The 115,343-nt window shown below is 41.6% G+C and carries 98 protein-coding genes, 6 tRNA genes and 3 rRNA genes (2 of these 107 only partly in view); 65 read left to right on the top strand and 42 right to left on the bottom strand.

All coding sequences use genetic code 11. The annotated features are described in order from the left end of the window. On the bottom strand, positions 1–496 hold the start of the coding sequence (locus tag F885_RS19380; RefSeq protein ID WP_005312288.1) for a hypothetical protein. It extends 674 nt beyond the left edge of the window; only the first 496 of its 1,170 coding nucleotides appear in the window; its start codon is at positions 494–496; its stop codon lies off the left edge, out of view. Between the two features lie 52 nt (positions 497–548). Between F885_RS19380 and F885_RS19375 the strand changes: the two genes are divergently transcribed. Together F885_RS19375 and F885_RS19370 are read left to right on the top strand one after the other, a co-directional pair. Beyond that, positions 549–926: a hypothetical protein gene (locus F885_RS19375; protein ID WP_005207082.1), complete on the top strand. Its 378-nt coding sequence runs from the start codon at positions 549–551 to the stop codon at positions 924–926. Between the two features lie 105 nt (positions 927–1,031). Continuing rightward, complete coding sequence (locus tag F885_RS19370) at positions 1,032–1,229, top strand: hypothetical protein (RefSeq protein WP_004655648.1); 198 nt, start codon at positions 1,032–1,034, stop codon at positions 1,227–1,229. Positions 1,230–1,285: 56 nt separating this feature from the next. On the opposite strand, the gene F885_RS19365 is transcribed toward F885_RS19370, so the two are convergent. Then, entirely contained in the window at positions 1,286–2,287 is a 1,002-nt protein-coding gene (locus F885_RS19365; protein ID WP_005312292.1) for a hypothetical protein, read from the bottom strand. 525 nt (positions 2,288–2,812) lie between these two features. Here F885_RS19365 and pheS point away from each other — a divergent pair. Genes pheS through F885_RS19350 form a run of 3 tightly spaced genes read left to right on the top strand, consistent with a single transcriptional unit; the run spans position 2,813 to position 6,501 of the window. After that, complete coding sequence (gene pheS / locus F885_RS19360; RefSeq protein WP_005312295.1) at positions 2,813–3,793, top strand: phenylalanine--tRNA ligase subunit alpha; 981 nt, start codon at positions 2,813–2,815, stop codon at positions 3,791–3,793. A gap of 33 nt (positions 3,794–3,826) precedes the next feature. Beyond that, complete coding sequence (pheT, locus tag F885_RS19355; protein WP_005312298.1) at positions 3,827–6,208, top strand: phenylalanine--tRNA ligase subunit beta; 2,382 nt, start codon at positions 3,827–3,829, stop codon at positions 6,206–6,208. Beyond that, positions 6,205–6,501, top strand: a complete 297-nt coding sequence (locus F885_RS19350; protein WP_000126166.1) for an integration host factor subunit alpha — start codon at positions 6,205–6,207, stop codon at positions 6,499–6,501. Before pheT ends, F885_RS19350 begins: the two co-directional genes overlap by 4 nt. A 97-nt stretch (positions 6,502–6,598) precedes the next feature. Here the strand turns inward: F885_RS19350 and F885_RS19345 are convergent, their stop codons facing one another. From F885_RS19345 to trxA, 3 genes are all read right to left on the bottom strand, one after another. Further along, positions 6,599–6,868 carry a hypothetical protein gene (locus F885_RS19345; RefSeq protein ID WP_005207085.1) on the bottom strand — a complete coding sequence of 90 codons (270 nt, stop codon included), beginning with the start codon at positions 6,866–6,868 and terminating at the stop codon, positions 6,599–6,601. A 387-nt stretch (positions 6,869–7,255) separates the two neighbouring features. Beyond that, positions 7,256–8,524, bottom strand: coding sequence for a transcription termination factor Rho (rho, locus tag F885_RS19340; RefSeq protein ID WP_004804496.1), 1,269 nt, complete (start codon positions 8,522–8,524; stop codon positions 7,256–7,258). Between the two features lie 327 nt (positions 8,525–8,851). Continuing rightward, on the bottom strand, positions 8,852–9,178 hold the full coding sequence (trxA, locus tag F885_RS19335; protein ID WP_004804498.1) for a thioredoxin: 327 nt from the start codon (positions 9,176–9,178) through the stop codon (positions 8,852–8,854). A gap of 273 nt (positions 9,179–9,451) precedes the next feature. On the opposite strand from trxA, the gene ppx reads away from it, so the two are divergent. Genes ppx through F885_RS19310 form a run of 5 tightly spaced genes read left to right on the top strand, consistent with a single transcriptional unit; the run spans position 9,452 to position 14,582 of the window. Beyond that, complete coding sequence (gene ppx / locus F885_RS19330) at positions 9,452–10,972, top strand: exopolyphosphatase (protein WP_005312302.1); 1,521 nt, start codon at positions 9,452–9,454, stop codon at positions 10,970–10,972. 28 nt (positions 10,973–11,000) lie between these two features. Beyond that, a complete protein-coding gene (locus F885_RS19325) occupies positions 11,001–11,825 on the top strand; it encodes an acetyl-CoA carboxylase carboxyltransferase subunit alpha (protein WP_005146510.1) in 825 nt (274 codons plus the stop codon). Continuing rightward, positions 11,762–13,153: a tRNA lysidine(34) synthetase TilS gene (gene tilS / locus F885_RS19320; protein WP_081401657.1), complete on the top strand. Its 1,392-nt coding sequence runs from the start codon at positions 11,762–11,764 to the stop codon at positions 13,151–13,153. The genes F885_RS19325 and tilS overlap by 64 nt, the downstream gene beginning before the upstream one ends. Before the next feature lie 3 nt (positions 13,154–13,156). Next, a complete protein-coding gene (proC, locus tag F885_RS19315; protein ID WP_004804503.1) occupies positions 13,157–13,996 on the top strand; it encodes a pyrroline-5-carboxylate reductase in 840 nt (279 codons plus the stop codon). Positions 13,997–14,012: 16 nt separating this feature from the next. Further along, complete coding sequence (locus F885_RS19310; protein ID WP_005184711.1) at positions 14,013–14,582, top strand: YggT family protein; 570 nt, start codon at positions 14,013–14,015, stop codon at positions 14,580–14,582. 41 nt (positions 14,583–14,623) lie between these two features. Here F885_RS19310 and F885_RS19305 read toward each other — a convergent pair whose 3' ends face one another. Beyond that, complete coding sequence (locus F885_RS19305; RefSeq protein ID WP_005312310.1) at positions 14,624–15,754, bottom strand: acyltransferase family protein; 1,131 nt, start codon at positions 15,752–15,754, stop codon at positions 14,624–14,626. A 128-nt stretch (positions 15,755–15,882) separates the two neighbouring features. Further along, the gene (polA, locus tag F885_RS19300; protein WP_005312311.1) at positions 15,883–18,648 is read right to left on the bottom strand and encodes a DNA polymerase I; all 2,766 of its coding nucleotides are present in this window, start codon (positions 18,646–18,648) and stop codon (positions 15,883–15,885) included. Positions 18,649–18,836: 188 nt separating this feature from the next. On the opposite strand from polA, the gene F885_RS19295 reads away from it, so the two are divergent. Further along, positions 18,837–21,692 (top strand): DUF2339 domain-containing protein, encoded by a 2,856-nt coding sequence (locus F885_RS19295; RefSeq protein WP_005312313.1) that lies wholly within the window; start codon positions 18,837–18,839, stop codon positions 21,690–21,692. Here the strand turns inward: F885_RS19295 and F885_RS19290 are convergent. Together F885_RS19290 and F885_RS19285 are read right to left on the bottom strand one after the other, a co-directional pair. Beyond that, positions 21,689–22,606: a mechanosensitive ion channel family protein gene (locus F885_RS19290; protein WP_004804508.1), complete on the bottom strand. Its 918-nt coding sequence runs from the start codon at positions 22,604–22,606 to the stop codon at positions 21,689–21,691. The genes F885_RS19295 and F885_RS19290 overlap by 4 nt on opposite strands. A gap of 9 nt (positions 22,607–22,615) precedes the next feature. Continuing rightward, positions 22,616–23,437: a hypothetical protein gene (locus F885_RS19285; protein WP_005207093.1), complete on the bottom strand. Its 822-nt coding sequence runs from the start codon at positions 23,435–23,437 to the stop codon at positions 22,616–22,618. Between the two features lie 93 nt (positions 23,438–23,530). Between F885_RS19285 and gspE the strand changes: the two genes are divergently transcribed. Then, complete coding sequence (gspE, locus tag F885_RS19280) at positions 23,531–25,021, top strand: type II secretion system ATPase GspE (RefSeq protein ID WP_005312315.1); 1,491 nt, start codon at positions 23,531–23,533, stop codon at positions 25,019–25,021. 61 nt (positions 25,022–25,082) lie between these two features. On the opposite strand, the gene F885_RS19275 is transcribed toward gspE, so the two are convergent. The 7 genes from F885_RS19275 to F885_RS19245 all read right to left on the bottom strand — a co-directional run bounded on the left by F885_RS19275 (position 25,083) and on the right by F885_RS19245 (position 30,218). Then, a complete protein-coding gene (locus F885_RS19275) occupies positions 25,083–25,517 on the bottom strand; it encodes an organic hydroperoxide resistance protein (protein ID WP_005312317.1) in 435 nt (144 codons plus the stop codon). An 87-nt stretch (positions 25,518–25,604) separates the two neighbouring features. Next, positions 25,605–26,042: a MarR family winged helix-turn-helix transcriptional regulator gene (locus tag F885_RS19270; RefSeq protein ID WP_005312319.1), complete on the bottom strand. Its 438-nt coding sequence runs from the start codon at positions 26,040–26,042 to the stop codon at positions 25,605–25,607. Between the two features lie 138 nt (positions 26,043–26,180). Beyond that, the gene (locus tag F885_RS19265) at positions 26,181–26,543 is read right to left on the bottom strand and encodes a DUF4951 domain-containing protein (protein WP_005207097.1); all 363 of its coding nucleotides are present in this window, start codon (positions 26,541–26,543) and stop codon (positions 26,181–26,183) included. Positions 26,544–26,754: 211 nt separating this feature from the next. Then, complete coding sequence (locus tag F885_RS19260; RefSeq protein ID WP_005312323.1) at positions 26,755–27,579, bottom strand: carbon-nitrogen hydrolase family protein; 825 nt, start codon at positions 27,577–27,579, stop codon at positions 26,755–26,757. 28 nt (positions 27,580–27,607) lie between these two features. Next, complete coding sequence (gigB, locus tag F885_RS19255) at positions 27,608–28,129, bottom strand: anti-anti-sigma factor GigB (protein ID WP_005207099.1); 522 nt, start codon at positions 28,127–28,129, stop codon at positions 27,608–27,610. Between the two features lie 102 nt (positions 28,130–28,231). Beyond that, positions 28,232–29,200, bottom strand: coding sequence for an RsbU family protein phosphatase GigA (gene gigA, locus F885_RS19250; RefSeq protein ID WP_005207100.1), 969 nt, complete (start codon positions 29,198–29,200; stop codon positions 28,232–28,234). Between the two features lie 130 nt (positions 29,201–29,330). Next, positions 29,331–30,218 (bottom strand): MlaA family lipoprotein, encoded by an 888-nt coding sequence (locus F885_RS19245; RefSeq protein WP_005312326.1) that lies wholly within the window; start codon positions 30,216–30,218, stop codon positions 29,331–29,333. 565 nt (positions 30,219–30,783) lie between these two features. Between F885_RS19245 and F885_RS19240 the strand changes: the two genes are divergently transcribed. From F885_RS19240 to hisG, 10 genes are all read left to right on the top strand, one after another. Further along, positions 30,784–32,321: ribosomal RNA gene (locus tag F885_RS19240) — 16S ribosomal RNA — on the top strand. A gap of 59 nt (positions 32,322–32,380) precedes the next feature. Next, a tRNA-Ile gene (locus tag F885_RS19235) sits at positions 32,381–32,457 on the top strand. Positions 32,458–32,512: 55 nt separating this feature from the next. After that, positions 32,513–32,588: transfer RNA gene (locus F885_RS19230), tRNA-Ala, on the top strand. Positions 32,589–32,916: 328 nt separating this feature from the next. Then, positions 32,917–35,808 (top strand): 23S ribosomal RNA (locus F885_RS19225). 174 nt (positions 35,809–35,982) lie between these two features. Continuing rightward, positions 35,983–36,097 (top strand): 5S ribosomal RNA (gene rrf / locus F885_RS19220). The 16S, 23S and 5S rRNA genes sit together here with 2 tRNA genes alongside, the layout of an rRNA operon. Positions 36,098–36,387: 290 nt before the next feature. Continuing rightward, positions 36,388–37,836, top strand: coding sequence for an RNA polymerase factor sigma-54 (locus F885_RS19215; RefSeq protein WP_005205749.1), 1,449 nt, complete (start codon positions 36,388–36,390; stop codon positions 37,834–37,836). A 172-nt stretch (positions 37,837–38,008) separates the two neighbouring features. After that, the gene (hpf, locus tag F885_RS19210) at positions 38,009–38,350 is read left to right on the top strand and encodes a ribosome hibernation-promoting factor, HPF/YfiA family (protein ID WP_004655596.1); all 342 of its coding nucleotides are present in this window, start codon (positions 38,009–38,011) and stop codon (positions 38,348–38,350) included. Between the two features lie 137 nt (positions 38,351–38,487). Then, complete coding sequence (gene ibaG, locus F885_RS19205; RefSeq protein WP_005151378.1) at positions 38,488–38,739, top strand: BolA family iron metabolism protein IbaG; 252 nt, start codon at positions 38,488–38,490, stop codon at positions 38,737–38,739. A 6-nt stretch (positions 38,740–38,745) separates the two neighbouring features. Continuing rightward, entirely contained in the window at positions 38,746–40,005 is a 1,260-nt protein-coding gene (gene murA / locus F885_RS19200; RefSeq protein ID WP_004804524.1) for a UDP-N-acetylglucosamine 1-carboxyvinyltransferase, read from the top strand. Continuing rightward, positions 40,002–40,691 carry an ATP phosphoribosyltransferase gene (gene hisG, locus F885_RS19195; RefSeq protein WP_005151374.1) on the top strand — a complete coding sequence of 230 codons (690 nt, stop codon included), beginning with the start codon at positions 40,002–40,004 and terminating at the stop codon, positions 40,689–40,691. The genes murA and hisG overlap by 4 nt, the downstream gene beginning before the upstream one ends. 46 nt (positions 40,692–40,737) lie before the next feature. On the opposite strand, the gene F885_RS19190 is transcribed toward hisG, so the two are convergent. Further along, positions 40,738–41,610: a sigma-70 family RNA polymerase sigma factor gene (locus F885_RS19190; RefSeq protein ID WP_005312330.1), complete on the bottom strand. Its 873-nt coding sequence runs from the start codon at positions 41,608–41,610 to the stop codon at positions 40,738–40,740. A gap of 5 nt (positions 41,611–41,615) precedes the next feature. Further along, positions 41,616–42,047 (bottom strand): carboxymuconolactone decarboxylase family protein, encoded by a 432-nt coding sequence (locus F885_RS19185; RefSeq protein ID WP_005205747.1) that lies wholly within the window; start codon positions 42,045–42,047, stop codon positions 41,616–41,618. Between the two features lie 256 nt (positions 42,048–42,303). Here F885_RS19185 and hisD point away from each other — a divergent pair, with 256 nt between their 5' ends. After that, entirely contained in the window at positions 42,304–43,593 is a 1,290-nt protein-coding gene (gene hisD, locus F885_RS19180; protein WP_005312333.1) for a histidinol dehydrogenase, read from the top strand. A gap of 61 nt (positions 43,594–43,654) precedes the next feature. Then, positions 43,655–44,740 (top strand): histidinol-phosphate transaminase, encoded by a 1,086-nt coding sequence (gene hisC, locus F885_RS19175; RefSeq protein WP_005312336.1) that lies wholly within the window; start codon positions 43,655–43,657, stop codon positions 44,738–44,740. 14 nt (positions 44,741–44,754) lie between these two features. Here hisC and F885_RS19170 read toward each other — a convergent pair whose 3' ends face one another. Beyond that, entirely contained in the window at positions 44,755–46,098 is a 1,344-nt protein-coding gene (locus F885_RS19170; RefSeq protein WP_032858972.1) for an anthranilate synthase component I family protein, read from the bottom strand. A 509-nt stretch (positions 46,099–46,607) separates the two neighbouring features. On the opposite strand from F885_RS19170, the gene filA reads away from it, so the two are divergent. The 6 genes from filA (at position 46,608) to filF (ending at position 54,973) form a co-directional block, all read left to right on the top strand. Further along, positions 46,608–47,657: a putative pilus system protein FilA gene (gene filA / locus F885_RS19165; protein WP_005205743.1), complete on the top strand. Its 1,050-nt coding sequence runs from the start codon at positions 46,608–46,610 to the stop codon at positions 47,655–47,657. A 363-nt stretch (positions 47,658–48,020) separates the two neighbouring features. Further along, a complete protein-coding gene (gene filB, locus F885_RS19160; RefSeq protein WP_005312342.1) occupies positions 48,021–48,854 on the top strand; it encodes a putative pilus system C39 family peptidase FilB in 834 nt (277 codons plus the stop codon). Between the two features lie 44 nt (positions 48,855–48,898). Then, the gene (gene filC / locus F885_RS19155; protein ID WP_005205739.1) at positions 48,899–50,047 is read left to right on the top strand and encodes a putative pilus system protein FilC; all 1,149 of its coding nucleotides are present in this window, start codon (positions 48,899–48,901) and stop codon (positions 50,045–50,047) included. A gap of 15 nt (positions 50,048–50,062) precedes the next feature. Next, the gene (filD, locus tag F885_RS19150) at positions 50,063–51,727 is read left to right on the top strand and encodes a putative pilus system OmpP1/FadL family transporter FilD (protein ID WP_171061074.1); all 1,665 of its coding nucleotides are present in this window, start codon (positions 50,063–50,065) and stop codon (positions 51,725–51,727) included. Between the two features lie 53 nt (positions 51,728–51,780). Further along, positions 51,781–52,962 carry a putative pilus assembly protein FilE gene (gene filE, locus F885_RS19145; protein ID WP_407636621.1) on the top strand — a complete coding sequence of 394 codons (1,182 nt, stop codon included), beginning with the start codon at positions 51,781–51,783 and terminating at the stop codon, positions 52,960–52,962. A 19-nt stretch (positions 52,963–52,981) separates the two neighbouring features. After that, on the top strand, positions 52,982–54,973 hold the full coding sequence (gene filF / locus F885_RS19140) for a putative pilus system protein FilF (protein WP_005312351.1): 1,992 nt from the start codon (positions 52,982–52,984) through the stop codon (positions 54,971–54,973). A 41-nt stretch (positions 54,974–55,014) separates the two neighbouring features. Here filF and F885_RS19135 read toward each other — a convergent pair whose 3' ends face one another. Beyond that, complete coding sequence (locus F885_RS19135; protein WP_005205731.1) at positions 55,015–55,563, bottom strand: NUDIX hydrolase; 549 nt, start codon at positions 55,561–55,563, stop codon at positions 55,015–55,017. A 121-nt stretch (positions 55,564–55,684) separates the two neighbouring features. Between F885_RS19135 and F885_RS19130 the strand changes: the two genes are divergently transcribed. From F885_RS19130 to fghA, 7 genes are all read left to right on the top strand, one after another. Further along, the gene (locus F885_RS19130; protein ID WP_171061072.1) at positions 55,685–56,299 is read left to right on the top strand and encodes a CoA pyrophosphatase; all 615 of its coding nucleotides are present in this window, start codon (positions 55,685–55,687) and stop codon (positions 56,297–56,299) included. 24 nt (positions 56,300–56,323) lie between these two features. Further along, on the top strand, positions 56,324–56,851 hold the full coding sequence (locus tag F885_RS19125) for a gamma carbonic anhydrase family protein (protein WP_171068186.1): 528 nt from the start codon (positions 56,324–56,326) through the stop codon (positions 56,849–56,851). Between the two features lie 131 nt (positions 56,852–56,982). After that, positions 56,983–57,681 carry a tRNA (adenosine(37)-N6)-threonylcarbamoyltransferase complex dimerization subunit type 1 TsaB gene (gene tsaB, locus F885_RS19120; RefSeq protein ID WP_005312356.1) on the top strand — a complete coding sequence of 233 codons (699 nt, stop codon included), beginning with the start codon at positions 56,983–56,985 and terminating at the stop codon, positions 57,679–57,681. A gap of 8 nt (positions 57,682–57,689) precedes the next feature. After that, positions 57,690–58,511 carry an undecaprenyl-diphosphate phosphatase gene (locus tag F885_RS19115; protein WP_005312359.1) on the top strand — a complete coding sequence of 274 codons (822 nt, stop codon included), beginning with the start codon at positions 57,690–57,692 and terminating at the stop codon, positions 58,509–58,511. After that, positions 58,511–59,320 (top strand): class I SAM-dependent methyltransferase, encoded by an 810-nt coding sequence (locus tag F885_RS19110; RefSeq protein WP_005312362.1) that lies wholly within the window; start codon positions 58,511–58,513, stop codon positions 59,318–59,320. The genes F885_RS19115 and F885_RS19110 overlap by 1 nt, the downstream gene beginning before the upstream one ends. A 203-nt stretch (positions 59,321–59,523) precedes the next feature. Continuing rightward, a complete protein-coding gene (locus F885_RS19105; protein WP_005312364.1) occupies positions 59,524–60,969 on the top strand; it encodes a C13 family peptidase in 1,446 nt (481 codons plus the stop codon). Further along, positions 60,938–61,777 carry an S-formylglutathione hydrolase gene (fghA, locus tag F885_RS19100; protein WP_005312367.1) on the top strand — a complete coding sequence of 280 codons (840 nt, stop codon included), beginning with the start codon at positions 60,938–60,940 and terminating at the stop codon, positions 61,775–61,777. Before F885_RS19105 ends, fghA begins: the two co-directional genes overlap by 32 nt. A gap of 89 nt (positions 61,778–61,866) precedes the next feature. Here fghA and F885_RS19095 read toward each other — a convergent pair whose 3' ends face one another. Further along, positions 61,867–62,874: an OmpA family protein gene (locus F885_RS19095; RefSeq protein WP_005312369.1), complete on the bottom strand. Its 1,008-nt coding sequence runs from the start codon at positions 62,872–62,874 to the stop codon at positions 61,867–61,869. A 117-nt stretch (positions 62,875–62,991) separates the two neighbouring features. Then, on the bottom strand, positions 62,992–63,267 hold the full coding sequence (locus F885_RS19090; protein ID WP_004655547.1) for a DUF2218 domain-containing protein: 276 nt from the start codon (positions 63,265–63,267) through the stop codon (positions 62,992–62,994). Positions 63,268–63,448: 181 nt separating this feature from the next. Between F885_RS19090 and rpe the strand changes: the two genes are divergently transcribed. The 14 genes from rpe (at position 63,449) to F885_RS19025 (ending at position 73,361) form a co-directional block, all read left to right on the top strand. Continuing rightward, positions 63,449–64,135, top strand: coding sequence for a ribulose-phosphate 3-epimerase (rpe, locus tag F885_RS19085; RefSeq protein ID WP_004804570.1), 687 nt, complete (start codon positions 63,449–63,451; stop codon positions 64,133–64,135). Between the two features lie 369 nt (positions 64,136–64,504). Further along, complete coding sequence (locus F885_RS19080) at positions 64,505–64,930, top strand: hypothetical protein (protein WP_005312373.1); 426 nt, start codon at positions 64,505–64,507, stop codon at positions 64,928–64,930. A 70-nt stretch (positions 64,931–65,000) separates the two neighbouring features. Then, the gene (locus F885_RS19075; protein WP_005312376.1) at positions 65,001–67,025 is read left to right on the top strand and encodes a multicopper oxidase domain-containing protein; all 2,025 of its coding nucleotides are present in this window, start codon (positions 65,001–65,003) and stop codon (positions 67,023–67,025) included. After that, on the top strand, positions 67,012–67,914 hold the full coding sequence (locus F885_RS19070) for a copper resistance protein B (RefSeq protein ID WP_005312380.1): 903 nt from the start codon (positions 67,012–67,014) through the stop codon (positions 67,912–67,914). The genes F885_RS19075 and F885_RS19070 overlap by 14 nt, the downstream gene beginning before the upstream one ends. 82 nt (positions 67,915–67,996) lie before the next feature. Next, positions 67,997–68,488, top strand: a complete 492-nt coding sequence (locus tag F885_RS19065) for a hypothetical protein (protein ID WP_005312382.1) — start codon at positions 67,997–67,999, stop codon at positions 68,486–68,488. A gap of 10 nt (positions 68,489–68,498) precedes the next feature. Then, positions 68,499–69,044: a hypothetical protein gene (locus F885_RS19060; RefSeq protein WP_005312384.1), complete on the top strand. Its 546-nt coding sequence runs from the start codon at positions 68,499–68,501 to the stop codon at positions 69,042–69,044. Between the two features lie 157 nt (positions 69,045–69,201). Continuing rightward, entirely contained in the window at positions 69,202–69,519 is a 318-nt protein-coding gene (locus F885_RS0120000; RefSeq protein WP_004655532.1) for a DMT family transporter, read from the top strand. Positions 69,520–69,536: 17 nt separating this feature from the next. Beyond that, a complete protein-coding gene (locus F885_RS19055) occupies positions 69,537–70,025 on the top strand; it encodes a methylated-DNA--[protein]-cysteine S-methyltransferase (RefSeq protein ID WP_005312387.1) in 489 nt (162 codons plus the stop codon). Positions 70,026–70,374: 349 nt separating this feature from the next. Continuing rightward, positions 70,375–71,595, top strand: coding sequence for a bifunctional glutamate N-acetyltransferase/amino-acid acetyltransferase ArgJ (gene argJ, locus F885_RS19050; protein ID WP_005312390.1), 1,221 nt, complete (start codon positions 70,375–70,377; stop codon positions 71,593–71,595). Between the two features lie 143 nt (positions 71,596–71,738). Continuing rightward, on the top strand, positions 71,739–72,803 hold the full coding sequence (gene nadA, locus F885_RS19045; RefSeq protein WP_005312391.1) for a quinolinate synthase NadA: 1,065 nt from the start codon (positions 71,739–71,741) through the stop codon (positions 72,801–72,803). Positions 72,804–72,946: 143 nt separating this feature from the next. Continuing rightward, positions 72,947–73,023: transfer RNA gene (locus tag F885_RS19040), tRNA-Pro, on the top strand. A 68-nt stretch (positions 73,024–73,091) separates the two neighbouring features. After that, positions 73,092–73,168: transfer RNA gene (locus F885_RS19035), tRNA-Arg, on the top strand. 36 nt (positions 73,169–73,204) lie between these two features. After that, positions 73,205–73,280: transfer RNA gene (locus tag F885_RS19030), tRNA-His, on the top strand. A gap of 4 nt (positions 73,281–73,284) precedes the next feature. After that, positions 73,285–73,361 (top strand) — tRNA-Pro (locus F885_RS19025). Between the two features lie 66 nt (positions 73,362–73,427). Here F885_RS19025 and F885_RS20965 read toward each other — a convergent pair. The 3 genes from F885_RS20965 to F885_RS19015 all read right to left on the bottom strand — a co-directional run bounded on the left by F885_RS20965 (position 73,428) and on the right by F885_RS19015 (position 75,905). Next, on the bottom strand, positions 73,428–73,742 hold the full coding sequence (locus F885_RS20965) for a hypothetical protein (RefSeq protein ID WP_005312393.1): 315 nt from the start codon (positions 73,740–73,742) through the stop codon (positions 73,428–73,430). A gap of 1,016 nt (positions 73,743–74,758) precedes the next feature. After that, the gene (locus F885_RS19020) at positions 74,759–75,385 is read right to left on the bottom strand and encodes a type VI secretion system amidase effector protein Tae4 (protein WP_005312397.1); all 627 of its coding nucleotides are present in this window, start codon (positions 75,383–75,385) and stop codon (positions 74,759–74,761) included. Beyond that, positions 75,375–75,905, bottom strand: coding sequence for a PAAR domain-containing protein (locus F885_RS19015; RefSeq protein WP_005312399.1), 531 nt, complete (start codon positions 75,903–75,905; stop codon positions 75,375–75,377). The genes F885_RS19020 and F885_RS19015 overlap by 11 nt, the downstream gene beginning before the upstream one ends. Before the next feature lie 403 nt (positions 75,906–76,308). Between F885_RS19015 and F885_RS19010 the strand changes: the two genes are divergently transcribed. Continuing rightward, a complete protein-coding gene (locus F885_RS19010) occupies positions 76,309–77,913 on the top strand; it encodes a GMC family oxidoreductase (RefSeq protein WP_005312401.1) in 1,605 nt (534 codons plus the stop codon). 39 nt (positions 77,914–77,952) lie between these two features. Here F885_RS19010 and ntrR read toward each other — a convergent pair whose 3' ends face one another. The 3 genes from ntrR to F885_RS18995 form a co-directional block, all read right to left on the bottom strand. Next, positions 77,953–78,708: an ADPR responsive transcriptional repressor NtrR gene (gene ntrR / locus F885_RS19005; protein WP_005312404.1), complete on the bottom strand. Its 756-nt coding sequence runs from the start codon at positions 78,706–78,708 to the stop codon at positions 77,953–77,955. A gap of 329 nt (positions 78,709–79,037) precedes the next feature. Next, a complete protein-coding gene (locus tag F885_RS19000) occupies positions 79,038–80,525 on the bottom strand; it encodes a nicotinate phosphoribosyltransferase (RefSeq protein WP_005312405.1) in 1,488 nt (495 codons plus the stop codon). 18 nt (positions 80,526–80,543) lie between these two features. Then, positions 80,544–81,428, bottom strand: coding sequence for a phosphoribosyltransferase family protein (locus tag F885_RS18995; protein ID WP_005312408.1), 885 nt, complete (start codon positions 81,426–81,428; stop codon positions 80,544–80,546). A 355-nt stretch (positions 81,429–81,783) separates the two neighbouring features. Between F885_RS18995 and F885_RS18990 the strand changes: the two genes are divergently transcribed. Beyond that, positions 81,784–82,959, top strand: coding sequence for a zinc-binding dehydrogenase (locus F885_RS18990; RefSeq protein ID WP_005205683.1), 1,176 nt, complete (start codon positions 81,784–81,786; stop codon positions 82,957–82,959). 71 nt (positions 82,960–83,030) lie between these two features. On the opposite strand, the gene F885_RS18985 is transcribed toward F885_RS18990, so the two are convergent. From F885_RS18985 to betI, 4 genes are all read right to left on the bottom strand, one after another. Next, on the bottom strand, positions 83,031–83,813 hold the full coding sequence (locus F885_RS18985) for a TorF family putative porin (protein WP_005312411.1): 783 nt from the start codon (positions 83,811–83,813) through the stop codon (positions 83,031–83,033). A 66-nt stretch (positions 83,814–83,879) separates the two neighbouring features. After that, positions 83,880–85,574 (bottom strand): choline dehydrogenase, encoded by a 1,695-nt coding sequence (gene betA, locus F885_RS18980; protein WP_005312413.1) that lies wholly within the window; start codon positions 85,572–85,574, stop codon positions 83,880–83,882. 92 nt (positions 85,575–85,666) lie between these two features. Further along, a complete protein-coding gene (gene betB / locus F885_RS18975; protein ID WP_004804721.1) occupies positions 85,667–87,139 on the bottom strand; it encodes a betaine-aldehyde dehydrogenase in 1,473 nt (490 codons plus the stop codon). Further along, a complete protein-coding gene (betI, locus tag F885_RS18970) occupies positions 87,132–87,758 on the bottom strand; it encodes a transcriptional regulator BetI (protein ID WP_004804724.1) in 627 nt (208 codons plus the stop codon). Before betI ends, betB begins: the two co-directional genes overlap by 8 nt. 264 nt (positions 87,759–88,022) lie before the next feature. Between betI and F885_RS18965 the strand changes: the two genes are divergently transcribed. Beyond that, positions 88,023–89,633, top strand: coding sequence for a BCCT family transporter (locus tag F885_RS18965; RefSeq protein ID WP_005312417.1), 1,611 nt, complete (start codon positions 88,023–88,025; stop codon positions 89,631–89,633). Between the two features lie 117 nt (positions 89,634–89,750). Continuing rightward, positions 89,751–91,811, top strand: coding sequence for a choline transporter (locus F885_RS18960; protein WP_005312420.1), 2,061 nt, complete (start codon positions 89,751–89,753; stop codon positions 91,809–91,811). Between the two features lie 52 nt (positions 91,812–91,863). Here F885_RS18960 and F885_RS18955 read toward each other — a convergent pair whose 3' ends face one another. The 3 genes from F885_RS18955 to mqo all read right to left on the bottom strand — a co-directional run bounded on the left by F885_RS18955 (position 91,864) and on the right by mqo (position 95,323). Further along, positions 91,864–92,319, bottom strand: coding sequence for a hypothetical protein (locus tag F885_RS18955; protein ID WP_005312423.1), 456 nt, complete (start codon positions 92,317–92,319; stop codon positions 91,864–91,866). A gap of 42 nt (positions 92,320–92,361) precedes the next feature. Further along, positions 92,362–93,603: an MFS transporter gene (locus F885_RS18950; protein WP_005312428.1), complete on the bottom strand. Its 1,242-nt coding sequence runs from the start codon at positions 93,601–93,603 to the stop codon at positions 92,362–92,364. Positions 93,604–93,682: 79 nt separating this feature from the next. Further along, positions 93,683–95,323 (bottom strand): malate dehydrogenase (quinone), encoded by a 1,641-nt coding sequence (gene mqo, locus F885_RS18945; protein WP_004804731.1) that lies wholly within the window; start codon positions 95,321–95,323, stop codon positions 93,683–93,685. 619 nt (positions 95,324–95,942) lie between these two features. On the opposite strand from mqo, the gene F885_RS18940 reads away from it, so the two are divergent. The 4 genes from F885_RS18940 (at position 95,943) to F885_RS18925 (ending at position 99,762) form a co-directional block, all read left to right on the top strand. Next, positions 95,943–96,956: a DUF1852 domain-containing protein gene (locus F885_RS18940; protein ID WP_005312430.1), complete on the top strand. Its 1,014-nt coding sequence runs from the start codon at positions 95,943–95,945 to the stop codon at positions 96,954–96,956. Positions 96,957–96,983: 27 nt separating this feature from the next. Beyond that, a complete protein-coding gene (locus tag F885_RS18935; RefSeq protein WP_032858873.1) occupies positions 96,984–98,012 on the top strand; it encodes a methionine synthase in 1,029 nt (342 codons plus the stop codon). Positions 98,013–98,099: 87 nt separating this feature from the next. Further along, positions 98,100–98,591: a flavin reductase gene (locus tag F885_RS18930; RefSeq protein ID WP_005312434.1), complete on the top strand. Its 492-nt coding sequence runs from the start codon at positions 98,100–98,102 to the stop codon at positions 98,589–98,591. Between the two features lie 607 nt (positions 98,592–99,198). Continuing rightward, positions 99,199–99,762: a TetR/AcrR family transcriptional regulator gene (locus F885_RS18925; protein WP_032858976.1), complete on the top strand. Its 564-nt coding sequence runs from the start codon at positions 99,199–99,201 to the stop codon at positions 99,760–99,762. 66 nt (positions 99,763–99,828) lie between these two features. Here the strand turns inward: F885_RS18925 and F885_RS18920 are convergent, their stop codons facing one another. Beyond that, positions 99,829–100,374 carry a DUF4411 family protein gene (locus F885_RS18920; protein ID WP_005312438.1) on the bottom strand — a complete coding sequence of 182 codons (546 nt, stop codon included), beginning with the start codon at positions 100,372–100,374 and terminating at the stop codon, positions 99,829–99,831. After that, positions 100,375–101,520, bottom strand: a complete 1,146-nt coding sequence (locus F885_RS18915; protein WP_005312440.1) for an ImmA/IrrE family metallo-endopeptidase — start codon at positions 101,518–101,520, stop codon at positions 100,375–100,377. A 321-nt stretch (positions 101,521–101,841) separates the two neighbouring features. On the opposite strand from F885_RS18915, the gene F885_RS18910 reads away from it, so the two are divergent. Further along, positions 101,842–103,128, top strand: coding sequence for a hypothetical protein (locus F885_RS18910; RefSeq protein WP_005312442.1), 1,287 nt, complete (start codon positions 101,842–101,844; stop codon positions 103,126–103,128). 337 nt (positions 103,129–103,465) lie between these two features. Here F885_RS18910 and F885_RS18905 read toward each other — a convergent pair whose 3' ends face one another. The 3 genes from F885_RS18905 to F885_RS18900 form a co-directional block, all read right to left on the bottom strand. After that, a complete protein-coding gene (locus F885_RS18905; RefSeq protein WP_005205654.1) occupies positions 103,466–104,749 on the bottom strand; it encodes a ribonucleotide-diphosphate reductase subunit beta in 1,284 nt (427 codons plus the stop codon). A 143-nt stretch (positions 104,750–104,892) separates the two neighbouring features. Next, positions 104,893–105,024, bottom strand: a complete 132-nt coding sequence (locus F885_RS20430; protein WP_004804753.1) for a hypothetical protein — start codon at positions 105,022–105,024, stop codon at positions 104,893–104,895. Positions 105,025–105,099: 75 nt separating this feature from the next. Next, the gene (locus F885_RS18900; RefSeq protein ID WP_005312445.1) at positions 105,100–107,934 is read right to left on the bottom strand and encodes a ribonucleoside-diphosphate reductase subunit alpha; all 2,835 of its coding nucleotides are present in this window, start codon (positions 107,932–107,934) and stop codon (positions 105,100–105,102) included. A 544-nt stretch (positions 107,935–108,478) separates the two neighbouring features. On the opposite strand from F885_RS18900, the gene bfmR reads away from it, so the two are divergent. After that, positions 108,479–109,195 carry a response regulator transcription factor BfmR gene (gene bfmR / locus F885_RS18895; RefSeq protein ID WP_004655457.1) on the top strand — a complete coding sequence of 239 codons (717 nt, stop codon included), beginning with the start codon at positions 108,479–108,481 and terminating at the stop codon, positions 109,193–109,195. Between the two features lie 108 nt (positions 109,196–109,303). After that, positions 109,304–110,944 carry a sensor histidine kinase BfmS gene (gene bfmS, locus F885_RS18890; RefSeq protein WP_004804758.1) on the top strand — a complete coding sequence of 547 codons (1,641 nt, stop codon included), beginning with the start codon at positions 109,304–109,306 and terminating at the stop codon, positions 110,942–110,944. A gap of 113 nt (positions 110,945–111,057) precedes the next feature. On the opposite strand, the gene F885_RS18885 is transcribed toward bfmS, so the two are convergent. Together F885_RS18885 and F885_RS18880 are read right to left on the bottom strand one after the other, a co-directional pair. Then, positions 111,058–111,414 carry a hypothetical protein gene (locus tag F885_RS18885; RefSeq protein WP_004804760.1) on the bottom strand — a complete coding sequence of 119 codons (357 nt, stop codon included), beginning with the start codon at positions 111,412–111,414 and terminating at the stop codon, positions 111,058–111,060. A gap of 92 nt (positions 111,415–111,506) precedes the next feature. After that, entirely contained in the window at positions 111,507–112,925 is a 1,419-nt protein-coding gene (locus tag F885_RS18880) for a GGDEF domain-containing protein (RefSeq protein WP_005312448.1), read from the bottom strand. A 696-nt stretch (positions 112,926–113,621) separates the two neighbouring features. Here F885_RS18880 and ndhC point away from each other — a divergent pair. From ndhC to nuoC, 3 genes are all read left to right on the top strand, one after another. Continuing rightward, positions 113,622–114,173 (top strand): NADH-quinone oxidoreductase subunit A, encoded by a 552-nt coding sequence (gene ndhC / locus F885_RS18875; protein WP_004804766.1) that lies wholly within the window; start codon positions 113,622–113,624, stop codon positions 114,171–114,173. Between the two features lie 6 nt (positions 114,174–114,179). Then, positions 114,180–114,857 (top strand): NuoB/complex I 20 kDa subunit family protein, encoded by a 678-nt coding sequence (locus F885_RS18870; protein WP_004655450.1) that lies wholly within the window; start codon positions 114,180–114,182, stop codon positions 114,855–114,857. Between the two features lie 88 nt (positions 114,858–114,945). Further along, positions 114,946–115,343, top strand: the 5' portion of a protein-coding gene (nuoC, locus tag F885_RS18865; RefSeq protein ID WP_005312451.1) for an NADH-quinone oxidoreductase subunit C/D. 1,390 nt of this gene lie beyond the right edge of the window; the window shows 398 of its 1,788 coding nt (coding positions 1–398); its start codon is at positions 114,946–114,948; its stop codon lies off the right edge, out of view.

A 115,343-nucleotide genomic window follows, 5' to 3' on the forward strand; every position in this document is an offset into this window, starting at 1 on the left:
TAGGTTTTAAATCTTCAGCAATACTGGAAATAGCCACGACAGGAAGATCGATCAACACATAGTTTTCAACGCTGTCATGGTAATTGTTATAGTCTGAGTATAATGGGTATCCATCGTTATCATAGCTTTGCCAAAGTGATTTTTCTTCACAATGGATCAGTGCTTTTAACTGTTGTTGAGGAAAATGGCAGACAATACAAAAGTCACTATCACTTTGGGTGAAATTAAAAAGTTTCGATTCGTTCAAATAATTTGAGAGATTGGATGCCGAATGTAAACTGATTTTTTCTAGACCTTGTGATTTCAGAAAACTTAAAAAATGTGAAGCAGAGCCTGCCAGTAAATTACCTTGCTCAATATTTCGTAAAATAGGAAAGTGGGTGAAGAGTAAAGGGTGGCGGTCTAAAAGCTCGGAATCTACGCCGCCAGTTAAAAATTCATTTCCATAACTGACTAATGCGATTTGACGGTAAATTCTTGGTAAATGGAGATACACTCTTCTTCCTATTATAATCATTTTGAATTAGAGATAGAGTGATCAAAAAGTAATGAGAAAACAATACCATTTTCGCAATATTGGACAAGATCTCTATATCTGGGATGTTCATCATTTACTTGAGTTGACGAAAAACTTGATGCCTAAGAAAATTTTACTGGCTGATATTCAAGAGCTAAACGAAGCCTATTGGTTTCCAGATCAATATCCAACAACACAACAAATCATTGAGCACTTTCAACTGATTCAAGATGCTGATCTGAGTTATCCAATTATCTTATGTGCACAAGGGCGTGTGATGGATGGAATGCATCGCGTCGCTAAAGCCAGTTTACTTCAATACACAGATATTCTCGCCGTGCAATTTGAACAAACCCCTGAACCTGATTTCCTCAATATGGATGAAGATGATTTAGATTATGATGAGTAAGATAATCTATTGATTTATTTAATGATTACATAACCCAAACATGTTCGATTAGACTTTTACGCTGAAATCTTTTTACAGTAAAGAAAACAGCATCAGGATAAAAATATGTTAGTGAGTGTAGAAGGGTTACAGCAAGGTGCATTTGAAACAGAACTGAGTATTGTGCCTAGAAAGGGTGAAACCATCCGAATTTTTTATGGGCCAGATGCTGAAGTTGAAGGTGAAATTGAAAATGTGCATCACATTGTTAATCAGCATGATGGTGGGCATAAAGTGATTATCAGAATTCGCCCCACCTTCTAAAACGATAAAAGAAAAACCTAGATGGTGTGATCTAGGTTTTTTTATGCATGGTGTTGCTACAGACCAAAATAATAAGCAAGTAGACAGATAATTACAGTCAGGATAATCAGTTTAATTACACCTGATGTACCAACTTTATGATGTTGAGTTTTATCTAGTTGATGTGGGATTTCCATGGTTCGGTCAATGATTTCAGGTTCTTCTGCTGTCAGTTGGGCCGTTTGATAATGATTTGCTGTTTTCACAATTAATTTTGCAAATAAATCATCGGTCTTCTGGGCGAAATTACGCAAATTGATTTGTTCTTCAGGACTGATCAATTCACCTGTCGCATGATAAGGGTGTTTTCTTTGCTGCTCCAAATAATCAGCCAAAGCTTGAGTACGATGTAACAGGCGATGTGCACAATCAGCAGGATAATCGGTTGGAATCAATGCGAGTTGCTGGTTTGGTGTACTGATCGAATCAAATTCATAGCCATAGAAAGGGAGGTCCTGTTGTTCTGGCTCAGAAAAATGTTCTGCATATTTACTATCGAACAGTTCTTTCTCCAAGAAAATGGCCACCTGATTCCAATTCACCTTCTGTAAGTCAGCATCAATTTTTTTAGCGAATTTATCATTCAACTCATAACGCCAAAACACTTCTTGGCGGAGTGTTGTTTGTTGGGGTATCGGTATATCAAAGGCTTGATCACTGTTATCCCATTCAGCCAGTTCATGTCCACAAATCCATGCGGTTTTTTTATTGCCTTGGTGGCTCACAATAAAATGTGCGAAGGGAAGCAGCTCTACATTGGCATTTGGATTTTGCTCATCATTGAGTACGCTGGATAAATGTAGGCTGAGTTTTTTAACCCCTTGTTTTTTTAAGCCTTCAAGCCAAATCTGGAAATGTTGTGCCAACAGGTGCTGGGAGAGTAAATCCCTAAAGATCAGTCGATTTTGATTGAAAATCGGATGTTCAATCCAACGACTAAAATTGAGTTCACCTGCAAGAAACTCATTGCCATAAGTCACAAGTGTAAGCTGTTGTTTCCAGATTTGATCAAGCGCCATCGTTATTCTTTCTCATTGACGAATTAGGGTTTATTGATATTTCACCTTGCGAGCTAAAGCTCTCATTGCGACAGCGGACATTTTTTTGATGCTACAAGGCATGTCTTATGTAATTTAGCCATTCTAAATAAATAAGAGATAACGCATCTGTCCTTGCGCTGCGATCAAAGCAGTGCTTTGATCTTACTCAGGTTATGGCTAAAACCTCCCTAAACTGTGTTATGAAACTTGACAAGGGGTTTGCGATTGTCTGCGTTTCATGCCTTGTTTATGTCGTTTTAGCTGATAACGCAATGCATGGTTGAAATGTCAATAGACCCTAGTATCTTATACATTTTATTCAATTATTGATTAATTTTTACGAAAATTTAAGCCATCTGCTTCATATTCTTGTTGTTTTATCTTTAAATTAAAACTGAAAAAGTACTCTATTTAAACAGTCGTTTATCTTCATTAAATAGGTAAAAAGCTGATAAACTATAGCGTTTTATTATATTTCTATATTTTGTTGCTTTGAGAGTTACTATGTCACTGGAAGCCCTGACCACTGAAGCGCTTGCTGCCATTGCAGCGGCTCAAGACCTTGCTGCACTCGATCAAGCCCGTGTGCAATTTACAGGGAAAAAAAGCCAGCTTGCAGAGCAGTCGAAAGCACTTGGAAAAATGGATCCTGAAGAACGCAAAGTACAAGGTGCTGCGATTCATGCTGTTCGTGAAGCAATCAATACAGCTTTGACTGAGCGTCAACAAACATTACAACAAGCTGAGCTTGCAAAAAAATTGGCAAGTGAAACCATTGATATTACTTTACCTGGTCGCGGTCAGCGTATGGGAAGTATTCATCCTGTAACTCAGGTACAAGAGCGTATTTGCCAGTTCTTTACCAAAGCTGGTTTCCAAATTGCGTATGGTCCTGAAGTTGAAGATGATTATCATAACTTTGAAGCCTTAAACATTCCGGGTCATCATCCAGCTCGTGCTATGCATGACACCTTCTATTTTGATGCAACGCATTTGCTTCGTACCCATACCTCGGGTGTACAAATTCGTACCATGGAAACCAGTCAACCGCCAATTCGCATCGTGTGTCCAGGTCGTGTATATCGTTGTGACTCGGATCAAACGCATTCGCCAATGTTCCATCAGATCGAAGGCTTATACGTTGCAGAAAATACCAGCTTTGCTGAATTAAAAGGTTTATTGATTAACCTGTTAAATGAATTCTTTGAAAAAGATTTGAAAGTACGTTTCCGTCCATCTTATTTCCCATTTACTGAGCCAAGCGCTGAAGTAGATATTATGGATGAGCGTGGTCGTTGGTTAGAAGTTTTAGGTTGTGGCATGGTGCACCCAAATGTACTGCGTGCTGCAGGGATTGATCCTGATAAATACAAAGGCTTTGCTTTTGGTTTAGGGGTAGAGCGTTTTGCAATGTTGCGTTATGGCATCAATGATTTGCGTATGTTCTACCAAAATGATGTGCGTTTTTTACGCCAGTTTGCCTAAACATTTTTTCAGGATTAAATAAGGTTTATACAAATGAAAATTAGTGAAAATTGGTTACGCACGTGGGTGAACCCTGCAATTGATAGCGAAGCACTTTCTGATCAATTGACCATGTTGGGCTTGGAAGTTGATGAGTTAGCGCCTGTAGCAAAACCATTTACCGGTGTGGTTGTTGGTGAAGTCCTTACGGTTGAACAACATCCAGATGCAGATCGTTTACGTGTCACCACAATTAATATTGGTTCTGGTGAGCCATTACAAATTGTATGCGGCGCGCCAAATGTTCGTGTGGGTATGAAAGCACCTGTTGCAACGATCGGTGCCGTACTGCCAGGCGATTTCAAAATTAAAAAAGGCAAGCTGCGTGGTGTGGAATCACAAGGCATGCTGTGTGGTGCCTCTGAAATTGATTTAGAAGACAAAATTGATGGTTTGTTGGAATTACCGGCTGATGCACCAGTGGGTATGAATATTCGTGAATATTTAAAGCTTGATGACAATGTCATTGACATCAGTATCACACCCAACCGTGGTGACTGCTTTAGTATTCGTGGTATTGCCCGTGAAATCGCGGTGATTAACCAGCTTGAAGTAAATGAACCAAAGATTCAGGCTGTTCCTGCATCAATTACTGATGAGAAAGCAGTAACGATTAGCACTGAAGGTACACCACGTTATTTAGGGCGTATTATCAAAAATGTGAATGTCAAAGCGGCAACTCCTGAGTGGATGGAGCAAGCTCTTGCACGTTCAGGTATTCGTACGCATAGCATTTTGGTGGATATTACTAACTATGTGTTGCTTGAATTGGGCCAACCCATGCATGCATTTGACTTGGCAAAAATTGAAGGTTCGATTCAAGTCCGCCAAGCGCAGTCACAAGAAAAGTTGACGTTACTCAATGATCAAGAAGTTGAATTGCAAAATGACATGATGGTCATTGCAGATGATCAAAAAGTTTTAGCGATTGCGGGAATTATGGGGGGGCTAGATTCATCGGTAACTGATGATACCCAAGACATCTTCCTTGAAAGTGCATTCTTTGCACCTTTAGCGATTGCAGGTCGTGCACGTCGTTTTGGTTTACATACGGATTCATCACAACGTTATGAACGCGGTGTGGATTTTGAATTGCCAATGATTGCTATGCACCGTGCTTCTGAGCTTATTCAAGCCTTTGCTGGTGGTGAGTTTGGTCCAGTGACTGTTGCTGAACAGGCAGAACTGCTTCCAAAGCGCGAAGCAATTGTATTGAAGCAAGCACAAGTTGATCAATTACTCGGTTATGCTGTGGCTGGTGATTTTATTGCCGATGCTTTGACGCGTTTGGGCTGTGTGGTTGAAAGCAAAGCTGAAGGTGAGTGGCGTGTTGTTCCACCATCGCATCGTTATGACATGGCAATCTATCAAGATTTAATTGAAGAAGTTGCTCGTATTCACGGTTATGACAATATTCAAATCAGTTTGCCAAAAATTGATGTAAAACTGGAAAAGTACCAAGACCGTTTTGAAATTGCACAATTACGTCAAACTGCGGTGACATTAGGCTATCAAGAAGCAATTAGCTTTAGCTTTGCCGATGCAAAACTTGAGAAGCAATTAAATCCAGATGTACAGCCACTGATGCTTGCCAATCCTATTTCAAGTGATTTGGCTGCAATGCGTAGTACTTTGTTGTCTAGCTTAATTCCGTGTGTACAGTACAACTTAAACCGTCAACAGCAGCGTGTACGTTTCTTTGAGTTGGGCCTACGTTTTGATTATCAGGGTGCGCAAAATATTCATGATCTAAAACAGATCCCAACTTTAGCATTGATTGCGGTTGGTGCTCGTGTACCAGAATCGTGGCATGCAAAACCTCAATCAATGGATTTCTTTGATTTCAAAGGTGAGATTGAAGAGATTTTAGCCGCTGGTCGTATTGGTGCTGACTTTGTTCGTACAGAGCGTGCATGGTTGCATCCTGGCCAATCGGCAGAAATTTTGGTGGATGGACAATCGATTGGTTATTTAGGTCGTCTACATCCATCATTGGAAAATGAACTCGATTTGGGTATAACTTGGGTCGCAGAGCTGGATCAACAGGCAGTTTTGCAATCTTATGTATCTAATTTTACAGAATTATCACGTTTTCCATCGGTTAGACGTGATATTGCGCTTTTAATCTCTGATAATATTGAGGTAAGAGATATTCAGCGGTTAATTGAGCAGACTGGTGGTGAGTTACTCGACTCAGCATGGTTGTTCGATGTGTATACGGGCCAAGGGGTTGAACAAGGCAAGCGCTCTTTAGCTTTTGCAGTGTTATGGCAACATCCAACTCGTACGCTTGAAGATGCTGAAATTAAATCTGGTATGGATAACATTATTCAAGTGTTGGAAGACACTTACCAAGCGACATTGAGGGCCTCATGACAGCATTAACAAAAGCAGATATGGCGGACCATTTAAGTGAGCTTACTAGCTTAAATCGCCGCGAAGCAAAACAAATGGTCGAGTTATTTTTTGACGAAATTAGCCAAGCATTAATTGCTGGCGAACAAGTCAAACTTTCTGGCTTCGGTAATTTCGAGTTACGTGATAAGCGTGAACGTCCAGGACGTAATCCAAAGACAGGTGAGGAAATTCCAATTTCTGCACGTCGAGTGGTCACGTTCAGAGCGGGTCAGAAATTTAGACAGCGCGTTGGGAATGAGCAGATCGATTGATCTGCTTTTTTTATGCCAATCTTTTATTTATAGAAATGTTAGGCATAAAAAAAAGAGAACCGTAAGGTTCTCTTTTTTTCGATAATCTAAAACTAGATTATTGAGCAGCAGAAGCTTCAGCAGGAGCAGCTTCAGTAGCAGCAACGTCAGAAGCAGCAGCAGCAACGTCAGAAGCAGCAGCTTCAGTAGTAGCAACAGCTTCAGAAGCAGCAGCATCAACAGCTTCTACAGCTTCAGAAGCAGCTTCTACAGCTTCAGATGCAGCAGCAGTAGCGTCAGTAGCTGGCGCTTCTTCTTTCTTAGAGCAACCAACGAAAGCTAAAGTAGTAGCAATAGCAGCAACAACAGCGAATTTTTTGAATAACATGGCATCACTCTCATAAAATTGTGAGATTAAAAAAAACCTGAGCTAGTCTGTTTGTGCTTTTATTATTCCTAAACGCTTTAGGTAACAACGCAGGGAGCAGCCTAACTGGTCTGTAGCTATCCTATCAAAGCAATTCATGAATTACTACTGTTCTGTCCAACAAAACGACAAAAATGGGCAGAATTTGGCTATTTTTTGATAGAAAATAACTATGAGTTATATGATTTGAATCGGTAAATTGAAAAAAAATAATATCAATTTTTAAATATAAACTTATAAATCAATAGATTGGTTATTTTCATGATTTTTAGAAGAATGTGTAAATATTCTGTAAGCGTGTCAACCAAATAAAAAAAGCTACCATTAAGGTAGCTTTTTCTTTGGACTTTAAGTCGATGCCTTTCGTTTCATTTGATCGAAGAAGTCATCATTGGTTTTGGTTTCTTTCATACGATCTAATAAGAATTCCATCGCCGCAAGCTCATCCATCGGATGTAATAACTTGCGTAGAATCCAAACTTTACGAAGATTCTCTTCGCTCATGAGGCGTTCTTCACGACGAGTACCAGATTTCTTGATATTCATTGCAGGGAATACACGTTTCTCTGCAATACGACGATCAAGGGTAATCTCTTGGTTACCTGTACCTTTAAACTCTTCATAGATCACATCATCCATTTTACTGCCAGTTTCAATCAAAGCAGTAGAAATAATGGTGAGTGAACCACCTTCTTCAATATTACGTGCAGCACCGAAGAAACGTTTTGGACGTTCTAAAGCATGTGCGTCTACACCACCAGTTAATACCTTGCCTGATGAAGGCACTACAGTGTTGTAAGCACGTGCAAGACGGGTAATCGAGTCAAGGAGAATCACAACATCTTTTTTGTGTTCAACTAGACGTTTCGCTTTCTCGATCACCATTTCAGCAACTTGAACGTGACGGGCAGGTGCTTCATCAAATGTAGATGCAATCACTTCACCACGAACTGTGCGTTCCATTTCGGTGACTTCTTCAGGACGTTCGTCAATTAGAAGTACAATTAAGAAAACTTCTGGATTATTACGGACAATCGATTGCGCAATGGTTTGTAATAACATTGTTTTACCCGCTTTTGGCGGCGCAACAATAATAGAACGTTGACCTTTACCAATTGGTGCGACAAGATCGACAACACGAGAGGTCAAGTCTTCTGTTGTACCGTTACCCAATTCCATCACCAACTGTTCAGTTGGGAATAATGGGGTAAGGTTTTCAAATAGAATTTTATTACGTGAGTTTTCAGGCGTATCGTAGTTAATCTGGTTAACTTTTAATAGGGCAAAATAACGTTCACCTTCTTTCGGTGGACGAATTGTGCCAGTAATCGTATCACCGGTACGTAAATTAAAGCGGCGAATTTGTGATGGGCTGACATAAATGTCATCTGGTCCTGCTAGATATGAGCCAGCAGCAGAGCGTAAGAAGCCAAAACCATCAGAAAGAATTTCGAGAACACCATCACCAAAGATTTCTTCGCCGTTCATGGCGTGGCGTTTTAAAATGGCAAAAATAATATCTTGTTTACGGTTACGTGCCATGCCTTCAAGGCCCATAAACTCCGCAATTTTAATGAGTTCGCCAATGGGTTTTTTCTTGAGTTCAGTTAAGTTCATAAGTGGTCAGACAGAATGGAATAAGTGGAGGACTACGTTAGGGAAAGAATAAAAAATCGACCGCATACATACATGCTGAGGTAATTGTATTTACACAACCACGATTCAGTAGTCTGGTTCATTGTTTCAGAGAGAAATGTGAAAACAATTGTTATTGCCGAGCGGCGATCTTATGTTTTGTCTTGTAAGAAGCGCAATGAAGTAGATTCCATTCAAAGCTTCTTGATCCAGAAATATAGAGGAAATCAAGTAAATTGTCAATTTTTACTAAGAAATACGCGATTCAATGAATCGCGTATTTCTTGTATTGACCGTGTGACAATCGAATTAGATGTTTTGGTCAATGAATGCTGCAAGTTTTGAACGTGGCGCTGCGCCAACTTGTTGAGCAACAACTTCGCCATTTTTAAACATCAATAATGCTGGGATATTACGAATGTTATATTTTACAGCAGTATCTTCACATGCAGTCACGTCAACTTTAACGATTTTTACTTTTCCTGCATATTCAGTTGATAGATCTTCAAGAACAGGTGCAATTGCTTTACAAGGTGCACACCAGCCAGCCCAGAAATCAACAAGTACAGGAGTTTCAGCATCTAAAACATCTGCTTGGAAGTTTGCATCAGTTGTATTAACAATAGTCGCAGACATGAGGTTGCTCCAAATTTAAGAAATAAAGTGCGAATTTAATCATCATCACGATGAATATTACATTGCTACTTTACTCAATGTAAGGGTTTGTTCTGATTATTCAAGTTTGAAAACGAAAAGTCTAATGGATGCTCACGATGTTGATCATCGACTTCTACAATCATTTATTAAGTAAAAGCGCAAATACAGTACTTTTATTGCTTAAAATGACTTTAAAATTGTAAGCATGTGAATTACTCTAATGCGTGAATTGAGCATGGGTTTATATGAATAATGTCTGATTTTCTGATTGATGAAGAATTACTTGCTGCGATTGATATGGGATCGAATAGTTTCCATCTGGCAATCGCTCGTGTTGATCACGGTGAAGTTAAGAAAGTTGCTTCAATGTCAGAAAAAGTACAGTTAGCAGCTGGGCTTGATGAAAATAAGAATTTAACCGAAGCCGCGCAACAGCGTGGACTGGCATGTTTAGCCCGTTTTGTTGGGCGTTTGAGCTCAGTACAACCGAATCGTTTACGTATCGTGGCAACCAATGCGTTAAGACAAGCAAAAAATGGCCACGAATTTATCCAAAAAGCAGCCGAAATTTTACCGAAACCGATTGAAATTATTGCGGGTCGTGAAGAAGCGCGTCTGATTTATCTGGGCGTTTCACATACCATGGCCAATGGTGGTCGACGTTTAGTCGTGGATATTGGTGGAGGTTCAACCGAGTTTATCATCGGTGAGGAATTTGAACCGCTGCATACCGAATCCTTACAAATGGGCTGTGTGGCCTATAGTAAAACCTATTTCTCTGATGGTGAAATTACCAGCAAAGCATTTGATAAAGCCGTGGTTGCTGCACGCAAAGAAATGTCTGCTATTGCCAATACTTATAAATCTGTGGGGTGGGATACCGTCGTTGGATCAAGCGGAACCATTAAAGCCTGCCGTCAGATTGCGGTTAATCTCGGTTTAAGTGATGAGCAAGAAAACCTGACCCGTGATGGTTTATATAAATTAAAAGATCGTTTGCTCAAATTTAAACATATTTCTGAAATTGATTTTGAAGGTCTACGTGAAGACCGTCGAGCAGTTTTGCCAGCCGGCCTTGCGATTTTGTATGCCATTTTTGAAGTCTTAGATATCGACAAATTGGCATATTCTGACGGTGCATTACGTGAAGGCGTGATGTATGACTTGCTCGGTCGTTTTAAGCATGAAGATATTCGTGACCGCAGTGTGCAAGCACTTATGGGACGTTATAACGCAGATCCCAAACAAGCTGAACGGGTGGTCAATACGGCACAAGAGTTGTTTGATGGTGTTGCCGATGCGTTAAATTTAACGACTGAAGACAGTGACTTACTGCGTCGTGCAGCTTATCTGCATGAAATCGGTTTAGCGATTAGCCATGGTGGTTATCACCGTCATGGGGCATATTTATTGCAACACTCGGATATTCCGGGTTTCTCACAAATTGATCAAAATCATCTTTCACACTTGGTTTCACACCATCGTCGTAAGTTACGTGCAGATGCAAAAAATGACGTTTTAAAGGTCGGTGGTAGTCATTTAATCTACCTTTGCTTATTACTTCGTCTTGCAGTTTTGCTGAACCATAGTCGTAGTGATCAGATGCTTCCTGCCATTGAACTGAATGTTGTAAATGATCAACAATGGCAACTCAGCGTTTCTGGCGATGCTAAACAATGGCCTTTATTGGTTGCTGATCTGCATGATGAGCAGGTGCAATTTAAGCATTGGGACATTGAGTTAAATATTCAGTCAGACAAATTTGTTGATTAACCATATTATTATGGACCATTCTTGACTTATGAAAAATAAAGCGACTCAGTCCAAGGCTTGGGCTACGGTTCAAATTGCACGACACCCTGAGCGTCCGCAATTTCTAGATTATGTCAGTGAAATTTTTACTGAATTTGATGCACTTCACGGCGACCGTTTATTTGGTGATGATGGTGCCATGATCGGTGGTTTGGCACGTTTTGACGGACAACCTGTGATGGTGGTTGGTCAACATCGTGGTCGCAGCACACGTGAAAAACTACAGCATAACTTTGGGATGTGTAATCCAGAAGGATATCGTAAATCACAACGTTTACTTGATATGGCTGAGCGTTTTAATTTACCTGTATTTACTTTCGTCGATACCATGGGTGCATACCCTGGTGTAGGAGCTGAAGAACGTGGTCAAGCAGAAGCAATTGCAACCAGCTTGGCACAACTTTCAAGTTTAAAAGTGCCTGTGATTGCCACGATTCTTGGTGAAGGCGGTTCGGGTGGTGCACTTGGTATTGGTGTAGCCGATCGTGTGATTATGCTGTCACACAGTATTTATTCGGTGATTTCACCTGAAGGTTGTGCCTCTATTCTATGGAAAACCGCAGATAAAGCAGCACAAGCGAGTGAAGCACTTTCTCTAACTGCAGATAAACTTCAAGCTTTAGGCATTGTTGAATATGTTGTGGATGAAGGTGACGGTGCGCACTTACAGCCTGAAAAAGTCATGCATGATTTGAAAGATGTGTTAAAACAAGCTTTAGATGAATTGCAACCGATGGATGCACAAGAACGATGCGACGCACGTTATCAACGTTTAATGAAGTTTGGCAGCAGCAATTTAGGCATCGCGTCTTAGCACAAACTCAGCATTTTTCTGAACAAACTCAATTCTTGATTGGGTGTAGCGGCGGCATGGATTCCATGCTGTTGCTGTTTCTAATGTCTGAACTTTTTCCGACTCAAACCCGTGCGATTTATGTTGATCATCAACTTCAAACGGTGAGTGCCGAATGGGGCTGTGTTGTACAGCAGCAGTCAGACGCCTTAAATATCCCGTGTATTATCCAGCAAGTAGATGTTGCAACAGGAAATTTGGAACAGCAAGCGCGTCAAGTGCGTTATCAAGCGTATCAACAGCATTTACAATCCAATGAAATTTTAGTTTTGGCCCATCATCAGCAGGATCAGGCTGAGACGCTATTATTACGCTTGTTTTCTGGAGCAGGCGTGCATGGATTAGCTGCGATGCAGCAACTTGATATTCGTCAAGACATGACCATTTGGCGACCATTTTTAGATGTGAGTCGCGAGCAAATTGAACAATGGTCGCAGCAACTTGGTTTTGCCTATGTGACAGACCCAACTAATCATGATACGCACTACGATCGGGCGTGGTGTCGAGAAGAATTATGGGATGTCTTACAAAAACGCTTCCCCAAAATGCAGGCAGCTGTAGCACGGACTAGTTCTTTGATGCAGGATGCTGCGGAAATACTGGATGACGTGTTGCAGACGGATTGGCAACACTGTGCGACCGATCGTGTACTTGATCTGATCAAGTTGCAGCAACTCTCGGCTGCACGGCAACGTCAATTGTTATCGACTTGGATGAAGGGGGTGGATCAATATCGACCAAGTTATGATATGGTGCAGCGATTGCAGCATGAGGTCATTCTTGCAAAGCCAGATGCGCAGGCAACTTTACATATCAATCAACATTATTTCGTTCGCTATCAGAAAACGTTATATCGTTTAACCCACGATGAGCTGTACGCAGAAAAATTATTTTCCTTTCCTGATACGTTGTCACAACAGTTTGATATAGGTGAAACTATTAATGTTGCGGCTGGACAATTTAAGATTGAAACTCAAAAAATTGGTCTTTCATCTCGGCTTTTAGGGCGAGAGTTAAGGTTGCTTAAACGACAGGGGGGTGAAAAAATTCATCTTTATGGTCGTGTTGGACATTGGCCTCTGAAAAAAGCCATCCAAGAGCTACAGATTTTGCCTTGGTTACGTCATACAATTCAAATATTAGTCGTAGATAATGTTATGCTTGGGGTTTTTAGCCCAAAGGGTTTTTGGTTGGCGCAATCTGATTATTTAGAGCAGGGCGGTTGGCAACCAAGTTTAATTTCTGACTGTAATGACGTTTTTCAGCAGTCTTTTTCGTATGATGAGTAGGACATGGCGACAACATTGAACCAAAATATTTGTTTTATTGGCGGCGGTAACATGGCACAGGCCTTGATTGGTGGGTTGCTATCTCGTGGTTTACCCACAACGCGCATTACAGTTTCTGATCCTGTAGAACAAATTCGTCACATCTTAGAAGAAAAAAATATTCAAACCACAACAGACAATGTGGACGCAATTAAAAATGCGGACGTTGTGGTATTGGCGGTCAAACCCCAAGTTTTGGCAACGGTATTACAACCATTAAAAGGTTTATTGTCAGATAAACTCGTGATCTCAATTATTGCGGGTGCTGAAATTCAAACGATTTCAGATTTAATTGGTGGTAGTCAACGTATTGTTCGTGTCATGCCGAATACGCCAGCATTGGTACAAACAGGTGCACATGGCATTTATGCATCTGAAGCGGTAAATGCTCAAGATCGTGAGTTAACCAGTCAAATTTTAGCGGCGACGGGTTTAACCATTTGGGTGGAGAGCGAAGCTCAAATTGATGCAGTAACCGCAGTCTCTGGTTCTGGCCCAGCATACTTTTTCTATTTGATGGAAAGTATGATTCGTGCTGGCAAAAACTTGGGACTCGATGAAAAAGTGGCGACGGCATTGACCTTGCAAACAGCTTTGGGTGCGGCACAAATGGCGATTACCAGCTCAAATTCTCCAGCAGAATTACGTAAAAATGTGACCTCTCCAAATGGTACAACGCAAGCAGCTTTAGAGGTGTTTGATCGTGCGCAGATTTCACAAAATATTCAAGCAGCGCTTGCAGCAGCTCAGAAGCGTAGCCAAGAGCTAGCGCAAGAGTTGAGTGACAAGACTAAATCGGTTTAAGTAGGATAAGACAATTATGGGTGCAAGTTCTGCGCTAATTTTTGGTGTTTTGATCAATGTTGCAATTTTATTGGTCTTTTTCCGTTTTTTAATGCAATTGGCAGCAGTCAGTCCATACAATCCTGTGGTGCTTTCAACCGTGAAAGCCACCAAGATTGTGGATGTGTTTAGCCGCATTTTCCCGACGATTGGTAAAGGCCGTGTCAATTTAGCGGCAGTTGCTTTGTTGGTGGTGCTGTATTTATTGAAAATGTTTGGTCTGATGTATTTGTCTGGGCAGATGCCACATAGTGCGGTGTATCTGGTGATCACGACATTTGTGACCATGATTCAAGATTTGATTCGTTTCTGTCGTTATTTGATTTTTGCAACGATCATTTTAAGTTGGGTAGTGATGTTTACGCAGTCGCGCTCGCCTTATATTGAAGTGATTCAAGAATTGGCTGAACCATTGCTTGCACCATTCCGTCGCTTATTGCCGAATATGGGGATGATTGATTTGTCTCCAATTTTGGCGTTCTTGGCTTTGTACGTGGCTGAGATTCTGATGAATGAAGCAGCTAAAGTGCTATTAACTGGTCTTTAAGCCAATCTGATTCAATAAAAAATGGGCGTTATGCCCATTTTTTATTTCTTGATCAAACGTTGCCGTATGGCTCGATTGAGTGGATTGGAGAAATAGCGTGCAATGAAAGCACCTAGCCCAATCGCAAGGACAAAATAGACCAATAATAAGATCAGTTTAATGTTGCCTTCTGTGACTGCTGGCGTATAAAACAGTTTAAAAAAACCTAAAATAATCAGGTGGAATAAATAAATTTCATAACTATTCTTGCCAATCTCCTGTAACCACTTAAACCGCTGTGTCTGCGTGGTGCTGTGTTCATTTGCCACATTCGCAACAATCACGATTGCTGTCGCAAGTGCAAATAGGCTGACGCCCCAAATACAGTTTTGTTTAATTGGTGCAGAAAAATAAATGATAAACATCGTCGCAATGGCAAGGTATTTCAACCCTAACCAAGTTTCGGCTTGCAGCTTAAGTTGCGGTGCGATCAGTGCTGCAATACAGCCAAAGGCAATCCCATCAAAACTAGAGAAGTAATGGTAGAGGTAGGCGCCACTTTCCTCACCATAATGTAAATATCTAAAATAGGGTGCAAATAGAATTATGGCAACACAGACAAATAGAAAGTAGGGCTTCTTCTTAAATAGCAGTGCTGTTAGTGGGAACAGTAGATAAAACACTTCTTCCACAGATAAAGACCATAACACGCCAAGCGCATAGTTGACCCAACCATTTTCAATAATCAGGATGTTCATCCAAAAGGTCAGGGCTGCTAGGTTAACTGTTGACTGAGCGACGACAATGCCGTTTGGGGCCTGAGTCATAAAAGGTTTAAGCTCAAATGCACCGAAGAGATTGACCAGACAGATCAGCAGAATCAAGGTCGGCATGATGCGAGCGAATCGTGAAATATAAAAGTCGCGCGTATTGATCTGATGTAATGCACCCCAGCGTTTGATGGTGTGTGAGGTGATGAGATAGCCCGAGATGACAAAGAACATGGTAACCCCATAGTTACCATTGCGGGCTAGTAGAGTCGTAATATCTTCACCAAAAAACTGAAAATTGATCGAGGTGTCAAACAGCTTATAAGGGATATTGAAGTGATGCAGTAAAACCAAAAAGATTGAAATACAGCGTAATGAATCAATAGAGTGAAAGCGCTTAAATTGGACTTGATTAAAGGACATATTGCATTCCTTTCTCCTATACGAATTAATTTTTATCAGATATTCTTTATTTTCAGTTTTCTTGTAGCGCAGGGGAGTTTATCCCCTGTCTGCAAGAAACATTTTTGTTTTTCGGGTATGCGGATGGCTTAGTGGGCAGCATCCCAGTTTGGACCTTGTCCAACTTCAACCACAAACGGCACTGAAATTTCCAATACCGATTGCATCACTTCAGCAATTTGCTTGGACAGTTCATCCGCAATCGCAGCATCCGCTTCAAACACAAGTTCATCGTGCACTTGTAATAACAGCTTAGCTTGATCTTTAGGTAGCATTTTATCCACTGCAATCATGGCCAATTTAATAATATCAGCCGCACTGCCTTGTAGTGGCGCATTGATTGCCGCACGTTCAGCTGCTTGTTTGATCATTTTATTGCTTGCCATAATGTCTGGTGTGTATAGACGACGGCCTAAAATGGTTTCAACAAAGCCTTGTTCACGCGCAATCTGACGCGTACGTTCCATATAATCCAATACGCCCGGATATCGTTGGAAGTAACGTGCGATATAGCTACGTGACTCTTCACGGCTAAAGCCAAGCTGACGGGTGAGACCAAATTCAGACATACCATAGAGTAGACCAAAGTTAACTGCTTTGGCTTGGCGGCGTTGGTCATTAGTGACATCTTCAATGGCAATGCCAAGCACTTCAGATGCGGTACGGCGATGCACGTCCTGACCTTGTTGGAAGGCATGGACTAATGCATCATCTTGAGAGAAATGTGCCATCAAACGCAGTTCGATTTGAGAATAATCGGCAGCGAGTAACACACGACCCTCAGGTGCAATAAAGGCTTTACGGATTTGACGCCCAATTGGAGTACGAATTGGAATGTTTTGCAGGTTTGGATCGGTTGAAGACAAGCGGCCTGTTGCAGTTAAAGCTTGATGATAGCTGGTATGTACACGATGGGTTGTGTCATGCGATTGTTCAATCAGGCGATCGGTGTAGGTATTTTTGAGTTTTGCCAAGCCACGATGTTCCAAAATGACTTCAGCCAATGGATGTTCGATTTTCTCTAAAATACTTTCACTGGTACTGTATTGACCTGTTGCAGTTTTCTTACCACCTTTGAGTCCAAGTTTCTCAAACAGGACTTCACCGACTTGCTTTGGTGAAGCAACATTAAAGGCTTCGCCTGCCAGTTCTGCTGCTTGAGCTTCGAGCGTTTGAATGGTTTCTGAAAACTCGACACTGAGTTGATCGAGGAATTGATGATCGAGCTTAATGCCATCTTCTTCCATTCCCGTGAGCACGCGAGCAACAGGCATTTCAATATTATGTAGAATATTGACCAGTTCTGGATGGGCTTTCAGTTTTGCTGCGAGTACTTCATACAAACGATAGGTAACATGCGCATCTTCGGCTGCATAATGCGCAGCCACTTCAAGCTCAATCTGATTAAAGGTCTTTTGCTTTGCACCTTTACCTGCGATTTGTTCAAACGTCGTGGTCAAATGACTGAGATAAAGACGAGCAACATCATCCATACCATGTCGCGTTGCCGCAGCATTCAATACATATGAAGCCAGCATGGTATCGAAATACCAACCTTGAATGGTGATACCATGATTGGCAAAGATATGCGCATCATATTTTAAATGATGACCAATTTTCTTGACTTGTTCATTTTCAAGGATCGGTTTGATCTGAGCGAGAAGCTGTTCACGATTCAGTTGCTCAGGTGCACCTTCATAATTATGTGCAACAGGAACGTAATAGGCATCTTTGGCATCAAATGCGACCGAGAAACCGACCAGCTCAGCTACACGATAATCGAGGTTGGTGGTTTCTGTATCAATCGCAAAATGATCAGCTTGCTGCATACGCTGTAATAAGGCATCCCAATCTTGTTGGCTCAATACCGTATGATAAGTCGCATTACCGAGTTGATCATCTTGGCTTGAAAGATTGGCATGATCTTCAGCAACCACGGGTTCTGCTTTTTTTTCAGCTTTAGCAATACTTTGCGATGTTTGCTGATAAGCAGGGCTATTTGGATTGTTTGGATGGTCTAAGGATTGTAATTGGTTACGAAACTCTAATTCGGTATAGAGCTCACGTAGCTGATCTACATTTGGATTGGCGAGTTTAAGGTCATGCCAATCTAAGGCAAGATCGAGATCACAGACAATGCTGGCAAGTTGATGGTCAACTTTGATGTTGTCTACATTATCTTTAATATTCTGGCTGAGTTTGCCTTTAAGCTGATCAGCATTGGCAATAATATTGTTTAATGTGCCGTATTCATTCAGCAGCTTTGCCGCTGTTTTTGCGCCAACACCTGGAACGCCCATGATGCCGTCAGACGCATCGCCCATCAGGGTGAGGTAATCAATGATTTGATTTGGATGTACACCGAACTTTTCAAAAACACCTGCTTCATCTAAAACACGTTCTTTAAAGCTGTCTTCCAGTTTGACATGTTCATTGACCAACTGCGCCATGTCTTTGTCTCCCGTCGAGATGAGGACATGATGACCTTCGGCTAAAGCACGTTTGGTTAAGGTACCAATAATGTCATCTGCTTCTGCACCTGCGAGAAAATACAAAGGAATCCCTTGCGCTTTGATCAATGCATGTAAATAAGGAATCTGTTGAGATAATTCCTCAGGCATGCTTGGACGGTCGCCTTTGTAGATTGGCGATAGTTTATGACGGAAAGTCGGCTCTGGTGTATCAAAAATCACAGCCATATGCGTCGGTTGAGTGCGGCGCATCAGTTTTTGAATCGCTGAAATTGCACCCCGAATGGCATTGGTATGTAAGCCAGTCGACGTGGTTAATGGGGGTAAGGCGTGAAAAGCACGAAATAAGAAATAAGACCCGTCTACCAAGACAAAAGGTGGCATTGCGCAAATCCTAATTATAAATTACTCGGTATTTTACGTGAAAAAGTGGTGGCTGTCTTATCTGAACTGGACGGAGAGCGGCTGCTTGTGTCGTTTAAAATTTGCAGTATTTTGTATGTAACAATACCTGCCTATCTAGTGATCAAGTAAGATAGCCGCAATGAAGCTGTCATAATTGATATAAGTCTATGTATAAAAAAGACAAACAGGGACTCATCGTTGTATTAATTGCCTTGGCTGTATTGCTTGCGGCTGCAATTGTATTGAAGTGGCAAGGGACAATTGTTGCTGCTGGGATTGGATTGACCGTTGTAATTGTGCACGTTCTGTCTGAAATTCATCAGCGTTTGCTGCAACTAGAGCAAGCTGCACCGAGCTATTCTGCATTAGGGGCCAGTATTGGTGTACAAAAAATTGTGATATATGCTGCGGCACTCGTCGCACTATTTGCCTATGCCAATACTTGGATGTGGCTCGCAGGTGGTGCCTTGTTGGTGCTGCTACTTTGCTTGGTTCAAACCATCAGCGCTTTTCAAACCCGATTGCTGCATTTAGAGCAGGTTGCAACACAATCACTCAATCCAGATATTTTAATTCAGCCACAACAACAGACGCCAAATATTGGTCAATCTGCTGAATGGGATGAAACGACAGCTTCAAACTCTGCAATTGTGGAACAGCAGCAGCCTGCTTGGATGCAGGCTCGATCTGAATCAGTTCAAAGTCCAATACTTCAGAACGCTACCTCTGCTGCTCATCCTTCTGAATCCAAACAACCTGCTTGGTGGCAGCCAGCATTGGATTGGATGATACATGGCAATCCAATTTTACGTGTCGCCGTCGCGGTACTTATGGTTGGGGTGGTGTTGTTATTGCGTTTTGCCAGTGAACATTGGCAACTCAGTCTAGGCGTGAAACTGGGCTTTATTGCGATTGCTGGGATTGCGACTACTCTTGCGGGTTATTTACTGCAAAAGAAAAATCAGCTATTTGCAGTGGCCTTACAAGGCGTCGGTTTAGCGGTGGTTTTTTTAACCCTGATTTTCTCGCATCATTTTGCTGTCATTGCCAGCTTAAGTACCGCCAGTATTTTATTTGTGATGCTATTACTGGCGACAGTTTATCTGAGTTTAAAGCAACAAGCCTTGTATTTGGCGATGTTGGCTTTAACCATGGCTTATCTAGCGCCCTTGGTGATTCCACAAAATCATCCTGATGTGATTTTCTTATTTAGTTATTATTTTGTCATTAACTTAGCCGTGGCAGCGTTGAATTTTATTCAACCCTGGAAAATTCTGCATCAAATTGCTTTCTTCGCCACCATGTTTATTGGTGGGACAACGATCGGGATTTATGCAAAAACCGCGCAGTTTAATACGCTAGATATCATTCTCTGGCTACATATGGCGCTATTTATCTGGCTCAGTATTCGTTATAGCCAATTGATGTTGCGAGCTCAGAATGAGCAGCAACAAACAGCTCAGACATCTGAGCGTTTACAACCTATTTTAGATGTAGGCCTAATTTTTAGTGTGCCTGTACTGGGCTTTTCGCTACATGCCTATTTAATGCATAACTCGACCTCAGCACTCACTTGGGGAGCGGTTGCACTCGCGATTGTCTATATCAGTTTAAATATTTGGATTAAACGTCAGCATCCACAGCTTTCAATTTTGGCAAAAAGTTTCTTTATTCTGGCTGTGGTATTCGTTGCCTTGATTTTCCCATTGGCCAAAGGGGCACATTGGACCTCAACAGGTTGGGTGATTCAGGGAACTGCACTGATTGTCTGGGGCGTTACTGAACGATATCGTTTAAGCCGTTATGTTGGCGTGGCACTGGTATTATTAAGTTCAGTGGCATTACTGTTCCAAGTTTGGTCAAATGATCATTTCCCAATTTTGAGTACCGCGATTTTTGCGCTTGCTCAATTTATTTCGGCATTTTATTTACTCAGCTATCAGCAAGTGGAAAAATATTTTAGCGCCAAAATGTTGAGTGGCGTTTTTCTTACCTTGGGAATGTATGCTGGGGCAATCGCTTGGGTTGAGTTTAGGCATTGGCAAGGGCATGGTTTGAGCCCTTATCTAATGATTGCAAGTGGATTACTTGCAGTTTTTAGTCTTATTGTAAAGCGTTATGCACGAACCCAATGGGGCACTTTGCAGCTATTATTTGTTGGTGCCCTGGTTGCGTTGGCTTATGTTGAAAGTTTCGCCGTAAATATTTATCAGCAATTACATTGGCCTACAGGTTTACAGCAAGCAAAGTTTTCTGTGGCAACGATTATTTTGGCTTCTATTGTTATTGATGTTGATCAGCGTAGATTTGGGATTTGGGCAACGATTTTTTGGCTCAATTTAGCGATTATAGGTTTGGCTTTTTTCCCAATTATGCCATTGATTGGTTTTGCCATAATTCCAGTATTTTTTGCAATCTTTTTATTTGCTACTAAAAATACTCAGCTGTTACATCAATCTCCTGTTTGGTGTCTTAGTTTATTGTGGCTCGTCTTAGTCAGTCTAGATCTCCATTCAGCTGAGCAATATTATTACTTACCTTTACTTAACTTCACTGATTTACTGTCTTTACTGGTGTTTGCGGGATTGATCTGGATGATATATCAGCATGAATTTAGTGCAGAGCGATCGATGGAGTGGGGCTTTAAAGTCACCACCATTTTGATTGGCTTATTGGTATTGAGCAGTGTGGTGGTACGTGCCATGCATCATTATCTGGGCACACCATTCTGGGGGACAGCAATCTGGTCGAATGGCGATGTGCAACTGAGTTTGACACTGCTATGGGTGATTTTGGCCTTTATTCTGATGACCTTTTCCAGTCGCCGTCATATCCGACAAATCTGGTTTCTTGGTGCGGTCTTGTTAGCCATTGTAGTAGCGAAACTGTTGTTATTGGATCTATCGCAAAGCGGCACCTTAACCCGTGTGATTTCTTTTATTGGTTCGGGGGCAGTGATGCTAGTGATTGCTTATCTGGCACCATTACCACCTGCATTAAGTGAAACCAAGAAAGAAAGTTAACTCTCTTTCTGTTCTTTTTTAAGTTCTTTCTGATTGGCATATTGATCGACTTCATCATTTTCTAATGGGAGAGGTCGGTCAATCAAGCCCATCTTCGGTACAGGAATTTCGATCTCATTTTCCAAGAAGCCATTGCGGATGCGTTCCTGCATTTCATCGCGTACTTTGAGCGAGTTTTCCTGACGACACCACACCGCAAATAATAGTTCAATAGAAGATTCTCTAAACGCCGTCACTGTGACCGTAGCTTTAGGATCATCCATCACCAACGGATATTTGGCTGCCACGTCTAACAGAACATGTCGTACTTTAATAATGTCTTCGTGAAAGTTAATCGCCAAGGTGATTGGAATACGCCGTATCGGGTATTTGGATAAGTTCATCACAGGGGTTCGAATCAGTTGTTCATTCGGCAAACGAATATAAACATTATCCAGCGTCAAAAGTTTAACTGAGAGTAGATCAATCGAAATCACTTCACCTTCGATGGTTTGACCTCGAATTAAGGTGATTTGAATGGTGTCACCGACTTCAAAAGAGCCTTCACCAATCAAAAACAAGCCACTAATCAAGTTACTGGCAGAGGTTTGAGAGGCGAAACCGAGCGCGACAGTTAATATCCCAGCAGCACCTAAAAATACGCTGAGTTTAAAACCAGCTTCTCTGAGGCTGGTCATAATGAATAGCAAGAAGATGAAGTAAAAAATACCCCGACGCCATAACAAACGCTGATGCGCATTAAAGCGGCTACCTACCGTGCGAATAAAGGCATTTGAAACCAAACGTGCAATCAGGAAGCCGATAAAACATAAAATAATGGCGACCACGATTTCACTGAGTCGCTCAAAGTTAATGTTGGTGAAAACACTGGTTAGGCTGCCGGCAACATCTTTGGGAATATTCGAATTTGGCATCGCGACCCCTTAAAAAAATGAATCAAACATATTGAATAAAGTACTGCCTGGTGCACGAGGGGGATGCACATAGGTGACTTCACCCGCTTGGGTTGGGGTCTTATTTTCAATACGAATACGAGCTGGATGATCAGTACCCTCATAATAGACTTTGATTTGAGACGTCCATAAACGGCCTGTACTTTCGCTATAAAATAATGGCAGTGCAGGGACGGGTACATTCATGCGATCAAAACGCAGTTGATGGTGACTGGTGTTGTGGAATTCAATCGGGGTCACCGCACGGAAAGCACGCGGTTTGAGGAGATTCAAATCAATACGACCATCTACAGAGGTCGCGTAGCAAATCTCACCATTTTGTGGGTCTTTACCAAACCAAGTATCTTTCGGTTGAATCACGGGAATATCAAATAGAGGTTCAGAAAGACCGTCAACCAAACCCGCAATCCACAAGGGGGTACTGATATACAGGGTACCACGCTGACCCGCAGGAATATAAATCGGGTCAACAGGTCGAATCACCACTGAGCGATCCGCCAACCGAGGCATCAAATGAAAGCTGCCATTGGTCTTGTGGAACATATAGCGTTCGATTTTTGCCGGAGGCGGCATGGCAAATTCAATATCATTCAATATTCGCCACTGCTGCTCATAGTCATACTGAAATTGAGGGCGATGATATTCCAAACGCCATTCTTTGATGCCGCGGGTGAGACGAAAGAGCAATGAACCGAATTGCCACGCTTTGGCCTGTTGAATTTCGAATTGTTGTTCGCCCCACCATTTCAGAGCGTCAGAATGGGGAGCTTGATATTGATTATTTTGAGACAAAATGCAAAATTCCTGTGTGAGTATGCTAAACAGACTTCACGCTGTAATCTGCTTAGAGTACACTCACTGCTTTCTTTTATCATTATTTGTGTGATGCAAATACTTAAACAAATACAAATTCCTTATAGTTTCGCTAAACGACATGGCGTTTTGTTACGTTATGAAGGCGATCAAGTTTTTATTGTACGACGCAAGGACACCGCGCGTATTGCTTTGCAGGAAGCTCGTCGAATTTTGGGGAAAACAGCTCACGATCAATTGTGTACCGATCAAGAGTTTCATGCCTTACTGAGTTCTAGCTATGCAGGGGATACTGGCGAGTCGCAACAAGTTGCGGCAGGCCTAGAAGACCATCCAGATTTATTGAGTTTGGCGGATCAAGTACCTGAAGCTGAAGACTTGATGGATCAGGAAGATGATGCACCGATCGTGCGTCTAATCAATGCTTTATTGTCCGAAGCGATTCGTGTCAGTGCCTCTGATATTCATATCGAAGCTTTTGAGAAAAAGCTTTCTGTACGATTACGTGTCGATGGTCAACTACGTGAAATTGTTCAGCCACGCCGTGAATTAGCGCCGTTGTTGGTATCACGTATTAAAGTCATGGCGAAACTGGATATTGCGGAAAAGCGTGTTCCACAAGATGGTCGTATTTCATTACGTCTCGCAGGGCGTGAAGTGGATGTGCGTGTCTCAACTTTACCGTCTTCGCATGGCGAACGTGTGGTCATGCGTTTGCTGGACAAGCAAGCGGGACGCTTGAACATGACGCATTTGGGCTTGATGCAAAATGACTATGATCGTTTAACGCAACTGGTTCATCGACCACATGGCATTATCTTGGTGACAGGTCCAACAGGTTCAGGTAAAACCACCACCTTGTATGCCGCTTTGTCAGATTTGAATGACCATACACGTAATATTTTGACTGCCGAAGATCCGATTGAATATCAATTGGAAGGTATTGGCCAAACACAGGTCAATACCAAAGTGGATATGACCTTCGCGCGTGCGTTAAAAGCGATGTTGCGTCAAGATCCAGATGTGGTGATGGTCGGAGAGATTCGTGACTTGGAAACTGCGGAAATTGCAGTACAAGCCTCTTTAACGGGTCACTTGGTGTTATCCACACTGCATACTAATACGGCAATTGGTGCGGTGACGCGTTTAAAAGATATGGGAATTGAACCGTTCTTACTTGCTAGTTCACTAATTGGGGTGATTGCGCAGCGTCTGGTTCGTACTTTATGTCCGCATTGTGTGACTTGGCGTAAGGCTGATGATTTTGAGCGACAAGTATTTCAGCATCTCAAACTTGATGAACATATGGAATTGCCGGAACCACATGGTTGTGAAAAATGTTCACACGTTGGTTTTAGTGGGCGAACCGCAATTTATGAAATTGTACCAGTCGATGAATCGATGCGCCGTTTGATTCATGGCAATGCCGCTGAGTATGAGCTGGAAAATTATGCACGTCGTCATGCTGCTTCGATTCGTGATGATGGTTTATTGAAAGTTTTGGCGGGAAAAACCACATTAGAAGAAGTACTTCGTGTCACCAATGAAGCTGCGGAAGAATAAATCGATTCACGAATAAAAAACAGCATGGTTGAACCATGCTGTTTTTGTTTGAGTATTCGGATTATGCAGTCGTCACGATATTGAAAGTAACATCGATATTGTTACGTGTTGCATTTGAATAAGGGCAAACGATATGTGCAGCCGCAACCAATTGCTCTGCTTCTGCTTGTTCCATTCCAATTAAATACACATTCAAGGTCACTTCAATACCAAAACCATTTGGAATCGGACCAATGCCGACTTCACCTTCGACATAGGCATCTTTGCTAATTTTAAATTTATCGCGATTCGCTACAAACTTCATTGCACCTAAGAAACATGCAGAATAGCCAGCAGCAAACAATTGTTCTGGATTAGTGACTGCGTCACCTGCACCGCCCATTTCTTTTGGCACCCCTAATTGCACATCTAAAACACCGTCAGAGGACGTTGCACGACCATCACGACCACCTGTTGCTTTTGCTTTCGCACGATAAACCACTTTTTCTAAAGACATGATTATTATTCCTAAATAATATTGAATACAATTAAATCGTACACGATATAAATTAAAAAACAAGTTGCTGTTGTGTAAATTTCAAACTTATTTGTTTAGATGTGTGCGAAGTTCTGAAAGCTGATCTTTTAGTGCCAATAATGCTGTTGGTGAACAGGATGCGGCTTGAGCCAGTTGATTTGGAATATCAATCGCTTGTAATTGTAAAGCTTGCCCTTGTGGGGTCAGGGTAATAATCACTTGTCGTTCATCTTTACTTGAGCGTTGACGAGTAATTAAGTCAGCTGCTTCAAGTTTTTTTAGTAATGGCGTAAGTGTAGATGATTCTAAAAATAGTCGTTCACCAATCTCTGAGACAGAGAGCTGATCTTTTTCCCATAGCACCAACATCACCAGATATTGTGGATAGGTTAAGCCAAGTGGTGCGAGTAATTGGCGATAAACCTGATTCAATGCGAGATTGGTCGAATAAATCAGAAAACATAACTGATTGTCTAATAACAGTTGCGGATGCTCTTCGCCCATGCAGCCCTCAAATAATAATTGAATAGATGCAGTATATCTTGGTCTAATCGATTACCTAAGTAGTTTCAGTATCAATTCAAATGAAAAAAGCACAAGCTGTAAAAACTTATGCTTTCTATCGCTTACTTAAATTGCCAATTACCAAAGCTCAGCAATTTTTTTCATCAATCTTGCTCGGTAGCGTGCGGTGGGGTTATTGAGATTATTCTGAGCTTCAAGTTCAAAATGTTGCTGCCATGCTTTGATCATTTCTAAGGTTGTGCCTTTTTGTTTAATGACCATAACGTCTTCACGTTGAATATTGTCTAATCTCTGCCTTGCACCTTCAGCACCTGTTCCCCAGCCAATGATCCATTGCCCAAAAGCATTCAGCGATAAGTTTTGTGGCGTAGACAAAACACGAGATGATTGAGTTGATTCATCACCATCTACATCCACAGATGTCGCGTGAAGTTGTACAGCGGTCCCCAAAAAAAAGAAAATAACAATAAATCTAAACATGAATAAAGCTTAATAAGAATTAACGGATGATGTTACATCATAGCTAGCCCAAAATTGGCTGACTTTGTTCTACTATGATCAATAATTTGTATTAAATCATGATTCTATAGATCAGGCATTTATAAAAGTTGATCATTGCAGTCAGATTGATCTTATGTGCTTGTATTTTGTACAGTAGTGTATTGAAAGTGGTGTAAAGATGAAGAGGGGATTAATAGGCAATAATCTTACGATGCTGCATTAACGGCATTGCAAGACGAAGTGTGTTTTGTGTCTCAAGATCAAATTCACTAGTGATTAGGCCGTGTCCTTCAGTTTCAATGCTTTGCAGCAATTGGCCGCGGCTATCTGTAATACCGGCATGTCCCCAAGTTTGACGTTGTTCACCATGCCAACCTTGTTGTGCAGCACCTAAGACATAACATTGGCTGTCCATGGCTCGCGCTTGTAGCAATAATTGCCAGTGGAGCTGGCCTGTCGTATAGGTAAATGCAGCTGGGGCAGTTAAGATATTGGCACCTTGCTGACGTAAAGTTAAAGCAAGTTCAGGAAAGCGTAAGTCATAGCAGACCATCAGGCCAATATTGCCAAAAGGCGTTTTGGCAACCACAACTTGATTGCCAGGTTCAAAGAATTTAGATTCCTGATAACCACCTACAGCATCACCGACTTGTACATCAAACAAGTGGATTTTGTCATAACGTGCTTCAGTCCCTTCAGGACTAATACATAAGCTGACCGTGCGAACGCGACCATCTTGAATGACCGAACCATCTGGACGGAAAGGGCATGGGAGTGTACCTGCAACAATCCAGATTTGATAACGATGCGCTAATTGTTCTAAGCGTGCTTGAATTGCTTCGAATTGTGCTGCGGTTTCGCGTTGCTTACCCGCAGCAAAGCAAACAAAATTCTCGGGGAAAACAATCAGCTCAGCACCTTGAGCCTTACTTTGTTGAAGTAATGATTCGATGACATCGAAGTTTGCTTCAATGTCATTTTGAGAATTCATCTGTGCAACAGAAAGTAAGGTCATAGGGAGATCACGATACTGAGTTTAACGATCAAGCGTTTTGTTTTTGTACGTCGAGATTTAAGCAATCTTGCTCTTTTTGCAATTGCTTAACCAATGGTTCAAACATATTTTGGTTGTTTTCGTTCAAGTGCATCAGTGTTTTGTGTGCATCGAGCACAGTGTTGAGCATTGCGCTGTGCGTTACTTGCTCTTCTGTAAGCTCCAATGTACATACACTTGGATCGCCACAGTAGTTTAAAATCACAAATACTTGCCCAAGCCCCATGCTATTGGCCAAGGTCGTAATATCTGGATTTGTCGAGAGCATAACGGCTTGTATGTGATGAACTTGCTTAAGCTTTAAACCTAGTTTTGCCAATATACCTAAAACAGTACTGTCAATAAACGTGGTTTCGGTTAAGTCAACGATTGCACCAACAACATTTTGCTGTTGTTCAATTCGATTGAGTAGTTTGTCTAGACTTATACAAGAGTGAGCACGCACTTCGCCAATAAGCTTGAAAATATGCGTTCCGTTCAAACTTGCATATTCAACATGACCTGTTGACATATAAATGCCATTTTCAGAGAAAGGATATGAAATTATCCCATAGTGATATTGGAGACACAAGTGGTTGGAGGGTGTGATTTAATTAAGATATTGATTTTAATGTTAATTCATTCGACATATGCTCAAAATTGCAATGTCATCTGCTACATGTTCAGGGGCTTTGAATGAGTCATTTTGAAGATGTTCGACCAATTGATTAAACTGATCGTTCAGACCACCATCAAATGGTTCCAAGGCACCATCAGAGCATAAAATGAACCGCGCATGACGACTTAATTTACAGTGGTGTTCTTCGACTTCAAGCTCTTCAGTCAGGCCAAGTGGAAAGCTGCTGGTCGTTAGAATCTGAGGTGGTTGATTTGGTTCAAAAATAATGGGGGGAGGGTAATGTCCTGCACTTGACCAACGCACTTCATGGGTGACTAAATTTAAGATCCCAGCCACCATGGTAATGTGTTTTTCAATATTCTCTTGTACCAACATCGCATTCAGCTTTTGAATCAATTGGCTTGGTGTTTTTGAACGGCCATGAAAGGCTGCCATCCACGAGGTTAATAAGCTGCTGGTGACGCCATGTCCTGAAACATCAGCCAGATAGAACAATACTTCTTCATCATTTAAACGCCAATAATCATACCAATCCCCAGATAAATAAGCAGATGGTTGAAAAAGGGATTCAAACTGATAGTTTGGTAATTCGATTGGGTTCGGTAAAAGACGTTTTTGTAATTCGGCAGCAGAGGGCAAATCTCGACTATCTTGATTACGTTTGTATTGAGCATCTATTTTAAACAAAGAATGAATCGGATTTTTTGGCAAACTATCCCAAATCCAACCTGCTAATGCACCTTGTTCCCATGCTTGTGCTAACGCTGTGCCTTCATGTTCAAATGCAAGTACAATTGTTGGGAGTTTCCACTGATATTTTAAAAAGTCTTGTACATCGGCAATTGCAATGATGGTTTGATCATACAAATCCAAGTCATCAATTTGAATGATCTGCAAACTCGGTAACTCAGTTAAAGCTTGATCTAAACAAGGTACGGAACGCGTGGGTTGTATGAAATACATAGATGAATAGCCAATCCTTTGTATGATCATTTAAAATTCATCATAGATGAAAGATGACCTTGGATATAGTATTGCCAGAGTTTAAATTCTCTGGCAATACATAAGTTTGTAAAACATTATTTTAAATTAATCATTTTTCATGGGAAGAGCTGTCATCAATGTCATCTTCATCGCTAATAAAAGAAACATCATTTGAGTCGCCACGCTTTTCTGCAATCTGGAAAGCTTTACGTTGTAAATAGAAATCTCGAATCATTGCGTACTTGTCACCTTTTAGACTTTCTTCAATATCAAGAATTTGAGAACGTGCATCAACTGCCTGTAATACATTGGTTGACCAATAAATACCTTCATGATCATCTAATAAGTATTTTTGTGGACGACCATAGCTATCGGCGGCTAAACCAAAACCATCACGGAATGTACTTGGGCCGAAGAAAGGCAACATCACATAAGGACCAGAGGGAACACCATAATAGCCTAAAGTCACACCAAAACTTTCCTCTTCAGTGCTTAAACCCAAACGACGTGCCGGATCAGCAAATCCCAAAGTTGTTAAAGTATTCACTGTAAAACGGCCTAAAGTTTTTGCGGCGCGCGTTGGGCGACCTTGCATTAACTGGTTAACTGCATTCCAAGGTTCACCTAGGTTTTTGCGAAATTGGCGATAAGGACTACGCACAGGTTCTGGCACTTTAGCAACATATTGAATTGCAATAGGCTTTAATAAGTTACGGTCTAACATGTCATTGAATGCATAGACTTGGCGATTCAATGGTTGTAAAGGGTCTTTAACAGAATCAGGTTGTGCTGCATTCGCATTTACTTTTAAGTCATCTTTGGTCAGATGTTTTAAATCTTTGATAGCTTGAATCGTAGAGGTTTTTTGCTCAGCAGTGACTTGGCTTGTTACAGCATTAGCTTGATTGGCTGAATCGCTGGGAGTTTCTTGTGCGACTACTGATGAACATGCTCCAGCAGTTAACAACTCAAGCAAGATAAAATTTGAGTAATGCATATAAGTCCTTAATCGCTGTTAGAGCGAAATAATACAGCCATTAAAATGATTGCGTCATAGAACGCGCAACATAAAGATGAGCATATAGTTTAGTTGTTCTCCTATTATTAAAACAAATTCGATCGAAAAATATAAGAAAAATTGTGATTTTGGTTTAAAAATGTTCACTCGAATAAAAAAGAATGAAAATGGGGTTGTGTTGGATGTGAAATGCTGTAGAATGCACATCCATCGGCGGTGATGCAGATAAAAACTTGTTGAGAAACAAGGATTTGGCTAGAAAAGGTTAGATTCTTGAGTTGATTGATAAGTTTGCTAAATATCTAAATTACCTGTTGACTTTTAAGAAATTGAGAGTAATATAGCCGACCTAGCTTGATGATGACGAATCATCGAGAAGATCATTAAGAGAATAGAAGAACAACTTGTGTGGATTTTTACTGGTTGATCGATCGAAAATATTTCATTGATTGAATGGTAGAAATTTCTCGAAGTTTATTTGAGCGAATTTTTAGTCAGAAAATTGATGAGCCAAGATTTGTAGCCATAAGCTACTAATGATTTTAAACTGAAGAGTTTGATCATGGCTCAGATTGAACGCTGGCGGCAGGCTTAACACATGCAAGTCGAGCGGAGTGATGGTGCTTGCACTATCACTTAGCGGCGGACGGGTGAGTAATGCTTAGGAATCTGCCATTTAGTGGGGGACAACATTCCGAAAGGAATGCTAATACCGCATACGTCCTACGGGAGAAAGCAGGGGATCTTCGGACCTTGCGCTAAATGATGAGCCTAAGTCGGATTAGCTAGTTGGTGGGGTAAAGGCCTACCAAGGCGACGATCTGTAGCGGGTCTGAGAGGATGATCCGCCACACTGGGACTGAGACACGGCCCAGACTCCTACGGGAGGCAGCAGTGGGGAATATTGGACAATGGGCGGAAGCCTGATCCAGCCATGCCGCGTGTGTGAAGAAGGCCTTTTGGTTGTAAAGCACTTTAAGCGAGGAGGAGGCTACTAGTACTAATACTACTGGATAGTGGACGTTACTCGCAGAATAAGCACCGGCTAACTCTGTGCCAGCAGCCGCGGTAATACAGAGGGTGCGAGCGTTAATCGGATTTACTGGGCGTAAAGCGTGCGTAGGCGGCTGATTAAGTCGGATGTGAAATCCCTGAGCTTAACTTAGGAATTGCATTCGATACTGGTCAGCTAGAGTATGGGAGAGGATGGTAGAATTCCAGGTGTAGCGGTGAAATGCGTAGAGATCTGGAGGAATACCGATGGCGAAGGCAGCCATCTGGCCTAATACTGACGCTGAGGTACGAAAGCATGGGGAGCAAACAGGATTAGATACCCTGGTAGTCCATGCCGTAAACGATGTCTACTAGCCGTTGGGGCCTTTGAGGCTTTAGTGGCGCAGCTAACGCGATAAGTAGACCGCCTGGGGAGTACGGTCGCAAGACTAAAACTCAAATGAATTGACGGGGGCCCGCACAAGCGGTGGAGCATGTGGTTTAATTCGATGCAACGCGAAGAACCTTACCTGGTCTTGACATAGTAAGAACTTTCCAGAGATGGATTGGTGCCTTCGGGAACTTACATACAGGTGCTGCATGGCTGTCGTCAGCTCGTGTCGTGAGATGTTGGGTTAAGTCCCGCAACGAGCGCAACCCTTTTCCTTATTTGCCAGCGGGTTAAGCCGGGAACTTTAAGGATACTGCCAGTGACAAACTGGAGGAAGGCGGGGACGACGTCAAGTCATCATGGCCCTTACGACCAGGGCTACACACGTGCTACAATGGTCGGTACAAAGGGTTGCTACCTAGCGATAGGATGCTAATCTCAAAAAGCCGATCGTAGTCCGGATTGGAGTCTGCAACTCGACTCCATGAAGTCGGAATCGCTAGTAATCGCGGATCAGAATGCCGCGGTGAATACGTTCCCGGGCCTTGTACACACCGCCCGTCACACCATGGGAGTTTGTTGCACCAGAAGTAGGTAGTCTAACCGTAAGGAGGACGCTTACCACGGTGTGGCCGATGACTGGGGTGAAGTCGTAACAAGGTAGCCGTAGGGGAACCTGCGGCTGGATCACCTCCTTAACGAAAGATTGACGATCGGTAAGAATCCACAACAAGTTGTTCTTCGAAGATGTATCTGAGGGTCTGTAGCTCAGTTGGTTAGAGCACACGCTTGATAAGCGTGGGGTCACAAGTTCAAGTCTTGTCAGACCCACCAAATCTGATTGCAGTAGCTTAGATTGAAAGATATGTCGTTCATTAAGTGATAAGCTGGGGACTTAGCTTAGTTGGTAGAGCGCCTGCTTTGCACGCAGGAGGTCAGGAGTTCGACTCTCCTAGTCTCCACCATGTACTTTACGGAGTACGAGCTAAAGATTACAGAATTTAGTAAGCAGTTGGCTTATTAACTTCTGTGATTTATCACAGTTTACTACTCACCGACGAGGTGGTAGTTAATCATTAACAGATTAGAAAATTGAGTCTGAAATAAATTGTTCACTCAATTCATTCGAAAGAATGAGATTGAGAACTAGCAAAAACACTGAATCAAGCGTTTTGGTATATGAATTTAGATTGAAGCTGTATGGTGATTAAGTTCACAGACAACGAATAGTAGCAATTAAGTTTGCAACGATAACACTCACTTGTATGTGTTAACGACTGTTTGGGGTTGTATAGTCAAGTAATTAAGTGCATGTGGTGGATGCCTTGGCAGTCAGAGGCGATGAAAGACGTGATAGCCTGCGAAAAGCTCCGGGGAGGCGGCAAATATCCTTTGATCCGGAGATTTCTGAATGGGGGAACCCACCCGCTATAAGGCGGGTATCATAAGCTGAATACATAGGCTTATGAAGCGAACGAGGGGAAGTGAAACATCTCAGTACCCTTAGGAAAAGAAATCAATTGAGATTCCCTTAGTAGCGGCGAGCGAACGGGGAGCAGCCCATTAAGTTGTGTGTGTTCTAGTGGAACGCTCTGGGAAGTGCGAACGTAGAGGGTGATATTCCCGTACACGAAAGGGCACACACAATGATGACGAGTAGGGCGAGGCACGTGAAACCTTGTCTGAATATGGGGGGACCATCCTCCAAGGCTAAATACTCCTGACTGACCGATAGTGAACCAGTACCGTGAGGGAAAGGCGAAAAGAACCCCTGTGAGGGGAGTGAAATAGATCCTGAAACCGCATGCATACAAGCAGTGGGAGCCGACTTGTTCGGTGACTGCGTACCTTTTGTATAATGGGTCAGCGACTTATATTCAGTAGCAAGGTTAACCGAATAGGGGAGCCGTAGAGAAATCGAGTCTTAATAGGGCGTTTAGTTGCTGGGTATAGACCCGAAACCAGGCGATCTATCCATGAGCAGGTTGAAGGTTGGGTAACACTAACTGGAGGACCGAACCCACTGTCGTTGAAAAGCCAGGGGATGACTTGTGGATAGGGGTGAAAGGCTAATCAAGCCTGGTGATAGCTGGTTCTCCCCGAAAGCTATTTAGGTAGCGCCTCGGACGAATACCATTGGGGGTAGAGCACTGTTTCGGCTAGGGGGTCATCCCGACTTACCAAACCGATGCAAACTCCGAATACCAATGAGTACTATCCGGGAGACAGACTGCGGGTGCTAACGTCCGTAGTCAAGAGGAAAACAATCCAGACCGCCAGCTAAGGCCCCAAAATCATAGTTAAGTGGGAAACGATGTGGGAAGGCATAGACAGCTAGGAGGTTGGCTTAGAAGCAGCCACCCTTTAAAGAAAGCGTAATAGCTCACTAGTCGAGTCGGCCTGCGCGGAAGATGTAACGGGGCTAAAACTATGTGCCGAAGCTGCGGATTTGACTTTAAGTCAAGTGGTAGGGGAGCGTTCTGTAAGCCGATGAAGGTGTATTGAGAAGTATGCTGGAGGTATCAGAAGTGCGAATGCTGACGTGAGTAACGACAAAACGGGTGAAAAACCCGTTCGCTGAAAGACCAAGGGTTCCAGTCCAACGTTAATCGGGGCTGGGTGAGTCGACCCCTAAGGCGAGGCCGAGAGGCGTAGTCGATGGGAAATTGGTTAATATTCCAATACTTCTGTGTAATGCGATGAGAGGACGGAGAAGGTTAAGTCAGCCTGGCGTTGGTTGTCCAGGTGGAAGGTTGTAGGCATGTATCTTAGGCAAATCCGGGGTACTCTATGCTGAGAACTGATAGCAAGCTGTACTTGTACAGTGAAGTGGCTGATACCATGCTTCCAGGAAAAGTCTCTAAGCTTCAGTTACACAGGAATCGTACCCGAAACCGACACAGGTGGTCAGGTCGAGTAGACCAAAGCGCTTGAGAGAACTCTGCTGAAGGAACTAGGCAAAATGGTACCGTAACTTCGGGAGAAGGTACGCTGCTGACGGTGATGGGACTTGCTCCCTGAGCTATTGGCAGCCACAGAAACCAGGCCGCTGCAACTGTTTATTAAAAACATAGCACTCTGCAAACACGAAAGTGGACGTATAGGGTGTGATGCCTGCCCGGTGCTGGAAGGTTAATTGATGGGGTTAGCGTAAGCGAAGCTCTTGATCGAAGCCCCAGTAAACGGCGGCCGTAACTATAACGGTCCTAAGGTAGCGAAATTCCTTGTCGGGTAAGTTCCGACCTGCACGAATGGCATAATGATGGCGGCGCTGTCTCCAGCAGAGGCTCAGTGAAATCGAAATCGCTGTGAAGATGCAGTGTACCCGCGGCTAGACGGAAAGACCCCGTGAACCTTTACTGCAGCTTGACATTGAACTTTGACCTTACTTGTGTAGGATAGGTGGGAGGCTTTGAAGTTAGAACGCTAGTTCTAATGGAGCCGTCCTTGAAATACCACCCTGGTAATGTTGAGGTTCTAACTCTGCCCCGTAATCCGGGGCGAGGACCATGTCTGGTGGGTAGTTTGACTGGGGCGGTCTCCTCCTAAAGAGTAACGGAGGAGTACGAAGGTGCGCTCAGCGTGGTCGGAAATCACGCGTAGAGTATAAAGGCAAAAGCGCGCTTAACTGCGAGACCCACAAGTCGAGCAGGTACGAAAGTAGGTCTTAGTGATCCGGTGGTTCTGTATGGAAGGGCCATCGCTCAACGGATAAAAGGTACTCTGGGGATAACAGGCTGATACCGCCCAAGAGTTCATATCGACGGCGGTGTTTGGCACCTCGATGTCGGCTCATCTCATCCTGGGGCTGAAGCAGGTCCCAAGGGTATGGCTGTTCGCCATTTAAAGAGGTACGCGAGCTGGGTTTAGAACGTCGTGAGACAGTTCGGTCCCTATCTACCGTGGGCGCTGGAAATTTGAGAGGATCTGCTCCTAGTACGAGAGGACCAGAGTGGACGAACCTCTGGTGTACCGGTTGTGACGCCAGTCGCATCGCCGGGTAGCTATGTTCGGAAGGGATAACCGCTGAAAGCATCTAAGCGGGAAGCCTACCTCAAGATAAGATTTCCCTAGGAATTTATTCCTCTAAAGAGCCGTTCGAGACTAGGACGTTGATAGGTTGGGTGTGGAAGCACGGTGACGTGTGAAGCTGACCAATACTAATTGCTCGTGAGGCTTGACTATACAACACCCAAACAGTTGTTGTATTCAAGATAAATTCAATACATAACTTGATTTAGTGTGAAATCTAGTTACAATACCGACTCAATGATCTAATCCGTTAATAACTCTTTGGACCGTAAGTAAGGCATACGATGAATACATCGTGATTAAGACCCGAAAGCACCACAACAGTTTGCTGGCGACAATAGCAAGAGTGAACCACCTGATCCCTTCCCGAACTCAGAAGTGAAACCTCTTAGCGCTGATGGTAGTGTGGCACTTGCCATGTGAGAGTAAGTCATCGCCAGCTTTTAAATTAGAACACCCCCAACCAACGGTTGGGGGTGTTTTTTATTGGGAAGAGGAAAATGTGTGGTGGGAGAATTAATCGTAAAATTTGAGCTAGGGCTTTTATAGTAGGTGTAAAGAAAAGTCCTTTCTGACAATTTTTGATGAATATTATAAAAGATTGGACGTATGCTAGTTTTTTGAACAGATAAGTCCGTTGAAAAGGTTTTTCCTTGTATGCGGAAACATTGCTTTATGTTATAAATATTTTTATAGGCATGTTTTTTGCTTATTTTAATAAAAGGAAAGACTATGAAATTATCTGTTGGATTGAAAGTTGCGAACAGCTTATCGTTAACTCCTCAATTGCAGCAGGCCATACGTCTTTTACAGTTATCCAGTTTAGAACTTGAACAAGAAATTCAAATCCAGTTAGACAGTAATCCATTACTTGAAAAAATAGAAGATATGGGGACCATGGAAAGTCTTTCTTCACTAGAAGAAAAAGAGAATGGAGACTTAACCACTGAACTGAATGCGGATCATCTTCCAAATGATTTACCCGTTGATACTGAATGGGATGATATTTATACCCATCAATCTACTGCGTTGGCCTCACCAGAATATGAAGAAAGAGAAGACAATCGTCAGGTACATTTAAGCCTCAAAGAGCATATTTTAGATCAAGTCAATCTCTTGCATTTTTCAACGGTAGACAAATTGATTGCATATTGCATCGTAGACTCCCTTGATGATAAAGGATTCCTCGACGCAGAGTTGGATGACATTTTACTTGCTGTTTCCCGTCTTTTACAGGAAATGGAGAGTGAGGAAGAGGTTGAGCAAGATGAAATTATTGTTGTTTTAAAACATATTCAACGTCTTGATCCTATTGGTGTCGGTTCCAGAAATTTAGCAGAATGCTTGAAAATCCAACTTGAAACTTTTAATGAAAAAGTTCCCTATCTAGCTGAAGCTAGAAATTTATTGAAATATTATGAGTTATTGATTTCGAATGATTTGAATAAGTTGTTAAAGCAAACAGGGTTATCTAAAGAGCAATTAAAAAGTGCCGTTGATTTGTTAAAGACTTTGAAGCCTTATCCTGGGTTGGAGTTCAATCAACAAGAATCTGAATACCAAGTTCCTGATGTAGTCGTGTCGAAGAAAGATCAACATTGGCAAGTTCAGCTTAACCCTGATGTATTGCCTAAGTTACGGATCAATTCTTTTTATTCAGGCATGATTCGTCGAGCTGATCAAAGTGACGACAATGTCTATTTGCGCAATCAAATGCTGGAAGCGAAGAATTTTATCAAGAGTATTGATGAACGTCATAAGACTTTGTTGAAAGTAGCAACGTGTATTGTTGAGCATCAGAGAGCTTTTTTGGAGCAAGGCCCAGAAGCGATGAAGCCTTTAGTACTTCGTGATGTGGCAGAAGAAGTTGAATTACATGAGTCGACCGTATCTCGTGTGACAACCAATAAATATATGCTGACACCACGTGGTTTATTTGAATTGAAATACTTCTTTTCTAGTCATGTTGGAACAACAACAGGTGGGGAGGCTTCATCGACGGCAATTCGAGCCATGATTAAAAAACTCGTTTCAAGTGAGAATCCACGTAAGCCTTTGTCGGATAATGCAATTGCTGAAATGTTGAAGAATGAAGGGATTGAGGTGGCTCGACGCACGGTGGCAAAATATCGTGAATCGTTACATATTGCCTCATCTTCTGAAAGAAAAGTCTTGATCTAAATTTCAAGGTGTGACTATTCTAGGGGTTCATTATTACGGAATAATGAATTTTTTTAATGATCACTAGAGGAATCGCTGAAATGATTTAATGGATATTGAACCACTGATAATGTGCATTAAATTTGCTGAAGCGATTTTCTTGTATCCTGAGAAAAAGGTGAGGGATAGAATTATGCAAATAACGATTCGTGGGCACCATTTAACCATTACACCAGCCATTGAAGAAAATATAAAAGAAAAGTTTAGTCAAATGACCAAACATCTAGATCAGGTCAATAGTATGCAAATCAAGCTGGCTAAAGATCATCAAATTGACAAACGTTCACATAAGGGTAGTGCAAATCATATCGCTGAAGCGATTATACGTTTGCCGGGGGTAGAACTGTTTGCACAGGCGACAGCCGATGATATGTATACTTCAATTCGAAAACTGACAGATAAATTAAAACGCCAGCTAGCAAAACATCGAAAAATTCAATGTTCGTATCAGCATGAACTGGCACTTTTGAGTTAATTTTTTATTTTGTATAAGAGGCTTTTTGTGAAGCCTCTTTTTTTATTGATAAAAAAAGAAACTGCTTACTGAATTATGTGAAAAAGTTATAGTAAAATAGCTGGTTTTACACCAATGGTTGTATAAGAGGCCTTGTAATGAATAGTGAGCAGCTCACGCAAATTTTAAAAGAAGCTTTCCCTGAAGCAGAAGTAGCAGTGAGCGGTCAAGCTGGGAAATTTGACCTTCGTATTGTGGATGATCAGTTTGAAGGTAAGCGTACCGTTGCTCGTCAACAAGCCGTTTATGCACCTCTAAATTCTTATATTGCGAGTGGCGCAGTTCACGCTGTTACGATTCGCGCAATGACAAAAGACGAATGGCGCAAAGCAAGCCTTTTCGGAGCTTAAATATTAATGGATAAATTTTTAATTACGGGCGGTGTTAAGCTCGAAGGTGAAGTACGCATTTCTGGTGCTAAAAATGCAGCTTTACCTTTACTTGCAGCAATGATCCTTGCTGACTCTCCGATTAAGCTAACCAATGTACCTAATCTAAAAGATGTAAATACATTGGTTAAGTTGATTGCTGGTCTTGGTGTGACCATGAGCTATGAAGGTGAAACGGTTTGTGCTGACGCATCAACATTAGATAACCAGTTTGCACCATATGAACTTGTACGCACCATGCGTGCATCTATTTTGGTGCTTGGTCCTTTGTTAGCGCGTTATGGTAATGCAAAAGTATCATTACCAGGCGGCTGTGCGATTGGCTCACGTCCAGTCGATCAACACTTAAAAGCTTTAGAAGCTTTAGGTGCGCAGATTGAAGTTGAAAATGGCTATGTGCATGCTTCAGTTGATGGTCGTTTGAAAGGCGGTGAAGTTGTCTTTGATATGGTGACCGTTGGTGGTACCGAGAATATCTTGATGGCTGCGGCACTGGCTGAGGGTGTGACCACGATTCGTAATGCTGCTCGTGAACCTGAAATTACCGATCTTGCGCAAATGTTGATTAAGATGGGCGCTAAAATTGAAGGTTTAGATACAGATACTTTAGTTGTTACTGGTGTTGAAAGTTTGCATGGTTGTGAATATGCCGTTGTTGCAGACCGTATTGAAACAGGTTCATATTTAGCTGCCGCTGCCATTACTGGTGGACGAGTGAAGACTACCCATACTGATCCTTCATTATTAGAAGCAGTATTGGATAAGTTTGAAGAAATGGGTGCTGAAGTCACGCGTGGTGATGATTGGATTGAATTGGATATGCAGGGCAAACGTCCTAAAGCTGTGAGCTTTAGAACATTACCGCATCCAGAATTTCCAACAGACATGCAAGCGCAAATTATGGCAGTCAATGTGATTGGACGTGGCTTTGCAACGATTTCTGAAACCATTTTCGAAAACCGTTTTATGCATGTACCAGAACTTTCACGTATGGGTGCTAACATCCAGGTTGAAGGGCATGATGCGGTGGTAACAGGTGTAGAAACACTTCAGGCTGCACCTGTCATGGCGACAGATTTACGTGCTTCATTTTCACTTGTTTTAGCTGCTTTGGTTGCTGAAGGTGAAACATTGGTTGACCGTATCTATCACATTGATCGTGGTTACGAACATGTGGAAGAAAAATTGCAAAGTTTAGGTGCTCAGATTAAGCGAGTAAAAGGATGAATGACTTAAGAAACGATGATCCAAATTTTGACGTAATGGGCAATTTTGATCATGGTTTAACTTTAGCACTCAGTAAAGGTCGTATCTTAAAGGAAACATTACCGTTGCTTGAAAAGGCGGGTATTAATTTACTTGAAGATCCAGATAAATCACGCAAATTGATTTTTCCAACCACGCACAAAAAAGTTCGTATTTTGATTCTACGTGCGTCTGATGTTCCGACTTATGTTGAGAATGGTGCAGCAGACTTTGGCGTAGCGGGTAAAGATGTATTGATGGAGCATGGTGCGCAACATGTTTATGAGTTGCTCGACCTAAAAATTGCCAATTGTAAGTTGATGACGGCGGGTAAAGTCGGCATGGAACGACCAAAAGGCCGTTTAAAGATCGCGACCAAATACGTTAACTTGACTCGTCAATACTATGCAAGCCTCGGTGAGCAGGTGGATGTAATTAAGCTATACGGATCAATGGAGCTTGCACCTTTGGTTGGGTTAGGTGATTACATTGTCGATGTGGTTGATACGGGGAATACTTTACGTGCCAATGGTTTGGAGCCATTAGAAGAAATTTGCAAAGTTTCTTCACGCTTAATCGTCAATAAGGCGAGCTTTAAGCGTAAGCAAGCGGTGTTAAATCCGATTTTGACGCAACTTGAACAAGCTATTAAAGCACGTCAAAACTGAGTTTTAGATTGAATTGAATAAAAAAGGTCAGCTTCGGTTGGCCTTTTTATTTGAGTTTATCTGGATTACGTAAAGAATAAATGCTTTGCAGTTGTTGCTGATCATTGAAAGCAAAAGTAAGTACCATGACACAACAATGGTCTGAGTCATAGAGTTTAAAACCGACACCGCCATTGATATGGCACATATCCCAAGAGAGTTCAGTCCACGCTTGAAAAAGCAAGCGTTCAAAGAAACGTAATATAGGCGGTTGGCCAATGAAAGGCTGTCGAATAGCTGAGACTTTACCACCGCCATCCGCTGCAAATTGGATATCGTCACTAAGTAATTGTGTGAGTTGATTCAGGTCGTGTGAATGAATGGCGACCTTGAAGGCATTGAGTAAGTTGATTTGCTGCTGAGTCGGATGATTCGAGAGAACATTCGGTTCATCTGCAATACGTTTTCTGCTGCGGGCCACCAATTGTCGACAATTACTTTGTTGTTCCCGAAGGATTTCCGAAATTTCAACATAGTCAAGATTAAAGATGTCATGTAGTAAATATGCCGCACGCTCTTTAACTGAAAGTTTTTCAAGAATCAAAAGGAAAGCTGTGGAGAGGGTATAGTCGGATTCGACCGAGAATGTTTCTGTATGATGATAGGGTTCAGGTAACCATGTTCCCGTATATTCAGTTCTAGACCTGTGGTGAGCACGGAGTAGATCAATGCAATGGCGTGTGCATACAGAGGTCAACCAAGCTTGAGGATTGAGAATATCTTGCTTAGGTTGCTGTTGCCATTTTATAAAAATATCCTGTAAGACATCTTCAGCATCACTTGTTGTCCCTAATAGTCGATAAGCAAGACCGAACAGGAATGTTCGGCTTGTCTCAAAAATAGTTAAATCTTGTTGGCTAATCATGCCTGATGCTTTCATAGATGTTAATGCTGTGAAATTGCAATTCGATTCCACAAATTAATCATGCCAATCAGTAAAGTTAAAGCTGAAATTTGTGGCTCACTGAAATATTTTAATAGTGTTATACGGAAAGGCTCATAATCAGTGAGCGGGTGTAAAGTCGTGAGTGCTTCAACCCAAGCAAAGGCGGCTTTTTCCTGATCTGTATAATCATTGCAATGTCGCCATACCACCAAACGGTCCAAACGTGATTGTATTTCACCATCTTCCAAAGCTTCTGTGATATGCATCTTCACACAAAAAGCACAGCCATTGATTTGTGAGGCGCGTAATAGAACAAGATGATAAAGCGAGCGATCTATCAAAGCTGAATCGAGAATGTTTTGATGGACTTGATAGAGATGATGAATTGACTCTGGTAAATGTTTTTTAGGATGAATATTGAGTGTCGTCATTATAGTGTTCCTGAGTAAAATCAACGTAGGTATTCATTTGACGACTCAGCCTTTTGTTTTGTGACAAATGGAATAAAAAAATTTAACTTTTTGTTTTTGATAGCTAAATGTTTTGATTAAAAAGATAAAAGTAGAAATTGTGGATTGATCGAAGAACCTTCTCTTTCTGATTGATTTTTTTAGCCTATATTGTGCCCACAAGTACACTGAAAAAGAGTAAACTTAGCGCTCTCTTATTCGCCTTGTGGGTAAATTGATGCGACGTTTATCGACTCAGGATCAAAATTTTAAACAGACATTTGCTGAACTTTTAGCATTTGAAACGGTTAATGATCCTCAATTAATTCAAACTGTAGATCAAATTATTGCTGATGTACGTCAGCATGGTGATGATCATGTGCTTAAATTAACGCAACAGTTCGATCGACATCCAGCGCATCAATTCTCTGATTTAGAACTGACTCAAGCACAGCTCAAAACCGCATTTGATGGTTTAAGTGTTGAAATCCGTGAAGCATTAGAGCTTGCTGCAAAACGCATTCGTTCTTTCCATCAAGCACAAAAGCAGGAAGGTTGGACCTATCTCGATGAGTTGGGTAATACCTTAGGTCAAAAAGTCACACCTTTGGATCGTGTAGGGATTTATGTGCCTGGTGGATTAGCCTCTTATCCATCATCGGTACTTATGAATGCTTTGCCTGCACATGTTGCAGGGGTTCCTGAAATTATTATGGTGGTTCCGGCACCAAATGGTGAGTTGAATCCATTGGTATTAGCAGCTGCCTATTTAGCTGGGGTGAGCCGAGTGTTTACCATTGGTGGTGCACAGGCCGTTGCTGCATTGGCTTATGGAACACAAACCATTCCAGCAGTAGACAAAATTACAGGACCAGGCAATCGATTTGTAGCAGCCGCAAAACGTGCGGTGTTTGGTCAAGTCGGTATCGATATGATTGCAGGCCCTTCGGAAATTCTGGTCTATGCCGAAGGTGAAAATAATGCTGAATGGCTAGCCATGGATGTCTTGTCTCAAGCTGAGCATGACACCGTTGCACAAGCGATTTTCATTACCCCAGACGAAACGCTGTTAAATGCGGTTGAAGCTGCGATTGAAAAACATTTAACTGAATTACCAAAAGCCGAAATTGCCAAAACATCGATTCAAAATCGTGGTGCATTGGTATTGGTAAAAGATCGTGCAGAAGCAATTGAATTGATTAATCAGGTGGCACCAGAGCATTTGGAACTTTGTCTTGATGATGCTGAATTGATGAGTCAGGAGATTCGTCATGCGGGTGCAATCTTTATGGGACGTTATACCCCAGAAGCCATTGGTGATTATTGTGCTGGTCCAAACCATGTCTTACCGACATCGGGTACTGCACGTTTTTCTTCACCGCTCGGTGTTTATGATTTTCAGAAACGCTCTAGCTTAATTATGTGCTCTGAAGAGGGTGTGAAGAGCTTGGCAAAAGCAGCCGATGTTTTGGCAGTGCAAGAAAATCTTGATGCCCATGCGCGCTCAGCCCGTTATCGTTACCAATAACCGATTCAAAGATTGATAGGGGCTGGTTAGCCCCTTTTTTAGGATACATGAGAGTAGAACAATGACGTTTACAGCAGAACAAATGCGTTTTTGGAGCCCCGAGGTTCGTGAATTAGAGCCTTATGTACCCGGTGAGCAGCCTAAAATTCAGAACTTACTCAAACTCAATACCAATGAAAACCCATATCCGCCATCACCAAAAGTGGTAGAAGCTGTCCAAGCTGTTTTAGCAGATCATGCAGATGCCTTACGTCTATACCCTGACCCAGACGCGACGGCTTTAAAGCAAGCGATTGCCAAGCAGCAGCATGTTGATGTGGCTCAAGTCTTTGTCGGTAATGGGTCGGATGAAGTATTGGCACATATCTTCAAAGCTTTTTTTATCCAGAAACAACCGATTCTCTATCCAGATATTACCTATAGTTTTTATCCTGTTTATAGCCAGTTTTTTGCAACGCAGACCAAGCAGATTCCTTTGAATGAAAAATTCGAAATTGATGTGTCGGATTATGCGCAGGAAAATGGCGGTATTATTATCACCAATCCAAATGCACCAACCAGTATCGCACTTGGTTTAGATGACATAGAACAGGTGCTTAAGGCAAATCCAGACCGTGTGGTCGTGATTGATGAAGCCTATGTTGATTTTGGTGCTGAGTCAGCAGTGCAATTGGTCAATCGCTATGAAAATTTAGTGGTTTGCCAAACGACATCTAAGTCTCGTTCACTGGCGGGCTTACGCGTTGGTTTTGCTATTGCACAAGTACATTTGATTGCAGCACTTGAAGCCGTAAAAAATAGTTTTAACTCCTATCCAATCGATCGTTTTGCGATAGCAGCAGCCGTGGCTTCATTCGAAGATCAAGCTTATTTTGAAGCGCAATGTGCCAAAGTGATTGAGAGCCGAGAAAAATTAGTGAGTGATCTTACAGCTTTAGGCTTTGAGGTATTGCCTTCAAAAGCCAATTTTATCTTTGCTACACATCCGCAACATGATGCTGCTCAGTTGTCTCAACAATTGCGTGAACAGGGGATTATTGTGCGTTATTTCAATAAGCCGCGCATTAATCAATTCTTGCGTATCACGATTGGTACAGATGAACAAAACCAGCGTTTAGTCGATACGCTTAAAACGCAAATTTTATAAATCTGTATTGACGCTTATTGTTCAGAAGTTTGCCATGTATTGAGTAAATCAAGCATGGCAGAAATTTTATCAAAGCATTCTTGATATTCTGCTTCTGCATCAGAAGCAATGGTGATGCCGCCACCCGCCCACATCGATAATTGATCCTGATATTTTTGAATACTACGAATCAAGATATTCCAGCAACCTGTACCATCGAAATTAAAATAACCTAAGCTGCCACAATAAGCACCACGCGGTGCACCTTCTAATTCTTCAATGATTTGCATAGCACGAATCTTCGGTGCACCTGTGATTGAACCACCTGGTAAGGCAGACAATAACATTTGCATTGGATTGATGTCTGCTTTTAAAGTTGCCGTAATTTCGCTGACCATATGATGGACTTGATTAAAGCTTTCAATTTCAAATAATTTGGTTGTTTCAACAGAGCCTGTTTCAGCATAGACACTCAAGTCATTGCGGAGCAAATCGACAATCATGACATTCTCAGCCTGATCTTTTTCAGAGTGGCTGAGTTTATCCTTTGAGATCTGATCTTGTTGTGGATCTTCAAAACGTGGCATGGTGCCTTTGATTGGACGTGTTTTAATTTCTCGGTTGTCCTTGAATTCAATAAAAAGTTCAGGAGAGCAACTGAGCAATTCAAAATCATTGATTTTGAGATAACCAGCATAGGGTGCTTGGGTGAGTTCCCATAAATCATGGGCGCGGCTTAATAATGAACCTTGTACATGCGCTGTAAATTCTTGAGTCAAGTTAATTTGATAACAATCACCCGCTTTGATGTACTCCTGAACTTGGTTGAATGCAGTGAAGTACTGCTGTTTCGTCCAACGAGGGTGGCATTGCTGATTTAAAGATAGTGCATTGAGTTGTTTTGGTGTATTGATCAAATCGGAAATGTGTTGATAGATACTTTCAGCCTGAGCTTCATCACTATAAAAGTACCATTCATCTTGCTGAAACTTTAAAAAGCTGGTGTATTGACCCAAGAAAAAACTTGGCTGTGGGCATGCATCAATTGTTGTAAATTGATCTGCACTATAGTCATAACTAAAGAAGCCAATGTACCCCCCCTTAAAATTATTAGCGTTATTAGAGGCTGTTGAATGGCGAAATTTAGAAAACTCTATCAGCGAAAGTGCTTCAGGTTTTAATTGATATTGATTGAATTGTATTTGTTGAAATTGTTGAAGCTTAGATTGCTGAAAAATTAAAAACTCTTTGGGTAAAAATGCAATAACAGGTGCACCTTGGTCGTGCAAATAAACTAATCCAGTCAAATCAAACAGTCGGGACAGAAGCTCAAATGCAGAAGTGAGTTGCGTGTTAAGCTTTTGCTGAAAATAAGACATAAAACGGAAATACTGGCTATACATTTGAAGTGAGAAATTGTACTACATCCACAAATATCAAACTGATGTTTATCCTACTGTTTGATGAAAAAACGGATGCTTTTGCTCGAAGATTGCTTAGAGCAAATAAATGATGTATTTATCAGATTAGAATGAATAAAGCACTTTTGTTAACACTTCTTATCTGATTTTTGACGATGATAAATGGTCAATAGATTTAGGTTTAGATTTGATGTTCAAAAAATATAATAAAAAATCATGAATAATTACATGTTGTTGTCACGATTTTTTTGAATAGTTTGGATTGAGTGTTTTATATGCCGTTTGTCGGTTAGTGCATAAAAATCAGTTAACAGGAGTTGAACATAAAATAACAAACAGGTAATTTAGTAATTGCTAAGCGAACTACTCAAGGATTGGAAGTTCAAGTTGTCATTTAAGAATAAAACGACCGTGGACAGTTTAGAGTAGTGTAAGTCAAAAAATAAATGCTCTTGGGAGAGTGCTCAATGAAAATGTTTACTAAACTAGCTTTAGTTTCTTCAATGGCGATTAGCGCAAATGCAATGGCTATGCAGTCAATGGATGATGCTGCACTAAGCGCTGCAACAGGTCAAGATGGTATTAATCTTGGTATCGGAATTTCCAAAATTGAAATCGACAAAGTCTTAATCCATGATAATGATGGTTTAGCGACAGATGCAACAATTAGTGGTGGGGTTGCTAGCTCAACTAACCCAGCGATTGCTGGTGGTACAGCGACTGCAGGTGCGATTGTTGTAAATGATATTTCTATCTCGGCTCCAGAAGCGGTTGATGCAAATGGTGTGGGCACAGGTAGTTATGATACATCACGTATGTTGGCAACTGGCAATTTAGCAGATATTCGAATTGACTCAGATGCTGGTGCTGGTAATGGTAATACAGCATTCTTGAATATTGCTGCAAAAGTTTCAGGTTTAGATATCAGTATTGGTGAAATTGGTGTTTCTGCTTCAACAGGTGGCAATACTGGTACAGCAGGTTCTTCTGGTACAGGCATCCGTCGTGGTAATGATACTGCTAACTATAATGCAATTTTATCGGGTTTAACTTTAAAAACTGGTCAAATGAATGCTAACATCCAGTTGGGTGCAGCTCCTCAAGGTGCGATGATCGTATTAGATACCAAAATGGTTGGTGGTTTAGAAATTAAAGATCTTGGTATTCTAGATAACTCTACAAATGGTGCTACGATTGCGACAGGCGTAACGACAACTGCTGCTGGTGAAATTCGTCTTGATAGCATTAAAGTTGCTGATGCTAGTGGTACGGATCTGTCTGTAGATGCTAAAGTGAGTGTTTATGGTCCAAGCGCTGCGAATAATGGCTTCTTGAAAATTGTAACAGGCACAACTAGCCCTGGAACAGACGTTTACATTAAGGGTGTTCATTTGGGTAGTGCTGCTGCTGCATCAATTGGTGATGTCGAAGTTCAAGGTATGCGTACTTATTACAACCCAACTCATGCTTTTGGTGCTGATACTATGGGTACAGCAATTACAATTTCTGGTCACTAATCAGTTTAGTAGCCAAAACAAAAAAAGCGCTTTATGCGCTTTTTTTTTATTTAAGTAAAAATGCTGATCAATAAATTAATAAATGGGTTGCTTATCAAGACGACTTTGCAGGTTTAAGAACTTGGATTGTTATTTTTAATAGGTTATATAAGTAATTTATTGTTGTGAAAGAGTTGCATTAAAGGTGGTAATTGTTTAATTGTGGGCTTAATTATAAAAAAATAACATTCCGTCAAAAAAAACCAAAAAAAAGATGTATTTTCTTATAAAAAAAGGTATCTTCAACTTGCAAGGATGGAGTGTCTTGGACACTAAAAATAAAATGAATAAGGCAAGTGCTGCCATTGTTAGAAAAAGAGACTTATGTTAGAGATCGCTTTAGGCTCGGCATTGATGTATTACTTTACAACGCAAGCCTTTGAAATAGAAAAAAAACCAGAGGGGACTGTATTCTATACAGAAACTTTGGATTCTCGTAACCCTTCGTTCACACGGAATCATCGCGAAGCAGTGGTGATTAAGCCGGCCGTAGAGGAGCAGTTTCGTGGAATTGTTCGCCAAGCTTATGATTATAGCTGTGGTTCAGCAGCATTAACGACACTGTTAAATGGTTTTGGTGGTTTACAATTAACTGAACAACAAACAATGAGCGGTCTACTCCAATATGGAGAGTATCAGCGTATCATTGAGCGTCGAAGTTTCTCCTTATTAGATATGAAACGTTTTGTCTCCGCTCTAGGGATTAATAGTGGTGGCTATCGTGGGGAGTTTTCTGATCTTACCTCTTTGAAACAACCAGCGATTGTTCCTATTACCTATGCTGGCTTTAAACATTTTGTTGTATATAAAGCGTATAAAGATGGAAGGGTTTATGTTGCTGATCCTGCATTAGGAAATATCAGTTTCGATGAGAACCGATTTAAAGATATATGGGACAACAATACATTATTTATTGTTGATATTCCTCAGCAATATCAAAAGAGTTTGTTGGCATTACAAGATGCGGATATGCGCCATGTTGAAGATGCAACCGTAAATCGTTATGCGCTTGCTGAAATTCAATTTCCGACACAAAAACTGGAGCGCCTTGCAGATAAGGCTTCGACAATGCGTCGAGTATTAGATGCGGATCCAAGCTCAGTTACTTATAACCAACCAATTACGACCTATATGCGCTTATATTACAAGCGGAAGTAATTTAGAAAAATCAGTAAAATTAATGTAATAGGATGCAAAGTAAAATGAATCATACATGGATGAAAATGAGTGTGTTGGCCTTAAGTTTAAGTGCGATCACATCTACACTTTACGCAGCAGAACAACAACCTACCACTGAACCTGTAACCTCTGAGGCGGATCAGGTGTCGGTAGCGGATGTACAGGGGAATACGATTGCTGAAAGCCCAGCAAGCGCTGTTGTGAATAATAGCTCGGTTGTTGAGGGAAGTCAGGCTGATCAGGCTGCAAGTGCTTTACAGAAAAAAGAAAGTGATGCAACTCAAGAAACAAATTTACAAGAAGTGTTCACTTCAAATGAGCGTCAGTATTCATTAATTAAAAAAGGTATTTTTTCATCATACTATGATTTGGATTATACCTATTATCGTGATAGTCGTCTTGATTTAGCAATGAGTGATAGTAATAGTTCGCTATCAAGATTGCGTGTAGAGGAAGATGCTAACCATACTTTAACCAATACGTTTACAGTTCAATATGGCGTATTAGATAACGTGACATTATCAGCATCTGTACCTTTTGTAGCTAAAAAAGAACTTTTAAAAGATCAAACAACGGCTGGATTAGGTGATATTAATTTTGGTGCTCGTTGGGAACCATTTCCTTTAAAACAGGGCCGTTTGCCATTGGTTCTATTTGGTAGCTTATCAACTAAAACAGGTGATAGCCCATATGAGGTAGGAGTAGATGAGCTATCAACAGGTAAAGGTTATTATTCAGTTGGTGCTGGAGCAAGTACACGTAAATATATTGATCCTGTTGTATTATTTGCATCGGTTTCAACTAGTTATGGTCTAAAAGAGTCTGGACTCAATCAATTGCGCGGAAGCCGTGTTTTAGAAAGCTTTGATCCGGGCCTCAGCGGTGGATTCTCTTTTGGTTTTGCTTATTCATTTAACTATGACGTGTCATTGACCATGTCATATCAACAAAGCTTTAATACTGGAGCAAAATTCTATTTCGAGAATGATGAAAGTTATAAATCTGCTGACCAGAGTAGTGCTATGTTGTCATTTGCTTTAGGGGTGCGTGTATCGCCTGAAACCATTGTCAATGGTACTGTCGGGATCGGTTTAACGGAAGATGCGCCAGATGTATCACTAGGCTTATCTTTCCCGCTTGATATCATAGGTTTTGGTAAAAAAGCTCGTTAAGGAGATGTAATAATGGTGAAACACCTTAAATTATGTCCATTAACGATAGCAATTTTTTTTGCTGGACTATCGAGTGCTACTCATGCACAACTTGGGCAAGACTTATCAGTAGATTTACGTTCTTTGGCTTTAGGTAATGCAGTTACTGCAGATCCTCCTGGTATTAGTGCAGTTCACTTCAACCCTGCTGCACTTGCTAAACTAGACGGTTTACAAACCGATGTACAAGGGATTCTCGCTAATTTTGCAATTAAACGTGATTATTCTGCACCTGCAGGCTATAACGTTTTTGGTTATTCGGATGACCCATTGGTATGTAATGATGGGCCTGAAGTTGATGCAAATATTTGTACAGATTTTAAAGGGACGGTGAGTGGCGATGTCGAATATGCCAGTATTTATGTTCCTATTTTAAAGAAAATTGTAGATTTAGGGCCTAATTCTCCATTGGTTGCACCGACAGCAGGTATTTCTTATAAACCACCAGGCTCTAAAGTGACATATGCGACAGCAATTTATGCGCCGCTTGTTGCAGGTTTTGGTGCAGAGGATGGTAATCCAAGTAACTATATGGGGCAACAGGTTGCCTTAGAGCGTATTACCTATTTATCACCTTCATTTGGTTATCAGGTCAACGATAATTTGTACCTAGGGGCATCATTTGGAATGTCCTATCAAGCGATTGCGATGAAAACGGACTTACGTTTCCCTAATGAGTTAATTGGGGTATTACGTATGGTCGATGAAGTGGTATGCGGACCATTTAAAGAAAATGGTGACATTATTACAGATTTACTGCTATTTGGTATGTGTAATGCTAAAGAGGGGATGAATCCATTTAGTAAAGTTGGTGCCTTAGATGTATCACTTGAGCAATCATTAAGTCCAAGTTATAACCTAGGTTTGCTTTGGGAACCTACTGATGATTTTAGCTTTGGGATGGTTTATCAAAGTGAAGCGAAAATGCGTTTGCATGGGAAATACTTAATTAATGTGGCTCAGGCACCTAGAGATTTGATTGCAGGTCTTAATTCATCTGCTACGGGTCAAATTCTTGCAGCAATTTTAGGGTTTCCAAGTTATGCCCCAGCTGTAGAATCAGGTTTGTTAGCCATGGATTTTAAATATCCACAGCATTTTAAAGCTGGGATTAAGTATAAAATATTCCCTGATCTTCAAATGAATTTCGATTTGGGGTGGACTGATTTCTCGGCATGGGATAAGTTTCGTTTTGAGTTTGATCGACAAATTTCATTGTTAAAAGTTGCTAAATTATTATCTGCTGATGTAACTGATCGATCATTGTCTTTGCCATTAAAATTTCAGTCCTCTTGGCGTTGGGGAATAGGTTTTGAGTATTCTGCAACAGATCGTTTGAAGCTGCGGATGGGTTATGAACCGCGTACTAGTTCGATTCCAGATGATAAACGAAATACGATGGTACCGATTAATAATGCTCAATTATTTGGTTTGGGCCTTGGTTATCGTTTCGATCCTGATACAGATATTGATTTATCCGTTGGTTTCTTACGCAGTCGTGATGATATTCCTGCAAATACAAGTAGTCTATCCAATAAAACAGGGGTGGATAACCTGTTATTAAATCCTTATGCAGGTTTGAATGTAAAAACAAATACAAAAGTAACTTTACTTGGAATTAACTACAGAACAAGATGGTAATGCAAAAGAAAATGATCCTTCAACCAAGACTTGTAATTTCACTTATATATTTAATGATTGCAAGTACTTCGGTTGTTTACGCAGATGGTTTTTATACAATTATTGGGCCTGATGGTCGACCAATGGTTGTACCGATGAAACTTGGAAAAAAACAAGCTGAGCCTAATCAGCAGAAACAACAAGTTCGTACTGAAAAAACTGCTCAGCTAGCTCCACCTATTGATCATTCTAATCCAGTAAAGACGGTTGCTGTGCCTATTGAGCAGCAAACGGTTGAGTACACTCAACCAATTGAGCTCCCGAAAAAACAGTTCAAGACAATTAAAAACTTTGAAGTTCCTGAGGTTATAAGAGAACCAATGCCTCCTTCTAAAGTGATTGATAAGCGAACAACAAAGGTTCCAGTTTTACCTGTTGAACAATCAAATGTGATTCAAGCACCTACAAGCCAGTTGAAGATAGAGAACTCAGCGACAGAAAAGAAATCAACAGCCATAGAAGAAAAGTCACAGAATCAAAGTGATTCAAATTCTTCAAATAAGGGGGAGCTATCAACTGGATTTAGTCAGGTTGATGGTGTTGATTATGTCAATAATGAATATTTAGAAAATCAAGAATTTAATCTTGATGGCAAAAAACGCTTTTATACGATACCAGACGGCACTGGGCGTACTGAAACGATAGAACGAAAAAAAGGAGTGAGCCGTTCAGTTCTTGATAAGTTGTTGAATCGTTCGCAACAGTCAGTAGCTCCAATCGCATTATCTACTACTTATGTACGTTTATCGAGTGAAGATTTAAAGGTTGCTTTTGAAAATGATCGCTGTTTTCTAGATGGCTATAAGAAATCAATCAAAACCCTTGCACTGAAAAAAGATGTTGGACTTTGGCCTAGAAAACCGTTGAAGGAAACATTCGAATACGAGTTGGTCAAACTAGATTCCTCACCTCAATATATGCAAATCGATTCGTATTCTCCTCGTAATGAAAAGCCAGTATATTATTGGCCTCTAGTCGTATTTTTAGATGAAAATGGTTGTATAGAAGAGGGAGTCAGCGGATTTAAAAATAGTGAAACTGCTGCAACAGCGTTACAACATTCAGCTATACAAGGTGTGATAAAGATACCTAAAGAGGCACGTTATATAATGATGACCCCATTAGCCTCAGCAATTGATGTTTCTGAACAAGAATTATCAAATCAAGGACAGATCAAAATTTCTGTTTTACAGTAAGCATGGATAGGATGAACCAATGATGAACAAAAAAATATTATTGCCATTTGCATTTTCAACATTGGCTATTTTTCTACATGGTTGTGGTGGTGAAAGTAGCAAAATCAATGAGGATCCAACAAAAGGTGTAACAGGCGTTACTTCAAATACCAGCTGTAGTGTGACTGCAGAGGACTGTCTACAATTTGTTTTAGATTATCCTATTTCTGGGCTAAATTTTGATTGTAGTAGCGATAAAGTTAATCACTTTGCAACAAAGTTGGACGGTAATATTGTTACGGGTGCCTGTAAATTAGGTGATAGTGTTACTTTTTATATTCAAGGTGCAGCAAGTCCTCGTAAAATTAGTTTGGGTACTATTCAACTAGATAATATTTCTAAAATTAAACTAGCACTGTTTCCGCGTATTCGAGTTATAGATTTCGCTACGGCACTCACGGGTAAACAAGCTTCATTAAATATAAATGATGAAACAATACGTGTTGCTATGGCCTTAGTGAAAATTTTCCAGAGTGCTGGTTTAGAACAAGATCATAATGTGATTGGAGATATTCAACCAACAGACATTAGTCGTGAGAAAAAGGATCAATTATCCACGATAAGTAAAGATGTCGGTGCTGCTGAATTGGCAAATAGTGAATATGCTGAAATTTTAAAACCATGGTTAGATGTAACCCCTGTTTCTGATGGGCAAGCATTTACAATGGTGACTCAGCTTCTCAATTTGAGTAATTCAGGTATTTGGCAAGCTGATGTACCAATTTATAAAGCTGGTAGTGATGGTACGGTTACCCAAACCCTTAATGGAAGTGGGGTACGACCAGATGGATTCTTTGGATGTAATAAAGCTGTCTATGCGGACTGTATGAAAGCGAGTAATACTTTACTACATTCTATGGGGAGTTTCTTTTTACTCTCGGATCGTCAAGGCTATACGCTTGGTTCTGGTCAACAATGGCGTGGTTCTGCAACTTTGGTAGGAAGTTATGTGACATTGCCGTATATTTTAACAACGAAAGTTAAGCCAAATAGAATGCAGATTAATGCACAAAATGCATGGTTTAATTCGATTAGCCAAGAAGTAAATCCAAATCAACCTTTACGCTTAAGTTTGAGTGCTAATACAACAGATGATGTATTGATTAATCAAGGTAAATTGATGAATGGCAATACAATTGCTGGTACAGAACCTGTTTATAAACAGTTGGTAAAAGCAAAGGATACAGATACCGTTGAGAGTAATCGTTTGGGGGTATGGCAACAAACGATCAGTGGCGATGCTTATAAAGGAACGATTGATATCTTTAAAGTGAATCCATCAAGTTATTTGGATAAAAATATTTTCCAGACAAAGGCAAATGTTAAGTCTGGAAAACCATATCTATTCCCTCTATATGCCACTTTAACGTTTAAATTTAATAGTAAAGATACAACTTTCCCTGCCGTTGATATTGGAATTATGATTGATGAGCAAGGTGATATTCGTACTGATATTAAAAAAGATTCTACCTCCACAGATATGTCAGGAAATTGTGCAAAAACACAGACAAATAATGCGGATGGTACAATTACAGATGAATTTGGTGAAACCCAATATCGTATTGGTACAACAGGTGCAACGCTATTTTCAACTAATGATAAGTCGATTACTGTACGTATGATTTTGTCTAATCCAAAGTTTGGATTGATTGATGGCAATATGTTTGGTTTGAACCTTACGGAAAGCACTGGTGCTAAGATTAATATTCATAATTTATTAAACGGGCAGGCAACAGGAATCAACCTAACAGATTTTTCTAATAATACCGTACCTTGGTCAAACTTTTATGCTGCAGCTCAAGCTTCATATATAGAAATATATGATAAATTAGCAGATGATACAGCACGGAATGCCTATGTGAAGCCAACGGATGAGGAACGTGCATTGGCAAAACGTGTATCTGGTACAGTAAGTATTAAAATTGCAGACCAAAAGATCCCTGCATGTAATGCCATTAAAATAAAGTCTTAAGTGAATGATTAAAAAAGACCGCAATGGCGGTCTTTTTTATTTTAACCCGTATGGTCGAGTCGTGTTCCCAGCGTTTCTAAATGGGTTGGAAAAATCCCTGTTTTACGATCCGCAAAATAATGTCGGAGTGTTTGTTCTACACTCGGAAAAGCCAATTCGGTCCAAGGAATTTCATGTTCTTCAAACAAACGGCATTCGATACTTTCTTCACCCGCACCAAATAAGCCTTGTTTTAAATGCGCTTTGAATAGGACATAGATTTGGCCAATACGTGGGATATTGTACATACAATACAGCTGTTCGATTTCTACTTCGGCCTCGGCTTCCTCACGGGTTTCACGTGCCGCACCTTGCTCCATGGTTTCAAAGAGTTCCATATAACCAGCAGGTAAGGTCCATAAACCATAACGAGGTTCGATTGCCCGACGACATAACAGCACTTTGTTATCCCAAAGGGCCAAAGCACCACAAATGACCTTGGGATTTTCATAGTGAATGTTGCCACAGTGAGTGCAGACAAGTCGTGATTTATGATCACCTACTGGAATTTTTGCTTCAGTTTGATGTCCACACGCAACGCAAAAGCTCATAATTATCATCGGCTGTAGAGATAGCTCAGCATAACTGAATTTTGATGACTTCGCATCATGATCTATGATTGCACCGAAAATTTCAGCTATGATGCTGATTAAGGAAAAAGAGAACAAAGAGATGAGTCATATGGAAGAACCATCGTTAATACAGCTTTTACAACAACGGTTGCGTTTTTCCAAACGGATCCAGCAGGCGGACGCTGCGGTTTTGATTGCAATTACCCAAGAGCCGCAACCCAAAGTTTTACTGACCCGCCGTTCAATGCAACTGTCGCAACATGCCGGGGAGGTATCATTCCCTGGTGGCAAGCGTGATCCGAGTGATACCAGTAATATCGTGGTTGCCTTACGTGAGGCACAGGAAGAAACAGCCTTAAATCCCTTTGATGTAAAGTTGTTAGGTGATTTACCGATTCAACGTGCACGAAGCGGTCTCTCGGTTAAACCGATTGTGGGATTAATCCCTGCTCAGGTCGAATTAATCGCTCAGCCAACCGAAATTGATCGAATCTTTTTTGCACCTTTACAAGAGTTGATGGATGCTCAGCCTTTGCCTTATGAAGTCCGATTGGCACGGCAGTCGCTTTATTTTCCAAGTATGCAGGTGGAAAGTGAAATTGTGTGGGGGCTGACAGCTCGGATGCTGATTTCCTTATTTCAATATGGATTGGGCTATCAAAAGAGTTGGCCATTCTTAGTGAATCCGCCTCATTTTGGTTTATCTAAATTCTAATTTTTTTAAGAGTTGTTGATCATGATGTATACCTATCAGGGATTGAGTCCAAAAGCGTTACATGAACCTTGGGATGGCTGGGTTGCTCCAACAGCAACAGTAATTGGTCAAGCAGAATTGGGTCGTCAGGTGAGTATTTGGTTTGGCGCTGTGGTTCGTGCCGATAATTGTGTGATAAGAATTGGTAATTTTTCCAATATTCAGGAAAATGCAGTATTACATACTGATGCAGGCATCGAATTGAATGTGGGTGAATATGTCACGATTGGGCATAAGGTGATGTTGCACGGTTGTACGATTGGCGATAATTCCTTAATTGGCATGAATGCTGTAATCCTCAACAATGCAGTGATTGGCAAGAATTGTATTATTGGAGCCAATGCTCTGATTCCTGAAGGGAAAGTGATTCCTGACAATTCAGTCGTGATGGGATCACCGGGGAAAGTAGTGAAAACGCTGGATGAGCAAGGGGCTGCCCGATTGCGTTTAAGTGCCTTGCATTATGCAGAACACTATAAAAATTTCTTAGATTTAGAGCCGTTCCAGTTTTAATCATTTCAGTGTAATTAGCCAAGTTTATGCTTGGCTTTTTTATGGCGATAAAAAGACAATAACTCGCCTATCGCGTTTGAGTGGAGTATGATACTCGACGTTTTTTATCTCTTTTTCTCTAAGGTTTTTGCATGAAGTTGCTTGCATTGGAAACTGCAAATGAGCAGTGTTCTGTTTCATTAATTGATGATACTCAAGAACTCTATTTTCAATTGGATGAGCGAACCAAGGCACAAACTCAAACCATTTTACCTTTAACGGAACAAGCCCTGTTGCAAACCGATACGCAATTGGCTGACTTAACTGCGATCGCGTTTAGTCGTGGTCCAGGATCATTCAGTGGTGTACGCATCAATGCGGCGGTAGCACAGGCCTTAGCGTGGTCGCAAGATTTACCTGTTATTCCTGTTTCAAGTTTACAGGCTTTGGCGCAGGCGGCTTATCGTCTCAATGGCCTAGAGCAGGTGACAGCCGTTCTCGATGCGCGTATGCAAGAAGTCTATATTGCCAATTTTAGTCTAGATGAGCAGGGCATGATGCAGGCCATTGATGATGAGAAATTGTTAAGTTATGAGCAGGCCACAGCGTATTGCCAATTTACAGCGATCGGTTCGGGTTCAGAATTAATTAAGCCAACTGACATAGACTCAGAAGCGGCTTCCAATCAGCACACGTCAAATGTCAACATCAAGGCAACGGCGCAGGACATTGCAACGATTGCCCGCGTATATGCGGCACAACAAAAATGGGTCGATGCTGAATATGCGCTGCCTGTGTATTTACGTGATGATGCTTGGAAAAAAATTCCCGAACAAGGTAAAGCGGACTAAGGTTAATTATGGATCTTTTATTGCTATTTAAAGCAGCAATTATGGGATTGGTGGAAGGGATTACCGAATTTCTACCGATTTCAAGTACAGGACATTTGATTTTAACAGGTCAGCTGTTGGATTTCTGGACTGTTGAAAAACGGGATATGTTTGCGGTGGCTGTACAGATTGGTGCAATTGCAGCCGTGATCTATGAATATTGGGGTAAATTGTGGGGTGCACTGATTGGTGCATTAACGGGGCAAGAGCAAGGTCGCCGTTTAAGTCTGAATCTGATTATTGCCTCGATTCCAATTGTGATTATTGGTTTGACTTTCGGTGATGTGGTTAAGGCCTATTTATTTAATGCGATTACCGTTGCGATTGCCTTGATTATCGGTGGTTTTATTATTTTATGGGCGGAACGTCGTCCACATCAGATCGTCACTCAAGAAGTGGATGATCTGAGTTTTAAGCAAGCGATTTTAATTGGTTTGATTCAGTGTCTGGCTTTGATTCCTGGAACGTCTCGTTCCGGCTCGACTATTATTGGCTCATTGTTCTTAGGCGTATCGCGTAAAGCTGCGGCAGAGTTTTCCTTCTTTTTAGGGATTCCAGTGCTGATGGGCGCAGGCTTACTGGATATGTACAAGATGCGTCATGAGTTGCATAGCAATGATATGGCTGTATTAGGTGTAGGAATCATTGTTGCCTTTGTTTCTGCTTTGGTAGTGATTCGCGCTTTGATTCGCTATGTCTCTAAACATGATTTCACTGCATTTGCGTACTATCGTATTATCTTTGGTTTGTTTATTCTTGCAACATGGTGGACAGGTTGGGTGCATTGGTAATGCAAATGCGATGTTGGTATCCAGCGGAATATGAACAACCGTTTCAACAACTGCAAACCCGTTTGGCTGAACTAAATGTGCAGCTCAACGGGCAGGTAGTTGAAAAAATTAATGCACGTTTTTTACGTTTGAATCCTGACATGGCATTGATTTTGGATGAAGATGGGCTCAGTCTCGCTGCCAATGGCATGAAAATGCAGCCTGATTGGCGTGCTGAAATTCCTCGTCTGAAAAGAGCCAGTCTGAAATCAGAAATGATTGCCAGAGCCTGTCAGTTGGGTGAAAAACCAACCTTAATTGATGCCACCGCAGGTTTAGGTCACGACAGTTTATTGATGGCCCATCTGGGGGCGAATGTTCGTTTAGTTGAGCGCCATCCGATTCTGTTTATGCTATTGGAATATAGCAAAGCCAACGCTGAGCAAGATTCATTTTTACAAAGTTCTATGCAGCGAATTGAGCTGATTTATGCAGATTCCAATACCTATTTACAGCAATTAGCTCAGCAAGGCGAGCAGGTGGATGTGGTGTATTTAGATCCAATGTTTCCACAGCGTGATCAGAATCAACAAGCAGTCAAAAAGCAGGCACAAGTCAAAAAACAAATGCAATTGCTGCATATGTTGTTGCCTGAAGATGGCGAGATGGATTTAGGTGATCAGCTACTTCATTTGGCTCAACAGATTGCCAAACGTGTTATTGTGAAGCGTCCACGTCACGCAGTTTATCTGGCAGATCAAGCCCCTGATCATCAATGGTTAGGTGATGCCTGCCGTTTTGATGCATATTTTCCAAAAGGTCAAATTTGAATCAGAATTGAATGATTGTTTGGCTTGCGTCAATGCTCGGTAAAGATTTGTGATATAGTGCAAAAGCATGATTGCTAAAAAATTCTTGTCGAGCTTACACTACAGTCGCGCATCGCGTTTTTTAGGAAAAGTAATGCCCATTCAATGATTAGAATGGCATATTTTCAGTTTAGGCTTGAAAAGAGAAACTCCCGAAGAATTTTATGATAGACCTTAAACCCTCTATTAATATCTGGCATGATTTTAAAAGTAACCAAATTGCTGGAATGTGGTTGTTCCTCGGGTCTCGTCGTTCCTTACAGATCGTTCATCCCTCGATTACCCAACTCATTATTTGGGGAATTCTCGGAGGATGTACCAACTCTTTATATAGCTGGTTAGTCGCAGGCCAAGTTGGAGAGTTTAACTCCCAAGGTCTAATTGGTTATGCACTTTGGCCTTTCATTGCGCTCATTGTTGGTATTTTCCTTTCCCAACGCATGAACCAGCCGCGTCTGATGCTAGTACCTGCCTTGTTATGGTTGGTGTTGGATACCAATATTCTACTGTTGCAATGCATCATTCAGTATTTGGGCTCAAACGGCTATCTCAATTTTATTCCTGACAGTATTTATAACGGCTTCCTGCCCCCCTTATTTGTTGGACTGTTTGTTTGGCAAAGTTTGGCTGTGATCTGGGTTTTTTCACGTGCTTTAAACTGGCCGTGGTGGGAACGTGCTTTGGTTTTTGTCGCAACCATTGCCACTATGGTGGTTTGGCAACTTTCAGTGAAAGATCAGCCGATTTGGAAAGTGGAAGAAACTCCACCAAGCTTCGCTGAAGATGCTTTCTATGCACAGAGTCATTTGTTAGATAAAGCGCTGGATCAGATTCAATATGGGGATATCGCCAAAAGCCACTGGTATTTCATGGGTGTGGCAGGTGATAGCTATGTGGATGTATTTAAATCTGAAATCGAGCGTATAAGAGAACAGTTTGATACGCGTTTTGGAACCTTCGGGCGCTCGATTATGTTGATTAATAATCCAGCAACACGCTTAGATGTTCCAATTGCCTCTAAAACCAGTATGGAATTGGCTTTACGCCGTATTGGCCAGCAAATGAATCGGGATAGTGATGTCTTGTTTCTGTATATGACCTCGCATGGTGAGCGTAATCATTTTGAAATTGAAAATGCGCCCTTGGATTTAGGTCAAGTTGATCCAAAATGGTTAAGAGAAACACTAGATAAATCTGGAATTCGTTGGCGTGTGATTGTGATTTCAGCGTGTTATTCAGGTAGCTTTATTCCAGCATTACAATCACCAGATACTTTAATTATTACGGCTTCTGCTGCGGATAAAACCTCGTTTGGCTGTAATAATGAAGCGGATTATACTTATTTTGGTCGAGCGTTCTTTGATTTGGCAATGCGCGAACAATATTCAATGAAAACTGCATTTGAGCAAGCCAAGCAAACCGTGACTAAATGGGAAATTGCACAGGGGGTAGAACCTTCTGAGCCTCAGTGGGCAATTGGACGTAATATGGAACTGATGTTGCCACAGCTTGAGCCCTATTTATTTCCAACTCAGAATATCGCTTCAACAGATATAACCAAAACACAGGATGATGAACATGCAGCTACTGCAAAAAAACCGTTGTTTTGAGGGTGAGCAACGGATTTATCAGCTGGAATCTCAACATTTAAAGGGAAGCACTAAGGTCGGTGTTTATTTGCCTCCTGCTGCTTTAGCGGGGAAGCCTTGTTCAGCTTTGTTTTATCTTGCGGGACTGACTTGTACTGAAGAAACCTTTGCCATCAAAGCACATGCGCAACGAATGGCTGCTCGATTAAGTCTGATTTTGATTACGCCGGATACTTCTCCGCGTGGAGATGATGTGGCTCAAGGCGATCATTGGGATATTGGTCAGGGTGCTGGCTTTTATCTCAATGCAACGAAACAGCCTTGGGCAGAGCATTATCAGATGGAGTCCTATCTGGTTGATGAACTGTATGCACATGTCTTGCAAGAATTGCCTGTGATCGAAAACCAAATCGGTATTTTCGGGCATTCAATGGGTGGACATGGCGCGCTAACCTTAGCCTTTAAATACCCAGAGCAATTTAAATCGGTTTCAGCCTTTGCGCCAATTTGTGCACCAAGTATTTGTCCTTGGGGTGAAAAGGCATTCACCCAATATTTGGGTCCTGATCAACAACAATGGCTCGCACATGATGCGACGGCTTTGGTTCAGCAAAAGGGCAGTGTATTTGATGAAATTTTAATTGATCAAGGTTTGGATGATCAGTTCTATGCGCAATTGAACCCAGAAAAGTTTAAGCAAGCTTGTCTGGATGCAGGGCAACACCTGACTTTGCGCCAACACAAAGGCTATGATCACGGCTATTACTTCATTCAAAGTTTTATCGATGATCATTTACAGTTCCATGCGATTCAATTAGAAAAAAATTAACAACCGAAAGGTTCTGCTTAGGGGCTGTTGTTTGAGCCTATAACATAAGGCATAGCTGAAATGCCAACAGCCCCTAATTTGTTAGCGCATTATAATTTTACTAATTCGACTCTTCTGTTTTTTGCTTTACCTTCCTCACTCTCATTACTGGAAACCGGTTTGGTATCGCCAAAGCCTTGCGCCTTTAAACGAGATGGATCAATCCCTGCATCGGTCAATGCTTTGACAACAGTTTGTGCTCTTGCCTGAGAGAGTTTTAAATTATGTGCGGACTCGCCTGAGTTATCTGTATAGCCATTAATTTCAAGTTTTAGCGCATCATCACTTTTTAATAAGTTCAATATTTGGGTGATTTGTTCATGTGAATCTGCTAACAGTGTTGCTTTATCTGTTTCAAAGTTAATCTGTATATCAACTTTATTATTTTGATCTAAAGCGGCTTTTAACTGATTTGCCGACAGAGCTTGTGCGGTGATTTCTATAGGTCGGGTTTCTAAGACCAATAAACCCGCTGATAGTCCACTTTGAGTGATTTGAAACCAGATATCTCGATGATTCTGATGAATCACATAGCTTTGTGTCGGATTGTTATAAATATCCCCTAATCCATCCACATAAGCTACACCATATTTTTCTGAAAGTTGGGTGCTGAGTTCTGTCGGAATTTTACTGTCTGTAATTTTTTTGCCGCCTAAGCTGCCAATAACCGCATCCAAATTACGCTGTAGCTCCAAGAAGGAGGCTTGTTTGTTATTTTCTTCAGCATCGATCCGTCCATTGAAAAGTTTACCCTCAACTTTCTCAAGTTTGTCTCCGACCCAAAACTCCATTTGAGCGAAGTTTTCAGTAGATTGATGCGCAAAATGATAGCCTTTAGGGAGTTGAATAAATGGAAAATCTCCAAGTTCAACATTCGAAATCGGAATTTGATTGATATTGAAGCTATCGGTTTTTGTTTGTGCTTCAGCTGATTGATGTTCTGTAGTCGCGGCACTTGTCTCGGCTGCCTCTTGTTTTTCTGGTTTTTTACTACAACCGATGGTCGTTAGGCTGATGATTGCAGTCATTAGCATGACGGATGAAAATTTCTTATTCATATGCTTTCCCTATTTAAGGCATACATGATATCCAAAACAAAATACTATTTTTAATTTTAAGCGGACAGATCGAATTGAAATACTGATCTGCCTGCTGATTTAACACTTTTTTAATTTTTAACTATGCTGCCATTCAGCAACAAATTCCTGTTGTGCCATACGGTTTAAATGATCCAGTACCACCTGTTCTAGACGCGCTACATCTTCTTGTTGATTTTCAATCAGTACAGCCAAATGTTGTTCCTGTGGTGTAAGTGTCACCGTGGCCGTCGGCATAAAAATTTTTGAATGGGTTTCGGTTTCCAAGACTTCAAACTTATGTTTCCAATGGTTCAGTAAGCGCTTACTGATTCGTTTTCCTTCAGTGGTTGTGATTTGAGTCGTACTGTTCATGTTTTAGACATCCTCTTATTTCACTCCATACCATAGCAAAGCTGAGAAAAGATAAAAATAGTTCAGATGCAACGCGTTGTTGCAAGTTTGCAATGTCCTAATAATGACTTTGTAACAGACTTAAGTTCGCTAAATTTGCTATAATCCTTGCATTATTTTCTTAGAGTTTGCCAGGTCGTCCATGTCCAAGCCTTATTTAATTGCGCCTTCGATTTTATCTGCTGATTTTGCACGTTTAGGTGAAGACGTAGAGAAAGTTCTAGCTGCGGGCGCAGACGTTGTACATTTTGATGTGATGGACAACCACTATGTACCTAACCTGACTTTTGGTGCGGGGGTATGTAAGGCACTGAAAAACTATGGCATCAAAGCGCCGATTGATGTGCATCTAATGGTTTCACCTGTTGATCGTATGATCGGTGATTTCTTAGAAGCCGGTGCAGATATTATTACCTTCCACCCAGAAGCAACGGATCATATTGATCGCTCATTACAGTTGATTAAGGCCGGTGGCGCCAAAGCAGGCTTGGTGTTCAACCCAGCAACGCCATTGCACTATCTTGATTATGTATTGGATAAAGTTGACCAAATTTTGTTGATGAGTGTAAACCCAGGCTTTGGTGGGCAGAAATTTATTCCAATGACTTTGGAAAAGCTTCGTCAAGCACGCAAAATTATTGATGCCAGTGGTCGTGATATTCGTTTAGAAGTAGATGGCGGCGTAGGACCGGCCAATATTCGTGAAATCGCAGAAGCTGGTGCAGATATGTTTGTTGCAGGCTCAGCAATTTTTGGTCAGCCAGACTATAAAACCGTGATTGATCAAATGCGTGCAGAGTTGGCACAAGTTGGTGCAAAAGAAGTTTAGTATTTTCATTCTATTATTCACATAGTCTTGTGGATAACTTTGTTTATAACTCGGTGGATAACCGTGTTGATAACCAAGTGGATAAGATGTTGTTAAAATAAACAAAATGATTTCAGTTGTTTATATTGACAACAAAATGATGAAAAAAGGACAGTTTTCTGTCCTTTTTTTGTGCATTAACTTATTCATTTTGCTTTATTTTTGCTCATGCTTATTGATGTGCCGTTTAGCTTGATAAAACAGCAGTTAGGAGCGAGGTTTGGCTGGAATGATCGAAATTCAAACATAAAGATGATTGTGTATAACTGCAAAAGAAATTATCCTAGGAAGGTTAAGTTATTTTTTTGATGATTGGAATAAGGAACATAAGTGCAACTTCTTAAGCGATACAAACGTCTGTGGTTTGTATTCCTGATGATATTTTTCATCGGGGGAAGTGGTGTGGCTGTTGCCGCTGTTCAAGCGATTCAATCCGATCAAAATACTTCAACGGTTATGCCAAGCATGGCGTGTCACGATCAGCAAATGATGGATCAACATCATCAGATGCCAAGTTCGAAAAGTGACTCACTCAGTTCAGCACAGTGCCATGATGGGAAAATGCATAGCGATCAACATTGTCTGGACTGCAATAGTACCTCACATTGTCAAAGCATTAATTTAGGTTTGGATCAACATAGCCCAAGTCTAACGTCTTCGCCATTTTTAGAGTTGAGTACCCGTACCAATACGGATTATCAGGCTCGACACCTTGCTGGTTATTGGCAAGAGATTTTACGCCCTCCTAAAGCCTGATCTGTCTTTACTCGGCTCTTTCGATTCATGAACAGAGCAATTTGAAAAGCTAACAGATTAGGAAATTATCATGTCTTCAAAACTATATGCTGGTGTTGTCGCTAGCTTAAGCCTATTGTTTGCGCCTTATACTTTGGCTGCAATTAAAGAATATCATCTGAACATTAATGAAGGGATGGTGAATGTCACTGGCAAGCCCGTCAAACGCATTACCGTAAACGGTAAATTTATCGCCCCGCTCTTAGAGTTTGAAGAGGGTGATGAAGCGGTCATTCATGTGCATAACCAACTCAAAAATCAAGATACCTCTTTGCATTGGCATGGACTATTGTTGCCTGGATTGATGGATGGTGTACCAGGTTTTAATGGTTTCCAAGGGATTAAGCCGAATGGCAGTTTTGAATACCGCTTCAAAGTACGTCAAAACGGCACCTATTGGTATCACGCACATAGCAAAGGGCAGGAACAAGATGGTTTGTATGGCGCGTTGGTGATTTATCCAAAAGGCAAGCAACCTGTTGCTGCCCATGAAAAAGCTGAACGTGATTATGTGGTGATGTTGTCGGATTTCCATGAAACGGAAAGTGACAAGATCATGGCGAATTTGAAAAAGTCTGCTGAATACTACCAAAATCATCGTGAAACACTGGGTGATGTCTGGAAACAAGTTAAAACGCTGGGTTTAAAAGCCACGTGGCAAGACCGTTCCGCATGGAATCAGATGCGTATGGCCAAAACCGACATGGGCGATGTAGATGGCTACACCTTCTTGGTCAATGGTCAGACACCACAACAAAACTGGACTGGTGCTTTTAACGCGGGTGAAAAAGTACGTTTACGTTTTATCAATGCTTCAGCAATGTCTTTCTTTGATGTACGTATTCCCAACTTAAAAATGACGGTGGTCAGTGCCGATGGCCAGCCCGTGAAACCTGTTCCTGTGGATGAATTCCGTATTGGAACAGCCGAAACTTATGATGTATTGGTTGAGCCTAAACAAGCCCATTATCAGATTGAAGCAGAGTCGATTGACCGTACTGGCTTTGCTATTGGCTCACTGCACAATAGCATGACGCCCAATACCCAAAAGGTTCAGATTCCTAAAGCGCGTCCACGTGCCTTATTAACCATGGAAGATATGGGTATGGATCATGGTGCACATGGTCAAATGGATATGGGCAAGATGGATCATAGCCAGCATCAGATGCCGCAAGACATGGTGAAGACTGCAACAACTTCACAGCCCGCTATGGATCACAGTGCACATGGCCAAATGAATATGGCGGATATGGATCATAGCCAGCACCAGATGCCGCAAGATATGGCGAAGACTGCAACGACTTCGCCGCCTGCTATGGATCATGGTGCACATGCTCAAATGAACATGGCGAATATGGATCATAGCCAGCATCAGATGTCGCAAGATAAGGCGAAGACTGCAACGACTTCGCAGCCTGCTATGGATCACAGTGCACATGCTCAAATGGATATGAGCAATATGGACCATAGCCAGCATCAATCAGCTGCCACTACGACGGACACATCAAACACGGATACTGTGCAAGGCTGGGCCAATGCGGCAACGCCAGCAGGCCATAAAGCGTTAAGTTATGCAGATTTGCAATCTTTAAAGCCACAACCTGAAAGCTATAGCCGTCCAGCAGAACGTGAAGTGGTAATTCGTTTGGGTGGAACCATGGAACGTTATATCTGGACCATTGATGGCAAGAAATTTAGCGATCCTGATTTTAAGCCTTTAACCGTGCGTTATGGCGAGCGTATCCGACTCAAATTTGTCAATGACAGTATGATGGCGCATCCGATGCATTTACATGGCATGTTTATGCAGCTGGAAAATGGTCAGGCACCTCAAGATATGCCAAATAAACATACTCTGGTTGTACCACCAGGTAAGACGGTTACGGCTTTATTGACTGCGGATGAAATCGGTGAATGGGCGATCCATTGTCATCTGTTGTATCACATGAGTGCGGGCATGATGAGTAAGTTAATTGTCGCCAATGTGGATGACAGCAAAGCAGCACCAACAACACCAGTTCAGTCATCTCAAGGAGCGAGCCATGCACATCACTAAGCAATCTTCTAAGATGAAACGTTATACACAATTATTGGCGATTGGTGGCATTGTCTCTTCTTTCAGTGCATTGACCTATGCACATGAAGGACATGATCACTCGATGCAAATGGATATGTCGGCACAGCAAAACATGACAATGAATGCATCCATGCCGATGGACCATTCACAGCATCAAAGCCCAAGCATTTCCCCCCAGATGCAGAATCAAGATGGGCATGCTGAACATTATAAGGAACATGGTGGACAGATTTATCAGTCAACGCAGTTAGATACGCAATGGCTACTTGATGAAGATGGGCAAGGCACGCTTAAGTCCAAGTTAAAAACTTGGGTGGGAACTGATGAAAATAAATTATTCATCATCGCGGACTATGCCAAGGCCGAGTCAGAAAAATCGGAGCAAAGTCTGGCTGCGCTATACAGTCGGAATATTGCAGATTTCTGGGATGTACAAGCTGGGGTAAATTATCGCTATAACCCTGAACGTGAGGTGGATAAGGAACAATTTGAGGGTGTTGTTGGTTTTCACGGCATGGCGCAGTATTTCTTCGAAACCGATGCGCATCTGTATGTCGGACAAGACCAACAATGGCGCTTTGTGTTGGAAACAGAACGAGATTTGTTGCTGACTCAAAAGTTGATTCTGCAACCATATCTGGAAATGGAATGGGTACTGCGGGATGAATCCAAGTATGCTGCTAAAACAGGGCTTGCCGATGCAGAAGTGGGGGTTAAAACCCGCTATGAAATCGTCAAGAATCGAGTGATGCCTTTTATCGATGTTGGCTATGGTTATAGCAAAGGGCGTAAGGAAACCAATTGGCAAACCGCCAGTGACTCCAAAACAGGTTGGGTCTATGGTGCTGGTCTGTCGCTAAAGTTCTGATATTTTGTTTAAAATGTCATTTTTTCGAGATACTGTTGGTTTATACTGACAGTATCTTTTTTGAGTCATTCATGGTGCATAAATGGCTTTAGAACAACAAGACAATCCAATAATAGATAAACTAAACGCGTCGACTAACTTGCGAGAAAAATCTCAACGTGTGTCGGCTTCTCAGCTTGAGTTGATTCCTGCCGATGGCAGTATGAATGTGAGTTTTTACTATATCCCTCATATGAGTAGTGCTGTAGAAGAGCAGCGCGTAAGAAAAGCATTACTGCCTTTTTCAGATCAACTCATTGAACACTGTATTGATTTAGAAGCACGCCATTTAGCTCTCTATCATCAGGACTCGATTGCTGAGGTGACTGTCGCATTACAGCGCTTGAATCTCGGTGCGGAATTACAGCAAACCATGCCGCATTATGAACCGATGGAACTGGCGACCTCTAAACCACAAGTCGCTCAGAATAAAGATCAGCAGCAAGATGAAAATGTCTTAAGCCTGATTCAACAGTTCTTTTCAACTGCTTTAACGCGATTTAAGCAATGGATAAAAGCTTTAGGCAATAAATAGGATCAATAACATGCCGAGATGGATGTATGGCTTGCTAGTGATTGCACTCGGCTGGATGCTGTGGACAAAATGGATTAAGCCTACACCTGATATCAGTCAGATTACGACTCAGCAAGGGGTACAAGTTGTGGCCTTAGAAAATTATGAAGGCTCATTTCGTGTACTGTCGAGAGAAGACTATCATTTAGGGCGTGAAGCTGAGTTTTCTCCTATGGATATCGCCGTAGGCTGGGGTGAAATGGCCAATCCTCAGGTTTACAAACAGATTGATATTTCTCAAAGTAACCGCTGGTATCGTTGGTCTATTGATCATGAGCCACCCATTCCATTGCGGCAGATTGCAACACACAGTACCAATATGCATCTGGTTCCCGCCAATGCCACAATTGCAGCACAAATGAAAAAAATTAAACAAGAAGATTTGGTGTATTTAAAGGGTTCTCTGGTTGAGATTCAGGCCCAAGATGGCTGGCGCTGGAAGAGTTCTTTATCTCGAGAAGATACGGGCAATGGTGCATGTGAATTGATGCGGGTCGATCAGATTATCTGGCAATAATTTATTTTAATAGAACCAATGTCTTAGTGGTTTTAGATACAGAACAAATCACATAATTTTCATGTTTTACAGTACACTGCTGCACCTAGGAGGACGACCTCCCTCGAAAGAATCACGTTGGGACGACCCGACACTCGATAAAGTTGAGCGTAATAAAATGGCATGGGCAATTTTAATTTTGGCAGGTATTTTTGAAGTGATTTGGGCATATTCTATGAAGATGTCTGAAGGATTTACCAAGTTAACGCCAAGTATCGTGACCATTGTTTTCATGATTTTAAGTGTGGTATTACTTTCCATGTCGATGCGGACACTTCCACTTGGAACGGCCTATACCATTTGGACGGGAATCGGGGCAATAGGATCATTTGTTGTCGGTATTTTGATCTTGAATGAACCGATGACAGCTATGCGAATGATCGCAGCGGTATTAATCGTTTCAGGTCTTGTATTGATGAAGTTATCATCAAATTAATGATTGAGGAGAGCGTGATGCAACTGGTGTATATGTACATGGATTCTCCTGTGGGTGCATTAAAGCTGGTTGCTCATGATCAGGCACTGGTCGCCGTGATGTGGGACAATGAAGACCATAAACGGGTGCGGCTTTCTGAATTGATTGAAGATCGCCAGCATCCAATGCTGCATCGCGTCAAACAACAATTAGAACAATATTTTGCAGGGCAACGTCAGCAGTTTGATTTACCACTTGATTTTCAAGGCACTGTATTTCAGCAACAAGTCTGGCAGGCTTTATTGAGTATTCCTTATGGGGAAACACGTAGTTATAAAGAGATTGCTATTCAGTTAGGGAATGAAAAAGCGGTACGTGCTGTTGGAGCCGCCAATGGTAAGAATCCGATTTCGATTATTGCGCCGTGTCATCGGGTGATTGGTTCGAGTGGGGCTTTGGTGGGTTTTGCGGGTGGTTTGGATAAGAAGCAGATTTTACTCAGTTTAGAGCAAAGCCAAATTCCATAATCTGTAGTGTTAATACTCGATTTTCATTTCTTTTTGGAATAAGCTACTTAACAGATATGAATCGACATATTTTATGACTTGAACCGTAACTCAGTTATTAGCGAGGCGGTGTCTTGCTTAGTGTAATTCAATATTAGGAATAACCTTCGGTTCGAGTTACTTTGGTTTCGCCCAAAGTAACCAAAGGCATTGTCATCTACAAAACCTGTTCACTTGTTGCATTTGTTTTATCTATCGCAGAAACGGGATATTACAAATACCACGCAGGTTGTAGATGACCTTTCCAAGTCTCATATATAGGGTATGTATTCATTTTCTTTTTCATAACAAATTGAATGGAAGTTTAAAAATGGCTGTTGGTGACGTAACAATGCCACTTATGCATGTGGTGCAGGGTGTAAAAATTGGCTCAACTGAGGCGTATGTACGTTATCCAAATCGACGAGATTTAGTCATTTTTGAATTTGCCGAAGGCTCAAATGTTGCAGGGGTATTTACCCAAAGCGCTTTTGCAGCTGCGCCTGTTCAATTGAGTAAAAAGCATTTAACAGAAAATACCCCACGTTACTTGATTATCAATACGGGCAATGCCAATGCTGCAACAGGAACAGTTGGTTATAAAAATGCAGAAGCGACTTGTGCCAAGTTAGCTGAGTTAACCGGGGTTCAAGCCAATCAGATTTTACCCTTTTCAACTGGTGTGATTGGTGAGCAACTCCCGATTGAACGTTTAGCACAAGGCATTCAACCTGCATTAAATGATTTAAATGCAGATCGTTGGGCAGACGCGGCATCAGGCATCATGACCACAGATACCACACCAAAAGGTGCATCTGAACAGTTTGAGTTGGATGGTGTGACCTATACCATGACGGGAATCAGCAAAGGCGCAGGTATGATTCGTCCGAATATGGCGACCATGCTCAGCTTCGTTGCAACCGATGCCCCGATTAGTGCTGAATTGGTACAGCGTTTACTGCAAACCACGGTTGAGCATTCCTTTAACCGCATTACCATTGATGGTGATACCTCGACCAATGACTCTTGTATCTTTGTCGCAACGGGTCTAGCTGGCGGTGCTGAAATTCAGAGCCAAGACGATGCACGTTATCAACAAGTGCTCGATGTGCTTGCACGTATCATGAATCGTTTGGCGCAATTGATTGTGCGTGATGGCGAAGGGGCAACCAAGTTCATTACCGTTCAGGTGGAAGGCGGAGCCAATACCCAAGAATGTTGTGATGTGGCCTATAGCGTTGCTGAGTCACCGTTAATTAAAACGGCTTTATTCGCTTCAGATCCAAACTGGGGGCGTATTGTAATGGCGATTGGTAAGGCGGGCGTGCCAAACCTAGATAGCAGCAAAGTTCAAGTTTGGCTTGGTGATGTACAAATCTGCTTAGATGGTGGTGCAAACCCAGACTATACCGAAGAAGCGGGCGCAGCCGTCATGGCTGAGAAAGAAATTAGCATTCGTATTGACCTTGGTCGTGGTACAGCAAAAGATACGGTTTATACCTGTGACTTTTCTTACGACTATGTCAAAATTAATGCCGATTATCGCTCATAAATTTGCGTTATAATAAAGCCTCCACAGTGGGGCTTTTTTTATAAGCTAGTTTGTGGATGAGGTGATTTTTCCCAAATGATCACGCCATTACCCACGTTAAAAGTTTGCAGTGATGCAAGCACGCAGGATAGAGAAGACGTTTTATGAATGATGCGAATTTAATTGCGAACGAAGCCAAAAATATTGTGCAGGCGCATTTAGATCGTTTGGGCGAGCCAAAGGACAATAGCCTTAGCCCAGAAGTGAAACAAGAAAAGTTTGCCCAAATTGCAGCAGAGTTGAAAAAACGCAATGCAGTGCTTGTGGCTCACTATTACTGTGATCCGGAAGTGCAAGAGCTTGCCGAACTGACAGGTGGCTGTGTTTCTGATTCATTGGAAATGGCGCGTTTTGGTCGTGATCATCCTGCAACAACGCTTGTGGTGGCAGGCGTGAAGTTTATGGGCGAAACTTCAAAAATCTTATCCCCTGAAAAAACCGTGTTGATGCCAACCCTAGAAGCCACCTGTTCACTCGATTTGGGCTGTCCTGTCGATGAGTTCACTGCATTCTGTGATCAACACCCTGATCATACCGTGGTGGTTTATGCCAACACCTCAGCGGCTGTGAAAGCACGTGCCGATTGGGTGGTGACTTCAAGCTGTGCGGTAGAGATCATTGAGCACTTGGACAGTTTAGGTGAAAAAATTATTTGGGCACCAGATCAGCATTTAGGTCGCTATATTCAAAAGAAAACTGGCGCTGAAATGTTGTTGTGGGATGGTGCATGTATCGTGCATGAAGAGTTCCGTGCGCGTGGTATTGCACAAATGAAAGCACTTTACCCAGATGCTGCGGTATTGGTTCACCCTGAGTCACCTGAATCAGTGGTGGATATTGCAGATGCGGTGGGAAGTACCTCGCAATTGATTAAAGCAGCACAGACCTTGCCGCATAAACAAATGATCGTGGCAACAGATCGCGGCATTTTCTATAAAATGCAGCAAGCAGCGCCTGATAAAGAATTATTTGAAGCCCCAACTGCAGGTGAGGGGGCTACTTGTCGTTCATGTGCACATTGCCCGTGGATGGCAATGAACGAACTGGATGGTATTTTGCATGTATTACAGCACGCTGATCAAGAAATATACGTTGATCCAGCCCTAGCTGAACGTGCGAAATTACCCTTAGATCGAATGTTGAACTTTAGTGCTTCTTTGAAACGCTAAAATGTCTGAAAATGCTTGTTAAATATACATTTGATAAGGATTTATTAGTTTTTTGGAAAATAGGTGTTGACGTTCTAGGGCGTCGCGCCTAGAATGCACACCGTACCGCACGATGTGCGATACACTAAAAGCTGAAAAGAAATCGGAGCATAGCACAGCCTGGTAGTGCACCTGGTTTGGGACCAGGGGGTCGTAGGTTCGAATCCTACTGCTCCGACCATTTAAAATGTGTTGAAAAACATAGTTTTAAATATCGGCGAAGTATCGTGATAGTATTATCATCGTTATGCGCCTGTAGCTCAGTTGGATAGAGCATCCGCCTTCTAAGCGGATGGTCACAGGTTCGAATCCTGTCAGGCGCGCCATTTGGCAGCTTGGTATATAGAATCAAAGTTTTGATGGTGGATGTAGCTCAGTTGGTAGAGCCCTGGATTGTGATTCCAGTTGTCGCGGGTTCGAATCCCGTCATTCACCCCAATTTCGGAGCATAGCACAGCCTGGTAGTGCACCTGGTTTGGGACCAGGGGGTCGTAGGTTCGAATCCTACTGCTCCGACCATCATCTTAAAAGATGAGATAAAATACCGCTAAGTTAGCGGTTTTTTTACGTCTGGATTTTTTGAATTTAATAGCTTAAATTGAGTCCGTAGCCATAACTTGTTGAATACCAAGAAAGCAAAACTAATAAAAAAATAATTAAAATAATGAAGTAAAATATTGTTTTACTACCAACTTTTCTTAATGAAAATAAGTATCCGATGAGTCCACCCGAAAAGAGGCTTATCCAAGTAAATGTTCTTGCAATTATTAGAAAATCAGCACTACATCCTTCTCGACATCTCGATTGACCTGTATAAATTAAACTAAAAAACTGAGGTACAATAAAAATGATTATTGCAACTAAAGAAACCCCAGCTAGAACCCATAATGTATGTTTCATTACTTTACCTCGGCAAGAAAATCCTATTTATATTTTAAAATTTAATAGCTTAAGTTGAGTCCGTAGCCATAGGTCGAGGCGTACCACATTAAAAATATATGTGTAAGAAAAAATAAACTGAAATAGAAAAATAAAATTAATTTCTTTATTTTTTGAATCGCGTAGCAATAACTTAATGTAATTGTCGTAAGTATTACTCCCCAAAACCAATATTTGAGTATGGAAATAAACTCAGTACTGCATCCTTCTTTGCAGGGGATTTTTCCTGTAACAAAAACAAATGGGTCATATGAAAACTGCATAATTGTTAAAATAAATATTACCCCTACCATTGGGTATAGAATCTTTTTTATCATTGGACCTCAAATTTAATAACTTAGGTTTTTTCCATACCCATAATCTAGGCCGTACCATGTTGTTGCTATCCAAATGATTGAAAATAAAATTGCCCAGAAAAATATGCTTTTATATGAAATTTTTTTAAGACTCTTTAGATAGGCTAAAGCAGCTCCAAAGAAAATTGATATAAGAAATACCCACAAACAAAAATCATTGTATGCTCGACTACATCCCTCCCGACAGGTATCTCGATCAATAATAGCTAAATACAAATTAGGGACTATGATCATAAGAGAAAATGTCACTATGATTCCAATGCAAATATACAAAAACTTATTCATTCTTTTTTAGAGAGTCATCTATTTAATAGCTTAAATTGAGTCCGTAGCCATAACCTGTGCTGTACCAAACAATGACTAAATAAATCATTAAATAGAAGGCAAGAAAGGAATAAATATTTTTACGATTAACAGTTTTTTTTGCTAATAAATAACCAAGTGTGGGTGCTATGATTAAACTTATAAGGCCAAATACAAATACAAATTTCCTAAATGTTGGATCGCACCCTTCGGAACATACAGATGAATTAGGAATCATAAATTCATAGGTTAGAGGTAGCCCAAAAAAAATAATTACTACAAGGATGATACTTAAAATTGGATATATTATTTTTTTCACTATTTTACCTCAAAAAACCAAATTCTTTTAGATTTCCCTAAATCAGCATATAAATAGAATATTCTATTGATACCGAGTGTAAAGCGGAGCGTTGAGGCCCAATTGGGAGTTAGTGATTTCCCATTCCATAAATCTATATGTCCACCGCTTGCTGCATCTGCACTTTCATCATCGCGTTCCCAATACTCTCCGAAAAATATAATTCCTGTTTTACCTTTGATTTTTGATTGCCAATCTCTCCCAGTTATGACGATAGCAGGGCCAATCCCACAAACAGGTCTTGTTTGAAGCCAGACAGCCATCTCATTCGCTCTTGTTGCTGTCGCCTTATTGTTTAATACAATACGACCAAGCGTAGGTGCTTTTCCTTCAGGTTTAATATTGTTCTGAGAAAAAGTAGTCATCTTTACACCTACTTTATGCAAAGTCACGCTCATTCGAATTGCACATTGATTTTCAAACCCTTTCGGGGCTTGTCCATTAATGTTATAAGGTGGAGTTTTGTCACCATAGTAATTATCCCATAACTCTTTAAAGGTAATTGGAACGATTCCCACCATACTACAAGCCGCAACAGAGCCTCGTTTGGGATTTGTTTTAACTGTTCCCGATTGATTAACTGGCATCGCCACCACGCTTGGTGAGTGCTTCTTCACCTAAATAGAGCTTATAAGAAGCATGTCCCTCTGTTTCAATCCGTGGCAGTTTCCCATCAGCGCCAATTGTGCCTTGAAAGATTTTACCGTCAGCTGTTTCGATCAAGTAGGGCATACCTTCGGCAAAACTAAACTCAGCGGCAACTTGCTCATCAAAAACTTGAGGGCTGCTGGTATTGAGGAAGTTGCTAACAGCGGATGAACTATTCGTGCCTGTACCGATTCCGTTATCTCTCACCACAAGGCTTTGATTCGGGAAAAAAGTTGCACCGCAAGTGGCTTTGTCACCCGCCACAATAATTGTTCTCGTGCCTGCCATTAAAAAGCCTTTGCCTGAGGATTGAGCTGTAGCCATCACTTGGCATTTGGGGCAATAGTGCTTCATTCCTTCTACATGTGCTGGAATCCCTTCAATGAGAAAGGTGTGATCTGCCTCTTGTACTATGCCACCGTGGTCTGTATGACAACCTTTGGTGATGAGTGCCTTCATTATTTTATCCAGTAAATAATCTTCAGTTATTTAAAAAATTTGTTTTAATAAAACTAATAAATGGTTTATTTACTTGGTTTAGCTATTCAAAGTAAAGTGGAATGCAAACATTGTCCTGATGTGTTAAAGGAGAAAGTTTGAAGTGTTGATTGATGAGTCCATTCTGAGCCTTTTGCCAGTTTTAAATAGACATGAATGAATATTATTAGGAGGTGACTTATTGGCTTCTGAAAGATTGCATTTTTACTGCAAGGGCATTGCTTGATTTGGCTATTGCGCTTTGAGGATGATCCAGTTAAGTTGCTTATATTGATATGAATTGGTTAGACAACTACAACAGTATTTAAATGCCGTGTTCGGCATAATGCTTCCACTTTTTAAAAAGAAAAAACAGAGTATAGCGATGACAGAAACAGCTTTTGATTTTGTAATTATAGGTGGTGGTTCAGCAGGATCGGTACTGGCTGGGCGATTATCAGAAAATCCAAATATTTCGGTATGTTTATTAGAAGCTGGTGGTGATGGCAACAGTTGGTTGGTGAATACACCTTCAGCAGCAGTGATTAGTATTCCGACTAAAATTAATAACTGGGCTTTAGAAACCATTCCCCAAAAAGGCCTAAACGGCCGAAAAGGCTATCAACCGCGAGGTAAGTGCTTAGGTGGAAGTTCTGCCATCAATGCAATGGTGTATATCCGTGGGCATCGCAGTGACTACGATCATTGGGCTGCTTTGGGTAATGCGGGATGGTCTTATGACGATGTTTTGCCATATTTTATAAAATCAGAGCATAACGAGCGCATTCGTAATGAATATCATGGACAGCATGGTCCACTTAATGTCAGTGAATTACGTTCAGGTAACCCTTATCAAAAAACTTTTGTTGAAGCTGCGAAGCAGGTGAATTATCCGCTAAATGATGACTTCAATGGCGCAGAACAAGAAGGACTCGGTGTTTATCAGGTCACGCAAAAAAATGGTGAACGTTGGAGTGCTGCCCGTGGTTATTTATTTCCTCATTTAGGCCAGCGCACCAATCTACATGTGATTACCAAAGCCTTGGTGTCGAAAATTGTGATTGAAAATGGTCGTGCTGTTGGGGTCGAATATAAACACAATGGACAAAGCACGGTTGTTCGTGCCAAGAAGGAAGTCTTATTGTCAGCAGGGGCATTCCAGTCACCACAAGTCTTGATGCTATCTGGTATTGGACCACGTCAAGAGCTTGAAAAGCACGGTATTGCTGTCGTTAAAGATTTGGCCGGTGTGGGTGAAAACCTGCATGACCATCCAGACTTTATTTTTGCTTATAAGACCAAGCAAATGGAGGGAACCTTTGGGGTGTCAGTGGGTGGAAGCCTAGATCTAGTCAAGCAGATTGGTCGTTATCGTAAAGAGCGTCGCGGTTTGATCACCACCAATTTTGCTGAGTGTGGTGGTTTCTTAAAAACTCGTCCTGAGCTGGATAAGCCAAATCTACAACTGCATTTCGTGATTGCGGTGGTGGATAACCATGCGCGCACCATGCATATGGGACACGGGATTTCATGCCACGTCTGTTTGTTGAATCCGCGTGCGCGTGGTTCAGTCAAACTCAGTGGTAAACATGTGGATGATCCATTGCTGATTGACTTTAAATTCCTTGAGGATGAACAAGATCTTCAGGATATGGTCGATGGTTATAAAGTCACGCAAAAGTTAATGAACGCACCCGCTTTAAGTGAAAAAATTAAAGAGGATATGTTTACCGCCAATGTGCAGTCTGATGATGAAATTCGTGAGATTTTGCGCCAACGTGTCGATACGGTGTATCACCCAGTCGGCAGTTGTAAAATGGGTGTGGATGAGATGGCCGTGGTTGATCCTGAACTGAAAGTCTATGGTGTCGAAGGGTTGCGCGTGGTTGATGCCTCAATTATGCCAACCGTGGTCAATGGTAATACCAATGCACCGACCATTATGATTGCTGAAAAAGCGGTGGACTTAATTCGTCAAACGTGGAAGTAAACTTAAACGATCAGTAATTGGAGCTAAGCTAGCAATATCTTAGCTCTTTTCATTTTCAGCGTTGTTGCGTGGCGTTTCCAGCATACGCGGAAAGGTGAAGTTATAATTTTCCAGTGCATAGCGAAACAATTGAGCAGGGCGCTTGCCGACAATTTTTTGCTGTCCCGTTTCTTCAACTGCACCTGCTTCCTGCATACGCCGTCTGAATGATTTTTTTTCTAATGTATGACCTAAAATAATTTCATAAATGGTTTGTAATTCGGTCAGGGTAAAAAGCTCAGGCATGAGACTGGTGGGTAGAGCGGTGTAACGGGTTTTATTGCCAAGGCGATCATAAGCGAGTTGGAGTAGCTGTTGATGATCAAAAGCTAAATCCAGCTGTAATGCCTGATCGATTGGAAGCCATTGACTATGCTCAGTGGTGTGACTTGCTTGAATTTCGAATTTGTCAAAATCAATCAGGGCAAAATATAAAGCGGTAATGGACCAGCCGCGTGGATCACGATGTTGATTGCCAATGGTTTCGACTTGTTCTAGGTAAGGGGAATGAATCCCTGTTTTTTCAAGTAGTTTGCGGTGTGCCGTTGCCATTAAGTCTGGGTCGGTTTTTAAATCGACAAAGCCACCCGGTAGCGCCCATTTGCCTTTTTCGGGAAAGTTGGAGCGCTGAATCATTAAGACTTGTAATTGACCTTTTGCCACAGAAAAAATTGCCATATCGACCGTAAACAGTGGGGTGTCATAGTCTGTTTTTTGGTAGTGGGCAAGGTATTCCTGTTCGGACGTATAGGTCATTTGGTGTTATCTCATGGATGAGTGAATCAAGTATAAAGGTTTTTATAGATTTGAATGTGCTGTTTATAAATGAAAAAACAGTTTAGCTTGTTTCGGCATAGCAACATTCGTCATCGAGAAATCAAAACTTTTGTGTATTGGCAATTGCATACTTTTGGGGATAAGGCCTAAGCAAAAACTGTTCATTGCTGCGGTTAGTTGATGCTGCATCCTGAGCCCAGTTCAAAATAGCATTCTGAATTTCGTGCAAGATTGTTAAATGGGCGGCATTCATGCCGCCTGTCATGATGTAACGTAGATGAACTGCAAATTAGAGGTCTTGATATTGCTTAGACCAATCTCTCCCGAATTTGATCGAGCGAGCATTCTCTTAACAATTGACCATTTTCAAATACTGTTTGCAGTGCCCCCATCTTCTCCTGTTCAAAGCTTTGTTGATCAAAGAGCTCAAAACCATTTTCGGTTTGTTCAACCCGTAATAAGCCCTTGGCTGATTTTTTAACACCCGAGTCGGTCACTGGATCTTTAAACAGTTCGCGACCGACGCCATTGACCTGCCCCCACGTGGCTTTTACAGCAAAACCAAAGCTATCGCGAGTCAAATAGTTATAGGTATAGCTGCCAATTCCAAAAACCAGATTGTTGGAAGCAAAGCCTTTGGCTTCCAGACCTTTTAAGATATTTTGTGCACGTTCTAGGGTAATTGAGTCACCATAGATTAAGCCAACACGCTCATTCAGTACTTTATAGCCTTGCGTTGTTTCTGTGCCGCCAAAAATCTCCCATAAACATTGCACTGCACCTTTATAAGCAGGACTATCTCGCTCAGCATCAGGATCGCCGCAGATAATTTTCACGGGATCACCTGAGTCAGGGCGAAACACCACTTTGGCGAGTCCGAGGGCATTCGGTTGGCGTTTTAAAATCTCTGCTTTTAATTCCACGCTAAACTCGGTAATCACACGCCAGAAATCCCAAGTATCTGAAACGATACTGACTACCCCAGCAGGATAAAGCCCACAGATCAGGCGTCTAAAGGTTTCGATTTCACTTTCTTCACTGCCCATACACATCACACTGTGTTCTGTTGCAGGCACTGAAACACCGATGACACCAGTGGCGTTATAATATTCTTCAGCATAGTCAATTGATGCAACTGAATCGGTACCGATAAAACTGGTCAAGTGCCCCACGCCTGATTGGGCTGCATCATAGATCCCACTCATCCCACGGCTACTAAAATCATGGCCTTGAACAGCAACAAAGTCTAAAGGTGCACCTGTTTTTTCTGCATATTGGGTCAACAAGCGTTTGTATTCATAGGCAATGCTGGCGGTGGTACAGCTTTTCCAGAGTTCGGCACTGAGCACGGTTTCAATATAGTTGGTTAACCAAAAGAAATTCGGATCAGTATTGATGATGGTCAATACTGGTACTTTGATATTGACGCGGCTACCTTCTGGCAAGGCTTTAATTTTTAATGGTAAATAACCAAGATCGTGCAAGGCTTCGATGTGCTCGACGGGCACAGCACCTTCACCTAAAGCGTTGTCCATACGGCGTTTATAGGCTGCCACCACTTTGGCTTTAGCTTGATTGAAGAAGCCTTCATTCCAAGTTTCAATCAGAAAGTGTTTGATAAAGCCTTGCAGACCAAAGAACACAATCTTGTCATCAAAGTCAGGCAGCATTTTGGCTAAACGTGATGAACGCGGGGTAAAGTTGGCATAGACGTATTCAGTTCCCACTGGATACTGGCGACGGTGGTCTGCTTTATAGAAATCAATTGCATTGAGTGGGTTAATTTTAATACTCATTTTTATCGGCCTTTTGCTTTAATCTTGATTTTGAAAATTGATGATATTGAGTTTGCTTGCTTCTGCTTGTGGCAGGCTATTGCTGGTAAAGAGCTGATCGACCAAGCCATCAAATACCGCGAGACCTTTGCTAAAAATGCCATGGGTGACATACAAAATAATGTTTTGGCAATTTAGGCTGCGTAGTTGTTTGGCAATACCAATAAAGGTGGCACCACCATCGCAAATATCATCGGTGATCACGGCTGTTTTTCCTGTCAAATCAGGGCTATCCACCGCCGTTGTTCTAATTTTGCCAGTGCTTGGATCACGTTTCTTTTCACAGTGAATCACTTCAATGGTCTGTTGGCGTTGCGGATTGATGCCGTTTGCAATCGCTTGGGTGCGTTGTGTTGCGCCTGCATCAGGGCAGATCAATACCGTATTGTCGGCGCTTAAAATCTGCATCAATGCTGGGCTTTTCTGGATAATCTCAATCGGTTCGATATTGATCACCGTTTGGAAGCTGGTATTTTTGCGTAACAGCTCAAGCGTCACTGGGCTATGACAATCCCACACCACAATTTTCTGACGTTGTCCCACAAATTTTTCGCTATTGCTATTCAATAGCTTGGTCATTAAATCTAGAGAGAAGGCCTGACCTTGTGCACAGATACGGTCTTGACGTGCATAGGGAAAATAAGGGATTTCCACCGAAAGGCGAGTGCCTTGTTCTAGTAACACATTTTCCAATAATAGATAATCCATCACATCTGTACTGTTCTGAAGTGAGGCTTTGATCTGCGTGTCAGCTTGTAATTGGTTCAATAACTCAGGTTGTAGTTGAATATGACGTTCACCACCTGAAAACTGCAAAAACTCGATGGGAACATTGGCTTGAGCTGTCATAAGTTGAATCGTCATTTTTAATTTCTCTTTTATAGTGGCTTAGAGCCAGTAAATATATAGTGTCATAAAGACACTATTAAATGCAAGGTTTAAATTTGATTGTTTTAATAAAAATAGGGAAGCAATTTAGAAAAATAGATTCATCTATTTGAAGTTAAAAGAGAATAATTTTTAAACTTTTTTTGAATCAATTGAGCGATTTTAAAATACATTATTTGCTGACTTTATTGCTGCGATATATTGATATTTAGGTCATAGTTTTTGACAATTATCCTTGTCAGGATTGAGTCATGTGTTGTTTGCTTGGTACAGCAACGGGTCAAAGTGCTAAAAGCGAACAATGGGAATAAAACAAAAAGGAAAGCATCCTATGAAATCTCTGATTTGTCATAACGCTGAGTTAAAACTGGAAGACAGTCTTCAATTGGTTCCTGCAAAGGGGCAAGTCTTACTTGAAGTGGTACGTTGTGGTATCTGTGGTTCTGATTTACACATGCAACATCACTGCGATCATATGCATGATTTGGCAGCGCGAGTTGGCTTTAATGGGGTGGCAAAGTCCTCGGATAAATTGGTTTTCGGGCATGAGTTCTGCGGCAAAGTCTTGGATTACGGCCCAAAAACACGACGTAAATTGAAAGCGGATACTTTGGTTTGTGCTATGCCTTTATTAAATGTCGATCCACAAGGCTATGTTCCGACGGGGCTATCGCCAAGTGCTTCAGGTGGTTATGCAGAACAGGTCTTGGTGCAATCCAGTCTGATGTTTGAAGTGCCCAATGGTCTAGATGCAGACAGTGCTGCACTGACTGAGCCGATGGCTGTTGCCTTACATGCGGTACGTCGTAGTCGAATCAAGAAAAATGAGCCAGCGATTGTGATTGGCTGTGGCCCCGTCGGTTTGGGTGTGATTATTATGCTCAAAGCAGCGGGTGTCAAAACCGTAGTCGCCAGTGATTTTTCACCGAATCGCCGTCGCTTGGCCGAGCAGTGTGGTGCAGATATCTTGATTGACCCTAAACAGCAATCGCCATTTAGCAGTTGGAAAGAGCTTGGCTTATTAGGCAATGTCTCAGAAGCGATTAATATGGGCATGGGGATTTTTGATAAGGTTCAGACCTACTCATTACCGTGGGTGAATGCCATGCGTGTCGGAGATAAACTCGGGTTATTGCCAAAACGTCCAGTGATTTTTGAGTGTGTGGGTGTGGCTGGGATTATGCAGCAGATATTGGAAGGTGCACCGCTGTTCTCACGTATTGTCGGAGTGGGGGTGTGTATGCAAAGCGACAAGATTGAACCTGCGTTGGCGATTAATAAGGAATTGGAAATCCAGTATGTATTGGGTTATACCCCACTTGAGTTCCGTGACACGCTGCATATGATTGCAGAAGGCAAAGTGGATTGTTCGCCATTGATTACAGGTGTGGTCGGTTTGGAAGGCGTCGGCAATGCCTTTGAGGCACTGCGCGATCCAGAGCAACATGCCAAGATTCTGATTGATCCAAAACGTGCAGGTTCAACGATTGAACTGATCAAGCCTTAATATCCAAGATTTTAAAAAGCCGCTTTGAATCAAGCGGCTTTTTTATGTCAGATGATGCCATCTGGCTTGGGTTAGAAACTTTTGGTCAATGACAGGGTCACAGTTGAATCAATCGGATTCGATACTTTGGCGTTGGGATTACCATTGCTGTATTGCTGATAAAAACCGTCTTTATCCCATGCTTTGCTATAGGTCAAACTGCTAGAAAGATTGTAGGGCAGTTCTTTGTTGACGGCAAAACTGGCATCTTGGAAGTTGGCAGCAGAAAAGTTTTTAATGCGTTGATTACCATAATGCGCATCGACCGACCAGCCTTGAGTAATCGGTTGATGCCAATTGACATCCAGATAACCTGAGCCACGTGAATGCTTATTGTTGCCGACGCCCAAAGTATCCGAGTTATTGCCGAAATAATCTTGGGTATAGGTAATCGCATATTTAACGCTGAGTGGCCCATAGCTGATCTCAGGGATAATTTCCCCATAATCAAAACGGGTATGGCCTGTATCCGCAGTGGTTTTTGCCCCTGGATAATAGTAATAGGCGATTTTGGTGCCGACAGTTAAATCGCCAAAACTGCGGCTATAACCCGTATATACATCCCATTCAACAGAGGCATCACGAATAAAATGATCACTTACCGTCGATGCCCAAGTCCCTGCATAAAAACCGTTGGCATGGTTGTAATCCAGTCCACCTTGTAAGGCAGGTTTACCCCAAGTTTGTTGAAAACCGCGAGAAACGTATTGGCTAGCCGCAGTGATATTGGCTGAGTAGGGTGAAGTGGTTTCAGTGGCGTGGGTGCTTTGAAAATAAAAAGCCAAAGGTACAATTAAAAATAAGGTTTTTTTCATCATTTCTCCCTGAATGAAGTGAAACCCGAAGCCAAGCTTCGGGTATCCCCTAAAGGAATTTCTTGCTTATTGTATTGGACGTAACGGCGCTTGACGTACAGGTGCTGTACCCGCTTTGTAATAAGCCGCTTCAGAGCGAGGGAGTTTCTTGCCACGGATTTTGTCGGCAATTTTTTCTGCGATCATAATCGTGGTGGCATTCAAGTTACCAGTAATGATCAATGGCATGATGGAGGCATCGACCACACGCAAGCCTTGTACGCCGTGAACGCGACCTTGACCATCGACTACAGCCATCTCATCTTCGCCCATCTTACAGCTACATGATGGGTGAAATGCTGTTTCGGCATGGGTGCGGACGAATTCATCTAGTTCTGCATCGGTTTGGATATGTTTACCCGGACTGATTTCTTCACCACGATATGGATCAAGTGCAGGCTGAGCCATGATTTCACGGGTGATACGGATCGCATCACGGAATTCACGCCAGTCTTGTTCAGTTGACATGTAGTTGAACAGAATACTTGGATGCTCAAACGGATCTTTTGATTTCAGCTTGATACGACCACGCGACGGTGAGCGCATTGAACCGACATGGGCTTGGAAGCCATGCTCTTTTACTGCATTACTACCGTTGTAGTTAATCGCAACAGGTAAGAAGTGATATTGGATATTCGGCCAGTCAAACTCTTCCGAGCTACGGATAAAGCCACCCGCTTCGAACTGATTGCTCGCGCCAACGCCAGTGCCATTGAATAACCATTCAGCACCGATTGCAGGCTGGTTATACCATTGCAGTGCAGGGTAGAGTGATACCGGTTGCTTGCATTGATATTGCAAATACATTTCCAAGTGGTCTTGCAGGTTCTCACCGACACCCGGCAGGTCATGTACCACATCAATATCCATCGATTTCAGGAAGTTGCTTTCACCCACACCTGAGCGTTGCAAGATTTGTGGCGATGCAATCGCACCTGCACAGAGCAAGACTTCACGTTTGGCTTGTGCCTGTTTCATATTGGCTTTGTCTGCGCCAATAATATATTCCACACCCACCGCCTGTTTTTGATTAAACAAGATTTTATTGGTGGTGGCATGCGTGACGATGGTTAAATTCGGGCGACCTTTGGCTAGATCCAGATAACCACGGGCAGTACTTGAGCGACGACCTTTTGGGGTCACAGTACGGTCCATTGGACCAAAGCCTTCTTGTTGATAACCATTTAAGTCATCGGTACGTGGGTAACCCGCTTGTACGCCTGCTTCAACCATGGCGTGGAACAAGACATTGTTGCCATTTTTAGGGGTTGCAACTGACACAGGGCCTTTGTCACCGTGGTAGTCATTACCACCGATATCACGAGTTTCGGCTTTTTTGTAATACGGTAAGCAGTCTGCATAGGTCCAGTCTTCCAGACCTTTCATGGTTGCCCACTGATCCAAGTCCATGGCATTACCACGGATATAGCACATGCCATTAATCAATGAAGAACCACCTAAGCCCTTACCACGACCACATTCCATACGGCGATTGTTCATGTGTGGTTCAGGATCGGTTTCATAGGCCCAGTTATAGCGACGACCTTGTAAAGGAAAAGCCAAAGCGGCTGGCATTTGAGTACGGAAATCTAAACGGTAGTCTGGACCACCTGCTTCCAATAATAAAACAGTCACGTCTTTATCTTCAGTCAGACGTGTTGCGAGCACATTTCCGGCAGATCCTGCGCCAATGATAATGTAGTCATATGCTTGAGTATTCATCGTTATCCCTTTTTTCTATTCTTGAGGATGCCGATGCAATCATGGGATTGCTCGGCATTGAGGATTAATTTTGAGGGTGAAAGCTGAGGGCATTAGAAAATGCTGTGATACTCACCCAACTCAACTTGAACGGATTTGATACGGGTGTAATGACCCAAAGTGGTTAAGCCATTTTCACGACCAACACCAGATTGCTTGTAGCCACCGACTGGCATTTCCGCAGGCGATTCACCCCAGGTATTGATCCAGCAGATACCTGCTTCAAGTTGATGAATCATGCGATGTGCTTTGGTGATGTCTTGGGTTACGACACCTGCGGCTAAGCCAAAGGTAGTGTCATTGGCACGACGAATCACTTCTTCCTCAGTTTCATAGCTGAGAATGCTCATCACTGGACCAAAGATTTCTTCTTGTACAATTGCCATATCATCTTGGCAGTTGCTGAATACCGTCGGGAGTACATAAGCACCTTTGGCTAAGTCACCTTCAGTGGCACGGCCACCACCGATTAATAGTTTTGCACCTTGCTGTTTGCCTGACTCAATGAACGACAATACTTTTTCCATATGCGGGAAACTGGTGAGAGGTCCGAAGTTGGTTTGCTCAGCCATCGGATCGCCGATACGGATACGTTTTACCCGTTCCACAACGGCTGCTTCAAAATCCGCAAGTAAGGCTTTTGGCACAAACACACGGGTACCATTGGTACAGACTTGACCTGAGCTAAAGAAGTTTGCCATCACTGCGATATCCGCAGCACGGTCGAGGTTGGCATCATCACAAATAATCAGGGGTGATTTACCGCCAAGCTCCATCGTGACTTCTTTCAAAGTCGAACCCGCAGCACTGGCCATCACTTTCTTGCCTGTTTCGACACCACCCGTGAACGAGATTTTTTCAATCACAGGATGTTCAGTTAACCATTGACCGATATCACGACCCGCACCTTGGACCACGTTAAATACGCCGTCTGGTACGCCCGCTTCGGTATAGATTTCAGCAAGTTTAAATGCAGTCAGTGGCGTGGTTTCGCTTGGTTTGAAAATCATGGCATTACCCGCCGCTAGGGCAGGCGCAGATTTCCACATGGCGATTTGAATTGGATAGTTCCAAGCACCGATACCAGCCACTACACCGAGGGGTTCACGGCGGGTATAGAAGAAGCTTGATTCGCGCAGTGGCACTTGCTCGCCTTGAATCGCGGTTGCAAGACCTGCGTAGTATTCGAGTACATCCGCGCCTGTCACGATATCCACGGTCGAGGTTTCGCTATAGGCTTTCCCTGTATCGAGGGTTTCGAGCTGAGCAAGTTCATCATTACGTTCACGTAAGATATCAACTGCACGACGTAAGATGCGTGAACGCTCCATCGCCGTCATCGCTGCCCAGATTTTTTGGCCTTGTTGTGCGCTTTGAACAGCCGCTTCAATGTCTTGTTGTGAGGCTTGTTGAAGTGTTGCGATCACTTCACCGTTGGCAGGGTTAATGCTGTTAAATGTTTTGCCACTGGTCGCTGCGACATAACGTCCGTGGATATATAACTGGTGAACTTGTGCATCACTCATTCTGTTTCTCCTGCAAAGGCTTGTTCGCAAATTGAATTTGCGTTTTTACATAATCGTAAGCAATGGAACGGGCCAGTTGGCTGTCAAACTCGTCGTGACTACTTAAACTGCCGCGTAACCATAATCCGTCAATCAAAGCTGCTAATCCGCGAGCAGCGATGCTTGCCTGTTGTTTATCATCGACCAACATAAGAAAATAATGTTTCAAGTTGGAATACAGGCGTTGATCATTAATTCGTTGTAAACGTCCAAGTTCGGGAAGGTGCATACTGGCAGACCAAAAGTCTAACCAGACCCGCATGGCTTGTTTGTTGACCTGACTGATATCGAAGTTGGAATCAATAATGGCCTTGATCTGGCTTTCTGGATGCGTATCTGCTTCGGCTTTGTATTGGTCAGTCTTTTGACGCAAAACGTTGAGCATTTCTTGCATACAGGTATTGATCAATCCTTGTTTGTCACCGAAATAGTGACTCACAATACCAGTCGATAGTTCGGCCTTTTTTGCAATCTGTGCAATGGTGGTATTGGATAACCCCACTTCAGAAATTACATAAAATGCGGCGCTAATAATCTCTTCACGTCGCACATGCTCTGGTTTTACTCTACGCTTTGTCATGCTTATCCATTTAAAGCCCTGCCAAGGTGCTTTTTATTCAACATTTCTCGATGTAGAGCATCATAACATTTTTTTATCATACTTTTTATTGATTGAACGTTCAATCAATAAAAAGTATAATCTGTAAAAATCAATGAATTTTTGATTGGAAAGAATAGAAGTAGCGTAATAAATCAAAGATTCTTATGGATAAGGCGATAAGCAGAATTGAACACTTATCACATTATTTTTTAAGAAAAAACACCAATTGCAAGGAGCAAGAACATGGTGTCAGAAAGTAATGAAGGGTCCCCATCTGAACCTATACGTTTAAATTTGTTTGTTTTTTGGAGCTCTGCAATCAGTATCGGCATTTTTGGCCTATTGTTTGTGTTGTTTCCACAGCGCAGTCAGTTCTGGTTAACCTATATACAAGGGCAGGCCAATCAATTATTTGGTTGGTATTACATGCTGGTAATCGTGGTTTGTTTAGGTTTTGTTGCTTGGCTGGCCTTTTCTCGGGTTGGGCAGATTCCATTAGGTAAAGATGACGATAAACCTGAGTTTGGCTATCTGGCTTGGGTGTCGATGCTGTTTTCCGCAGGGATCGGGATTGCGCTGCTGTATTACGGTGTAGCTGAACCCGTTGACCATTTTATTCGACCGCCAGAAGGTCAGGGTGGAACCATTCAAGCAGCACGTGATGCCATGATGTATAGCTTTTTACATTGGGGCATCCATGGTTGGGTGTTGTATGCCTTATTGGGTGTGACACTCGGTTATTTTGCTTTTCGTCAGAACTTGCCATTGGCATTGCGCTCTGCGCTATATCCAATCTTTGGTGAACGTATTCATGGTTTGATCGGTGATTTTGTTGATGGTTTTGGGATTTTAGCCACAGTCATTTCTTTGGTGACGAATCTCGGTATCGGTGCTTTGGTACTGGTTTCGGGCGTGCATTATCTCTTACCTGAAATTCCAAACAATCAAACCACATTGATTACGGTGGTGTTGCTGATGATGTCAGTCGCGACCATGACCACCGTGGTTGGAATTGAAAAGGGCTTGGCTTGGTTATCGCGTATTAATTTGCGTTTGCTCTATGCGCTCTTACTATTTGTATTCCTCACAGGGCCAACCAACCATTTACTTAATGGTTTAGTACAGAACGTGGGGGATTATCTCGATCATTTTCTAGCGAAGAGCTTTGATATGTACCTCTACAATGCTAAAGCAGGTGAGTGGTTAGGTTCATGGACAGTGTTCTATTGGGCGTGGTGGATTGCATGGGCACCATTCGTGGGCATGTTTATTGCGCGTATTTCCAAAGGCCGTACCATTCGTGAAGTTGTGCTCGGTGTCTGTCTGATTCCATTGGGTTTTACGCTGGCTTGGATCTCGATTTTTGGTAACACCGCAATCTATTTTATTTTGGAACAAAAGCAAAAAATCTTAGGTGATCTGGTGTTAACCGATCCTGCTTTGTCCTTATTTAAGCTTCTCGAATTTCTACCATTCAATCCTTATGTTGCTGGGATTGTTGTTGTGATTTGTTTCGTATTGTTTTTGACCCCTGTGGGTTCTGGTACACTCATGATCGCAAATCTGTCCTCGAAAGGGGGTAGCAATGAAAGTGACTCACCGATTTGGTTGCGAATTTTCTGGTCTGTGGTGATTACCATTGTCAGTATCGGGCTGCTGTTGGCAGGGAGTTTTCACTCTATGCAAAGCGCTGTGGTACTGTGTGGTTTGCCATTCTCCGTTATTATTTTGCTGTATATGTTTGGCTTGGCCAAAGCACTGAAACAGGATCAGTTTCGTCCTACGCCACCGCAAGTGATAACGCAGGACACTCAGTCATCACATCACACTACTGAAAAATCAGAAATATTGTAATTCGGGTAAATAACTTTTGTTTTTCATTTTCTATTCAGATATGTCTTTTCATTGATCGAGTGATGAAAAGACGTGGATGAATATTTTCTTTTTCTTCTCTAACTCCCTGAGGATTGTATGGCGACAGATAATCCAAGAGCGGTTGATGATGCTACATTAGCGAATAAAGACCATTTAAATCGTGTGGTCTTCTATGTTTCAGCTCTACTTATTTTAACATTTGCACTTGTTACGATTTTATTTAACGATTTTGCCAACCATTTGCTCAACGTGGTGCTGGCTTGGGTCAGTGATAAATTCAGCTGGTATTACCTATTAGCTGCAACATTGTATTTAATCTTTGTGGTTTTTATTGCTTGCTCACGTTATGGCGATATCAAACTCGGTCCTAAGCATTCCAAACCTGAGTTTAGCTTACTCAGTTGGTCAGCGATGTTGTTTGCGGCGGGGATCGGAACAGATTTAATGTTCTTCTCTGTTGCAGAACCTTTATCTCATTATATGAATCCGCCTGTGGGTGAAGGTCAAACCTATGAAGCTGCGCGTCAGGGTATGGTTTGGACGCTGTTCCACTATGGTTTAACCGGTTGGGGTATGTATGCTTTGGTCGGGATGGCCTTGGGTTACTTTAGTTATCGTTATAACTTGCCACTGACCATTCGTTCCGCGCTCTACCCAATTTTTGGTAAAAAAATTGATGGTCCAATTGGGCATAGTGTAGATATTGCAGCGGTTATCGGGACGATCTTTGGTATTGCCACCACCTGTGGTATTGCCGTCGTTCAGATCAATTATGGTTTGCATGTCTTATTTGGTTGGCCTGAAAACCTGTTGATTCAGTCGGCACTGATTTTAGTTGCCGTCATTGTCACCATTATTTCGGTGACAGCTGGGGTCAATAAAGGCATTAAGGTTTTATCTGAAATCAATATTTTTGCCGCAATTGGCTTAATGTTGTTTGTCTTGTTCTTGGGCAATACCGGATTTTTACTCAATGCATTGGTACAAAACTTTGGTGACTACATCAGTCGATTCCCAAGTTTGGCCTTGGAAAGTTTTGCCTTTGATCAGCCTAAAGACTGGATGAACAGCTGGACCTTGTTCTTCTGGGCATGGTGGGTAGCTTGGTCACCTTTTGTTGGTCTGTTCTTGGCGCGCATTTCCCGTGGCCGTACCATTCGTGAATTTGTTTGCGGTACCTTAATTATTCCATTGTTGTTCACCATCACGTGGTTATCTATTTTTGGAAACAGTGCTTTATATAACGTCATTTTTGAAGGCAATACGGCACTGGCTCAAACAGTTCTGACTGATCCTGCGCATGGTTTTTATGACCTATTGGCGCAATATCCGTGGTTTGCATTTATTGCAGGTGTGGCGACGATTACAGGTCTATTGTTCTATGTAACCTCTGCCGATTCTGGTGCGTTGGTTTTAGGGAACTTCACCACTAAATTTTCCAATGTTGATAATGATGCGCCGCGCTGGTTGAGAGTATTTTGGGCAACTGCAATTGGTTTGCTCACCTTGGCAATGCTGATGGCAAACGGGATTACCGCACTGCAAAGTGCTACGGTGATCATGGGCTTACCCTTTAGTTTTGTCATGTTGTTGGTCATGGCGGGGCTGTACAAGTCTTTGCGTCTGGAAGATTATCGGAAGGCGAGTCGTAGTATGAATGCTGCGCCTGTGGTCGGAAACGTGGATATCCTGAACTGGAAAAAGCGTTTAGCCCGTGTGATGCATCATCCGGGTACCAGTGAAACCCAGCGGATGCTTGATAGTGTCTGTGAGCCTGCAGTACGCACAGTTGCCGATGAACTGGTTAAACGTGGTATGCAAGTCGATGTCACCCAAACAGCATTGGAAGACAACGATGCACTCTATCATTTAGATTTAACCATCTACTTGGAAGAAGAGCACAACTTCGTTTATCAAATCTGGCCGGTACGTTATATCGCGCCAAACTTCAGTGAGCGTGGTAAACGCGGAAAGCAGTTCTACTACCGTCTGGAAACCTTCTTGTATGAGGGTTCACAGGACAATGATCTGGTTGGATACACCAAAGAACAGGTGATTAACGACATTCTTGATAAGTACGAACGTCATATGACCTTCTTGCATATCAATCGTATTAGTCCCGGAAATCGTCCTTTGTATCCAGACTCTCAAGATTAGTCTGCTGAATAATAAAAAACCTCACGTGAAGTGAGGTTTTTTATTGGCCTGATTATAAGGCCCCATATTTTTGCCATGTTTCACCCGTTTCATAGGTTTTATAATGGCTTTTGAGTTCATGCAGAGATTGGGTCTGGTAGATCGCAAAGATGATCATGATCAAGAATAAGCTAATCAATTTAATGGCGCGTTTATTCTTATATTCATCTGAATAGAGGTAGAAAATACAATAGAAGGCAATCATCAAATAGGTGCAAAACAGTGAGTTAAACACCAGATAAATCAGCAAGGCAGCGGTCGTTACCAAAGCAATTCGGTTTTTTAAAATCGTTGGGCGTAAGCTCAGAATGTTCAATATCAAAAGGCCAAACGAGGTCCAGAATAGATAGGCATGCCCACCGATAATGACAATATAGGTCGATTGCAGCCACAGCAAGACCAGCCATACAAAAACGGAAAAAATAATAAATTTAGATAGGCCAGAAGACGCGGGCAAAGTATGTTTCATATGACATTGAATTTTAAAATAACTATTTGTTTAATACGGGGATTAAAAACGGAACTTCAATAAATCTTTGGTCTTGAGCTTGGTTAAGACAACGCAGAGCAAAGACAGTGAACCACCCATCAACATTGCAGGAATCACGCTGAAAAAGCGTGTCATCACACTCGACTGCAAGGCACCTAATTCATTACTCGAGGTGACAAAAATGCCATTAATGGCAGCGACACGTCCAAGCATGTCCTTGGGGGGAATCAGTTGCAGAATCGTTTGACGAATGACAATGTTGATACTGTCACATGCTCCCATAATAATGAGAACTGCGACTGAAAAATACAGCTGTCTGGTAACAGCAAATAACAAGGTACACAGGCCAAAGCCTGTGACGGCAATCAGCATGATCTGCCACGGTCTAGATTTTGGTGGATAGCGAATTAAAATGATCATCATCACCAATGCACCAAAAGCAGGTGCTGCGCGTAATAGACCAAAACCATCTGCACCGATATGTAAAACATCTTGGGCAAAAATGGGCAATAGCGCGATGATGCCACCAAAAAAAACGGAGCTCAGATCGAGAAACATCGCCCAAAAAATAATTTTAGTTTTAAAAATAAAATGCAGCGCTTCTTTTAGACTCTGAGTTACTGACTCTGTTTGGATTTGAGGAAAATCTCGTTTTTGCAAACACCAGAGGGCAATACTACCACTTAAAAAAAGTGCCACGATGACGCTAAAAGTAATGTCTAAATCCAGATGAGCCAGCAGGAAGCCACCAATGACGGGAGCGAGGATACCACTGGCTTGCCAGCACATGCTGGTCCATGTGGCGGCATTGGTATACAAATGCTCCGGTACGACAAAAGGACGTAAAGAATTAAAGCAGGGACTGTATATGCCGCGAATACAGCCAAATAAAAACAGAATACTCAAGGATGAGATTAATAATAAATTTGCACTGATGGTTTGAGTGTGGAAAAGATCAAAGCTTATCCACAAAGCAATTGATAAGGGGATGGCAAAGCTAAAGCTGATCTGCAAAATACGCTGCCGATTAAAACGGTCAGCAATATAACCACCCCACAAAGAGAGGACGAGAAAGGGCAAAAAATCCATGATCCCGACCAAGCCGAGGATAAGCGGATTCTTGGTAATTTGATATAGATAATACGCGATCAGCACTTCTTGAATCAGCACCGCAAAAGTCAGGCAGCATTGATTGATGGTCAATAACGTGAAGTCACGACTGGCAAATGCAGCAAAAGCAGAATGAGGTACAGCAGAGGACATAAGGCGTAGATTTAAAACATACAAATAAAGAAAAAGGGAAGAGCTGAAACTCCTCCCTTTTTGATGTGCTTAGCGTTACTTATTGAGCAACAGCTTCAGCTTTAACAACTTTCTTAGCAGGAACTAAGTTTGCTGGAGTCGTATAGTTCAAGCCTAAAGTTGAACTTGAGTACTGACGGATTTGATCTAACAACGCTGGATCGGTTGAAAGGTCTTTACCATAAGAACGTACGATTTCATGTAACTTAGCATTCCATACACCTTTGGTTTGCTCAGGGAATGCTTTTTCAAGCAAGTTAAGCATGATGTAAGGTGATGTAGACGCACCTGGAGAAGCACCTAACAATGCAGTTACAGACTTATCTTTAGATGCAAAGATTTCTGTACCGAATTGCAATTTAGCAGGTTTGCCCGGCTCTTTTTTGATGATCTGAACGCGTTGACCACCTTGTTGTAAATGCCAGTCTTTTGGATCAGCTTCAGGGTAGTATTTTTTCAACTCATTGAAACGATCTGCATCAGACATTAACACTTGGCTTACCAGATACTGAACAAGATCAGCATTTTGTAGACCAATTGCAGCCATAGGCAACACGTTGTTTTTGTTGGTCGATGCAAGCAAATCAAGCTGTGAACCATTTTTCAGGAACTTGTTTGAATAAGTTGCGAATGGGCCAAACAACACATATTTTTTACCGTCGATATAACGAGTATCGATATGTGGTACAGACATCGGAGGCGCGCCAAGATCAGCACGACCATACACTTTAGCAGTGTGTTTTGCTGTTACCGCAGGATTGTCAGTTACAAGGAACTCACCACCCACAGGGAAGCCAGCATATTGTTGCGCTTCTGGTAAGCCAGTCATTTGCAATAATTTAATTGCAGCACCGCCCGCACCAATAAACACAAAACGTGTTTTCACATGATCAACTTTGCCAGATTTCAAATCTTTGAAAGCCACAGACCAAGTGTTGTCATCGTTTTTACTGATGCCTGTCACTTCAGTTGAAGTGCTGAGTTTGAAGTTTGGACTCTTTTCAAGGTTGCCAATCAACTGCTTGGTGATTGCACCGTAGTTCACGTCAGAACCAACGTCCATACGGGTTGCAGCCACTTTTTGTTGAGGATCACGACCGTCCATCACCAATGGTGCCCATTGTTGAATTTCAGCTTTGTCCTCACTCAATTTCATACCAGCGAATAACGGATTTTGAACCATGGCAGCATAACGCTTTTCCATGAAATTCACGTTATCGCCCCATACGAAAGCAATGTGTGGTACTGGGTTAATAAAGGTATTTGGTGTTTCGAGTACACCTTGCTTCACTTGGTATGCCCAGAACTGTTTGGCAATTTCAAACTGACCTGCCACGTTTACAGCTTTAGAAATGTCCATTTTACCGTCTTTTTCTTCGGTATAGTTCATTTCCATAAAGCCTGAGTGGCCTGTACCCGCGTTGTTAAAACCGTTTGAACTTTCTTGTGCAACAGCATCAAGACGTTCATACATGCGGATATTCCAGTCGGGTTGTAATTCGTTGAGGTAAGTACCTAAAGTAGCACTCATGATCCCGCCGCCGATGAGTACAACATCGACAGTTGGTTCGTTACTGGTGGTTTTAATTGCCTTAGACGCAACTGGTCTAAAAAGAAAGGCAATTGCAATAATAATTAATACTACGAGTAGTACTAATAAATATTTCCAAAATTTTTTCATTCAATTTACCTTAAAAATTAAATGACGCTCTATATGACAAGCGATATAGAGAGAAAGAATTTAAATGATGATACAGGCGCAATAAAGGCACATCAGTACGGCAAGGGATCGCCTTAACACTGATGTTGAAGAAGTTAGTTCATGAATTTTACTTTAATTTAGACGGTATTTTGGTTGAACTAATGTTTCAAAATGTACAAATCAAGCCGACTTTGATGATTTGTTGTGTGAAAGTTGTAGAAAGTTCTAGTAAATCTTAGACTTATGGTTTAGAGAGATCAGTCACATTTTGACCAAATAAGATGATTTAGATAATAACAAAATGCGTGTTTTAGCATCAATGAGGGATGCAATCGAAGAGAGAACAATGCCGCTTGGTATGATTTATATACACCCTATGCGTTATCCAGATCAGTCCGAAATCCCCTGAGCGATATTCATCTTTCAACGTGTCATCAACCGAGGATGCTGAGCCATTTTCATCTCAGCAAATGTATTAAAGTGAATTTCATTCATTTTGGACTTAGATTAAATCATTTTTATTCATCTCTTGATTACGGTATAAATCACTCTATACAGAAATTCAGATTTATCTCAGAAATTAGGGTGGCGGATTAAAATGAGTAGCGCATTTAATTTTACGATCAAGAGTATTCGTTTTGATGAGAACTATTACCCATCAGAAAATACCCGTATTACAACCAACTTTGCCAATTTGGCTCGTGGTCAAAGCCGCCAAGAAAATCTGCGTAATACCCTAAAAATGATCGACAATCGTTTCAATACCTTGGCGCATTGGGATAATCCAGAAGGGGATCGTTATGCGGTCGAGCTTGAGATTATTTCTGTTGAGATGAAGGTTGAAGCGGGCACTGACAGCAATGCATTGCCTTTGATTGAAATTTTAAAAACCAATATTGTCGATAAAAAAACCAATGAGCGTATTGAAGGTATTGTTGGCAACAACTTCTCTTCTTATGTACGTGATTATGATTTCAGTGTGTTATTGCTTGAGCATAATAAAAATCAGTCTGGATTTAGCACACCAGAGAACTTCGGCGACTTACATGGCAACTTGTTTAAGAGCTTTATTGAGTCAGAGACTTACAAGGCAAACTTTAAAAAACCACCTGTGATCTGCCTCAGTGTTTCCAGCAGCAAGGTCTATCAACGTACTGAAAATCAACATCCAGTATTGGGGACGGAATATTTGCAAGATGAATATTCATTAACGGATGAGTATTTCCAGAAAATGGGCTTAAAGGTGCGTTATTTCATGCCGCCAAATAGTGTTGCGCCGTTGGCCTTCTATTTCTCTGGGGATTTGTTGGCGGATTACAGCAATCTGGAATTGATCAGCACCATCAGCACCATGGAAAGCTTCCAGAAGATTTACCGTCCTGAAATTTACAATGCCAATTCAGTGGCAGGCAAATCGTATCAACCAAGTTTGAGCAACCAAGATTATTCACTGACTCGCATTGTATATGACCGCGAAGAACGTAGTCGTTTGGCGATTGAACAAGGGAAATTTGTTGAAGAACAATTTATTAAACCTTATCGAAATATTCTGGAACAGTGGTCTGCCAGTTATGCAGCACAAAGCAACTCGCAAAAAAGTTACGCGCACTAATTTATTGAAAATATAAGGTTATTGATGATGAAAAGATTATTACCAACGTCGACTGCGGGTAGCTTACCGAAACCGTCTTGGTTGGCAGAGCCTGAAAAGCTTTGGTCGCCGTGGAAACTGCAAGAGCAGGGTCTAATTGAAGGTAAACAGGATGCTTTACGTTTGTCTTTGCATGAACAGCAAGTGGCAGGGATTGATATTGTCAGTGATGGCGAGCAAACCCGTCAGCACTTTGTGACGACATTTATTGAGCATCTTACCGGTGTTGATTTTGAGAAACGCGAGACGGTGCGCATCCGTAATCGTTATGATGCCAGTGTGCCAACTGTAGTTGGTGCGGTATCTCGTCAAAAGCCTGTTTTTGTTGAAGATGCCAAGTTCTTACGTCAGCAAACCAATCAACCAATTAAATGGGCGTTGCCAGGGCCAATGACTATGATTGATACGCTATATGATGCGCATTATAAAAGTCGTGAAAAATTGGCATGGGAATTTGCCAAAATCCTGAATGAAGAAGCCAAAGAGTTAGAAGCGGCTGGTGTGGATATTATTCAGTTCGATGAACCTGCTTTTAATGTGTTCTTTGATGAAGTAAATGACTGGGGTGTTGCGACTTTAGAGCGTGCGCTTGAAGGTTTGAAATGTGAAACTGCGGTGCACATTTGCTATGGTTATGGCATTAAAGCCAATACCGACTGGAAAAAGACCCTCGGTTCTGAATGGCGCCAATATGAAGAGGCTTTTCCAAAGCTACAACAGTCAAAACTTGATATCATCTCGCTCGAATGTCACAACTCGCGTGTGCCGATGGATCTGATTGAATTGATTCGCGGTAAAAAGGTAATGGTCGGTGCGATTGACGTGGCGAGCAACACGGTTGAAACGCCAGAGGAAGTTGCCGATACCTTACGTAAAGCACTTCAATTTGTCGATGCAGATAAGCTCTATCCATCAACCAACTGTGGTATGGCACCTTTGGCGCGTGATGTTGCACGTGGCAAGCTGAATGCATTAAGTGCAGGTGCAGAAATTGTTCGTAAAGAACTACAAGGCTAAAATGCACTGATGTTGTGAGGTTGAAAGGGCGAGTATGTGCGCCCTTGATACCACCGTAAAGCTCGGGTTTAATTGAGGTATAAAGTGATGGTTGAAGCAACAGATTTTAGAGATGCAATGTCTTTACTCACCAGTGCGGTCAGTGTGATTACCACCACGGGCATGTCTGGTCGTTTTGGCTTTACTGCATCTGCTGTATGTAGCGTCACCGATACGCCTCCGACTTTATTGGTGTGTATGAATCGAGCATCGAGTTCGCATGTGCATTTCGTCGACAATAAAATCTTAAGCGTGAATGTGTTAAGTGCAGATCATCAACATATTTCTAAAGCCTTTTCGTCTAAGTTAAGTCCAGAAGAACGTTTTAAACACGGTGCTTGGTCAGAGCTGGAAACAGGTGCGCCTGTTTTGGATGATGCCTTGGTGAATTTCGATTGCGAGATTGATCAAATTCAGGAAGTGGGAACGCATACGATTTTTATTTGTCGTATTGTGGCGGTTCAGCAAAGTGGACATGATCAAAGCTTGGTGTATTTTAACCGTGCTTATCACCAAGTGGGGCAAACTGAAGTCGCTTAAAGCAGGATGCTTTAAGCCGATTGGTTGATTATTAAAATACATTTACATCATAATTTAAAAATAATAAACAATATAATCTATTGAAAAATAATAATAAAATCACTTTGGCCCAAAGTGTAAGATTGACACCCTTAAACTCACCGATTATTCTTTAAGCGCTGGCCTACATCGCCAGCCGGTTTTAGCAGACCGTTTCCTAAGTGCATTGAAAAACTTTGTTTTTTTGATGTAGACTCGTTCGTCCCCCTTTTGTAGCGGTAGGGCGAAAGGGGGACGCCTTCGGGCGTGCTGATTCTTAGGTTCAGTCTGCTAACCCTCTTTCACCCTGCCACCATAATCTTTATGTCTTGGCAGAATTCCGAAGGATTTAGGAGTTGGCCATGCACTGTATTTTTATTCTTCTTCATTAGTCTTTGACAGGGTTTGAATGCGCTTCGTAATTCAGACAGTGCTTTGTCACGACTAAAAAATCATATCAACAATAAAACTTGAGATGCGCTCAGGCCGTCTTATCGGGTCTTTGCATGCCTTTTTTTGCTTATTGCAGCATAAATGGCCGCTTGATCGGGTTGAGCAACAACAAAAATTATTCAATCATGGAAATGATATGCCACCTTTTGCTTTGACTTATCGTGCTTTAAAAGTCTTGGATACCTCGCAAACACTGTTTAACCAATATGGTTTTCATCATGTTGGGGTCGACCTGATTATTGATGCGTCGCAAATTGCCAAAGGCACCTTTTATAAATACTTTCACTCCAAAGAGCATTTGGTTGAAATGACACTGAGCTTGCAGAGAACGGCACTGAAGAAAGAAGTCCGTTCAATTCTCTATGCCAATAAACATCTATCAGGGCGTGAAAAGCTGAAACGGATTTTCTTTCTGCATGCCGATATAGAAGGGATGTACCATTTATTGTTTAGGGCGGTTTTTGAAATTAAAACCCGTTATCCGAAAGCTTATGAGATGGTGGTGGAATACCGAAACTGGTTGATTCGTGAAATTTATATGTTGTTGGCAAGGACTGATATTAATGCTGCAAAAGCAGATGCACAGATGTTTTTGTTTGTGGTGGATGGGGCAATGGTGCAATTGTTGAGTGGGAATAAGGTGGATAAAGGGAAGTTGTTGGAAGGATGGTTGGTGGGGAAAGTCTTTATTCTAGAATAATTAAGATAAGTAGATTTAAAGTAAAATTATTGATTAGGATTGACCGTTTTAATAAATTTTTAAAAATTAGTCTAGGGTAAAACTATATCTTTGGAATAACTGTAACCAAGAATAAGATTGTACCCCTATTAGGGCACAAATATCTGGAATCTTGACTTGTTCTTTTCTCCGGGCTTTTGTTTGAAACGTATCCCAGTCTTCACCAATAAAACCAATTTCTCCTGTAATTACATAACCACTTTTATTGTATTTTTGAGCTGTAGCAATTAAGTCGACATCAGGTTCGTCTTTAATTGCATGAGCTGATGTTGCTGAAAATGGATAGCTTAATAATCTTGTACGAATATTTAAGATCCCACTGCCGATCTCATCACGATCAATAATCATTACTCTAAAACGAACAAGAAATTCGTTAAAAATATTCTCATCAAATTCAAACACAAGGCATTTCGAACGGGTTTCTTCTAAGATTGAAGAACAAATACAAAACTTGGTTGTTGTTGTAAGCGTTAAATCATCCAGTAATTCCCATAATTTAGGGAAAGTCTGTTCTGGATAAACCCTATAACAAAGATCTAAAAGAGCATTGGTGTCTAAACTTAAGTAAATCATTTACATATACACCCGCTTCTGTACATCTTGTAGTGTACTTAATTTGTAGGAAGCTTTAATTCCTAAAATATCTTTAGCTGCAGTTGCAGAAATCGTGTTATGTGACATTGCTGCAATAACTGTCTGTACAAAATAACGACCATATTTACTAATAATCCGCGTAGAAGCAGGAATATGCGGTTCATTATTTTTATTCTTTTCTATCCTCTTAAAATCGAGTGACTGGAGGTATTCTTTTAAATCTTGTTCTGTAATATATCCAGCTAATTTCAATTGTATTGCAATAGCAGGGCGACTGGCTTTTGCTTTTAACCGTACTTTTTGAACAAGTTCATCGACAGATAGGTTTAATTGATAGCATTCTTCAAGTAGTTCTAATGGAGCAATTACATGACCTGCAACGGAATCACAGTAGCGTTCAGTGTTGTTATGGTTTGCAATAGTATTTATTTTTCCATCAAAAACACTTTGGCGTAATCCTAAATGTACTAATTCATGCATGATCGTAAAAAGGCGCCTTTCAGCAGCTTGTCCTGTGCTTAAAACAACAATAACTGGCACTACATCAAACCATAAACAGAATCCATCTGAACCAAAAGGCTCTTTAGAGGTCTTTTCAATTACTAGAATATCCTTAGATTCAAAAATATTTCTCCAAGAACCATAATAATCATTATGACCTGTCGTTCTTTTTTGATTCTTTAAGTCAAAATATTCAATAATCGTCTGTGCATCTATAATGGCATTTTCGCCTGAAAGAATTAAATTAAATTCCAGTGGTTCTTCGCCCATTGTTTCAAGAACATAAAGGTAGTCATTTCTAGCTTTTAATGCTTCTCTGATAACAGATTGGTATGCATAAGACGTATTAAATACGTCATTCATATTGCGATGGTCTATTATTTTAGGAATATCAGCAACATACTCAAGTTCGCTATTTGTTAGATAGACACTTGGTACAAATAAAACCTTAGCAATCCTTTCTAATTCACTTAATTTAAGAATTGGTTTTGCATCATTGATAATACTGGTTATTTTCTCAATAGGCAGTTCTGATTTTTTGGCGAGTTCATTCGCAGATAGGTTGCCTATCTGTTGCATATAGCGTTCAATTGCTATGGGCGAATGTTTTACAAAATCAGTCATTTTTTTACTCAAGATTAAGTTTTATGATTGTAATCAAAAAAGATGACAGATGCATTGGCTTTCTTGTACCATTAATCACTTTAAGATGGTTTTGAAATCAAGTATTTGATTTTTATTAATATATGTTTATTTAACTCTGCTATTTAAACGCTCTGAACCGATATCAGATGACACATTAGGCTGACATTTTTTACTGAAAATGACACATGATATTGTCATATATTACAGCTATTATTTTTTAGGAGTTCATAATTAGACTTGATTGTGAAAGTTAAATGTTATTTTATCAATTTAAAAATTTAACTAAAGCTGTACCGAATAATGATGAATGACGAGTGGAATTTTGATCTACATGAAATAATTTCAGATATTGCTATGGCATCTGATTTGTCAGACTCTCTTGAAATTTATAAGAATAATATTTCAAGATTAAAAGGATATAAATTTGTGTTTGCTAATGCAAATCTTAAAGGGTTTGCTACTGGTATCTCTATAGATAAAGACTTCCCAAGTGGTGGGGTTGTAAGAAGTTTATATGGGCACGAAAAGGTCTTTGTCCTTGATGAAGTTACCTTCGAAGAAATGGCTGAGAATAAGACTGCTCAGTTTGCAATAGACTATTCCATTTCCTTAGATACACAAGCATTAAGCTATCTCAATCCTTTTATTTATACACCTAAATCCAATCAGCTACATGATAAAATTAGAGAAGTGTTTGACTTTATATCTCAAGAACACGTATGGGTTGATTCGTCTCCATATGATTTAGAGAATAGCTTCAATCTATTAGATTCCAAAAATCATGGAAAAATATTCAATAAAGTGAGAGCTTATGAATTTCTAAGAAACTTAGATGTAAAAAAATATAATTCAACCAAAGAGATATCCTGCCATCTTTCTGATGTAGAGCTTATAAAGGCTACACAAGAGCATCTCGCACATAAATTTCATGGATTAGAAGATTTAAGAGTAGTCGAAGGATTAAAGAGAAGGTTTAACATAGTGTATGTGCTGCTTTTAATTATAGCGATCGTTCAGCTTGGCCATAAAAGAGCAAGCTTGTTCGAAAAAATGAAATTATATTTCGAGTATAACGACAGATTTCTTGCTGCAATTAGCTTAAGAGAAGCTATCTTGGCGCGGGAGTTTTTTGTAAAGCAGCAAAATTTATTATTTTTTTCCAAGGTACAAATTAATAAAAAGGGAATATTTTCTGAACTTAGAAATATGACTTGGGATGTTCTTCATTTTAAACAGTTAGAAGAGTCGGCAACTTTCAAGCTTAATAAAGAGGCAAGATATTTTTTCCCAGCAATTTTAACCTTTGATCAGAAGTTTATTGAGATAATTGAATTATTCAAACTCAAATCTTTGGTTTATAATGATAAAAATAATATTTTTCCATTTTATTTGAAAAATATTGATGATTTCGATGGGCTTAGTCTCGATGAGAAAGAGTTTCTAAAGCAAAATTTCTTTTCTAAACTGGCGAAGATCTCTCGTGCGATGAGGTTAGAAGATGCTAAAAATAAATTGGCAGATTCGGTTGGTTATTTAGAGGCTCAGCTTTCAGAGATCACAGAGGTTCCAATCGATTATCTAATTTAGATAATGCTTATAATCATATTTTCCAGAAACACACATATTCCACTGGAATATGTGTGTTTCTTTGTAGGAGATCAAAATCAATCTTTATCTTACTAGAGTGAAACACTTACATCGCCGTAATCCTTGATAGGAAATCAATTTTTCCTAGCGAGAGTATCCTAGCTTTTTAATAGTTAGTTTTCTTCTAAAAACTGCGCCTGTATCAATGAAAAGCAGTTATGCAGTTGCATTGTCTGTGTTAAATGATTTCTTCGTAAACCCAAAAAGCTGGCATGCTTTGCATGACAGCTTTTATTGCAACCTATGATAATTTATGTGTCGCGTGACGATATTCAACTTACCAGCTTAACGCACCACCAGTTTGATAATCAGTTACACGCGTTTCAAAGAAGTTCTTCTCTTTACGCAAGTCCATCATTTCAGACATCCAGCCAAACGGGTTAGTTACACCAGCAAACTGCTCAGGTAAACCAAGTTGCGCTAAACGACGGTTACAGATGAACTTCAAGTATTCTTCCATCATGCTTGCATTCATACCCAATACACCACGTGGCATCGTGTCACGCGCATATTCGATCTCAAGCATGGTGCCTTCAAGAATCATTTGAATCACTTCTTCTTGGAACTCAGCCGTCCACAAGTGCGGGTTCTCGATCTTGATCTGGTTGATCATGTCGATACCGAAGTTCAAGTGCATAGACTCATCACGCAAGATGTACTGGAACTGCTCAGCAACACCGTTCATCTTGTTACGACGACCCATACTCAAGATTTGAGTAAAGCCACAGTAGAAGAAGATCCCTTCAAGTACGCAATAGAACGCGATCAAGTTACGAAGTAAACGTTGGTCGTTTTCAGGCGTACCAGTGTTGAAAGTCGGATCACTTAAAGATTGAGTGTACTTCAAGCCCCACGATGCTTTACGTGCAACACTTGGAATCTCGCGGTACATGTTGAAGACTTCGCCTTCGTCCATACCCAAAGATTCGATACAGTATTGATAAGCATGGGTGTGAATCGCTTCTTCAAATGCTTGACGCAAGATGTACTGACGGCATTCAGGGTTGGTAATGTGACGGTAGATCGCCAATACCAAGTTGTTTGCAACCAATGAGTCCGCAGTCGAAAAGAAACCTAAAGAACGCATGATGATGGTACGCTCATCTTCAGTTAAGCCATTTTCAGACTTCCAAAGCGCGATATCATGGTTCATGTTGACTTCTTGCGGCATCCAGTGGTTTGCACACCCGTCTAGATACTTCTGCCAAGCCCACTCGTATTTAAACGGAACAAGCTGGTTTAAGTCAGCGCGACAGTTGATCATTGCTTTATCATCAACCTGAACACGCTGTGCACCCATCTCAAGCTCTTCCAAGCCAGGTGCAGCATCTAAATGTTCTAAGGCAGCAGATGCTCGTGCCAACGAATCGGTGGGATTTGTTGATCGCACGGTACTGGTTCCAGCGGGTTGTGCAGCAGCCACGCGCGGCGATGATTGCTCTGAATCAGATACCACTTGCGTATTAACCGTTTTTTGCGTGTCGATGGGCGCAGACTTGTGTTCAGGTGCAGTCGGTTTTTGCGAATCATCTTCAAAATCGTCCCAACTAAGGATAGACATATTCATTCTCTCTTCGTTGCTTTATATCTTTTATTTAGACATCTCAAGCAAGGAGATGTCCTACTATACGCTCAATTTGTGTAAGCAAAATTAAGTTTTATTGACTGAAATTTTAAAAGGTGACCAATGGACACCGATAATCCCTAAAACTTATTTTGCTTACGCTGTTGTTTACGTATTTTAAAAAATGCGTAAACCATTGGAATATAAAACACTAGAAAGGCACAGATCAGGACTATCACACCAAATTGATAATTATGACTGAGATGGAACATGATCTATGCCTCAATAGAAACCTTTCTCGAACTCCCTCCTAAAAGGAGAGGGAGTTTATGCAGAGAGGTGTGAAATTACTGACAAGCTTCGCAGTCTGGGTTGTCAATTGAACAGGCCAATGGCACTGGCGCTGCTGTTGAGAAACCATCATCTTCAGTTTGAACTTCAGCTTTTTCTGCTACAACCGCTGCTGCCGCAACCACAGGCGCTTCAACCGATGCTGGTTTAACTGCATTCAGTGCACCCGTATTGATGGTTGATTTCTCAGCCGATGTTGCACCTAAAGCGCGGAGGTAATAAGTGGTTTTAAGACCACGTAACCATGCCATCTTATACGTGATGTCAAGTTTCTTACCATTCGCGCCAGCGATGTAAAGGTTCAATGACTGTGCTTGGTCGATCCATTTTTGACGACGTGATGCAGCATCTACGATCCAGCGAGTATCCACTTCAAATGCAGTCGCGAAGATTGCTTTTAGTTCTTCAGGAATACGCGCAATCTTTTGAACTGAACCTTCGAAGTGTTTCAGATCATTCACCATTACCGTATCCCAAAGACCACGTTCTTTTAATGCACGAACAAGGTAAGGGTTGATCACGGTGAACTCACCAGAAAGGTTAGATTTCACATACAAGTTCTGGAAAGTTGGCTCAATGGATTGAGACACGCCACAAATGTTAGAGATGGTTGCAGTCGGTGCAATCGCCATCACATTTGAGTTACGCATACCGTCTTTTTGAACTTTGGCACGTAAACTGTCCCAGTCTAAACGTTGAGTACGATCCACTTCGAACATACGCTCTGGACGTGATTTCGCAACGATTTCTAAAGAGTCGATTGGCAAGATACCTTGATCCCACAATGAACCTTTGAATGTTGAGTAAGCACCACGTTCAAGCGCAAGGTTGCTTGATGTTTCAATCGCGTAGTAACTGATCACTTCCATCGATTCATCAGCGAAATCAACGGCTGCATCTGAGCCATAAGCAAGATTCATTTCATACAATGCATCTTGGAAGCCCATGATACCCATACCCACAGGGCGGTGTTTCAAGTTCGATGTTTTCGCTTGTGGTACAGCATAGTAGTTAATGTCGATTACGTTATCGAGCATACGCACCGCAGTTTTCACTGTACGCGCAAGCTTTTCACGATCTAATACGCCACCTTGAACGTGTTGTACAAGGTTGATCGAACCTAAGTTACAGACCGCGATTTCATCTTGGTTTGTGTTTAAAGTGATTTCTGTACACAAGTTAGATGAGTGAACCACGCCCACGTGTTGTTGTGGTGAACGTAAGTTACATACGTCTTTGAATGTGATCCATGGGTGACCCGTTTCGAACAACATCGAAAGCATTTTGCGCCATAAATCTTTAGCACGTACTTTCTTGTGTAGCATGTTTTGTTCTTTTGCTACAGCTTCGTAGTGTGCATAACGCTCAGCAAATTCTGCGCCTGTTAAATCATGCAGGTCTGGTGTTTCAGAAGGTGTGAACAATGTCCATTCAGCATCTTCAAACACACGTTGCATGAACAAGTCAGGAACCCAGTTCGCTGTGTTCATGTCGTGGGTACGACGACGGTCATCACCTGTGTTTTTACGTAGCTCTAGGAATTCTTCAACATCCAAGTGCCAAGTTTCGAGGTATGCACAAACTGCACCTTTACGCTTACCGCCTTGGTTTACCGCAACGGCTGTATCGTTCGCAACTTTAAGGAACGGTACAACACCTTGAGATTTACCGTTGGTGCCTTTGATATAAGAGTTCAATGCACGTACAGGTGTCCAGTCATTACCTAAACCACCCGCCCATTTTGATAGCATTGCGTTGTCACGCATTGCACCATAAATGTCATACAGGTCATCACCGATCGTGGTTAAGTAACAGCTAGATAATTGCGGACGCAATGTACCTGAGTTAAATAGCGTTGGTGTAGAAGCCATGTAGTCGAAGCTAGACAATAAGTCATAGAACTCGATTGCACGATCTTCTCTATTTTCTTCATTGAGCGAAAGACCCATTGATACACGCATAAAGAATAATTGTGGTAATTCAAAACGCACGCCATTTGAATGGATGAAGTAACGGTCAAATAAAGTTTGTAGACCTAAATATGTGAATTGGTTTGAGCGTTCTGGTTTGATCGCAGCAGCCAATTTTGCAAGGTCAAAATCAAGCAAGTCTTTAGAAAGAAGATCAAGCTCAATACCTTTCTTCAAGAAGGTTTCTAAAGCATCACCTTCTAAGGTGTCTGTCGGTAGACCGAGGAACTCTAAACCTGTGCTAACGAGTTCGCTACTAAGTAAACGCGCAGTCACATAAGTATAGTTTGGCTCTTGTTCGATACGGGTACGCGTTGCCATCATCATGGTGGTCGCGATATCGCTTTCTTTTACGCCGTTATATAAGTTCTTCACCGTTTCATCAAGAATGGCTTGAACATCAATTCCTTCTAGACCTTCACTTGCAGTTTCAATGGTGGCTGTAAGCGCATCCAAATCCAATGGTTGGAGCTGACCATTGGCATCTGTAATTTGAAGGGTAGGGTGATGGTTCGCACCAGTTTGCTGACGAGCACTTGCGCGTTGGTCACGATAAATGACGTAGGCACGTGCAACTTTTTGCTCGCCTGTACGCATCAATGCCAATTCAACTTGGTCTTGAATTTCTTCGATATGAATCGTACCGCCAGAAGGCAAACGACGATTAAATGTGTTCATTACCATTTCAGTCAGTTGAGTGATACGGTCATGGATACGACTTGAGTCAGTACCTTGTTGACCTTCAACAGCTAAAAATGCTTTCCCAATCGCAACAGAAATTTTCTCGGCATTAAATGTCGCAATCTCACCGGTGCGCTTAATGACCTGAAGTTGGCCAGGAGTAGAAGTGATGATGCTCATGTCAGCATAGCTCCATTATCATCTATTTTTATGTTCATGGACCGTTTGAATCGAGCAAAAAGTATGCCACGATGTTTGAGGGATAAACACAATACTTAGTGGTTAAAGTTTATTTTCAACACAAGATACGGGATTTTTTGCAGTAGATCAATCCTTGACTTTTTACTAATTTTTTTTTCATGTGTTAACTGCTGAAATCACAGTCACATAGCATATCAAAGCCGTTAAAAAAGGCTTATAGATAACTCTGTGGATAACTCAAAAAACAGACACTTAAATTGTTTTGGGTGAATAAAGAAACAAATTGTTTAACATTGGCACAAAATCTATACTAAATATTCATCCTGTCGGAAAAAGCATAGAGAGCTGAAAAATATATTAAAATTCATAATTTTAATAAAAATATAACAAAAGGGGTTAGGCGTGTATCAGTTTGGTGAACGCCTACTTGTTTACAATGTAAACGTGTGTATATTGCAAAACATAAACCAATGTATCTGTCAGATTTCATAGATAGATTCACTCAGATTTTAGGGGCAAACAAATGAGCCAAGAAGAAAAGTTACCGAAGATTTTGATCGTAGAAGATGACGAACGCTTAGCACGTTTAACACAAGAGTATTTGATTCGTAACGGTTTAGAAGTTGGAGTCGAAACGGATGGTAATCGTGCAATTCGTCGCATTATCAGCGAGCAACCAGATTTAGTGGTTCTCGATGTGATGTTACCGGGCGCAGATGGCCTAACCGTTTGTCGTGAAGTACGTCCGCATTACCATCAACCAATTTTGATGCTCACTGCACGTACTGAAGATATGGATCAGGTTCTTGGCTTGGAAATGGGTGCAGACGATTATGTTGCGAAACCTGTTCAACCACGTGTGTTATTAGCGCGCATCCGTGCTTTATTACGCCGTACTGACAAAACAGTTGAAGACGAAGTTGCACAACGTATCGAGTTTGATGACCTTGTGATTGATAACGGTGGTCGTTCAGTAACGTTAAATGGTGAGTTGGTTGACTTCACCAGCGCTGAATATGACTTGTTATGGTTGTTGGCTTCAAACGCTGGCCGTATCTTATCTCGTGAAGATATCTTTGAGCGTCTTCGTGGTATTGAATACGATGGTCAAGATCGTTCGATCGATGTACGTATTTCACGTATCCGTCCAAAAATTGGTGATGACCCAGAAAATCCAAAACGTATCAAAACAGTGCGTAGTAAAGGTTATTTATTCGTTAAAGAAACCAACGGAATCTAAACTCTCTAAAGCCTCCTTTTAAAAGGGGGCTTTTCCCTTGATAGAGGAGGGGCTTGTACAGCGTGACTGTTCAGGAGAGATTTTAACTAGCTTGGAATTATTTACCCTATGGTAAGTCGAGTACTGAAAAACAGCATATTCTTGCGTATCTATGCTGGATTGGTGGTTTTGGTTGTTGTGGTTGCCGCATTTTGTTATTTGCTGGTGCAGATCATTAACTATCAACGGGCGCAAGAATATCGTGAATCTCTTACCGATGGCATTTCTTATGTCATTAGTGAAGGGGTATCTCGTCAGCCAGAAAAGCAACAAAAGTTAGATTGGATTTCCGATGCGTCTGATTTGCTGGAACTACCGATCTACTATGTCGATGCTGAACGGGTAGAACTATCGCGTACCGAGAAAAAACGTATTGCTGAGCAAAAGTCAGTGGTTCGTTATGATGCGAATAATGGGATTGGCTATATCATTATTGGCCTGAAAGACGACCCTAAGCATTTCCTCTATATTAAAGTCGATAAAATTGGCGAACGCCAAATGAAAGCGCTACCGATTTTTGTACTGGATTATTTGATTTTTTATCCGGGGCAGGAGCGTGAGTATTTAGACAAAATTAAAAAGCATTTCTATTACCCAATTGAAATTGCGGATATTAAAGACATTAATCTGGATTCGGAGCAGATTGGTCGTTTGCGCCAAGATCAAAGTGTGTTGCTGTATAAAGACAGTGCAACTGTGCGTGGCACCACCATTTCGATTGTTTCTCCGATGCCAAACCATCCTGCGCAAGTGCTGATTTTAGGGCCTGTTCCAATGTTTAATTGGATGCCGTTCCAGCTGTCAGCAGGGATCACCTTATTCAGCTTGTTCTTATTAAGTTTGGGTGTTTATGGCCTGATTTTACCGCTTGAGCGTAAAATTCGTCAGGTCCGTTATGCATTGAATAAGATGAAGTCGGGTGACTTGTCATTGCGTGTACCCATTGAAGGTACTGACGAAATGGCAAATTTGGCATCCAGTTATAACAATATGTCAGATCATATTCAGCGTTTGATTGAAGCGCAGCGTGAATTGATGCGTGCGGTGTCGCATGAACTCAGAACACCTGTGGCACGGATTCGTTTTGGTATGGAGATGTTGGCTGAAGAAGATGATTATAATTATCGAATTCAGCAAGTGGACATGATTGATAAAGATATTGAAGCACTCAATACCTTGATTGATGAGATCATGACCTATGCCAAATTGGAGCAAGGTACGCCATCTCTAGACTTCGAAGACATTGTACTGGTTGAAGTATTGGATCAGGTCGCAATGGAAACGGAAGCATTGAAGACGCAAAAAGAAATTGAACTGATTGCACCGCCTTTAGCCTTGAAAGTAGATGCAGAACGCCGCTATCTACATCGCGTGGTGCAAAATCTGGTTGGTAATGCAGTACGTTATTGCGATAATAAAGTCCGCATTAGTGGTGGGGTTCGTGCTGACGGCAATGCCTATGTTTGTGTCGAAGATGACGGGCCGGGGATTCCTGAACAAGAGCGCAGTCGTATTTTTGAGGCCTTCGCCCGTTTAGATGACAGCCGTACCCGTGCTTCGGGTGGTTACGGTCTAGGTCTGTCAATTGTCAGCCGTATTGCCTACTGGTTTGGTGGTACCATTCAAGTCGATCAAAGTCCAAACTTGGGCGGTGCACGCTTTATCATGACGTGGCCTGCCAAGCGTTATAAACAAGTCATTAAAAAATAAGTAGTGAAAAAGGAATGATAAATATCATTCCTTTTTTATTGATATCAATAAAAAAGCCAAAGTCAGATACTTTGGCTAAGTCAGGTCTTTCGGCGACCTTGAATTATTACTATTTATTCATGAACAGATGGATCGGGTTCAATCAATGGTTTGCCTGAGCGAAGGCTCTGCAATGCATCTGCATTGAAGTCAATCAGTAGTGCATTGTTCTTAATATCGATTTTATAACCTTTGATCAGGGTTTGATCTCCATTTAAGGTTTCGACTTTATAGCCATCGGCAATATTGAGAATACTTTCTAAATTGGTTGTTGTGGCGGCAAAATCCTCTCTAAATACTTCGTAAATGTCTCTTAAATCAAAAATTGCATTATCAGCATCTGGATGTTTTCGAACATAACTTTCTATATGGCGCATCAGAAGTTGTGAAAAAAAGAAATAATCCGAAGCGTGAGTGTATTCTAGATGCATATTTTTCTCCTTTTGTTCTCATTCTAGAATACTCATCTATTCGCGCTGCTGTGTATAAAGATAATTAAAGTATTTAGCTGAATTGCAACATATTATGTCGAAATGACAACTTGGTTTCGGCCCTGTCGTTTTGCTTGATACAGCGCATCATCGGCCTGCTTAAATAATTGCTCAATGGCGTGCTGATTTTCAGGTGTGCAGATACAAATTCCAATGCTGATTTGAATGAAAAAACGTTGCTGTTGTTCATTTTCAATCGGGGTTTGGCTGATCTGTAGGCGGATTTTTTCGGCGCAGAGATAAGCTGCATCGGCATCGGTGTCGGTCATAAAGATAGCGAACTCTTCACCGCCTAAACGACCGAGCAAGTCTTGAGGGCTAAGTAGGCTCTGAATGGTGTGCACGCAGCTTTGCAAGGCACGATCACCCATCTGGTGCCCATAGCTGTCATTCACTTGTTTAAAGTGATCAATGTCGAGCATAAGAAAGGCCGTACTTTGACCAGCCTGTGTTGCTTGCTGCTGGAACAGTTGTACCGATTGTAGAAATTGGCGGCGGGTCAGGCTGGAGGTGAGTTCATCATGCGCAATGGTATGTTGCAATTCTTGGATTAGCTTGGATCTCACCATATTGATACTGGACACGGTGAGTGGGGCAATCGTCATCATAATCAGTCCAAGGCGGATTGAGATGGCATTATTTAAAAATTGCTGGGGGTAAAGTAGCAGGTAGTTCTGTGAGACGTGATAGATCACAAAGGCGCAGCTGATCGAGGTAATCATTGCCACTGAAAAATGACGATAGCTCAATGCACACCAAATCAGTGCCGCAATTGGATAAAGTAGGGAGCCGGGGCCTGCATCATAGTAGCCAATTGCAATGGAGAAAATAACTGCAAATAGCGGTAAACTTTCTTGTACCGTTTGGGTTTTAAACTCTTGGAGTTGCTGTTTAAATTCACTCCAAAGCGGAGCACTAATGATTGCCGGGAGCAGTAATAATGCATTTTGAATTTCCGCAGTAAACCAATAGCCAAAATCAATCCAAAATGAACCTAAAGCAAATTTGGTGTTAAATAAAGGTAGGGTGAGGGCTGCAAATAACGAGCTAGCCAAACCACCGATACAGCAAAAACTAAATAGAAATAGATAAAAATAACCATGATGCATCGAACGGATAAATGCATTAAATTTGACATATAGGGCCAATGTCGTGATGACGTAGAGCAGGTTTGCTGAGGTTAGACAAATATTGAGTAAAAAAGGCGTATCTTGTGAGGTATCGGCAAGTAGATAACCCACGATTGCCCCAATAAAACTGATCGGGTGGCGTGTTTGCGGAAAACGAATGAGTAAGCCGAGCAGAACCGAGTTGGCAGGCCAAAAAGAGGCAAGAAAGGTGAGGTGTCTGGTTGCGATACCGAGTAGGCAGCACAATAGAATTATCCCACTAAAAAGTAGAAATAATTGTAAAAGGGAGCGTGGTTTTAATGCTGCATAGGCTTGGGGCATGCTGACGCGGTTCTATGGGGAGGCAAGGTCGCGCTATTATATAGGGTCTGTTGAGATTTCACAGATGCTTGCGACAGAGGACATTTTTTAGACGGTACAAGGCAAGTTTTACGAAACTTAGTTATTCTAAGTGAGTGAGACCTAACGCCGTAACGGCAAAAAAAGTCCCTGTCCTTGCGCTGCGTCAAAGCAATGCTTTGCTCTTGCTTAGGTTATGGCTAAAACCTCCATAAACTGCGTTATGAAACTTGGCAAGGGGATCACCATTGCCTGCATTTCATGCCTTGTTTCTGTCGTTTTAGCCGATAACGCAATGCATGGCTGAAATGTCAACAGGCCCTAACTTCTGTTTAAATTTTCATCATAAATTTGTATCAATGCAATGATTTAGTTCGTGCTGCAATATATTGGGGCGAACCACTCAAAATTTAGATTTTTTCACGATGTAGAAAAAGAAAAAAATGATCAATATAGTCTTCTTGATTAGATAATTCGATTTTTAGGGGTGAATTAACCGTGATCTTGGTTATATCGGTAAATTTAAGGACAAAATCATCCGAAAGACTAAAGCGCTTCAACTAGCATGAGAAATTAGAAATCAGGTACAATTGGCGGGATTAATTTTGTGTTTGGTGTATTTGAAGGCCAATACATACATTCTTTGTTAAAAATAGGCCTGCCAGGAGTTATCCCCGCATGAGTGCCATTACTCCATACGAATGGGCAATAATTGCCTTCGTGATCGGCGTTACATTTCTTTGCGTTTTTATGCTCACTGTTCCCTTACTCCTAGGGGGTAAAGCATGGGGACGTGCAAAGCAAGAGCAGTTTGAATCAGGTGTAGTTGGTGCGGGCGGTGCTCGTATCCGCTTGTCAGCCAAGTTCTATTTAGTTGCAATTTTCTTTGTGGTTTTCGATCTGGAAGCCCTCTATCTCTACGCTTGGGCAACTTCAGTTCGTGAAGTCGGTTGGGTTGGTTTTGCAACTGCTGCTGTCTTTATTTTAGTTTTATTAATCGGTTTGATTTATGAGCTTTCTACAGGCGCACTTAACTGGGCACCTTCAGATCGTCGTAAAGCAGCTGGGATTAAAACCAAAATAGGTTCGCCAAATATGAACATTGCTGACATTACGCGATTCAATAATATTGAAGAGTTAGTTGTCGATCCTACTGGTCATATTCCAGCACAGTCTTCAGGTCGTGTTAAATCTAAAACACCGACTACATCATTACTTAAAAAGGAGTAAGTCGGGATGAAATATACTTTAACCCGTGCGAATCCAGATGCCGATCAATATCCATTACAAGATCGTCAAATCGTAACTGATCCACTTGAGGAAGAAGTTAATAAAAGCGTGATGATGACGCGTCTTGAAGATGTGTTGCATACAGCGGTGAACTGGGGGCGTAAAAACTCTTTGTGGCCTTTTAACTTTGGTACTTCATGCTGCTACGTTGAATATGCAACGACTTTAACGGGTGTACATGACTTATCCCGTTTTGGTGCTGAGGTTATTCGTGCTTCACCACGTCAAGCAGATTTGATGATTGTTGCAGGGACCTGCTTTGTCAAAATGGCACCTGTAATTCAACGTTTGTATGAACAAATGCTTGAGCCTAAATGGGTGATCTCAATGGGTGCTTGTGCGAACTCTGGCGGTATGTATGACATCTACTCTGTGGTTCAAGGTGTCGATAAAATTATTCCTGTTGATGTGTACATCCCAGGTTGCCCGCCTCGTCCAGAAGCATTGATTCAAGCATTGATGTTACTTCAAGACCAAATTCAACTAGAGCGCCGTCCACTTTCAGCGGTTATTGGTGATGATCTTCAGCCTGTGTATAAGCCAAAGATGATGCCAGAACGTGACCGTAAAAATGCTGAACGTATTGCGGTGAAAAACTTACGCTCTATGGATGATATTAAATAATTTTGACGATGAGTTTTTGACATGTCCCGTGATGGGTATGGTCATCGGAAAAATTGCCAGAATTTGTATTAAATAGGAAGCCAAGCCAATGGCTGAAACTGACATTGCTATGCCAGAATCAACACCAGTTGATTCCCGCCCTGCATTTGCAATCGTAGAAGAGCTCAAAACCAAATTTGGTGAGAACTTCTATGTGCAGACGACTTTTGAAGAGTTTCCAACAGTCTGGGTTGAGCGCGCACGCGTGCAAGAAGTCCTTATGTTCCTCCGTAAAGTGGAACGTCCTTATGTGATGTTGTTTGACTTATCAGCGGTAGATGAGCGTTTACGTGTTCACCGTGATGGTTTACCAGCATCTGACTTCACTGTGTTCTATCACTTGTTATCTCTAGAGCGTAATAGTGATATTCGTATTAAAGTTGCGTTGAATGAAAATGATTTAAGCATTCCAACTGCAACCAACATTTGGCCAAATGCCAACTGGTA

Source organism: Acinetobacter higginsii, assembly GCF_000369845.1.
In the GTDB taxonomy this organism is placed as follows: domain Bacteria; phylum Pseudomonadota; class Gammaproteobacteria; order Pseudomonadales; family Moraxellaceae; genus Acinetobacter; species Acinetobacter higginsii.

Excerpts from the sequence above, each read along its gene's own strand:
- F885_RS18935 (WP_032858873.1), top strand. The coding sequence starts at position 96,984 with ATGAAAAGATTATTACCAACGTCGACTGCGGGTAGCTTACCGAAACCG.
- F885_RS18885 (WP_004804760.1), bottom strand. The coding sequence starts at position 111,414 with ATGCATCTAGAATACACTCACGCTTCGGATTATTTCTTTTTTTCACAA.
- ntrR (WP_005312404.1), bottom strand. The coding sequence starts at position 78,708 with ATGACCTATACGTCCGAACAGGAATACCTTGCCCACTACCAAAAAACA.
- F885_RS18880 (WP_005312448.1), bottom strand. The coding sequence starts at position 112,925 with ATGCCCCAAGCCTATGCAGCATTAAAACCACGCTCCCTTTTACAATTA.
- F885_RS19295 (WP_005312313.1), top strand. The coding sequence starts at position 18,837 with ATGTATAAAAAAGACAAACAGGGACTCATCGTTGTATTAATTGCCTTG.
- F885_RS19115 (WP_005312359.1), top strand. The coding sequence starts at position 57,690 with ATGGATCTTTTATTGCTATTTAAAGCAGCAATTATGGGATTGGTGGAA.
- polA (WP_005312311.1), bottom strand. The coding sequence starts at position 18,648 with ATGCCACCTTTTGTCTTGGTAGACGGGTCTTATTTCTTATTTCGTGCT.
- bfmR (WP_004655457.1), top strand. The coding sequence starts at position 108,479 with ATGAGCCAAGAAGAAAAGTTACCGAAGATTTTGATCGTAGAAGATGAC.
- filE (WP_407636621.1), top strand. The coding sequence starts at position 51,781 with ATGATTGCAAGTACTTCGGTTGTTTACGCAGATGGTTTTTATACAATT.
- F885_RS18870 (WP_004655450.1), top strand. The coding sequence starts at position 114,180 with ATGAAATATACTTTAACCCGTGCGAATCCAGATGCCGATCAATATCCA.
- F885_RS18910 (WP_005312442.1), top strand. The coding sequence starts at position 101,842 with ATGATGAATGACGAGTGGAATTTTGATCTACATGAAATAATTTCAGAT.
- filC (WP_005205739.1), top strand. The coding sequence starts at position 48,899 with ATGAATCATACATGGATGAAAATGAGTGTGTTGGCCTTAAGTTTAAGT.
- F885_RS19060 (WP_005312384.1), top strand. The coding sequence starts at position 68,499 with ATGCCGAGATGGATGTATGGCTTGCTAGTGATTGCACTCGGCTGGATG.
- fghA (WP_005312367.1), top strand. The coding sequence starts at position 60,938 with ATGCAGCTACTGCAAAAAAACCGTTGTTTTGAGGGTGAGCAACGGATT.
- F885_RS19170 (WP_032858972.1), bottom strand. The coding sequence starts at position 46,098 with ATGTCTTATTTTCAGCAAAAGCTTAACACGCAACTCACTTCTGCATTT.
- betB (WP_004804721.1), bottom strand. The coding sequence starts at position 87,139 with ATGAGTGATGCACAAGTTCACCAGTTATATATCCACGGACGTTATGTC.
- gigB (WP_005207099.1), bottom strand. The coding sequence starts at position 28,129 with ATGTCAACAGGTCATGTTGAATATGCAAGTTTGAACGGAACGCATATT.
- F885_RS18955 (WP_005312423.1), bottom strand. The coding sequence starts at position 92,319 with ATGAAACATACTTTGCCCGCGTCTTCTGGCCTATCTAAATTTATTATT.
- mqo (WP_004804731.1), bottom strand. The coding sequence starts at position 95,323 with ATGAAAAAATTTTGGAAATATTTATTAGTACTACTCGTAGTATTAATT.
- F885_RS19055 (WP_005312387.1), top strand. The coding sequence starts at position 69,537 with ATGCAACTGGTGTATATGTACATGGATTCTCCTGTGGGTGCATTAAAG.
- F885_RS19125 (WP_171068186.1), top strand. The coding sequence starts at position 56,324 with ATGTATACCTATCAGGGATTGAGTCCAAAAGCGTTACATGAACCTTGG.
- bfmS (WP_004804758.1), top strand. The coding sequence starts at position 109,304 with ATGGTAAGTCGAGTACTGAAAAACAGCATATTCTTGCGTATCTATGCT.
- hpf (WP_004655596.1), top strand. The coding sequence starts at position 38,009 with ATGCAAATAACGATTCGTGGGCACCATTTAACCATTACACCAGCCATT.
- F885_RS19305 (WP_005312310.1), bottom strand. The coding sequence starts at position 15,754 with ATGTCCTTTAATCAAGTCCAATTTAAGCGCTTTCACTCTATTGATTCA.
- F885_RS19370 (WP_004655648.1), top strand. The coding sequence starts at position 1,032 with ATGTTAGTGAGTGTAGAAGGGTTACAGCAAGGTGCATTTGAAACAGAA.
- F885_RS18915 (WP_005312440.1), bottom strand. The coding sequence starts at position 101,520 with ATGACTGATTTTGTAAAACATTCGCCCATAGCAATTGAACGCTATATG.
- pheT (WP_005312298.1), top strand. The coding sequence starts at position 3,827 with ATGAAAATTAGTGAAAATTGGTTACGCACGTGGGTGAACCCTGCAATT.
- F885_RS19110 (WP_005312362.1), top strand. The coding sequence starts at position 58,511 with ATGCAAATGCGATGTTGGTATCCAGCGGAATATGAACAACCGTTTCAA.
- F885_RS19135 (WP_005205731.1), bottom strand. The coding sequence starts at position 55,563 with ATGAGCTTTTGCGTTGCGTGTGGACATCAAACTGAAGCAAAAATTCCA.
- filB (WP_005312342.1), top strand. The coding sequence starts at position 48,021 with ATGTTAGAGATCGCTTTAGGCTCGGCATTGATGTATTACTTTACAACG.
- F885_RS18960 (WP_005312420.1), top strand. The coding sequence starts at position 89,751 with ATGGCGACAGATAATCCAAGAGCGGTTGATGATGCTACATTAGCGAAT.
- F885_RS19070 (WP_005312380.1), top strand. The coding sequence starts at position 67,012 with ATGCACATCACTAAGCAATCTTCTAAGATGAAACGTTATACACAATTA.
- proC (WP_004804503.1), top strand. The coding sequence starts at position 13,157 with ATGGCGACAACATTGAACCAAAATATTTGTTTTATTGGCGGCGGTAAC.
- F885_RS19010 (WP_005312401.1), top strand. The coding sequence starts at position 76,309 with ATGACAGAAACAGCTTTTGATTTTGTAATTATAGGTGGTGGTTCAGCA.
- tsaB (WP_005312356.1), top strand. The coding sequence starts at position 56,983 with ATGAAGTTGCTTGCATTGGAAACTGCAAATGAGCAGTGTTCTGTTTCA.
- F885_RS18905 (WP_005205654.1), bottom strand. The coding sequence starts at position 104,749 with ATGTCTATCCTTAGTTGGGACGATTTTGAAGATGATTCGCAAAAACCG.
- F885_RS19375 (WP_005207082.1), top strand. The coding sequence starts at position 549 with ATGAGAAAACAATACCATTTTCGCAATATTGGACAAGATCTCTATATC.
- murA (WP_004804524.1), top strand. The coding sequence starts at position 38,746 with ATGGATAAATTTTTAATTACGGGCGGTGTTAAGCTCGAAGGTGAAGTA.
- F885_RS0120000 (WP_004655532.1), top strand. The coding sequence starts at position 69,202 with ATGGCATGGGCAATTTTAATTTTGGCAGGTATTTTTGAAGTGATTTGG.
- F885_RS19265 (WP_005207097.1), bottom strand. The coding sequence starts at position 26,543 with ATGTTTAGATTTATTGTTATTTTCTTTTTTTTGGGGACCGCTGTACAA.
- F885_RS18950 (WP_005312428.1), bottom strand. The coding sequence starts at position 93,603 with ATGTCCTCTGCTGTACCTCATTCTGCTTTTGCTGCATTTGCCAGTCGT.
- argJ (WP_005312390.1), top strand. The coding sequence starts at position 70,375 with ATGGCTGTTGGTGACGTAACAATGCCACTTATGCATGTGGTGCAGGGT.
- F885_RS20430 (WP_004804753.1), bottom strand. The coding sequence starts at position 105,024 with ATGTTCCATCTCAGTCATAATTATCAATTTGGTGTGATAGTCCTGATC.
- betI (WP_004804724.1), bottom strand. The coding sequence starts at position 87,758 with ATGACAAAGCGTAGAGTAAAACCAGAGCATGTGCGACGTGAAGAGATT.
- F885_RS19275 (WP_005312317.1), bottom strand. The coding sequence starts at position 25,517 with ATGTCTTTAGAAAAAGTGGTTTATCGTGCGAAAGCAAAAGCAACAGGT.
- F885_RS18985 (WP_005312411.1), bottom strand. The coding sequence starts at position 83,813 with ATGAAAAAAACCTTATTTTTAATTGTACCTTTGGCTTTTTATTTTCAA.
- tilS (WP_081401657.1), top strand. The coding sequence starts at position 11,762 with ATGCGACGCACGTTATCAACGTTTAATGAAGTTTGGCAGCAGCAATTT.
- ibaG (WP_005151378.1), top strand. The coding sequence starts at position 38,488 with ATGAATAGTGAGCAGCTCACGCAAATTTTAAAAGAAGCTTTCCCTGAA.
- F885_RS19185 (WP_005205747.1), bottom strand. The coding sequence starts at position 42,047 with ATGACGACACTCAATATTCATCCTAAAAAACATTTACCAGAGTCAATT.
- F885_RS19365 (WP_005312292.1), bottom strand. The coding sequence starts at position 2,287 with ATGGCGCTTGATCAAATCTGGAAACAACAGCTTACACTTGTGACTTAT.
- F885_RS19350 (WP_000126166.1), top strand. The coding sequence starts at position 6,205 with ATGACAGCATTAACAAAAGCAGATATGGCGGACCATTTAAGTGAGCTT.
- F885_RS19325 (WP_005146510.1), top strand. The coding sequence starts at position 11,001 with ATGAAAAATAAAGCGACTCAGTCCAAGGCTTGGGCTACGGTTCAAATT.
- F885_RS19130 (WP_171061072.1), top strand. The coding sequence starts at position 55,685 with ATGAGTCATATGGAAGAACCATCGTTAATACAGCTTTTACAACAACGG.
- rpe (WP_004804570.1), top strand. The coding sequence starts at position 63,449 with ATGTCCAAGCCTTATTTAATTGCGCCTTCGATTTTATCTGCTGATTTT.
- F885_RS19215 (WP_005205749.1), top strand. The coding sequence starts at position 36,388 with ATGAAATTATCTGTTGGATTGAAAGTTGCGAACAGCTTATCGTTAACT.
- trxA (WP_004804498.1), bottom strand. The coding sequence starts at position 9,178 with ATGTCTGCGACTATTGTTAATACAACTGATGCAAACTTCCAAGCAGAT.
- filA (WP_005205743.1), top strand. The coding sequence starts at position 46,608 with ATGAAAATGTTTACTAAACTAGCTTTAGTTTCTTCAATGGCGATTAGC.
- F885_RS19015 (WP_005312399.1), bottom strand. The coding sequence starts at position 75,905 with ATGAAGGCACTCATCACCAAAGGTTGTCATACAGACCACGGTGGCATA.
- F885_RS18995 (WP_005312408.1), bottom strand. The coding sequence starts at position 81,428 with ATGACGATTCAACTTATGACAGCTCAAGCCAATGTTCCCATCGAGTTT.
- F885_RS19020 (WP_005312397.1), bottom strand. The coding sequence starts at position 75,385 with ATGCCAGTTAATCAATCGGGAACAGTTAAAACAAATCCCAAACGAGGC.
- F885_RS19065 (WP_005312382.1), top strand. The coding sequence starts at position 67,997 with ATGGCTTTAGAACAACAAGACAATCCAATAATAGATAAACTAAACGCG.
- gigA (WP_005207100.1), bottom strand. The coding sequence starts at position 29,200 with ATGTATTTCATACAACCCACGCGTTCCGTACCTTGTTTAGATCAAGCT.
- F885_RS19290 (WP_004804508.1), bottom strand. The coding sequence starts at position 22,606 with ATGCCAAATTCGAATATTCCCAAAGATGTTGCCGGCAGCCTAACCAGT.
- gspE (WP_005312315.1), top strand. The coding sequence starts at position 23,531 with ATGCAAATACTTAAACAAATACAAATTCCTTATAGTTTCGCTAAACGA.
- F885_RS19095 (WP_005312369.1), bottom strand. The coding sequence starts at position 62,874 with ATGAATAAGAAATTTTCATCCGTCATGCTAATGACTGCAATCATCAGC.
- hisG (WP_005151374.1), top strand. The coding sequence starts at position 40,002 with ATGAATGACTTAAGAAACGATGATCCAAATTTTGACGTAATGGGCAAT.
- betA (WP_005312413.1), bottom strand. The coding sequence starts at position 85,574 with ATGAATACTCAAGCATATGACTACATTATCATTGGCGCAGGATCTGCC.
- pheS (WP_005312295.1), top strand. The coding sequence starts at position 2,813 with ATGTCACTGGAAGCCCTGACCACTGAAGCGCTTGCTGCCATTGCAGCG.
- F885_RS19270 (WP_005312319.1), bottom strand. The coding sequence starts at position 26,042 with ATGGGCGAAGAGCATCCGCAACTGTTATTAGACAATCAGTTATGTTTT.
- ndhC (WP_004804766.1), top strand. The coding sequence starts at position 113,622 with ATGAGTGCCATTACTCCATACGAATGGGCAATAATTGCCTTCGTGATC.
- F885_RS19190 (WP_005312330.1), bottom strand. The coding sequence starts at position 41,610 with ATGAAAGCATCAGGCATGATTAGCCAACAAGATTTAACTATTTTTGAG.
- F885_RS19075 (WP_005312376.1), top strand. The coding sequence starts at position 65,001 with ATGTCTTCAAAACTATATGCTGGTGTTGTCGCTAGCTTAAGCCTATTG.
- F885_RS19345 (WP_005207085.1), bottom strand. The coding sequence starts at position 6,868 with ATGTTATTCAAAAAATTCGCTGTTGTTGCTGCTATTGCTACTACTTTA.
- filF (WP_005312351.1), top strand. The coding sequence starts at position 52,982 with ATGATGAACAAAAAAATATTATTGCCATTTGCATTTTCAACATTGGCT.
- F885_RS19090 (WP_004655547.1), bottom strand. The coding sequence starts at position 63,267 with ATGAACAGTACGACTCAAATCACAACCACTGAAGGAAAACGAATCAGT.
- F885_RS19310 (WP_005184711.1), top strand. The coding sequence starts at position 14,013 with ATGGGTGCAAGTTCTGCGCTAATTTTTGGTGTTTTGATCAATGTTGCA.
- F885_RS18990 (WP_005205683.1), top strand. The coding sequence starts at position 81,784 with ATGAAATCTCTGATTTGTCATAACGCTGAGTTAAAACTGGAAGACAGT.
- F885_RS18920 (WP_005312438.1), bottom strand. The coding sequence starts at position 100,374 with ATGATTTACTTAAGTTTAGACACCAATGCTCTTTTAGATCTTTGTTAT.
- nadA (WP_005312391.1), top strand. The coding sequence starts at position 71,739 with ATGAATGATGCGAATTTAATTGCGAACGAAGCCAAAAATATTGTGCAG.
- F885_RS18900 (WP_005312445.1), bottom strand. The coding sequence starts at position 107,934 with ATGAGCATCATCACTTCTACTCCTGGCCAACTTCAGGTCATTAAGCGC.
- F885_RS18940 (WP_005312430.1), top strand. The coding sequence starts at position 95,943 with ATGAGTAGCGCATTTAATTTTACGATCAAGAGTATTCGTTTTGATGAG.
- F885_RS19000 (WP_005312405.1), bottom strand. The coding sequence starts at position 80,525 with ATGAGTATTAAAATTAACCCACTCAATGCAATTGATTTCTATAAAGCA.
- hisD (WP_005312333.1), top strand. The coding sequence starts at position 42,304 with ATGCGACGTTTATCGACTCAGGATCAAAATTTTAAACAGACATTTGCT.
- F885_RS18925 (WP_032858976.1), top strand. The coding sequence starts at position 99,199 with ATGCCACCTTTTGCTTTGACTTATCGTGCTTTAAAAGTCTTGGATACC.
- rho (WP_004804496.1), bottom strand. The coding sequence starts at position 8,524 with ATGAACTTAACTGAACTCAAGAAAAAACCCATTGGCGAACTCATTAAA.
- ppx (WP_005312302.1), top strand. The coding sequence starts at position 9,452 with ATGTCTGATTTTCTGATTGATGAAGAATTACTTGCTGCGATTGATATG.
- F885_RS18930 (WP_005312434.1), top strand. The coding sequence starts at position 98,100 with ATGGTTGAAGCAACAGATTTTAGAGATGCAATGTCTTTACTCACCAGT.
- F885_RS19245 (WP_005312326.1), bottom strand. The coding sequence starts at position 30,218 with ATGCATTACTCAAATTTTATCTTGCTTGAGTTGTTAACTGCTGGAGCA.
- F885_RS18965 (WP_005312417.1), top strand. The coding sequence starts at position 88,023 with ATGGTGTCAGAAAGTAATGAAGGGTCCCCATCTGAACCTATACGTTTA.
- hisC (WP_005312336.1), top strand. The coding sequence starts at position 43,655 with ATGACGTTTACAGCAGAACAAATGCGTTTTTGGAGCCCCGAGGTTCGT.
- F885_RS19105 (WP_005312364.1), top strand. The coding sequence starts at position 59,524 with ATGATAGACCTTAAACCCTCTATTAATATCTGGCATGATTTTAAAAGT.
- F885_RS20965 (WP_005312393.1), bottom strand. The coding sequence starts at position 73,742 with ATGAAACATACATTATGGGTTCTAGCTGGGGTTTCTTTAGTTGCAATA.
- F885_RS19260 (WP_005312323.1), bottom strand. The coding sequence starts at position 27,579 with ATGACCTTACTTTCTGTTGCACAGATGAATTCTCAAAATGACATTGAA.